General features: G+C 67.2%; 105 protein-coding genes. 26 read left to right on the top strand and 79 right to left on the bottom strand.

All coding sequences use genetic code 11. The annotated features are described in order from the left end of the window. Window positions 1-145: 145 nt before the first annotated feature. Window positions 146-757 (top strand): class I SAM-dependent methyltransferase, encoded by a 612-nt coding sequence (locus NQ036_RS05435; protein WP_257047521.1) that lies wholly within the window; start codon window positions 146-148, stop codon window positions 755-757. Window positions 758-780: 23 nt separating this feature from the next. Here the strand turns inward: NQ036_RS05435 and dapF are convergent, their stop codons facing one another. From dapF to NQ036_RS05505, 14 genes are all read right to left on the bottom strand, one after another. Continuing rightward, a complete protein-coding gene (gene dapF / locus NQ036_RS05440; protein WP_257057601.1) occupies window positions 781-1,725 on the bottom strand; it encodes a diaminopimelate epimerase in 945 nt (314 codons plus the stop codon). 22 nt (window positions 1,726-1,747) lie between these two features. Next, window positions 1,748-2,698 (bottom strand): tRNA (adenosine(37)-N6)-dimethylallyltransferase MiaA, encoded by a 951-nt coding sequence (gene miaA, locus NQ036_RS05445; protein ID WP_257047517.1) that lies wholly within the window; start codon window positions 2,696-2,698, stop codon window positions 1,748-1,750. Further along, the gene (locus NQ036_RS05450) at window positions 2,695-3,468 is read right to left on the bottom strand and encodes a hypothetical protein (RefSeq protein WP_257047516.1); all 774 of its coding nucleotides are present in this window, start codon (window positions 3,466-3,468) and stop codon (window positions 2,695-2,697) included. The genes miaA and NQ036_RS05450 overlap by 4 nt, the downstream gene beginning before the upstream one ends. 1 nt (window position 3,469) lies before the next feature. Next, window positions 3,470-4,948: a tRNA (N6-isopentenyl adenosine(37)-C2)-methylthiotransferase MiaB gene (miaB, locus tag NQ036_RS05455; protein WP_257047515.1), complete on the bottom strand. Its 1,479-nt coding sequence runs from the start codon at window positions 4,946-4,948 to the stop codon at window positions 3,470-3,472. 60 nt (window positions 4,949-5,008) lie between these two features. Beyond that, window positions 5,009-5,635 (bottom strand): regulatory protein RecX, encoded by a 627-nt coding sequence (locus NQ036_RS05460; RefSeq protein WP_257047514.1) that lies wholly within the window; start codon window positions 5,633-5,635, stop codon window positions 5,009-5,011. Then, entirely contained in the window at window positions 5,628-6,833 is a 1,206-nt protein-coding gene (gene recA / locus NQ036_RS05465) for a recombinase RecA (protein WP_257047513.1), read from the bottom strand. Before recA ends, NQ036_RS05460 begins: the two co-directional genes overlap by 8 nt. 397 nt (window positions 6,834-7,230) lie before the next feature. Continuing rightward, a complete protein-coding gene (locus tag NQ036_RS05470) occupies window positions 7,231-7,503 on the bottom strand; it encodes a DUF3046 domain-containing protein (protein ID WP_306427744.1) in 273 nt (90 codons plus the stop codon). Next, window positions 7,463-7,780, bottom strand: coding sequence for a helix-turn-helix domain-containing protein (locus tag NQ036_RS05475; protein ID WP_257047509.1), 318 nt, complete (start codon window positions 7,778-7,780; stop codon window positions 7,463-7,465). Before NQ036_RS05475 ends, NQ036_RS05470 begins: the two co-directional genes overlap by 41 nt. 186 nt (window positions 7,781-7,966) lie before the next feature. Continuing rightward, a complete protein-coding gene (locus NQ036_RS05480) occupies window positions 7,967-8,443 on the bottom strand; it encodes a CinA family protein (RefSeq protein ID WP_257047507.1) in 477 nt (158 codons plus the stop codon). Then, a complete protein-coding gene (gene pgsA, locus NQ036_RS05485; protein WP_257047566.1) occupies window positions 8,433-9,074 on the bottom strand; it encodes a CDP-diacylglycerol--glycerol-3-phosphate 3-phosphatidyltransferase in 642 nt (213 codons plus the stop codon). Before pgsA ends, NQ036_RS05480 begins: the two co-directional genes overlap by 11 nt. Before the next feature lie 18 nt (window positions 9,075-9,092). Next, the gene (locus tag NQ036_RS05490) at window positions 9,093-12,011 is read right to left on the bottom strand and encodes a DNA translocase FtsK (RefSeq protein WP_373456783.1); all 2,919 of its coding nucleotides are present in this window, start codon (window positions 12,009-12,011) and stop codon (window positions 9,093-9,095) included. 74 nt (window positions 12,012-12,085) lie between these two features. Further along, window positions 12,086-14,224 (bottom strand): pyridoxal-dependent decarboxylase, encoded by a 2,139-nt coding sequence (locus tag NQ036_RS05495; RefSeq protein ID WP_257047506.1) that lies wholly within the window; start codon window positions 14,222-14,224, stop codon window positions 12,086-12,088. A 136-nt stretch (window positions 14,225-14,360) separates the two neighbouring features. Further along, entirely contained in the window at window positions 14,361-15,965 is a 1,605-nt protein-coding gene (gene aceB / locus NQ036_RS05500; protein WP_257047505.1) for a malate synthase A, read from the bottom strand. Window positions 15,966-16,106: 141 nt separating this feature from the next. Further along, window positions 16,107-17,486, bottom strand: coding sequence for an FAD-binding oxidoreductase (locus NQ036_RS05505; RefSeq protein ID WP_257047504.1), 1,380 nt, complete (start codon window positions 17,484-17,486; stop codon window positions 16,107-16,109). 119 nt (window positions 17,487-17,605) lie between these two features. Between NQ036_RS05505 and NQ036_RS05510 the strand changes: the two genes are divergently transcribed. Next, on the top strand, window positions 17,606-18,337 hold the full coding sequence (locus NQ036_RS05510; RefSeq protein ID WP_257047503.1) for an IclR family transcriptional regulator: 732 nt from the start codon (window positions 17,606-17,608) through the stop codon (window positions 18,335-18,337). Window positions 18,338-18,400: 63 nt separating this feature from the next. Here NQ036_RS05510 and NQ036_RS05515 read toward each other — a convergent pair whose 3' ends face one another. Then, a complete protein-coding gene (locus tag NQ036_RS05515; protein ID WP_257047501.1) occupies window positions 18,401-20,092 on the bottom strand; it encodes a ribonuclease J in 1,692 nt (563 codons plus the stop codon). Next, a complete protein-coding gene (gene dapA / locus NQ036_RS05520) occupies window positions 20,089-21,009 on the bottom strand; it encodes a 4-hydroxy-tetrahydrodipicolinate synthase (protein WP_257047500.1) in 921 nt (306 codons plus the stop codon). The genes NQ036_RS05515 and dapA overlap by 4 nt, the downstream gene beginning before the upstream one ends. A 98-nt stretch (window positions 21,010-21,107) precedes the next feature. Here dapA and NQ036_RS05525 point away from each other — a divergent pair, with 98 nt between their 5' ends. From NQ036_RS05525 to NQ036_RS05540, 4 genes are all read left to right on the top strand, one after another. Next, window positions 21,108-21,740, top strand: coding sequence for an ATP-binding cassette domain-containing protein (locus tag NQ036_RS05525; protein ID WP_257047499.1), 633 nt, complete (start codon window positions 21,108-21,110; stop codon window positions 21,738-21,740). Continuing rightward, entirely contained in the window at window positions 21,740-23,263 is a 1,524-nt protein-coding gene (locus NQ036_RS05530) for a hypothetical protein (protein WP_257047498.1), read from the top strand. Before NQ036_RS05525 ends, NQ036_RS05530 begins: the two co-directional genes overlap by 1 nt. A gap of 69 nt (window positions 23,264-23,332) precedes the next feature. Then, window positions 23,333-24,574: a DUF1624 domain-containing protein gene (locus NQ036_RS05535; protein ID WP_257057603.1), complete on the top strand. Its 1,242-nt coding sequence runs from the start codon at window positions 23,333-23,335 to the stop codon at window positions 24,572-24,574. A 134-nt stretch (window positions 24,575-24,708) separates the two neighbouring features. Further along, the gene (locus tag NQ036_RS05540; RefSeq protein WP_257047564.1) at window positions 24,709-27,240 is read left to right on the top strand and encodes a heavy metal translocating P-type ATPase; all 2,532 of its coding nucleotides are present in this window, start codon (window positions 24,709-24,711) and stop codon (window positions 27,238-27,240) included. A gap of 8 nt (window positions 27,241-27,248) precedes the next feature. Here the strand turns inward: NQ036_RS05540 and NQ036_RS05545 are convergent, their stop codons facing one another. The 4 genes from NQ036_RS05545 to dapB are packed head-to-tail and all read right to left on the bottom strand — an operon-like array spanning window position 27,249 to window position 30,645. Beyond that, entirely contained in the window at window positions 27,249-28,079 is an 831-nt protein-coding gene (locus NQ036_RS05545; protein WP_257047493.1) for an SDR family NAD(P)-dependent oxidoreductase, read from the bottom strand. Between the two features lie 49 nt (window positions 28,080-28,128). Then, the gene (locus NQ036_RS05550; RefSeq protein ID WP_257047492.1) at window positions 28,129-29,427 is read right to left on the bottom strand and encodes a hemolysin family protein; all 1,299 of its coding nucleotides are present in this window, start codon (window positions 29,425-29,427) and stop codon (window positions 28,129-28,131) included. After that, window positions 29,420-29,896, bottom strand: coding sequence for a tetratricopeptide repeat protein (locus tag NQ036_RS05555; protein WP_257047491.1), 477 nt, complete (start codon window positions 29,894-29,896; stop codon window positions 29,420-29,422). The genes NQ036_RS05550 and NQ036_RS05555 overlap by 8 nt, the downstream gene beginning before the upstream one ends. Beyond that, window positions 29,896-30,645 (bottom strand): 4-hydroxy-tetrahydrodipicolinate reductase, encoded by a 750-nt coding sequence (gene dapB, locus NQ036_RS05560; protein WP_257047490.1) that lies wholly within the window; start codon window positions 30,643-30,645, stop codon window positions 29,896-29,898. The genes NQ036_RS05555 and dapB overlap by 1 nt, the downstream gene beginning before the upstream one ends. Window positions 30,646-30,838: 193 nt before the next feature. Between dapB and NQ036_RS05565 the strand changes: the two genes are divergently transcribed. The 6 genes from NQ036_RS05565 to lpdA all read left to right on the top strand — a co-directional run bounded on the left by NQ036_RS05565 (window position 30,839) and on the right by lpdA (window position 38,533). Then, the gene (locus NQ036_RS05565) at window positions 30,839-32,164 is read left to right on the top strand and encodes an MFS transporter (protein WP_257047488.1); all 1,326 of its coding nucleotides are present in this window, start codon (window positions 30,839-30,841) and stop codon (window positions 32,162-32,164) included. A 106-nt stretch (window positions 32,165-32,270) separates the two neighbouring features. Then, window positions 32,271-33,581 (top strand): MFS transporter, encoded by a 1,311-nt coding sequence (locus tag NQ036_RS05570; RefSeq protein WP_257047486.1) that lies wholly within the window; start codon window positions 32,271-32,273, stop codon window positions 33,579-33,581. A gap of 12 nt (window positions 33,582-33,593) precedes the next feature. Beyond that, a complete protein-coding gene (locus NQ036_RS05575; protein WP_257047484.1) occupies window positions 33,594-34,715 on the top strand; it encodes a thiamine pyrophosphate-dependent enzyme in 1,122 nt (373 codons plus the stop codon). A 1-nt stretch (window position 34,716) separates the two neighbouring features. Continuing rightward, window positions 34,717-35,694 (top strand): alpha-ketoacid dehydrogenase subunit beta, encoded by a 978-nt coding sequence (locus NQ036_RS05580; protein WP_257047483.1) that lies wholly within the window; start codon window positions 34,717-34,719, stop codon window positions 35,692-35,694. Between the two features lie 28 nt (window positions 35,695-35,722). Beyond that, complete coding sequence (locus NQ036_RS05585) at window positions 35,723-37,102, top strand: dihydrolipoamide acetyltransferase family protein (protein ID WP_257047482.1); 1,380 nt, start codon at window positions 35,723-35,725, stop codon at window positions 37,100-37,102. A 3-nt stretch (window positions 37,103-37,105) separates the two neighbouring features. Further along, a complete protein-coding gene (gene lpdA / locus NQ036_RS05590; protein WP_257057605.1) occupies window positions 37,106-38,533 on the top strand; it encodes a dihydrolipoyl dehydrogenase in 1,428 nt (475 codons plus the stop codon). A gap of 129 nt (window positions 38,534-38,662) precedes the next feature. Here the strand turns inward: lpdA and NQ036_RS05595 are convergent, their stop codons facing one another. After that, window positions 38,663-39,409: a VOC family protein gene (locus NQ036_RS05595; protein ID WP_257047478.1), complete on the bottom strand. Its 747-nt coding sequence runs from the start codon at window positions 39,407-39,409 to the stop codon at window positions 38,663-38,665. Between the two features lie 353 nt (window positions 39,410-39,762). Here NQ036_RS05595 and NQ036_RS05600 point away from each other — a divergent pair, with 353 nt between their 5' ends. From NQ036_RS05600 to NQ036_RS05615, 4 genes are read left to right on the top strand one after another with little or no spacing between them, the layout of a single operon-like run. Beyond that, a complete protein-coding gene (locus NQ036_RS05600) occupies window positions 39,763-41,454 on the top strand; it encodes a TIGR04028 family ABC transporter substrate-binding protein (RefSeq protein WP_257047477.1) in 1,692 nt (563 codons plus the stop codon). Next, window positions 41,451-42,401: an ABC transporter permease gene (locus NQ036_RS05605; RefSeq protein WP_257047474.1), complete on the top strand. Its 951-nt coding sequence runs from the start codon at window positions 41,451-41,453 to the stop codon at window positions 42,399-42,401. Before NQ036_RS05600 ends, NQ036_RS05605 begins: the two co-directional genes overlap by 4 nt. Then, window positions 42,398-43,252: an ABC transporter permease gene (locus tag NQ036_RS05610; protein WP_257047471.1), complete on the top strand. Its 855-nt coding sequence runs from the start codon at window positions 42,398-42,400 to the stop codon at window positions 43,250-43,252. Before NQ036_RS05605 ends, NQ036_RS05610 begins: the two co-directional genes overlap by 4 nt. Window positions 43,253-43,263: 11 nt before the next feature. Continuing rightward, entirely contained in the window at window positions 43,264-44,979 is a 1,716-nt protein-coding gene (locus NQ036_RS05615; RefSeq protein ID WP_257047469.1) for an ABC transporter ATP-binding protein, read from the top strand. A 139-nt stretch (window positions 44,980-45,118) separates the two neighbouring features. On the opposite strand, the gene NQ036_RS05620 is transcribed toward NQ036_RS05615, so the two are convergent. From NQ036_RS05620 to NQ036_RS05630, 3 genes are all read right to left on the bottom strand, one after another. Further along, complete coding sequence (locus NQ036_RS05620; protein WP_257047468.1) at window positions 45,119-45,745, bottom strand: superoxide dismutase; 627 nt, start codon at window positions 45,743-45,745, stop codon at window positions 45,119-45,121. Window positions 45,746-45,976: 231 nt separating this feature from the next. Beyond that, window positions 45,977-47,311: a pitrilysin family protein gene (locus NQ036_RS05625; protein ID WP_257057608.1), complete on the bottom strand. Its 1,335-nt coding sequence runs from the start codon at window positions 47,309-47,311 to the stop codon at window positions 45,977-45,979. A 9-nt stretch (window positions 47,312-47,320) separates the two neighbouring features. Further along, entirely contained in the window at window positions 47,321-49,540 is a 2,220-nt protein-coding gene (locus tag NQ036_RS05630) for a polyribonucleotide nucleotidyltransferase (protein ID WP_257047466.1), read from the bottom strand. Window positions 49,541-49,721: 181 nt separating this feature from the next. Here NQ036_RS05630 and NQ036_RS05635 point away from each other — a divergent pair, with 181 nt between their 5' ends. Further along, entirely contained in the window at window positions 49,722-50,588 is an 867-nt protein-coding gene (locus NQ036_RS05635; RefSeq protein ID WP_257047464.1) for an acyl-CoA thioesterase domain-containing protein, read from the top strand. A 95-nt stretch (window positions 50,589-50,683) separates the two neighbouring features. On the opposite strand, the gene rpsO is transcribed toward NQ036_RS05635, so the two are convergent. After that, window positions 50,684-50,953 carry a 30S ribosomal protein S15 gene (rpsO, locus tag NQ036_RS05640; RefSeq protein ID WP_257047463.1) on the bottom strand — a complete coding sequence of 90 codons (270 nt, stop codon included), beginning with the start codon at window positions 50,951-50,953 and terminating at the stop codon, window positions 50,684-50,686. Window positions 50,954-51,157: 204 nt separating this feature from the next. On the opposite strand from rpsO, the gene mtnN reads away from it, so the two are divergent. Beyond that, on the top strand, window positions 51,158-51,976 hold the full coding sequence (mtnN, locus tag NQ036_RS05645; RefSeq protein ID WP_257057611.1) for a 5'-methylthioadenosine/S-adenosylhomocysteine nucleosidase: 819 nt from the start codon (window positions 51,158-51,160) through the stop codon (window positions 51,974-51,976). 37 nt (window positions 51,977-52,013) lie between these two features. Here mtnN and NQ036_RS05650 read toward each other — a convergent pair whose 3' ends face one another. From NQ036_RS05650 to rimP, 11 genes are all read right to left on the bottom strand, one after another. Beyond that, window positions 52,014-53,681: an HNH endonuclease signature motif containing protein gene (locus NQ036_RS05650; RefSeq protein ID WP_257057614.1), complete on the bottom strand. Its 1,668-nt coding sequence runs from the start codon at window positions 53,679-53,681 to the stop codon at window positions 52,014-52,016. A gap of 474 nt (window positions 53,682-54,155) precedes the next feature. After that, on the bottom strand, window positions 54,156-55,070 hold the full coding sequence (locus NQ036_RS05655; RefSeq protein ID WP_257057617.1) for a lysozyme: 915 nt from the start codon (window positions 55,068-55,070) through the stop codon (window positions 54,156-54,158). Window positions 55,071-55,455: 385 nt separating this feature from the next. Continuing rightward, the gene (locus NQ036_RS05660) at window positions 55,456-56,478 is read right to left on the bottom strand and encodes an LLM class flavin-dependent oxidoreductase (RefSeq protein ID WP_257057620.1); all 1,023 of its coding nucleotides are present in this window, start codon (window positions 56,476-56,478) and stop codon (window positions 55,456-55,458) included. Between the two features lie 210 nt (window positions 56,479-56,688). Beyond that, entirely contained in the window at window positions 56,689-57,639 is a 951-nt protein-coding gene (locus tag NQ036_RS05665; protein WP_257057621.1) for a bifunctional riboflavin kinase/FAD synthetase, read from the bottom strand. A 127-nt stretch (window positions 57,640-57,766) separates the two neighbouring features. Next, entirely contained in the window at window positions 57,767-58,798 is a 1,032-nt protein-coding gene (locus NQ036_RS05670; RefSeq protein ID WP_257047457.1) for a tRNA pseudouridine(55) synthase TruB, read from the bottom strand. A gap of 77 nt (window positions 58,799-58,875) precedes the next feature. Then, on the bottom strand, window positions 58,876-59,637 hold the full coding sequence (locus NQ036_RS05675; RefSeq protein WP_257057623.1) for a ligand-binding protein SH3: 762 nt from the start codon (window positions 59,635-59,637) through the stop codon (window positions 58,876-58,878). A gap of 236 nt (window positions 59,638-59,873) precedes the next feature. Further along, window positions 59,874-60,308 carry a 30S ribosome-binding factor RbfA gene (rbfA, locus tag NQ036_RS05680; protein WP_257057625.1) on the bottom strand — a complete coding sequence of 145 codons (435 nt, stop codon included), beginning with the start codon at window positions 60,306-60,308 and terminating at the stop codon, window positions 59,874-59,876. A gap of 92 nt (window positions 60,309-60,400) precedes the next feature. Continuing rightward, window positions 60,401-63,268: a translation initiation factor IF-2 gene (gene infB / locus NQ036_RS05685; protein ID WP_257047454.1), complete on the bottom strand. Its 2,868-nt coding sequence runs from the start codon at window positions 63,266-63,268 to the stop codon at window positions 60,401-60,403. A 130-nt stretch (window positions 63,269-63,398) separates the two neighbouring features. After that, the gene (locus tag NQ036_RS05690; RefSeq protein ID WP_257047453.1) at window positions 63,399-63,683 is read right to left on the bottom strand and encodes a YlxR family protein; all 285 of its coding nucleotides are present in this window, start codon (window positions 63,681-63,683) and stop codon (window positions 63,399-63,401) included. Between the two features lie 25 nt (window positions 63,684-63,708). Next, window positions 63,709-64,668, bottom strand: coding sequence for a transcription termination factor NusA (gene nusA, locus NQ036_RS05695; protein ID WP_257047452.1), 960 nt, complete (start codon window positions 64,666-64,668; stop codon window positions 63,709-63,711). A gap of 107 nt (window positions 64,669-64,775) precedes the next feature. Beyond that, entirely contained in the window at window positions 64,776-65,291 is a 516-nt protein-coding gene (gene rimP / locus NQ036_RS05700) for a ribosome maturation factor RimP (protein ID WP_257057627.1), read from the bottom strand. Window positions 65,292-65,402: 111 nt separating this feature from the next. Between rimP and NQ036_RS05705 the strand changes: the two genes are divergently transcribed. Continuing rightward, a complete protein-coding gene (locus NQ036_RS05705; RefSeq protein ID WP_257057629.1) occupies window positions 65,403-66,374 on the top strand; it encodes a hypothetical protein in 972 nt (323 codons plus the stop codon). 4 nt (window positions 66,375-66,378) lie between these two features. Continuing rightward, complete coding sequence (locus NQ036_RS05710; RefSeq protein WP_257047447.1) at window positions 66,379-67,398, top strand: aminoglycoside phosphotransferase family protein; 1,020 nt, start codon at window positions 66,379-66,381, stop codon at window positions 67,396-67,398. A 2-nt stretch (window positions 67,399-67,400) separates the two neighbouring features. Here NQ036_RS05710 and NQ036_RS05715 read toward each other — a convergent pair whose 3' ends face one another. Both NQ036_RS05715 and NQ036_RS05720 read right to left on the bottom strand, forming a co-directional pair. Further along, window positions 67,401-68,204, bottom strand: coding sequence for a TSUP family transporter (locus NQ036_RS05715; RefSeq protein WP_257047446.1), 804 nt, complete (start codon window positions 68,202-68,204; stop codon window positions 67,401-67,403). A gap of 31 nt (window positions 68,205-68,235) precedes the next feature. After that, window positions 68,236-70,053 (bottom strand): proline--tRNA ligase, encoded by a 1,818-nt coding sequence (locus NQ036_RS05720; RefSeq protein ID WP_257057631.1) that lies wholly within the window; start codon window positions 70,051-70,053, stop codon window positions 68,236-68,238. A gap of 111 nt (window positions 70,054-70,164) precedes the next feature. Here NQ036_RS05720 and NQ036_RS05725 point away from each other — a divergent pair, with 111 nt between their 5' ends. Then, window positions 70,165-70,557: an RNA-binding S4 domain-containing protein gene (locus tag NQ036_RS05725; protein WP_257057633.1), complete on the top strand. Its 393-nt coding sequence runs from the start codon at window positions 70,165-70,167 to the stop codon at window positions 70,555-70,557. A gap of 106 nt (window positions 70,558-70,663) precedes the next feature. On the opposite strand, the gene NQ036_RS05730 is transcribed toward NQ036_RS05725, so the two are convergent. The 5 genes from NQ036_RS05730 to dxr all read right to left on the bottom strand — a co-directional run bounded on the left by NQ036_RS05730 (window position 70,664) and on the right by dxr (window position 76,615). After that, complete coding sequence (locus tag NQ036_RS05730) at window positions 70,664-71,665, bottom strand: cytochrome b/b6 domain-containing protein (protein WP_257057634.1); 1,002 nt, start codon at window positions 71,663-71,665, stop codon at window positions 70,664-70,666. A gap of 134 nt (window positions 71,666-71,799) precedes the next feature. After that, complete coding sequence (locus NQ036_RS05735; RefSeq protein WP_257057636.1) at window positions 71,800-72,726, bottom strand: DUF4081 domain-containing GNAT family N-acetyltransferase; 927 nt, start codon at window positions 72,724-72,726, stop codon at window positions 71,800-71,802. Further along, window positions 72,723-73,874, bottom strand: coding sequence for a flavodoxin-dependent (E)-4-hydroxy-3-methylbut-2-enyl-diphosphate synthase (ispG, locus tag NQ036_RS05740; RefSeq protein WP_257047438.1), 1,152 nt, complete (start codon window positions 73,872-73,874; stop codon window positions 72,723-72,725). The genes NQ036_RS05735 and ispG overlap by 4 nt, the downstream gene beginning before the upstream one ends. A 42-nt stretch (window positions 73,875-73,916) precedes the next feature. Then, on the bottom strand, window positions 73,917-75,392 hold the full coding sequence (locus NQ036_RS05745; protein WP_257047436.1) for an RIP metalloprotease: 1,476 nt from the start codon (window positions 75,390-75,392) through the stop codon (window positions 73,917-73,919). Next, complete coding sequence (gene dxr / locus NQ036_RS05750; RefSeq protein WP_257047434.1) at window positions 75,389-76,615, bottom strand: 1-deoxy-D-xylulose-5-phosphate reductoisomerase; 1,227 nt, start codon at window positions 76,613-76,615, stop codon at window positions 75,389-75,391. The genes NQ036_RS05745 and dxr overlap by 4 nt, the downstream gene beginning before the upstream one ends. Window positions 76,616-76,781: 166 nt before the next feature. On the opposite strand from dxr, the gene NQ036_RS05755 reads away from it, so the two are divergent. Both NQ036_RS05755 and ald read left to right on the top strand, forming a co-directional pair. Continuing rightward, window positions 76,782-77,990: an acyl-CoA dehydrogenase family protein gene (locus NQ036_RS05755; protein ID WP_257057638.1), complete on the top strand. Its 1,209-nt coding sequence runs from the start codon at window positions 76,782-76,784 to the stop codon at window positions 77,988-77,990. A 173-nt stretch (window positions 77,991-78,163) separates the two neighbouring features. Next, entirely contained in the window at window positions 78,164-79,279 is a 1,116-nt protein-coding gene (ald, locus tag NQ036_RS05760; RefSeq protein WP_257047431.1) for an alanine dehydrogenase, read from the top strand. A 19-nt stretch (window positions 79,280-79,298) separates the two neighbouring features. Here ald and NQ036_RS05765 read toward each other — a convergent pair whose 3' ends face one another. From NQ036_RS05765 to rpsB, 9 genes are all read right to left on the bottom strand, one after another. After that, window positions 79,299-79,934, bottom strand: coding sequence for a hypothetical protein (locus tag NQ036_RS05765; RefSeq protein ID WP_257047430.1), 636 nt, complete (start codon window positions 79,932-79,934; stop codon window positions 79,299-79,301). A gap of 15 nt (window positions 79,935-79,949) precedes the next feature. After that, window positions 79,950-80,507 (bottom strand): DivIVA domain-containing protein, encoded by a 558-nt coding sequence (locus tag NQ036_RS05770; protein ID WP_257047429.1) that lies wholly within the window; start codon window positions 80,505-80,507, stop codon window positions 79,950-79,952. Between the two features lie 118 nt (window positions 80,508-80,625). Beyond that, window positions 80,626-81,987: a 23S rRNA (adenine(2503)-C(2))-methyltransferase RlmN gene (gene rlmN / locus NQ036_RS05775; protein WP_257047428.1), complete on the bottom strand. Its 1,362-nt coding sequence runs from the start codon at window positions 81,985-81,987 to the stop codon at window positions 80,626-80,628. Window positions 81,988-82,099: 112 nt separating this feature from the next. Next, a complete protein-coding gene (locus tag NQ036_RS05780; RefSeq protein WP_257057640.1) occupies window positions 82,100-83,470 on the bottom strand; it encodes an FAD-binding oxidoreductase in 1,371 nt (456 codons plus the stop codon). A gap of 43 nt (window positions 83,471-83,513) precedes the next feature. Beyond that, the gene (locus NQ036_RS05785; RefSeq protein WP_257047425.1) at window positions 83,514-84,434 is read right to left on the bottom strand and encodes a phosphatidate cytidylyltransferase; all 921 of its coding nucleotides are present in this window, start codon (window positions 84,432-84,434) and stop codon (window positions 83,514-83,516) included. A gap of 3 nt (window positions 84,435-84,437) precedes the next feature. Then, the gene (gene frr / locus NQ036_RS05790; protein ID WP_257047424.1) at window positions 84,438-84,995 is read right to left on the bottom strand and encodes a ribosome recycling factor; all 558 of its coding nucleotides are present in this window, start codon (window positions 84,993-84,995) and stop codon (window positions 84,438-84,440) included. A gap of 151 nt (window positions 84,996-85,146) precedes the next feature. After that, window positions 85,147-85,899: a UMP kinase gene (pyrH, locus tag NQ036_RS05795; protein ID WP_257047423.1), complete on the bottom strand. Its 753-nt coding sequence runs from the start codon at window positions 85,897-85,899 to the stop codon at window positions 85,147-85,149. Window positions 85,900-86,058: 159 nt separating this feature from the next. After that, window positions 86,059-86,886 carry a translation elongation factor Ts gene (gene tsf, locus NQ036_RS05800; RefSeq protein WP_257047422.1) on the bottom strand — a complete coding sequence of 276 codons (828 nt, stop codon included), beginning with the start codon at window positions 86,884-86,886 and terminating at the stop codon, window positions 86,059-86,061. A 14-nt stretch (window positions 86,887-86,900) separates the two neighbouring features. Then, window positions 86,901-87,758: a 30S ribosomal protein S2 gene (gene rpsB, locus NQ036_RS05805; RefSeq protein ID WP_257057642.1), complete on the bottom strand. Its 858-nt coding sequence runs from the start codon at window positions 87,756-87,758 to the stop codon at window positions 86,901-86,903. A gap of 496 nt (window positions 87,759-88,254) precedes the next feature. Here rpsB and NQ036_RS05810 point away from each other — a divergent pair, with 496 nt between their 5' ends. From NQ036_RS05810 to NQ036_RS05820, 3 genes are all read left to right on the top strand, one after another. Next, entirely contained in the window at window positions 88,255-89,235 is a 981-nt protein-coding gene (locus tag NQ036_RS05810; RefSeq protein WP_257057644.1) for a D-alanyl-D-alanine carboxypeptidase family protein, read from the top strand. 203 nt (window positions 89,236-89,438) lie between these two features. After that, the gene (locus NQ036_RS05815) at window positions 89,439-90,602 is read left to right on the top strand and encodes an inorganic phosphate transporter (protein WP_257057647.1); all 1,164 of its coding nucleotides are present in this window, start codon (window positions 89,439-89,441) and stop codon (window positions 90,600-90,602) included. Next, window positions 90,599-90,838: a hypothetical protein gene (locus NQ036_RS05820; protein WP_257047417.1), complete on the top strand. Its 240-nt coding sequence runs from the start codon at window positions 90,599-90,601 to the stop codon at window positions 90,836-90,838. The genes NQ036_RS05815 and NQ036_RS05820 overlap by 4 nt, the downstream gene beginning before the upstream one ends. 131 nt (window positions 90,839-90,969) lie before the next feature. On the opposite strand, the gene NQ036_RS05825 is transcribed toward NQ036_RS05820, so the two are convergent. The 27 genes from NQ036_RS05825 to NQ036_RS05960 all read right to left on the bottom strand — a co-directional run bounded on the left by NQ036_RS05825 (window position 90,970) and on the right by NQ036_RS05960 (window position 115,209). Then, window positions 90,970-92,019, bottom strand: a complete 1,050-nt coding sequence (locus NQ036_RS05825) for a tyrosine recombinase XerC (RefSeq protein ID WP_257057649.1) — start codon at window positions 92,017-92,019, stop codon at window positions 90,970-90,972. A 31-nt stretch (window positions 92,020-92,050) separates the two neighbouring features. Then, complete coding sequence (locus NQ036_RS05830) at window positions 92,051-93,295, bottom strand: DNA-processing protein DprA (protein ID WP_257057651.1); 1,245 nt, start codon at window positions 93,293-93,295, stop codon at window positions 92,051-92,053. Further along, entirely contained in the window at window positions 93,292-94,824 is a 1,533-nt protein-coding gene (locus NQ036_RS05835; RefSeq protein ID WP_257057653.1) for a YifB family Mg chelatase-like AAA ATPase, read from the bottom strand. The genes NQ036_RS05830 and NQ036_RS05835 overlap by 4 nt, the downstream gene beginning before the upstream one ends. Continuing rightward, on the bottom strand, window positions 94,821-95,171 hold the full coding sequence (locus NQ036_RS05840) for a YraN family protein (RefSeq protein ID WP_257047413.1): 351 nt from the start codon (window positions 95,169-95,171) through the stop codon (window positions 94,821-94,823). The genes NQ036_RS05835 and NQ036_RS05840 overlap by 4 nt, the downstream gene beginning before the upstream one ends. Before the next feature lie 320 nt (window positions 95,172-95,491). Next, window positions 95,492-95,806: a DUF2469 domain-containing protein gene (locus NQ036_RS05845; protein ID WP_257047412.1), complete on the bottom strand. Its 315-nt coding sequence runs from the start codon at window positions 95,804-95,806 to the stop codon at window positions 95,492-95,494. A gap of 46 nt (window positions 95,807-95,852) precedes the next feature. Then, window positions 95,853-96,545: a ribonuclease HII gene (locus tag NQ036_RS05850; protein ID WP_257057655.1), complete on the bottom strand. Its 693-nt coding sequence runs from the start codon at window positions 96,543-96,545 to the stop codon at window positions 95,853-95,855. Continuing rightward, window positions 96,542-97,369 (bottom strand): signal peptidase I, encoded by an 828-nt coding sequence (gene lepB / locus NQ036_RS05855; RefSeq protein WP_257047409.1) that lies wholly within the window; start codon window positions 97,367-97,369, stop codon window positions 96,542-96,544. The genes NQ036_RS05850 and lepB (NQ036_RS05855) overlap by 4 nt, the downstream gene beginning before the upstream one ends. An 89-nt stretch (window positions 97,370-97,458) precedes the next feature. After that, window positions 97,459-97,794: a hypothetical protein gene (locus NQ036_RS05860; protein WP_257057657.1), complete on the bottom strand. Its 336-nt coding sequence runs from the start codon at window positions 97,792-97,794 to the stop codon at window positions 97,459-97,461. Between the two features lie 197 nt (window positions 97,795-97,991). Further along, a complete protein-coding gene (gene lepB / locus NQ036_RS05865; protein ID WP_257057659.1) occupies window positions 97,992-98,579 on the bottom strand; it encodes a signal peptidase I in 588 nt (195 codons plus the stop codon). A 20-nt stretch (window positions 98,580-98,599) separates the two neighbouring features. Then, window positions 98,600-98,941, bottom strand: a complete 342-nt coding sequence (gene rplS, locus NQ036_RS05870; protein WP_257047405.1) for a 50S ribosomal protein L19 — start codon at window positions 98,939-98,941, stop codon at window positions 98,600-98,602. Window positions 98,942-99,269: 328 nt separating this feature from the next. Further along, entirely contained in the window at window positions 99,270-99,470 is a 201-nt protein-coding gene (locus NQ036_RS05875; protein WP_257057661.1) for a hypothetical protein, read from the bottom strand. 75 nt (window positions 99,471-99,545) lie between these two features. After that, on the bottom strand, window positions 99,546-100,124 hold the full coding sequence (locus NQ036_RS05880) for a hypothetical protein (protein ID WP_257057663.1): 579 nt from the start codon (window positions 100,122-100,124) through the stop codon (window positions 99,546-99,548). 5 nt (window positions 100,125-100,129) lie between these two features. Beyond that, the gene (trmD, locus tag NQ036_RS05885; RefSeq protein ID WP_257047402.1) at window positions 100,130-100,981 is read right to left on the bottom strand and encodes a tRNA (guanosine(37)-N1)-methyltransferase TrmD; all 852 of its coding nucleotides are present in this window, start codon (window positions 100,979-100,981) and stop codon (window positions 100,130-100,132) included. 3 nt (window positions 100,982-100,984) lie between these two features. Continuing rightward, entirely contained in the window at window positions 100,985-101,509 is a 525-nt protein-coding gene (gene rimM, locus NQ036_RS05890) for a ribosome maturation factor RimM (protein WP_257047401.1), read from the bottom strand. A 157-nt stretch (window positions 101,510-101,666) separates the two neighbouring features. Then, window positions 101,667-101,897 carry an RNA-binding protein gene (locus NQ036_RS05895; RefSeq protein WP_257057665.1) on the bottom strand — a complete coding sequence of 77 codons (231 nt, stop codon included), beginning with the start codon at window positions 101,895-101,897 and terminating at the stop codon, window positions 101,667-101,669. A 2-nt stretch (window positions 101,898-101,899) separates the two neighbouring features. Continuing rightward, window positions 101,900-102,319 carry a 30S ribosomal protein S16 gene (gene rpsP, locus NQ036_RS05900; RefSeq protein WP_257047397.1) on the bottom strand — a complete coding sequence of 140 codons (420 nt, stop codon included), beginning with the start codon at window positions 102,317-102,319 and terminating at the stop codon, window positions 101,900-101,902. Between the two features lie 149 nt (window positions 102,320-102,468). Further along, window positions 102,469-104,076 carry a signal recognition particle protein gene (gene ffh, locus NQ036_RS05905; RefSeq protein ID WP_257047395.1) on the bottom strand — a complete coding sequence of 536 codons (1,608 nt, stop codon included), beginning with the start codon at window positions 104,074-104,076 and terminating at the stop codon, window positions 102,469-102,471. Between the two features lie 170 nt (window positions 104,077-104,246). Continuing rightward, window positions 104,247-104,585, bottom strand: a complete 339-nt coding sequence (locus NQ036_RS05910) for a P-II family nitrogen regulator (RefSeq protein WP_257047393.1) — start codon at window positions 104,583-104,585, stop codon at window positions 104,247-104,249. A 45-nt stretch (window positions 104,586-104,630) separates the two neighbouring features. Continuing rightward, window positions 104,631-105,965, bottom strand: coding sequence for an ammonium transporter (locus tag NQ036_RS05915; protein ID WP_257047391.1), 1,335 nt, complete (start codon window positions 105,963-105,965; stop codon window positions 104,631-104,633). A gap of 170 nt (window positions 105,966-106,135) precedes the next feature. Beyond that, a complete protein-coding gene (ftsY, locus tag NQ036_RS05920; protein WP_257057667.1) occupies window positions 106,136-107,290 on the bottom strand; it encodes a signal recognition particle-docking protein FtsY in 1,155 nt (384 codons plus the stop codon). Between the two features lie 66 nt (window positions 107,291-107,356). After that, complete coding sequence (locus tag NQ036_RS05925) at window positions 107,357-107,797, bottom strand: hypothetical protein (RefSeq protein WP_257047388.1); 441 nt, start codon at window positions 107,795-107,797, stop codon at window positions 107,357-107,359. 172 nt (window positions 107,798-107,969) lie between these two features. Further along, window positions 107,970-111,668: a chromosome segregation protein SMC gene (smc, locus tag NQ036_RS05930; protein ID WP_257057668.1), complete on the bottom strand. Its 3,699-nt coding sequence runs from the start codon at window positions 111,666-111,668 to the stop codon at window positions 107,970-107,972. A gap of 7 nt (window positions 111,669-111,675) precedes the next feature. Continuing rightward, entirely contained in the window at window positions 111,676-112,311 is a 636-nt protein-coding gene (locus tag NQ036_RS05935; protein WP_257047386.1) for an isochorismatase family protein, read from the bottom strand. A gap of 499 nt (window positions 112,312-112,810) precedes the next feature. Beyond that, window positions 112,811-113,722, bottom strand: a complete 912-nt coding sequence (gene mutM, locus NQ036_RS05945) for a bifunctional DNA-formamidopyrimidine glycosylase/DNA-(apurinic or apyrimidinic site) lyase (RefSeq protein WP_257047384.1) — start codon at window positions 113,720-113,722, stop codon at window positions 112,811-112,813. Between the two features lie 36 nt (window positions 113,723-113,758). Next, complete coding sequence (gene rnc, locus NQ036_RS05950) at window positions 113,759-114,463, bottom strand: ribonuclease III (protein ID WP_257047383.1); 705 nt, start codon at window positions 114,461-114,463, stop codon at window positions 113,759-113,761. 21 nt (window positions 114,464-114,484) lie between these two features. After that, window positions 114,485-114,688: a 50S ribosomal protein L32 gene (gene rpmF, locus NQ036_RS05955; RefSeq protein ID WP_257047381.1), complete on the bottom strand. Its 204-nt coding sequence runs from the start codon at window positions 114,686-114,688 to the stop codon at window positions 114,485-114,487. A 2-nt stretch (window positions 114,689-114,690) separates the two neighbouring features. After that, window positions 114,691-115,209 carry a DUF177 domain-containing protein gene (locus NQ036_RS05960; RefSeq protein ID WP_257047380.1) on the bottom strand — a complete coding sequence of 173 codons (519 nt, stop codon included), beginning with the start codon at window positions 115,207-115,209 and terminating at the stop codon, window positions 114,691-114,693. Window positions 115,210-115,343 lie beyond the last annotated feature (134 nt).

Below are 115,343 nucleotides of genomic sequence, written 5' to 3' on the forward strand. Positions count from 1 at the left end.
AACGCCGAGACGATGACTTCGTCATCGCCTACCGTGAATACCTGCTCGCCGCGTAGGCCACCTCGCCATGGTCGATCACCACCACCATGATCACGACCGGGCTTGACAACCTATAGGAGCATCACGGGCCCGGTACGATGAACCGGTGAGCGATCATTACTTCTCCGCCGAGCCGACCTCGGCCTCGCACCCGCGTACCCTCGACGTCCGCCTGGCCGGACACAGCGTGCAGGTGTCGACCGATGCCGGAGTCTTCTCCCCCACCCGACTGGATCAGGGAACGGCAGTGCTGCTCGACGCGCTGCCGATGCCCCCGGCAGGTGAGTTACTGGATCTGGGCTGTGGCTGGGGCCCGATCTCCCTCCATGCCGCTCTGCGAGCGCGCGAGGCCGGGATCGACCTGCGCGTATGGGCCCTCGACGTCAACGAGCGCAGCTTGGGCCTGACCGAAGCCAATGCCCGGGCTCTGGGCCTTTCCGAGGTCAACGCCGTGACCGCCGATCTGATTCCCGCAGAGCTGCGATTCCAGACGATCTGGTCCAATCCGCCGATCCGCGTTGGCAAGGACGTGCTCCACGGACTGCTGCAGACCTGGCTGCCCAGGCTGGTCCCCGGCGGCGAGGCCTGGCTGGTGGTCGCGAAGAAACTGGGGGCCGATTCGCTGCGCTCCTGGATCCAGGACAGCTTCCCCGGATACCGGGTGGAGAAACGCTCGCAGTCCAAGGGCTTCCACGTCATCGTCGTCGTACGCGGCTGATCCCGCTCCCGGCCGGCGGCGCGTCAGCCCTCCAGCCCCGCCTCGCGCAGTAAGCGCCGCGTGGGCCGCAGCACCGCGGTGAGGACCGCGGGGCCCGACAGCGCGACGGTACCGGCTGCGATGTCGATGCGCACGGTACCCCCCGGTTGCTCGACGTACCAGGAACCGGGGGCACCGCTGCCCGCCCAGGTGTGGGCGGCCAGCGCCGCAGCACAGGCCCCCGTCCCGCAGGCGTAGGTCTCCCCCACGCCGCGTTCATTCACCCGCATCCGCAGCCTGGCCACACCGTCGACGGGTTCGCCGGAGATCACGATGTACTCGACATTCGTCCCCGCCGGTGGAACCGGATCGATCACCGGCTGTTCCAGCAGATTCGCCCGGTCCAGTTCGGCTACGCCGGCCAGGGCCAGAACGGTGTGCGGGTTACCCATGTCCACGCTCAGCGCCGGGCGGGTGCCCTGTACCCCGTCGGTGACGACGGTCGAGTCCATTCCGTCCACGGGTGCCAACGGGAAGGCATAAGCGCCCATATCCACGCGGTACCAGCGATCGGCCCCCGGCGCTGCGTCCAGCGGGTTGTCCACCACTGTGACGTGTTTGGTACCGGCCCTGGTCCCCACCGCGAAGCCCGCGGAGGGATCGACCAATCCGTGTTCGACCAGGTAGTGTGCGAACACGCGCACTCCGTTGCCACACATCTCGGCGATCGAACCGTCGGCGTTGCGGTAGTCCATGAACCATACGGCTCCGTCGTCCCCGGCGCCCTTGGCCGCTTGGACGTCCGAGGCCTGGGCCGGACTCGCGGCCAGGCCCGCCGGGTGGATCACACGGATCAGGCCGTCACCGCCGATCCCCGCGCGCCGGTCGGTCAGGACGCGCACCGCGGCGGGGTCCACCGCAATGCCGCCGTCCGGATCGAACAGCAACACGAAGTCGTTCTGGGTTCCATGCCCCTTGGTCAGTTCCATCGTGTGCTCCTTCGCTGCGCTGTCATCGAATCGTGGGCTCCGGGTCCGGACCGTCCCCGGGACCTGCGGCTTCTGCAACGAGCCGCAGGGCGTGCTCCAGCAGCCCCGTGTCCTGTGCGTCCACCCAGGCGATCCGTGGATCCCGGCGGAACCAGGTCTCCTGCCTCCGGGCGAACTGCCGGGTCCGGACCACCGTCGACTCGATGGCCTCGGCCCGGGAGACGGTCCCTGCGAGCAGTTCCATGATCTGTCGGTAACCGATCGCACGGCCGGCCGTTTTACCCTGGGCCAGGCCCTGTGTGAGCAGAGTCCGGACCTCGCCGACCCATCCCGCGTCGAACATCGCCGCGACGCGCGCTGCGATCCGTTCGTGCAAAACGGCGCGCTCTATCCGCAGGCCGATCTGCACTGTCGGCATGGCGTAGGTGTATTCGGGTAGCTGGGCAGAGAACGTCCGGCCGGTCAGCGCCACGACTTCCAGGGCCCGCACGATCCGGCGGGCATCGCCGGCACCGATCCGCCGCGCCGCAGCCGGGTCGACCCGAACCAGTCTGGCGTGCATGGACTGCGTGCCCACCTCCGCGATCTGAGCTTCAAGCCGCGCCCGCAGTGCTGGATCCGTGCCGGGGAACTCCATCACATCGGTGGCCGCACGGACGTACAGGCCCGATCCGCCGACCAGGATGGGCTGTTTGCCGCGCGCTCGGATGTCGGCGATGAGCTCACGGGCCTCCCGTTGGAAGGCACTGACCGATGCTTCCTGGGTCACATCGAGGATGTCGAGCAGGTGATGTGGGATGCCACCGCGGTCCTCCGGCGCCAGTTTGGCGGTCCCGATGTCCATCCCCCGGTAGAACTGCATGGCATCGGAATTGATGATCTCGCCGTCGAGGCGCTGGGCCAGGGCGATGGCCAGATCGGATTTGCCTGTGGCGGTCGCGCCCACGATGTTGATCACCGGCGTCCGGGTCATGCGCGCGCCGCCGTCCAGCTCCCCGTCAGCGTGCCCGAGACCACGGTGACTCCGTCGAGTTCTTCGACCAGCAATTCGGCCGGGCCCGGCTCCCATCGCAGGCCGTGCGCCGCGGTCAGGGAGTGCAATGCGACCACTGCGTCGAGGTCGGCTGCGAACCGCGCCTGGTCCCGGTGCAGGTCTTCCAGGCCCGGCACGTCCCAGGCCCGCAGTGCGGCCAGTACAGCCCGGTCGAACTCCGCGGCGCCCGGCAGCGGCGCCAACGGACCGTCCGGGGTGGAGCGCGCGCTCAGGTCCACCGGCACGATCACGAGTTCCGGGCCGGCGGCGCCGACCGGATCGGTGGAGCCCACTGCCTGCCCGCGTTCGGGCTCCAGGGCGGGCCAGGCCCGCAGTCGTCCGGCCGGGCCCGAGGCGGCTACCAGTTCCGCGACCACGCCCAGTCCGGAATGTGCGGCCAGGCAGGCTCGTCGTTCCTCTTCCTTCAGCCGGGCGCAGGCCGCGCGCCAGGCCGCGCCAACGCAAATGTGCGTGCCCGTGCGCAGATCGACTCCACGGTCGAGTCCATAACCGCCGAGACCCGCCAGAGCGGGCAACCGCCGGGCGGGGAAGGTCAGGGGCGTGGGCCCGGCGAGCAAATCGACCACGCGGGCGCTGAATGCCCGCTGCCGCGTCGTTGCTCCCGGATTGACCCCGGGGACGTAGGCGGGGGCGGTTGGAAGCACGACCAGGCGGGCCGGTGTGCTGTGCTCCAGGAGGGTCCCCGACACGTCAGACGCTGGCCCGAATCGTGGGCATTCCCAGGACCGTCGGCCCCCCTGCGGATGCGCCGGGAGACGGAACGCCGCAGGAATCCGCCTGTGCCAGATCCCAGGCATCGCCCGAAACCGTCTTGCGCAGGTCGAAGGGAGCATCCGCGATCAGGAAGTAGGGTTTGGCCTCTGTGATGTCGGTGGTCACGATATCGCCGGGACGCGGCTGTTCGACCGAGTCCCCACTGGCGACGTGGACCAGCCGGTTGTCGCGGGCCCGCCCGGAGAAGCGGCCGTGCTCGTCCCGCTGGGAGGTCACGAGGACCTCGACCGGGGTGCCGATGAGACGCTTGTTCTCGTCCCAGGCGATCTCGTCCTGCAGGGCGACCAGACGTTCGAAGCGCTCCTGCACAATCGCCTTGGGAACCTGCCCGTCCATGGTGGCGGCCGGAGTACCGGGACGAATCGAGTACTGGAAGGTGAACGCCTGGCTGAACCGGGCGGCGGCCACCACGTCCAGCGTGCCCTGGAAGTCTTCTTCGGTCTCACCTGGGAAGCCCACGATGATGTCGGTGGTGATCGCGGCATGCGGGATGCGGTCCCGGACCCGCTCCAGGATGTTCATGAAACGCTTCGTCCGGTAAGACCTGCGCATCTCCTTGAGCACCCGGTCCGAACCCGACTGCAAGGGCATGTGCAGCTGTGGCATGACCGTGGGGGTTTCGGCCATCGCCTCGATCACGTCATCCGTGAACATGGCCGGGTGCGGGCTGGTGAAGCGGACGCGTTCGATCCCGGGAACCGCACCGACGGCGCGCAGTAGTTTGGCGAAGGCTCCGCGGTCACGGAATTCGCTGCCGTAGGAGTTGACGTTCTGGCCCAGCAGGGTGACCTCGATGACCCCCTGTGCGGCCAGTGCCTCGACCTCTGCCAGGATGTCTCCGGGACGCCGGTCGCGTTCCTTCCCGCGCAGGCTCGGCACGATGCAGAAAGTGCACGTATTGTTGCAGCCCACAGAGATCGACACCCAGCCGGAATGGGTTGATTCGCGCCGGGTCGGCAGAGTCGAGGGGAACACCTCGAGGGATTCCTTGATCTCGACCTGGGCTTCGTGATTGTGGCGGGCACGCTCCAAGAGCACCGGCAGCGCACCCATGTTGTGAGTGCCGAAGACGACGTCGACCCAGGGGGCGCGCTTGACGATCGTATCGCGGTCCTTCTGCGCCATGCAGCCGCCCACGGCGATCTGCAGGCCGGGGTGGGATTCCTTGACTTCCTTGAGTCGGCCCAGGTTGCCGTATAGACGGTTATCGGCGTTCTCCCGCACCGCGCAGGTGTTGAAGACCACGACATCCGCTTGGCCTTCGGAGACCGGACTGTAGCCGGCGTCGTCGAGCAGGCCCGAGATCCGTTCCGAGTCGTGGACATTCATCTGGCACCCATAGGTCTTGACCTCATAGGTGCGCAGGTTGCTCTGGGTTTCGAGTACGTCAGTCATGCTGCCCGTTAGTCTACCGGTCCTTGGCACGTGTTTCGCACCCTTGGCCCCTATGCTCGATTAAGAACCCGGAAAGGACTCCAGTGCCGCCTCCGTCGCCTTGAGACAGGCACCCTGGGCGAAGCCGCGACGGGCCAGCATCCCCAGGATCCGCCGCTTGCGGGTATCGCGCGGCAGGCGCACAGTGGACGCGGCCTTCTTCGCCGCGACTTCGTAGGCCAGGTCGAACTCATCGTCGATGTCCGCGAGTGCGGCGGCGATATGGGAGTCCGCCACTCCCTTATTGCGCAGCTCTCGGCGCAGAGCGCTCTTCGACAGGGCCCTGGACTCGCGTTTCGCCCTGACATACGAGCTCGCGTATTCGGCATCGTCGAGCAGGCCCGCAGACTCCAGCCGCGCGATGAGCTGGTCGACGATGTCAGCCGGGTGCTCCTTGCGCAGCAGTTTGGTGCGCAGGTCGTGAGCGGAGTGGGCCCGGGCCGCCAGCATGTTCATCGCCCGCTTCTTCGCCCGCTTGTATTCCGGATCCTCACTGAGGGCATCGGGGCCGGGTACCGTGCCGGCATCCCTGGCGGCCTGCGCCTGGCCAAGCACCTCGACAGCCCGTTGCAGGGCGGCGACGACGGTGTCCCGTTCGTCACCGCCCTGGCCGGATGGTGTGGTTTCCCGAGCAGAGGGATCAGACATTGCCCACTGCCGGTGCCGCGACCGGCGCCTGGCCCACCGGCTTCGAAACTACCGGCTTCGAGTCCGTGGGCTTCGCTGCGGCGGACTTCGATTCCGGAGTCTTCGCCCCAGCCTTCGGGTCCGCCTTGGCGGCATCCGTGCCGGCGGATTCGGCCTCGTCGGTTTTGATCAGACCCAGTTTCTCCTTGATCTTCGTCTCGATTTCGGCAGCCAGGCTCGGGTTGTTGCGCAGGTAGTTTCGGACGTTCTCCTTACCCTGGCCCAGCTGATCGCCGTTGTAGGTGAACCAGGAGCCGGACTTGCGCACGATTCCGTTGTCAACGCCCATATCGATGATGCTGCCCTCACGGGAGATACCCTGACCATAGATGATGTCGAATTCGGCCTGTTTGAAGGGCGGTGCGACCTTGTTCTTCACAACCTTGACGCGGGTCCGGTTGCCCACCGCATCGCCGGATTCCTTCAGCGTCTCGATCCTGCGGACGTCCAGGCGCACGGAGGCGTAGAACTTCAGCGCCTTACCGCCGGAGGTGGTCTCCGGCGACCCGAAGAACACTCCGACCTTCTCACGCAGCTGGTTGATGAAGATCGCGGTGGTGTTCGACTGGGCCAGGGCACCCGTGATCTTGCGTAGGGCCTGCGACATCAGACGGGCCTGCAGGCCCACATGGGAATCACCCATTTCGCCTTCGATTTCGGCCTTGGGCACCAGGGCTGCGACGGAGTCGATGACGATGACGTCCAGGGCACCGGAGCGGATCAACATGTCCGCGATCTCCAGCGCCTGTTCACCCGTATCCGGCTGCGACACCAGCAGCTGATCCGTGTCGACGCCCAGAGCCTTGGCATAGACCGGGTCCAGCGCGTGTTCCGCGTCGATGAAGGCGGCGATGCCACCGGCGGCCTGGGCACTGGCGACCGCGTGCAGGGCGACCGTGGTCTTACCCGAGGATTCCGGCCCGTAGATCTCCACTACGCGGCCACGCGGCAGGCCGCCCACGCCCAGGGCGATGTCGAGAGCGACCGAACCCGTGGGGATGACTTCCACCGCGGGGCGGTTCTCATCGCCCAGGCGCATGATCGCGCCCTTGCCGAACTGCCTGTCGATCTGTCCCAGCGCCGAGTCCAGCGCCTTGTTCTTGTTGTCCGCCGCTTTGTCGGCGCTGGTGGCCGCTGTGCGGGTGTTCTTGCCTGCCATGGTTCCTCCTTGGTGATTCCCTTATGCCAGAACTCTAGAACCAGGCACTGACACGGGTGTTCCGCCGACGCGAACTGTGGATATGCGGGCGCCGGATAACCATCGAAGGTCACAGGCGCAGTCCATCCCGTTGGCTATTCTAGACCATCATGGGAACATGTGTTCGAAATACTGCCCACCGAAGCCTCTACGCAATGCTCTGCCCACATCCCAGCGGACCGCGGTGGGCGTGATCCACAGGCCTCCGCACGCGGTCACCGTCATTCACCGAGGTAAAGGCGCAGGCCTATGCCCGGGGAGAATGCGCGGGGCCCGGATCCACGACCCGGGCCCGTTTCTTCCTCCCCCAGTGCTCCGCTACCTCGTCCACATAGACGGAACGATCCGAGTATCCGCCTCAGAAGGGGGCGGCGGGGGGCTTGTGATCGATTCCCAGCCTGCGTTCTGCCGGAATCCCTGCGGAATCGCAGACGGCCAGCCAGATCTCCTTGGGCTGGTAGCCGGCGTCGAACGCCTGCTCGGGGGTCAGCGAACCAAGTGGGCTCAAAGCCAGGTCGGCGTGCAACGAAGCGGCACGGATGGAACCGAACTCGTCATTCATCAACTGCCAGTAGACGGCATGGCGCATCTCAGCGCCGTCCCACCAGCTGCTGCTCGCCGGCGAGGACATGGGCCGAGAGTTCGGCCGGAATGGTATCGGGGATGTCGACGCCCTCGCTCAGGGCGACCCGGTCTGCGACCTCGCGCAGCATATGCGACAGAGGCATGTCGAGCGCCCCGCAAATCGAGGCCAGGAGTTCCGAGGACGCTTCTTTCTGACCCCGCTCGATCTCGCTGAGATACCCCAGGGACACGCTGGCCCCGGTCGAAACATCCCGCAGGGTGCGGTGCTGCCGCTGTCGGGCGGCACGCAGAGTGTCGCCGATTTCCGTACGGACAAGTGTCATCGGGCGGCCTCCGTTTTCTATCGATGTTGTCATACGTATGTACTAACCCATAGGATGCGGACTTTGTTCCTTCCAAACTACACGTTCACAGCTCCGGTCACCACCGCCCGGGCCGGGCAAAGCGGAAAACCTGAGCCGAACACACGCAACTTAGAGGTGAATTCCCACGCTGTGCTCATCCCGGATTCAGACCGTGGCCAGCTCACTGTCCACTACCGCCAATAATCGGGAGACGGTCGCCCGGCGGATGGCGTCCCGGTCCCCACTCAGATCCAGGCGAATGGTGCGCACGTCCGTCGGCATCGCCAACCCCAGGTAGACCCGACCGACCGGCTTGCCGTCCTGCGGATCGGGCCCGGCCACACCGGTGCACGAGATCCCGATATCGGCCCCGCACCGGTCCCTGGTACCCGTGGCCATCTGGGCTGCGACCTCGGGGTCGACCGCGCCACGCGCGGCCAGCAGTCCGGCATCAACTCCGGCCAGCACGTGTTTGAGCTCCGTCGCGTAGGTCACCAGCCCACCGCGCAGCACGCGTGAGGCACCCGGCACCTGTGCCAGGGTCGCCGCCACCAGCCCCGCGGTCAGGGACTCGCACGTGGCGATCGTCAGACCTTTCGCGGATGCTGCGGCGATGACGGCCGCGGCGCCCTTATCGATCATCGGCCCCACTCTGTTCCCCCTCTGGCGTCCCGCCCCCGGCGGCCTTCGCATCGCGCACCAGGCGGTAGGCCTGCACGCAGTAGTCCACCCCGGATACCAGGGTCACGACCACAGCCGCGGTCAGCACGATGACGGCCACCACCGTGAAGACCGCGGTCAGCCAGCCCACCTGCAGGGATGCCACCGGCACCAGCAGCAGGTACATGGCCAGGGCCACCGTCTGCAGGACGGTCTTGAGCTTGCCGCCCTTGGAGGCGGGCATGACCGCGTATGTGATGATCGCGAAACGCAGCAGGGTGATTCCGAATTCGCGCACCAGCACCAACACCGGGATGACCCACCACATATCGCCGACGATGGCCAGGCAGATGAAGGCGGCAGCCGTCAGTGCCTTGTCGGCGATCGGGTCGGCGATCTTGCCGAAGTCGGTGATGAGGTTGTATTTGCGGGCCACGTGACCGTCGATCGCATCCGTCACCATGGCCAGCACGAAGACGACGAAAGCCCAGATCCGCCAGATCGGATCGCTACCGCCGTCGTGCAGCAGAACGACGATGAAGATCGGCACCATGATGATGCGCAGAATCGTCAGCGCATTGGGGACGTTCCAGTTACTGGGCTTGGTCTGCATTTCGTTCACGCCTCCAGCCTACCGGCCCGTCAGCTCCCAGGCGTCTTCGCTTTCCCCCTCGACGACTTCCAGGCCCGTTGCCGGATCGATATCGCCCGGTGCCAGGCCGGCGCGGGCGGCGTCCTGTGCCGCATAGGCGTCGGATCCGTACGCATCGTGGCCGACGGACCCACTCGCCCCATGGGAGGCCTGTGGCTGTGGGGCTCCGGGCTCGGCGTGGGCGGCGGCGTCCATTGCATCGTGGATGTCCCCCGCCGCCGGATCGTCGCCCTTGATGTAGGACAGTGTGGCGGGCAGGTCCTCTGGCTTGACCAGCACATCGCGGGCTTTGGAACCCTCCGAGGGCCCGACGATCCCGCGGGACTCCATCAGGTCCATCAGCCGGCCGGCCTTGGCGAAGCCCACGCGCAGCTTTCGCTGGAGCATCGAGGTCGAGCCGAACTGCGAGGTGACGACGAGTTCCGCGGCCTGCAGCAGCAGGTCCATATCGTCGCCGATCTCCTCGTCGATCTGCTTCTTGGGTGCCTCGACCGCCACGTCTTCGCGATAGACCGGTGCCAGCTGGCCCTTGACGTATTCGACGACCTTCTCGATTTCGTCCTCGTTGACCCAAGCGCCCTGCACGCGCATGGGCTTGGCCGCACCCATCGGCAGGAACAGGGCATCGCCCTGGCCGATCAGCTTCTCCGCGCCCGGCTGGTCGAGGACGACGCGCGAGTCGGCCAGGGAGGACGTGGCGAAGGCCAGCCGCGAGGGGACGTTGGCCTTGATCAGACCGGTGACAACGTCCACCGAGGGCCGCTGGGTGGCGAGCACCAGGTGGATGCCCGCGGCGCGCGCCAGCTGCGTGATGCGCTGGATCGAGGCCTCGACATCACGCGGGGCGACCATCATGAGGTCGGCCAATTCGTCCACCACGACCAGCAGATAGGGGTAGGGGTGGAGTTCGCGTTCCGAGCCGGGGGGCGCCTGGATCTTGCCCTCGCGGACCGCGGCGTTGAATTCCTTGACGTGTTTGAAACCGAAGTTCGCCAGGTCGTCGTACCGGGCGTCCATTTCGCGCACGACCCATTCCAGAGCCTCTGCGGCCTTCTTGGGATTCGTGATGATCGGCGTGATGAGGTGTGGGATGCCCTCGTAGATCGTCAGTTCCACGCGCTTCGGGTCGACCAGAATCAGGCGGACCTCGTCCGGAGTGGAGCGCATCATGATCGAGGTGATCATCGAGTTCACAAAGCTCGACTTGCCGGATCCGGTGGCACCGGCGACGAGCAGGTGGGGCATCTTCGCCAGATCCGCAACGACGAACCCGCCCTCGACGTCCTTGCCGACGCCCACCACCAGGGGCTTGTCCGTCTTCCGCGCGGCCTGACTGCGCAGCACATCGCCCAATGCCACGGTTTCCCTGTCCGCATTGGGGATCTCGATGCCGATGGCCTTCTTGCCCGGGATCGGCGAGAGGATGCGCACGTCCGCGCTGGCCACCGCATAGGCGATGTTCTTCGACAGCGCGGTGACCTTCTCCACCTTGGTGCCGGCACCCAGTTCGACCTCATAGCGGGTGACCGTCGGCCCGCGGGAGAAGCCGGTGACGTGCGCGTCGATCTTGAACTGTTCGAAAACCTCGCGCAGCGCGGCCACGACCTTGTCATTGGCCTCCGAGCGTTCCTTGGCGGGAGGACCCGCGATCAGCAGATCCGAAGACGGCAGGGTGTACGTGACGTCCCCGGCCATTTCGAGCTGGGCCACGCGCTGCGGCAGTTCGCCGGCATCCGGCTGGGACTGCTTGTTGACCACCGGCACTTGGGCCTGCGCTGCCGTTTCGGCCTCGTCCATCCCCAGATCGTGTTTGAGCTGGGCACGTTCACGTTCGGCCCTGGTGGGCCGGCGCTGGCCGGGTTTCGGCGCATCCGGGTCCGCCGCCGAGCCGTCCTGAGAATCCGCCTGCTGGTCGTAGACGCCCTGGGGCCGCAGCACGCGGGTCGGCTCATCGTGTTCGGCCACGTGGTCCGTGGGCTGGCCTGCGGCCGCCTGATCGTGCTCTTCTAAGGCCTTGTCGTAGGCCCGGGTGGTTTCGGCCTCGTCGTCCTTCTTCCGCCCGCCGCGCTTCTTGCCCATGGGTTTAAGCGTCGCGGTGCCACGGTTCTGGCCCACCAGGTCCACTTCGGCGCGGCCCTCGTCCTGGTCGTCGAGTACGCGGTTGGCCCCGGTCAGCAAATCGTAGAGGCCGACGATGCGCTGCGGAATCCGGGCCACAGGCGTGCCCGTGATGATGAGCAGGGAGAACAGTCCGATGAGCACCAGCAGCGGCACCGTCACATAGACGGTGGTGGTGGCGACCAGGGGCGAGGACACGATGTAGCCCAGCGCGCCGCCCCCATTGGCCATGGCGGCACGCGAGTTGACGAAACTGGGACTGCCCGCGGCGATGTGCGCCAGTCCCGCTGCACACAGCAGGGCGATGAGCAGCCCGATGAGGATGCGATTGTTCCCGCGCACCCGGTCACCGTGCAGGAACAGCCGGATCGCGTAGCCGACGAAGACGATCGGCAGGACCAGGGCGACGCGCCCGAAGGTGCCCTCGATGACCGCGCGGACTCCGTTGCCAAAGCCCCCTGGGATGTTCCACCATTCGAAGGCCGCCGCGATCACGGCCAGGATGATGAGCAGGAAGCCGGTGCCGTCGCGTCGGATGCCACCGTCGCGCGATTCGTTCTCCCCCATGGATTTACGGGTCCGGTTGCCTGCCATTCGAGCCATTCCCATCCACGCCCCCGCAATGGGATTCACGGTGGCGTTCTGCTTGTCCCCCGAACCGCTGCCGCGCCCGGTACTGCGCGCAGCCCTGGAAGTGGCCGCGGACTTCGCGGTGGCCTTCTTCTTGGACCCGCCGCTCTTGCCACGGCCGGCAGTGGGGGAAGTCCTACTGGTAGCCATGGTTCCATGGTAGGCGGCGGCACGGACACGGCCGGGGATTTCCGCGGGCCTGGCGCGGCAGGTCCCTGTGCGAATCAGACCTCCCGGAGCACCTGCAACAGGGCGGCCGCGTGCTCCTCCGTGGTGTTGGGGTTGACGATGCAGGCGCGCAGCGCGGTCACGGACCTGCCCGCCGCAACCACAGTGGTCTGGGCGATGAAGGCACGGCCCGACCGCTGCACCCGCAGCGCCAGGTCCGCGTTGAGAGCGTCCAGATCTTCTTCGGCCACGCCTGCGGGAGTGTAGCGGAAGCACACGATCGACAGGCCGTGGCCGAACACCTGGAAGTCGGGGGCTGCGACGAGGAGCTCCCGCAGGGCCGAGGCCACAGCCAGGTCGTGACCGATCAGGCTGCGGTACCCGTCCAGTCCGGTCAACTGCAGCTGGGCCCACAGCTTCAATGCGCGGAAGGGCCTGGTCTGTTCCAAGCCGTATTCGGAGAACCAGACGGGTTCATCCGTTGTCGCCTGCGAGCGCAGATAGGGCGGCACCAGGCTATAGGCGTCCCGGGCCCAACTCCCGTCTTTGAACAGCACCATGCCACAGTCCACAGGGGCGTAGAGCCACTTATGGGGATCCAGCGCCAGGCTGTCGGCTTGCGCCATGCCGGCTTTCACACCGTCCAGGTCGTCGAGCAACAGGGCCGCGGGACCGCCATAGGCGCCGTCGACGTGCAACCACACATCATGGGCGCGGGCGATCCGGGCGATCTGATCGAGCGGATCGATCGCACCGGTATTGACGGTGCCGACGCTGGCGACGACGGCCACCGGGGTCAGCCCCGCTGCGATATCGGCCTCGAGCATCCTCGCCAGATGCTCCGGGAGCATCCTGTCCGCGGCGTCGTGGGGTACGCGGGCGATGCAGGAGCGGCCCAGGCCCAGGGCCTCCACAGCCTTGTCCAAGCAGGAGTGCGCCTGCGCTGTGGCGTAGATGCGGGGCGCAAGGCCGGCCACGCCGTCGACGCGGTCGTCCAGACCGATCGCGGCGGCCGCCCGGTGCCGGGCGGCCCCCAGGGCGGTCAGGGTCGCGGCGGAGCCGCCGGAGACCAGTTGTCCCGCTGCCGAGCCGGCGGTTTCCCAGCCGAGCAGTTCGCAGAACCAGCGAATCACCTCGTGTTCCAGGTGCACACCGGCGTGCCGTCCCCCGGCCATGCTGGGATTGAGCGCGGTGGCGATCGCATTCGCAGCGACGCCCATCGGGTGAGCGGGGGAATTGACCCAGGCGAAGAACATCGGGTGCCCGTTGCCGAAGGGGTAGGGCATCACCTGCTCGGCAATGTCTGCCAGCACACTGCGCACATCGCTTCCGGCCACCGGAACGGGCGAGGTTGCGAAGGTCGTCAGCAGATGTTCCGGCAGTGATCCGGTGACCGGGCCGGTCACCGTGTCCGCCAATACCCGGGAGGCGAGTTCGGCCGCCCGCGACAGCAGAGCCCGCTCGGCCTCCGGCGTCCAGTCCCAGCCCGGTACTGCGGGATCGGCCCGGCACACGATCGTCCCCGCACCGGGTTCCCGTTCGGACGGAACGGCACCCGGCGCGGGGACGGGGTCAGCACCCTGGACAACCGCCCCGGCCCGCGGCTCGTGCGCCCGGTCCGGACCGATGGCGTCCATCACCAGGTAGTAGGTGCACGGTACGGACGCGTCGTTGCGGAAGGCGTGGACGCGGGCTCCGCCGAAGTAGATGCTGTCGCCCGCTGCCAATCGGTAGTCCCGTCCGTCGAGGCTCAGGGTGAGCACACCCGATTCCACTGCGACGTATTCCCGGCTGCCGCGCATGTGTGGATCGTAGGCACCCGCGTCCACACCGGCGGCGATTTCCACGCGCATGAACTCGAATTCGACGCCGGCCAGATTCGGATTGAGGACGGTTCTGGACCAGGAACCTTCATCGAGCCGGGCCTGCTCGTCCTGGCGGCGGACGATGATGGCGTCATCGTCACCCGCCTCGCCGGCTACCAGGCGGCCCAGCCCGGTACCCAGGGCTGTAGCCAGGCGGTCCAGCGTGAGGATGGTGGGAACGCGTCCCCCGCGTTCGACCTCGGAGACCATACTGCGACTGACTCCGCTGCGCCGCGCCAGGTCCTGTACCGTCAGCCCCTTGGCCCGCCTGATGTCGCGCAGCCGGGGTCCAAGGGCTCGCGGGTCAACATTTCCTTTGATCTCCACCATGGATTCCACTATAGTGGATACTCCTACAAGGAGCCACCACACGCAGAACCGGCCGAGGCCGCACCCGGTGGGCGCGGCCTCGGCCGGAGATTCCCGCAGGCCGCGTGTACCAGCCCTGCCCGCGGCGACGATCCACTCAGTCCAGCAGTTCGTATGCCGGCAGGGTCAGGAAGTCGTAGTAGACCTCGGCGGTGGCCATGGCAACGAACAGTTCGGTGGCCCGGGCGAACGACTCGGGCCCGCCGGGCAGTCCCGCGGTCTCCTCGGCGACCAGCCGGTCGACCAGTTCCCGGGTCACGGTGGCGCCCGTATCGGCCAGGGTGACTTCGAACTTCAGCCACTGCCACACCTGGGTTCGGCTGATCTCCGCGGTCGCGGCGTCCTCCATCAGATTGTGAATCGCCGCAGCACCGTTGCCGTTCAGCCAGGACTGAACGTACTGGATGCCCACGTTGATGTTCGCCCGCAGGCCGGCCTCCGTGACATCGCCGGGGGTGTCCTTGACGCTGAGCAGCTCGGCCGCGCCCACGCTCACATCCTCGCGCAGCTTGTCGATCTGGTTGGGCTTATCGCCCAGCACCTTCGTGAACTGCTCCTTGCACAGATCGACCATGCCGGGGTGGGCGACCCAGGAGCCGTCGAAGCCGTCGGTGGCCTCACGGGTCTTGTCGCCGGTGACCTTCTCGGTCGCCACCGCGTTGACCTCAGGGTCCTTCGACGGGATCTGCGCGGCCATGCCGCCGATCGCATGCGCCCCGCGCTTATGGCAGGTGCGCACCAGCAGTTCCGTATAGGCGCGCATGAAGGGCACGGTCATGGTCACGAGGTTGCGGTCGGGCAGAATCCAGTCCGTCCCCTTGTTCCGGTGGGTCTTGATGACGGAGAAGATGTAGTCCCAGCGCCCGGCATTGAGTCCGGCGGAGTGCTCACGCAGTTCGTAGAGGAATTCCTCCATCTGGAAGGCCGCAGGGTAGGTCTCGATCAGGCAGGTGGCGCGGATGGTGCCGCGCGGGTTGCCCAGTGCGTCCTCGGCGAAGCTGAAGACGTCATTCCACAGTCGCGCTTCGAGGTAGGACTCCATCTTGGGCAGGTAGTAGTAGACGCCCTGGCCCTTCTCGATCTGGCGCTGTCCGGCGGTGGCGAAGTACAGGGCGAAGTCGACCAGGGAGCCCGATCCCTGTTCCCCGTCGATCAGCATGTGCTTCTCATTCATGTGCCAGCCGCGCGGGCGCACGATGATGGTGGGCAATTCCGCATCGGGGCGCAGGCGGTATTCCTTGCCGGTGTCCGCGGCGGTGAAGTCGATTTCCCGGTTGATGGCGTCGAGCAGGTTGATCTGGCCGCCGACCACCGAATCCCATGCCGGGGTGTTGGCGTCCTCCTGGTCGGCCAGCCAGGCCTTGGCTCCGGAGTTCAGGGCGTTGATCGTCATCTTCTTGTAGGTGGGGCCGGTGACCTCCACCCGACGGTCCTCCAGGCCGGGCGCCGGCGGGGCGACGCGCCACGAGTCATCGGCGCGGACCGCGGCGGTCTCCTCCAGGAAGTCCAGTTCGCCACCGTTGTCCAGGTGTTCCTGGACGGCCCGGCGGGCGGCCAGGCGTTCGGCGCGCGCCGGGGTGAACTTCCGGTGCAGGTCGACGATGAGCTGCAGGGCCACAGGGGTGAGGACCTTGGCGAATTCGGGCTGCAGTTCGGCGGTGATCTCCAGGCCCTGGGGTGGGGTGATGCTCGACGGGGACATTCGGGCTCCTTCGGCTCGATTTCATATCGTGAAATTAAGATCACGCTCAGTGAAACCATAGCAGGCATTGCGTGTCCCGCGCCACACCCCGCGCCACGAGCGGCAGCACGCTGCACACCCGCCGCCCCGATGCCCGAACCCTCAGGAATGCGAGCGCTGCGAGGCGAACACCACCCCTGGATTGAGGATCCCCTGCGGGTCCAGCGCGTCCTTGATCCGCTGATTGAGCTCCATCACGTCCTCGCCCAGATAGTCGGGCAGCCACGGCCGTTTCAGCCGGCCCACCCCGTGTTCTCCGGTGATCGTCCCGCCCAGTTCCATCGCCAGTTCCATCACCTCGCCATAGGCCGCGTGCGCGCGTTCGGTCTGCGCCGCATCCGCCGGATCGAAGACGATGAGCGGATGCGTATTGCCGTCGCCCGCGTGTGCCATCACCGCGATCGTGACATCCCGGTTCTTCGAGATATCGGCCATGCCCAGCACCAGGGCGCGCAGTTCCGGCAGCGGCACGCCCACGTCCTCCAGCAGCACGGTGCCCTGCTTCTCCACACAGGGGATCGCGCCCCGGCGGGCCGCGACGAACATCTCGCCCTCGTCCGGATCCGTGGTGTGCAGGCACTCCGAGGCGCCGAAACCGGTGCACACCCGTTCGATCTGCGCGATTTCGGCGGCCGCGAACTCCGCGGGCTCGTCGGATTGGACCACCAGCATCGCGGCGGCATCACGGTCCAGGCCCATGTGCAGTTCGTCCTCGACCGCGTTGATCGTGACCCGGTCCATGAACTCCAGCATGGAGGGCCGGGCGACCCGTGTGATGTCGAGGATCGCCTGACAGGCGGCGCCCAGATCGGGGAAGGTCGCGACCAGGGTCGAGGGAGCCCGTTGCACGGGCACCAGCTTGAGCACCGCCTCGGTCACAATGCCCAGCGTCCCCTCCGAACCGACGAACAGCTTCGTCAGCGACAGGCCAGCCACGTCCTTGAGCCGGGGACCGCCCAGCTTTACCGCCCGCCCGTCGGCCAGTACCACCGTCATGCCCAGCACGTAATCGGTCGTCACGCCGTACTTCACGCAGCACAGACCACCGGCGTTGGTCGCGATGTTCCCACCGATCGAGCAGAATTCGAAGGACGAGGGGTCCGGCGGATACCACAGGCCCTCCGCGGCCGCCGCGGCCTTGACCTCGGCGTTGAAGGCACCGGGCTGGACGAAGGCGGTACGGGTCAATCGGTCGATCGTGACCTCGCGCATCGCGTCCAGGGAGATCACGATCGCCCCGGTCAGTGCGGTCGACCCGCCCGACAGGCTGGATCCCGCGCCCCGCGGCACGATCGCCACGTCATTGGCCGCAGCCCAGCGCACCGCCGCCTGTACGTCCTCGGTGCACGTGGCCAGCACCACCGCCAGCGGGTGGCCGGCCTGCGGGTCGTTGGCCCGGTCGAACCGGTAGGCCTGGGTCTTCACCGGGTCGGTCAGGACCCGCCCGGGTGGCAGCAGACCGCACAGTTCTTCGAGACTCATGGGACTCCCCCTCATCGATCGTCGTTGATCAGTCCCCCTGATCTTCTCGCACAATCGGTTATGGCGAAATCCATATTCCACATTATGAAAACATGTGAGCCGCGGTTTAGGATCGCCCCATGGTGCAACATGTGCAGTCAGTCGACCGGACCCTTGATGTGCTCGAGGCACTGGTCGCCGCCGGCGGTACGGCCAGGGAGAAGGACCTGGCAGCGGCCTGCGAGCTGCCCGCCCCCACGGTCCACCGGATCCTCGCCACCCTGACGGCCCGCGGTTACGTCCTGCAGTTCGCCGATCGCTCCTATGCCCTGGGCTCGCGCCTGGTCCGCCTAGGCGCGGTGGCCGCCCGGCAGGTCGGGGCCTCGGTCCAGCCGATTCTGACAGCACTCGCCAAGGACCTGGGCGAGACCGTGAACCTGGCGTTCCTGACCCGCGATTCGATGACCTATGTCGCCCAGGCGGCATCGCCGCGGTCCATGCGGATGTTCACCGAGGTCGGCCGCAGCGTGCCACTGCACAATTCCGGGGTCGGCAAGGCGGTTCTGGCCTCCCTCCCGGACTCCGTGGCCGAGCCCCTGCTGGACGCGAGCGTGGGCGGCCCGCGCGCCCGGCGCCACATCAACCTCGAGGCCGAACTCGCCCAGTGCCGCAACCGCGGCTTCGCGCTCGACGACGAGGAGCAGGAGGTGGGCGTGCGCTGCCTGGCCGTCGCGGTCGCCGGCGCCCCGAGCCCGGCCGGGCTGTCTGTCTCCGGCCCGACCTCGCGCCTGGGCCCCGATGTCTACCCCGCGGTCGCCGCGAAACTCACCGAAACCGCCGCCGAACTGAGCGCCCACTGGGCGCAGGGATGAGCAGAGCGAGGTGGCCCGGAACCCAACAGGGTTCCGGGCCACCTCGCTTCGGTGCGCCGGTACTCAGTCGCGCACGACGACAACCATCGGAACGATCATCGGCTTGCGGCGCAGCTTGGAGCTGATCCAGCGGCCCAGTGTCCGGCGGATCGCCTGCTGCAGCTTGTATTCGTCCTTCGTGCCCTTGTTCAGGGCATCCTGGATCGCCTCGGTGATCTTCGGCTTGATCGTGTCGAAGACCTTGTCGTTCTCCGCCACGCCACGGGTGTGGATGACGGGGCCGGCCAGGATCGACTGGTTCTTGGCATCGACGGTCAGGAACACGGACACGAAGCCCTCGCCGGCGAGCACGCGGCGGTCCTCGAGGTCGGCCTCGGTCACGGTGCCGACCGAGGACCCGTCGACGAAGACGTAATCGCAGTCGACGGCGCCCACGACTTCGGCGTGGCCGTTCTTCAGATCGACGACCCAGCCGTCGTCGGCCAGCACGATGTTCTCCTCCGGCACGCCGGTGGCCTGGGCCAGCTTGGCGTTGGCGATCAGGTGACGCCATTCGCCGTGGACGGGGAACACGCCCTTGGGCTTGACGATGTTGTAGGTGTAGAGCAGTTCGCCGGCCGATGCGTGGCCGGACACGTGCACGTTCGCATTGGCCTTCGAGATCACCGTGGCACCGGCCTTCATCAGGCCGTTGATGACACGGGAGACCGAGTTCTCATTGCCCGGGATCAGCGAGGAGGCCAGGATGACGGTGTCATCGCTGTTGAGCTGGATCCGGTGGGTGCCGTTGGCCATCCGCGACAGGGCGGCCATCGGCTCGCCCTGCGAACCGGTGCACATGAGCACGACCTGGTCCTCCGGCAGGGAGTCGACGTCCTTGAGGTCGACCAGCACGCCGAAGGGCACGTTCAAATAGCCCAGCTCCTGGGCGATCTTCATATTGCGGACCATCGAGCGGCCCACCAGGCAGACCCGACGTCCGTGTGCGCTGGCGGCGTTGAGGACCTGCTGGACGCGGTGGACGTGGCTGGAGAAGGACGCCACGATGATCCGGCCCTCGGCCTGGCCGAAAAGCGACTCCAGGACGGGGCCGATGTTCTTCTCCATCTTGGTGAAGCCGGGGACTTCGGCATTGGTGGAGTCGGTCAGGAACAGGTCGATGCCCTCTTCGCCCAGCCGGGCGAAGGAGCGCAGGTCGGTGATCCGGCCGTCCAGCGGCAGCTGGTCCATCTTGAAGTCGCCGGTGTGCAGGCAGGTACCGGCCTCGGTGCGGATGCACACGGCCAGGGCGTCGGGAATCGAGTGGTTGACCGCGACGAATTCCAGGTCGAAGGGACCCAGTTGGTCCTTGTCGCCCTCGTGGACCACGCGGGTCACTGCCTTGATGCGGTGTTCCTTGAGCTTGGCCTCGACCAGAGCCAGGGTCAGCACCGAACCCAGGATGGGGATGTCCTTGCGGTTGCGCAGCAGATAGGGCACCGCGCCGATGTGATCCTCGTGGCCGTGCGTGAGCACCATGCCCACGACGTCCTTCCAGCGGCCCTCCAGATAGCTGAAGTCCGGCAGGATCAGGTCGACGCCTGGCTGCTCTTCCTCGGGGAAGAGCACGCCACAGTCGACGATGAGGAGTTTGCCGTGGAATTCGTACACGGTCATATTGCGGCCGACTTCGCCCAGGCCGCCCAGGGCGACGATGCGCAGTGCGTTTCGATCGAGCTTCGGGGGTTCGCCCAGCTCCGCCAGTAGATCTCTCACTGAAGTATTCTGCTCCCTAACAATTCCGTGCGCAGGAACTCGACCTGGTCCTCCGTTGCCGGCAGGACGGGCAGTCGGGTCGCGCGGTTCTCTATCAGGCCCTGGAGCTCGAGTGCGGCCTTGGCCGCGACCACTCCGGGCATATGGTTCATGATCGTGTCGACGACGGGCACCAGTTCAAGCGCCAGCTGTCGTGCCGTGGCCATTTCGCCTACGTGCGCGGCGGCCACCATCCGTGAAATCTGTGGTGTTGCGACGTGTCCGACGACGGACACGACGCCGATCGCTCCGGCCGCCAGCAGCGGCCAGTTCAGGGCGTCCTCGCCGGAATAGTAGACCAGGGGCGAACGCCCCATGACCTCCATGGTCGAGGCGATATCGCCCTTGGCATCCTTGACGGCCAGGATATTCGGGTGGGTTCCCAGTTCGACCAGGGTGTCGACGGTCAGCGGAATACCGGACCGACCTGGAATATCGTACAGCATAATGGGAAGGTCCGTTGCCTCGGCCACCGTCTTGGCGTGCGCGATGACACCCGCCTGGCTGGGCTTCGAATAGTAGGGAGTGACCACCAGCAGGCCGTGGGCACCCACCGCCTTTGCCCGTCCGGCCAGTTCGATCGTGTGACGGGTGTCGTTGCTACCGACGCCGGCGATGATCCGGGCCCGCTCACCGACCGCGGCGAGCACACAGGACAGCAGTTCGTCCTTCTCATCGTCACTGGTCGTCGGGGACTCCCCCGTGGTGCCGGAGACGACGAGCATATCGCAGCCCTGATCGACCAGATGCCGGGCCAATCCCGCGGTCGCCGAGAAGTCGATGCCACCGGCCTCGTCGAACACCGTCGCCAGAGCCACACCGACCGTACCGAAAGCGGAGATAGCCGTCCTCGCTTCACCGTCACCCATAATCGCCATGGGCCCAGTTTAACCGGCTGCACCGCAGGTGTGCATGGCGGGACGCGAAAGTCGGTGACATCCGCAACACGATGACGCAGCATGGCAGACTTGCGGGCATGATGCATCCAGCGGATTTCGTCTCGGTCGAGAACGCCGGCGTCCCCGGCAGGCTGGCCCCCTTGACCTTCACGGTGCCGGCGGGCACTGCGAGCGCACTGACGGGGCCCAACGGCAGCGGCAAGACCACCGCGCTGCGCCTGGTCGCCGGGCTCGAGGCCCCCGCCGGCGGCCGCATACAGGTGGCAGGTGCCGCTCCCGACAGGCGCAGCGCGGCCTTCCGCGGCCTGGTCGCGACCTTCTTCGACACCACGCCCCTGGATCCCGCCCTGACGTTTTCCGAGCACGCCGGGGTCCTGGCCGCCAGCTGGGCATCCCAGGATCCCGGGGTGCGCGCCCGCTATGGCGATTACGCCGCAGCGCTGGGCGTGGCGCACCTGGCCGAACGCTTCCCCCATGAGATGTCCTCGGGCGAGCGCCAGCTCATGCGCCTGTCACTGGTGTTGGCCAGGCCGGCCCGGCTGTTGCTCCTCGATGAGCCGGAGGGCCGGCTGGCCAAGGGCGTGATCGGCGTGCTCGCGGGACTGTTGCGCGAGCGCCTGGATACCGGCGACACGGTCCTGGTGTCCACGCATCGACCCGATCTGGTCACGGGATTGGGCGCCGCCGAGGTGAAGGTGGGAGAGGCCTGATGGCCACGAGAGCGCACCGCGGCGCCGAGCTGGGCTACCGCGTCTATCTCCTGCTCATGCTCGTTGCCGTGGTGGGCGCCCCCTCCTATCTGGGGATGCTGGGCCTGGTCCGCGCTCGACTGGCGGTTCTCGCGGGGCTCGCCCAGCTGAGCGAGCCGCTGGCCCCGGCCCTGCTGGCAGGTTGCGCGGCGCTGGGTCTGAGCCTGGCCACGCGCGGCGGACTGCAGGCGCCCGGGGCGTTCCGGCTGGCGACCCTGCTCGATTCCCCGCGGGCGCGCTCCTCCTGGCTGCTGCCCCGACTGCTCTGGCCCGTCGCCGGTGTCGCGGCTCTGACCTGTCTGCTGTGTTCGATCCCGGCCGCAGCCGGTGCCGGGGCCTGGTGGACGGCCTGGGCCCTGCTGCTGATCTCCGGTACCACTCTGGCGAGTCTGGTCTGCGCGGCCGGCGTGCTCGTGGCCCGGCGCACCCTGTTATCCGCCCTGGGCGCGGCGTGGGCCCTGACGGCCGTCCTCACAGCTGTAGCCCTGAGCGGGGGCTTCGCCTCGGCGCGGTTCGGTGCGGCGTCCGGCTTCGCCGCGGCCCTGGGCTGGGCCTGGGCGGGTCCCGTGGTGTTCGCCTCCACGGTGGCCTGTGCTCTGGGCTGTGTACTCGCCGCAGGCGCGCTCGTCGGCGCACTGCGCCACCTCGACGAATCGGCACTGCTCGAACGTTGTGGGGCCGCATCCGCTTGGCGCGGGGCCATGCTGACAGGCGATCCGGTGGCAGCGTCCCTGGCCTGCGCCGAGGCCCCCGTCCACCTGGCGCGGCTGCCCCGGGACGGACGGGGCGGGCGGCGGAACACTGCGCACAGGTCCACAGCGTTCGCTCTGTTGCGCGCGGCGCTCCCCCGGGTACGGGCGACGGGTCTCGGCGCGCTGCGCCGGCCGCAGTCGCTGCTCCTGGCCGGGGTCGCAGCGCTCGGGGCCGGCCTCGCCCTGGGGACGACGGGGCTGGTCGACGAGCGGCTGCTGTGGCTGCCCCTGAGCTGTTTCGTCTTCCTGGCCAGCTGGGCCCGGGCCCCCTTCGATGCCGCGCTCAGTGCTGCGGCCAGGGTGCAGGAGTCCGATCTCTCCGGCCTGCCACCGGCTCTGGAGTTCACAGCGGTACTCGCAGTGCCGTTTCTCCTCCTCGCACTGCTCACCTTGCTGGGGACCTGGGCGCCTGCCATCGTGGGCCTCATCCCCGGATCCGGCGCCCTGTTGCCCCGTGCCATCCTGATGGTCCCAGCGCTTGTGGGGCTGCGCGTCCGCGGGCTCCTGGCCCCGCCCCTGCCACTGTCGCGGCTGGCCTCGATTCCCACGGCCTTCGGCGATATGCAAGGACTGCGGGTTCTGTCCTGGGTGCTCGACGGGCCGCTGCGCCTTGGCCTGTTGGCGGCATGCGCCGCGCTGGCCTGGTCGCATCCGCTGATCCTGGCGGCGCTGGCCGCAGCGCTGGCCTACTATGCCTGGTTCGGCGTGCACCGCAGGGTCCGCAGCGCCTGAGGTGTTCCACCGGGTGTGCCGGACCGCGGGCAGCACCGGGTGTGCCGTGTGCCATGACAGACTGGGATCATGAGTCGAGCAGACCCGCCCGTGCGCACTTCCCCCGCTTTCCGACTGGCGCCGCCGGGACGGGATCTGGGCGTCGACCTGGCCCGTGGCCTGGCCCTGTTCGCGATGTTCGCCACCCATATCCTGCCCTTGGCCGGTGCGGACGGACAGCCCGCCTTCGCCGGGCATTTCGCCGGGCGCGCCTCCGCGTTGTTCGCGGTGCTGGCCGGTTGCTCCATCGTCTTGTCGACTCGCCGCCCGCTGGGTGCCGGCCGCTTCGGCCAGGCCGCGGCGGGCCTGGTGGTGCGCGGTGTCATCATCGTCATCATCGGCCTGGCCCTGGGCGAGGTGACCAGTTTCCTGGCGATCATCCTGAGCGTCTACGGCCTCATGTTCGTCCTGGCCGCAGCCTTCCTGCCCGCGCCCACCTGGCTGTTGGGCGTGCTGGCGCCGGTCTGGCTGACGGTCTCCCCCGTTCTCAGCTTCCTCATCCGCCGCAGCCTGGGACTTGCCGCCGACCACCGTGTCCCCGACCTGACCTCCGCACTGCATCCAGGGGAGTTGTTCACCGCAATCGCCCTGACCGGCTACTATCCGGCCCTGCAGTGGTTCGGCTATGTGCTGGCGGGGATGTTCGTGGCCCGGTTGTTCTACGGCGATCCTCACCGCGGTACCGACTCCCGGCAGCACGGACTCACCATCGACGCAGCGCTGGTGGCGGCGGGAGCAGTCCTCGCCCTGGTCGCTCGCGGCCTGTCCGCCCTGCTCCTGCCACTGGCCCGACCGGCGCTCGAGGCGAGCCTGGCCGGCCGGCAGCGGGACCTCGCGCAGATCCTGGTGGAGGGCAACTTCGGACTGACTCCCACGGATTCCTGGTGGTGGCTGACGATCTGCGCTCCGCACAGCGGCACACCGTTCGATCTGCTGCACACCGCAGGCGCAGCGCTCGCGGTGCTGGGACTGTGTCGGCTGATAGCGCGCGGTCTGAAACGCCCGGGGATCGGGCGGCAGGGTGCCGGTCCGTCCCTGATCCTGGCCCCGGTGACCGCACCCGGCTCGATGCCGCTGAGTATGTACGCGATCCACGTCGTCGTCTTGGAGATTACCGCGGCGGCGGGTCTGGCCGCCTGGCCCGAGTACGCGACCCACCTCCTTCTCCTGGCCGCCGTGGCGATTCTCTGGCGCGCCTGGGTCGCGCCGCGGGGCCCGCTGGAGTCCCTCATCCACATCGCAGTGTTGCCGGTGCGCGCACTGAGCCGGTGAGCCCGCGCGACCGCGCCGGGGTCCGCAGGGCCCGCCCGGCCCTCCCCGGACCCGGACTGCAGGCCATCTCACTTCACCTATACCCCCTGGGGGTATATGGTGGATGTGAGTGAGACAGAGGAGGACCCTTGGATATGCAGACCAGCCACACGGTCAGCGACCCCGTGTGCGGGATGACGATCGATCCGGCCACCGCCGCGGCCCACGAGGACGTCGGCGGTCACACCTATTACTTCTGTTCGGAGCACTGCCACCACACGTTCCTGGCCGATCCGGCCACGTACACGGGGAGCGCCGAACACTCCCAGCACGAAGGACACGGGCACAGCGCACACACGCACCACGGCGCCGCCGAATCCCACAGTGCACATGAGCACGAGGCACACGAGCACGATCCCAGCGCACACGCCGGGCACGACGCCCACGAGCACGCGCACCATCACACGGCCGCACAGACCACTGCGACACAGACGGCTACGGCACAGACCGCCCCGGCCGCCGGCGCCGCACATGGCACCACACATGGCACCGCCACCGAATACACCTGTCCGATGCACCCGGAGATCCGCCAGGACCATCCGGGGACGTGCCCCAAGTGCGGCATGGCCCTGGAACCCGTGACGGTCACCGCCGAAACCGGGCCCAATCCGGAATTGGTCGACATGACGCGCCGCTTCTGGATCTGTGCGGCGCTCGCAGTGCCGATCATGGTCTTCTCCATGCTCTTGCCCATGGTCCCGGCGCTGGCCGGCCTGGTCCCCATGGGGGTCTCGGCCTGGATCCAGTTCGCCCTGGCCACTCCGGTGGTCCTGTGGGGTGCCTGGCCGTTCTTCCGCCGCGGCTGGGATTCCGTCCGCCACCGCTCCCTGAACATGTTCACGCTGGTCTCCCTGGGCGTGGCCGCGGCCTATCTGTACAGCCTGGTCGCCCTCCTGGCCCCCGGTGTGTTCCCCGATTCGATGAAGATGCACGGGCACGTCGAGGTCTACTTCGAGGCCTCCGCCGTCATCGTCGCCCTGGTGGCGCTGGGCCAGGTGATGGAGCTGCGCGCCCGCGAGACCACCTCGGGCGCCATTCGGGCGCTGATGGATCTGGCACCGGCCACCGCGCTGCGGATCGAGGCCGACGGGACCGAACACGAGGTCCCCGTCGAGCACCTGCAGCCCGGCGATACCGTGCGAGTGCGCCCCGGTGAGAAGATCCCCGTTGACGGCACCGTCATCGACGGGCGCAGCAGCGTGGACGAGTCGATGGTCACCGGAGAGTCCCTGCCCGTGGCCAAGACCGCCGGGGACGCCGTCGTCGGCGGCACCGTCTCCGGCAGCGGCACCCTGCGGATTCGGGCGGAGAAGCTGGGCGCCGATTCGACCCTGGCGCGCATCGTCGACATGGTCGCCCACGCCCAGCGCTCCCGCGCGCCCATCCAGTCGCTGGTCGACAGGGTATCGGCCGTATTCGTTCCGACCGTCATCGCCGCAGCCGTCATCGCCTTCATCGTCTGGATGCTGGTGGGCCCGCAGCCGCGCCTGAGCCATGCCCTGGTCGTCGCGGTCAGCGTGCTCATCGTCGCCTGCCCGTGCGCCCTGGGCCTGGCCACCCCCATGTCGATCATGGTCGGGGTGGGCCGTGGCGCCAGAGCGGGCGTGCTGATCCGCGATGCCGCAGCCCTGCAGACCATGGAGCGCGTCGACACGATCGTCGTCGACAAGACCGGCACCCTGACCGAGGGCAGCCCCAGCCTGACCGGCGTCGTGCCCACCGGTCAGCTCGACGAGCAGCGGGCCCTGACATTGGCGGCGGCCGTCGAGTCGTCCTCCGAACACCCCCTGGGGGCGGCGATCACCGCTGCGGCCCGCGAGCGCGGCCTCGACGTGCCGAGCGCCACCGAGTTCGATTCGGATCCCGGCGGCGGGGTGCGCGCACAGGTCTCCGGGCACGAGGTGAGGGTCGGCAATGCCGGCTACGTCGCCTCGGCCGGGGACGACGGGCTGCCCGCCGAGCTGCACGGTCGGGCCGATGAGATGCGCGCCGATGGGGCCACCGCGGTCTATCTGGGAGTCGACGGGGAGATCGCGGCGATCCTGGCGATCGCCGATCCGATCAAGGAGACCACTCCCGCGGCGCTGCGCGAACTGCACGAGCAGGGACTGCGCATCATCATGCTCACCGGCGACAATGAGACGACCGCGCGGGCCGTCGCGCAGCGCCTGGGCATCGACGAGGTCCGCGCCGGCGTACAACCGCAGGACAAGAGCGATGTGGTCGGCGAACTCACCGCCGCCGGGCGGACCGTCGCGATGGCCGGCGACGGGGTCAACGATGCTCCAGCCCTGGCCCGGGCACATGTCGGCATGGCCATGGGCACCGGCACGGACGTCGCGATGGAGGCCGCCGGCATCACCCTGTTGTCGGGTGATCTGGGCGGGATCGTGCGCGCCAGGTCACTGTCGCGGGCCACGATGCGCAACATCCGGCAGAACCTGGTCTTCGCCTTCGTCTACAACGCGATCGGCATCCCGGTCGCGGCCGGCGTGCTGTACCCGGTGTTCGGACTGCTGCTCTCGCCGATGCTGGCCGCGGCCGCCATGGCCCTGTCCAGCGTCAGCGTCATCACCAATGCGGCGCGCCTGCGCCTGGTGCGCCTGGAGCACCGCGCGGCGGACTGAACTCGCTGCTACCAGTCGATGCCAAGCATCTGCGAGCACCGATCCCAGTGTTCGGCGACGATGTCCGGATCGTAGACCTGGGGTTTGGTCAGCCCGATCCGGCCCGGCGCGCGATAGTACTCGCCGGGCTGCCAATCGGCCTTCGGATTGCCCTCGATGAAGAACCGGAGGCGCTCGCCGGCCGTTTCCGGCGAGTCGAAGAAGCCGCTGAAGGCTCCCGTGTAGAGCGTGTGCAGATAGCCCCTGGCCTGCGCGGCGAAACTCGTCCGCACGAGCCCCGGATGGAAGGCCACAGCGGAGACGCCCCGGGAGCGAAAGCGCTTGTGCAGACCGCGGGTGAAGATGATGTTCGCCAGCTTCGCATTGCCGTAGGCACGGTTCGGGGTGAATGCCCGCCAGGTGTTCAGGTCGTTCAGATCGAGGCGGGCATAGAGCCGGGCGGCGATACTGGCGGTGTTGACGATGCTCGCCCTGCTGTCGACGAGGATGTCCATGAGCTCATGGGTCAACAGCATTCCGGCCAGATGATCGACTTGGAAGGTCCGTTCGTACCCGTCGACGGTCAGCGCCCGGTCCTTGAACAGCGCTCCGGCGTTATTGGCAAGCACATCGATCCGGTCGCAGGTCCGCCGCAGTTCGGCTGCCAGCGACCGGACCTCGTCCAAGCACGCGTAGTCGGCCACATGGTGTTCCACGCCGAGGGACTGTGCGATGCGCAGGGTCTTCTCCGCCGACCGCCCGATCAGGATGAGGCGGACGTCGCCGGCCGCGAGCTGCGCCGCAGCGGCCGCACCGATCCCATCACTGGCACCGGTTATCACAATGGTTCGAAGCGCCAACGGCGCACCCCCTGCTCGGTGTCCGGTCCTCGTGTGGGTCCAGCGTAGCCTAATCGCCCGTTTCCGGGCCCTCGTGCGGCCCTTCGGCCTGCTGCACCGAAACCCGCGAGATGCGCCTGCCGTCGACCGCTGCGACCCGCAGCAGCGCATCACCGATCCGCACGACATCGCCCACGCGCGCCAGTCGGCCCAAGCGTTCGACCATGAGACCCGCAACGGTATCGGCGGTCCCGCGCGGCAGTTCCAGACCCGTGGCCTCCTGGAAGTCCACCAGGTTCAACCGGCCAGACACCGTGCCACCGTGCCCGGCGGCCAATTCGGTGCGGGCGTCGTATTCGTCGAACACCTCGCCGACGACCTCCTCGACCAGGTCCTCGAAGGATACGATTCCGTCGGTTCCGCCGTATTCGTCGACAACCACCGCGATCTGGTCGCCGGCCGCGCGCATTTTCGTCAGGGTCGGCAGCACCCTGGCAGATGAGGGCACGAACAGGATGGGCCTGATGATTGTGGTGATGGATGCCTGCGGATCCTGCAGCGCCGCCTCGAGCAGATCGCGGACGTGGACGAAGCCGGCGACGGAGTCGAAGGACTCACCGACCACCGGATACCGGGAGAAGGGCTGTTCGCGCACGCGTTCGGCGGCCCGGCCGATGCTCAGGTCCGCGTCCAGCGTGGAGACGGCCGGCCGGGGCGTCATGACCTCGGAAACCTGCCGACCCCGGAGCGAGAGCACATCGTCGAGCATCTTGCGTTCGGCCGCCGGCATCCGTTCATCGGCTGCCACCAGACTGCGCAGTTCCTCGTCGCCGACGGCCTGGCGCTCCTGCTGTGGGTCACCGCCGAGCAGTTTTACCACCAGGTTCGTCGATATCGAAAGGAACCAGATGACCGGGCGCAACAGCCGCGCCAGGCCGCCCACCAGGGGGCCCACCGCATAGGCCAGCCATTCATTGCGCTGCAGGGCGATGCGTTTGGGCGCCAGTTCCCCCAGCACCAGGGACAGGTAGGAGATGATGAGGGTCAGCAGCACCGTGGCCAGCACACCGGCGACATTGGCCGGCGCCCCCAGAGCTGTGAACAGAGGGGCGACATAGGGTGCGATCGCCGAAGCGCCGAAGGCCGCAGAGGCGAATCCGGCGACCGTCACGCCGATTTGCACGGCGGACAGGAAGGTGTTGGGGTTGCGCGCCAGGGCGGCCAGTTTCGCCCCGCGGGGCCCACGGGATTCGAGTTCGGCGATCTGGCCGGCGCGCAGGGTGACCAGTGCCATCTCCGTGGCGGAGAAGAACCCGCCGATGAGCACGAAGACGAACACCAGCACGATGTTGAGGACGAGCTCACCCATGACCGGCCCGACGCTGTTCCCGTTCCAGCCCGATCGCCTTGCGCATGTTCTCCCTGGCGCGCTTGCGGTCGCCCGCCGCATCGTAGGCGCACGAAAGGTTGAACCAGGACTTCCACTCATCGGGCGCGGCCGAGGCCTCGGCCCGGTACTTTTCGAATTCCGCATCCGCGGCGGCACGGTCGATCCGACCGCCCGGGGAGCGCGGCAGATCGTCCACCGGCAGTTCGCCCCGGGATTCGAGGATGCCGGCCAACCGCTCCATGGAGGTGCCGAACATGAGTTCGCGGATCAGCGCCCAGGCGCCGATGATGGGCAGGACGACCAGGGCCGCTCCCATCACCTTGGCGATCGGCTGGGAGTCGGTGAGCATGATCCAGGCGCGCTGGAGCATGAAGACGAAGTACAGCAGCAGGCCCAGCGATACGATGAGCGCGCCGATCTTCGCCTTGGACATTTTGAAGGCCGCCATCAGATGTCCAGCACCGTCTCCAGGCCCACGCTCAGCCCCGGGTGCGCGGCGATGCGCCGCACCGCCTCGATGATGCCGGGCATGAACGATTCGGTTGCGAAGGAATCCGTGCGGATCGTCAGCGCGTCGTGGGCCGAGCCGAAGTGGATCTCCTCGGTCGCGTTCATCCCCAACTGGCGAATCGAGTGCACGTGGATGCCGTCAACCACTGCCCCACGCCCGCCCAGCGGATCGGAGGCTGTGGCGTCCGGCACCGCGGACAGGCCCGCGGTGGTGCGCGCCGCGGCGATGCGCTGGGCCGTGGTCACCGCGGTGCCCGAGGGCGCGTCGAGCTTGCGCGGATGGTGGATCTCCACCACCTCGGCGGAATCGAAATAGGGCGCGGCGAGTTCTGCGAACTTCATCGCCAGCACCGCGCCGATCGAGAAGTTCGGCGCCACCAGTACACCCACCCCGGGGTGGGTGTCCACCAGCTCGCGCAGCGCGGCCAATTTGTCCGCATCCCAGCCGGTCGTGCCCACCACCGTGTGGATGTCATGACCCACCAGGAAGCGGACATTGGCCTCGCTGGCCGCCGGCACCGTCAATTCGACGGCCACCTCGGCGCCGGAGTCCAGTACCGTCTCCAGGGCGTCGCCACTGCCCAGTGCGCAGGCCAGCTCCAGCCCCTCAGCCGCCTCAATCGCCGCCACGGCGTGCGAGCCCATGCGCCCGTGCGCCCCGATGACCGCAACCCGGATGTCTGCCATTACGTGTCCTCCCACCAGATGGAATCAGGTTGAAACCGCAGCCCGCCCTCGGGCCGGGCCCCGTCCCATTGTTCCAGACAGCGCCACCACCTGGAACGGGACCGGCCCACACCGCGGTGTCGGCGGGATCACACCCGGCGTAGTCTGAGCTGTGACCACGTGGTTCATCGGGCCGGCGACGCGAAGGACGGCAATGTTCAAACAGATCCTCTGGCCGGTCCTCGTCCCCTCCGTGCTGGTCAACATCGGCCTGGGCGCAGTGGTGCCGGTCCTGGTGCTCGCCGCGCTGAGCGTGGGGGCCACTCAGGCCTTCGCCGCGATCATCGTGGGCCTGGCCGGAGCGGTCTCCCTGGCCGGCACCGTGCCCGCGGGGATCCTGATCGACCGACTGGGAGATCTGCGCGCCATGCTCGCCGCCACCGGCGCCGCGATCGTCGTCACCGCTGCCACGGTGTTCGCCCTGGCGGCCGATCAACCCTGGTCCCTGGCCGTCTACACCCTGTCCATCATGGCCCGCGCACCGATCAACGACGTGTGGACACTGGCCCGCCAGGCCTATGTCGCCGACACCGTGGAGCCCCGGCACGTGAGCCGGGCCATGACCGCCCTGGGCGGAAGTATGCGCGTGGGCAATCTGGTCGGCCCGATGCTCTCCGCGGGCCTACTGCTGGTCTTCCCGATCTGGACGGTCTTCGTGTTCTCGGCGTTGGCCGCGCTGGCCGCCGTCATCGTCATGTCCCTGCCGATCGGCCGGGCCACACCCAGGGCCCGGGGCCCGGTCGCCGGGGCACCTGCATCGGAGACGGCACCGCAGCGTCCGACCGGCCCGGCAGCCGCCGACACCGCCGCAGGCGGCAGCGCCGCCGGCTCCCCGGCGGAGTCCTCTCCGCATTCGCACGGCCCACGCATCAGGGACTTGGACGTGCGCTGGGACTCCGTCTGGTTGGCCGGGATCGGCATCGCGACGCTGACGGTGGCCAGGGCCGGTCAGCCGATCATCGTGCAGCTGTGGGGCGTGCACATCGGGCTGCACGAATCGGCGATCTCCCTGCTCATCGCCCTGGGCGCCGCCCTCGAACTCATCATCATGTTCCTGGGCGCCTACCTCAAGGACCAGCTGGGCCGCACCACGACACTCATCACCTGCCTGGCCGTGTTCGGCGCGGGCTTCCTCATCATGGTGCTACTGCCCACCGGCGGCGGATTGATCGCAGCGGCCATCGTCATGGCGCTGGGCAACGGCCTCGGCGCGGGCATCAACCTGACCGTGGGCGCCGATCTCAGCCCCGAGGCCGGCCGCGCCAGATTCCTGGGCGTGTGGGCACTGTTCAACAACCTCGGCAAACTGGGCGGCCCATCGCTGATCTCCGTGCTGATCGCCGCCTCCGGGATCCGCTTCGGGATCCTGGCCACCGGGGTCACGGCGGTGGCCGGTGCAGCCTGGGTTCTCGTCTGGCGGCGCCGGATCGGCCTGCCGGGCCGCCAGCGCAGAATCGGGACACCCCCGACCGATCAGTGAGATTTTCTCCGGAAAAACCCTCCGACCCCTTTTCTGAACGAGCATCCAGCGTTATAGTGGAGCCATTTCTACCGAACGTAGAACCACCTCAACACGAAGGAGTGTCATGGCCGTTCAGGCTTCCGACGCTCCGGCCCTCGCGGGCCGGGGCAGGGTCCTCCTGGGCACTGTACTGGCCCAGCTGGGGCTCGGCACCGTCTACTCCTGGTCCATCCTCAACCCGCCTCTGGCACAGCGCCTGCTGGGCGACCACACCCAGACATTCGGCATCGCGATCACCTTCTCCATCATGATGATCTGCCTGTCGGTGTCCACTCTGTCGATCGGCTGGCTGCAGGCCAGATTCGGCGTCCGCAAGGTCCTGGTGGCCTGTGGCATCGTGCTGGCCTGCGGACTGTTCGTCTCCGGCTTCGTGGGCAATGTCTGGCTGCTCTACCTGTTCGCCGGGATCGTCGTCGGCGCCGCCGACGGTGTGGGCTACCTGCTGAGCCTGACGAACTGTCTGCGCTGGTACCCCGACAGGGCCGGCACCATCTCCGGGGTCTCCGTGGGCGCCTACGGCGTGCCGGCCGTCATCCTGCCCTTCGTCGTCACCCCGGTGCTCGGGGATGCGGCGTCCGGCTACCCCGGGCTGACCATGTGCTTCATCATCTGGGCGGTCGTCGCACTGCTGCTCATCGCCGGCGGCGGACTGCTGCTGCGCGATGCCCCGCACACGGGCAACGCCGGTCAGGCAGCCGGCGAATACACCCGCGGGCAGATGCTGCGCACGCCCCAGTCCTATCTGCTGTTCATCGGCATCACCGCGTTCTGCTTCGCCGGCCTGTTCATCATCGGCAACGCCGGCGGCGCCGCCCTGTCGGGGCCCACGGCCACTGACCGGCCCACGGCCTATCTGATCGGCACCGCGATCAGCCTGGTGTCGCTGGTCGCCGTGGTCAACACGATCGGCAGGTTCTTCTTCGGCTGGCTCTCGGACCACATCAAGCGCACCCTGATCGTCGCCGTCGCCCTGAGCGTCCTGGCGGTCTTCGCGCTGCTGTTGGGTCTGACGTGGCTGCCCAGCCCCTGGCTGTACATCCTGGGGTTCCTGTTCTTCGGCGCGGCCTTCGGCGGGTGCATCACCATCTACCCGGCCATCGTCGGGGACTTCTACGGGCACAACAACCAGTCGAAGAACTACTCGGTGATCTACCAGGGCTTCGCGGCCGGCGCCGTGATCACCCTGATCTTCAATTCGCTCATGGCCGCAGGCGCCCTGACGTTCGGCACCGCGCTGCTCATCGGCTGCGCATTCATGGCCCTGGCCGCGGTAATCCTGTTCGCCATCAGAGCGCCCGGCGCACCACCACAGACCGGCGGCCCGGACGGACCGGCGCCCGCCACACCATCGACCACACACGTCACACAGAAGTAGGAGGCACATACCATGACGGAGCAAACCGCCACCCCGGTCGTCGACTTCGCGGCGATCAGGGATTCCCAGGGCAAGGACGTCCAGGGTCCCATCAGCGTGCTCGACGAGAACCACAGGATCGTCGACCAACAGGTCTTCGACACCTTCACCGACGAGGACCTGACCGACCTGATGCAGAAGATGCTCTGGGAGCGCACTCTGCACGACCAGACCACGATCTTCTCCCGCCAGGGCCGCCTGGGCTTCTATGCCCCGACCATCGGACAGGAGGCCAGCCAGATCGGCAGCGTCACCGCGTTCGAGGCGATGGACTACCTGTTCCCCACTTACCGCGATCTGCCCCAGATGATCCAACACGGGGCCATCACCGTCGAACAGGGTTTCCTGTGGTCGCGCGGCCACGTCGAGGGCAACCGGATCGCCGACGGCGTCCGCAGCTGGTTCCCCCAGATCATCATCGGCGCCCTGCACGTGCAGGCCGCAGGGGCGGCCCTGGGGATGAAGATGAACGGAGAGCCGAATGTCGCGTTCTCCTATTCCGGCGACGGCTCGACCTCGCAGGGCGATACCTATGAGGGCCTGAACTTCGCCGGGGTCTACCGGGCGCCCCTGGTGATGATCATCCAGAACAACGGCTGGGCCATCTCGGTGCCCCGCGAGCGCCAGACCGCGTCCCGGACCCTGGCACAGAAGGCCTCGGCCGCCGGTGCCCCGGCCGTCCAAGTCGATGGGATGGACGTGCTGGCCGTGCACGCGGTGGCCAGGGCCGCGCGCGCATACGCAGCGGCGGGCAACGGTCCGGTGCTCATCGAACAGCTGACCTACCGCTTCGGCCCACATTCCTCGGCCGGCGACGATCCGAGCCGCTACCGCACCCACGATGAGGAACAGCCCTGGCTCGAACGCGATCCACTCAACCGGATGCGCGATCTGCTCACCGAGAAGGACCTGTGGTCCCTCGAGCAGGAGGCCGAACTGACAGAGAAGTACAAGAAGGAGTTCCGCGCCGCCATCGCGGCCGCGGAGAAGGCGCCCAAGCAGACGGTCGAGGAGTTCCTGAGTAACACCTTCGAGGTCCCCACCCCGAACATCCGCGAACAGATCGCAGCAGCAGGCGAGCGGGAGGGAAACTGACATGACGACGCGTTCATACATCCAGGCCATCACCGACGCCCTGGACCTCAAATTGGCCGACGATGAGAAGACCCTGATCTTCGGCGAGGACGTGGGAAAGAACGGCGGCGTGTTCCGCGCCACCCAGGGCCTGCAGGACAAGCACGGCACCGATCGGGTGTTCGACACCCCGCTGGCAGAGTCCGGCATCCTGGGCTTGGCGATCGGGCTGGGCGCCACCGGCTGGCGCCCGATCCCGGAGATCCAGTTCATGGGCTTCACCTTTGAGGCCGTGGACTCCCTGGTCGGGCAGATGTCGCGCAATCGGTTCCGCACCGCCGGCGCGCTGACCCAGCCGATCACGGTGCGCACGCCCTATGGCGGCGGGACCCACACGGCCGAGCTGCACTCGGACAGTCTGGAACACCTGTTCACCGGAGTCCCCGGCCTGCGCGTCGTGGCCCCGGCGACGGCCTACGACGCCAAGGGGCTGCTGATCTCGGCGATCGAGAGCAACGACCCTGTGCTGTTCATGGAGCACCTCAAGCTCTACCGCTCCATCAAGGAGGACGTCCCCGACGGCATCTACCGCGTCCCGCTGGACACCGCGAATGTGGTGCGCGAGGGCACCGACATCACTCTGGTGGCCTATGGCGCCCAGGTCCACGAGGCGCTCAAAGCCGCCGAGGCCCTGGCCCAGGACAAGGTGTCCGCCGAGGTCATCGACCTGCGCACGATCTCCCCGATCGACACCGACACGGTCTTCGCCTCCGTGGACAAGACGGGACGACTGGTCGTGGTGCAGGAGGCGCAGAAGATGGCCGGGGTGGGCGCCCACGTCGTCTCCGCGGTCGCCGAGAACCGGATCCTGAGCCTCGAGGCCCCGATCGGGCGGGTTTCCGCGCCAGACTCCGTCTACGCCTTCGCCGCCGATGAACACGCCTGGCTGCCGAATGCCGACGGCATCGCGGCCAAGGCCCGCGAGATCCTTAGCTACTGAGCCAGCCACAACACGATTGGAGTAAGCAATGGCATTCACATTCACCATGCCGGAGCTGGGCGAGGGCCTGGCCGAGGGCACTATCTCCAGCTGGCACGTCAAGGAGGGCGAGACCGTCGCCGAGGACGACACGCTGGTCGAAATCGAGAACGACAAGTCCGTCTCCGAACTCCCCTCCCCCGTCGCCGGGACCGTGACGAAACTGGGGGCGAAGGAGGGCGAGACCGTCACCGTGGGGCAGATGCTCGTCGTCATCGACGACGGCTCCCCCGATGAACCGGCCGGTGACTCCGCGAGTGGTTCACAGAGCGCGGAGAAACAGGATGAGGATATGGCGCCCACCGGTCCCGCCGGAGCGTCCCAGCCGGCCGGCGCGGCCCCGGCAGGAGGTTCGGCCCAGGCTGCGGCCAAGGCCCCGGCCGAGGACTCTGCCAAGACTCCGGCACCCACCGAACCGCCCCTGGCCGCGGCCGCGGAACCGGCTGCGCGCGTGCTGGCCATGCCCTCGGTCCGCAGATATGCGAGGGAGAAGGGCGTGGACATCCAGGCCGTCACGCCCACCGGCTCCCACGGGCACGTGCTGCGGGCCGATATCGACAAGCTGGCGGGCGCGGGGCAAACCACCGAGCCGACAGCGTCCGGGACGCCCGCAACCGCGACCCAGGCCGCCGCTGCGACACCGGCTGCCCCTGTGGCGCCGCGCGAGGGCGACCGGCGCGAACCGTTCTCCGGCATCCACGCCGCCACCGCCAGGGCGATGGCGACCTCGCAGGCCACCATCCCGCCCGTCACCCTGTTCGGCGAGGTCGAGGTGACGAAGCTGCTGGCGCTGCGGCAGGCCTACAAGGAGCGCGCAGCCGACCGGGACATCCACCTGACCCTGCTGCCGTTCATCGTCAAGGCGCTGGTCGCTGCCCTCAAGGAGTTCCCGGCATTGAACTCCTCACTGGACATGGACGCGGGCGAACAGGTGTTCCACTCGGCGTACAACGTGGGCATCGCCACGAACACCGAGCGCGGGCTCTACGCCCCGGTGATCAAGGACGCCGATGCGAAGAACCTGTTCCAGATCGCCCAGGAGATCGGCCTGAACACCGAAACCGCCCAAGCCGGCAAGCTGACGGCCGAGCAGATGTCCGGAGCCTCCATCACGCTGAGCAATCTGGGCAGCGCGAACGGCGGCTACTTCACCCCGATCGTCAACGCCCCACAGGTCGCGATCCTGGGCGTCGGCCGGGCTGTGCCGGGGCCGTACGTGACGAAGAAGGGCAAGCTCAAGGTCGGCCAGATGCTCAAGCTCTCGCTGAGCGTCGACCACCGGGTGATCGACGGGGTGGCCGGCCAGCAGGTGCTCAACCTGCTGGTGGAGCTGCTGCACGATCCGAATCTGCTGCTGATGGAGGGCTGAACGATGAGCGAACTGGAAACCCACGGCACCGTGGTCATCGGCGCCGGACCCGGCGGTTACGTCGCCGCGATCCGCGCAGCCGAACTGGGCCAACAGGTCACCGTGATCGAACAGTCCGACACGCTGGGCGGGATCTGCCTGAACGTGGGCTGCGTGCCGTCGAAGGCGCTGATCTCCGCCGGTGAGCGGCTGCGCCAGACCAAGGACTCCAGTGTCTACGGGATCACGGCCGGGGACGTCTCATTCGACTTCACCTCGCTGCAGGACTGGAAGCAGCACAAGGTCGTAGACCGGATGACCCGCGGGGTCGCCGGCCTGTTGAAGAAACACGGGGTCGAGGTGGTGCGCGGTTCGGCCACGCTGGTCAGCGATACCGAACTGCACATCATGCCGGCCGGCCCGCAGCAGTTCATGAGCGTGTCCGATCCGCGACGGATCGCCTTCACCGATCTGATCATCGCCACGGGTTCGCGCCCGGTGGAGATCCCCGGCTTCATGTTCGGTGGTCGGGTGCTCGACTCAACGGGCGCTTTGAACCTGCCCGAGGTCCCCTCCGAGTTCGTGGTGATCGGCGGCGGGTACATCGGGACCGAGCTGGCCGGGGCCTATGCCGACTTCGGCTCCCATGTGACGATTCTGGAGGGCACCGAGCAGATCCTGCCGAACTTCGAACCGGACCTGGTCAAGGTGGTCGAGAAGCGCCTACGGGCCAAGGGCGTGGACATCCTGACCGGGGTGCGCGCGCGCCGGGCCGATCAGCACGACGACGGGGTGCACGTGTCCTACGAGAAGAAGGGCGGACAAGAGCAGACGATCGCCGCCGACTACTGCATGATCACCGTGGGCCGGACCCCCAATTCGGATGCCCTGGGCCTGGAGGCCACCAGCGTGGAGGTCGACAAGCACGGACTGATCAAGGTCGACGAGCGCGGCTTCACCGGAGTCGATCACATCTACGCAGTGGGTGATGTGACGATGGGCCCGGCCCTGGCACATATGGCCTTCATGGAGGGCAAGACCGCGGCCGGCGCAATCGCCGGACGCCCGGACGCCAATGAGTACTTCAGCGTCCCGGCCGTGTGCTTCGCGGATCCGGAGATCGCCACCGTGGGAATGACGGCCGCGCAGGCCGAACAGAACGGACTGACGGTGACCACCTCGAAGTTCCCGTTCGCCGGCAATGCCCGCGCTGTCTCGCTGGACGAGGCGGAGGGATTCGTGCGCCTGGTCTCCACCATCGACACGGGCACCCTGGTGGGTGCCCAGATCGTGGGTCCGGGCGCCTCGGACCTGATCTCGGAGTTGAGCGTGGCGGTCAACTGTCAGCTCAACGTCGAGGACGTGGCGCTGACGATCCACCCGCATCCGACCCTGGGCGAACCGATCCAGGAGGCCGCGGACATCGCATTGGGCTATCCCACGCACCTGTAGTCCTGCGCCGAGCGGCCGAGTTGCTAAGCGGCCGAGTTGCAGGGACGGCCGGGACACGCCGGGGATTGAACCCCGTTGACGGCGCGGCCCGGCCGTTCGACGTCTCCGGGTCCTCTCCCCGGACAGGTCTCAGATCTGCTGGATGCCGTGTTCGGTCGACAGCTCCACCTGGCCGCCCGGGGTGCCGAGTACAGCGCGGTAGCCGGGAGTAGACGCCTGTTCGACCTCCGCCTCGATGCCCAGCACGGCCAGGGCCGCGGCGAAGGCCTGCGGATCGGGACCGAAGAAGGCCAGCTCCTCCAGCGTGGCGACCGCCGAACCGTTACCGTGCAGGCGCTCGGCGGGGTGTACCGAATCGCGCCAGTCGATCAGGAAGGGCAGACCGCCGCCGAAGGGTAGTGGCTCGTCTGCGGCGTGCTCGGCGCGGGTCAGACGCCACTGCAGCAGGCCGCCCTCCGGGGTCGCCCGCGACATCTCGTGCACCCGGCCGACGGGGACCTCGGCTGCGTGGGCGGCGTCAACCGTGGCGGGGAAGTCCGCGGGGTGGATCGCCCAGCGCTGCAGGTGTGCGGAATCGACATTGCCCAGCTGCGATTTGCCCAGTGCGGCACCGGCCTGCTGCGGGTCCGGGCCGAGGATCTCCAGGTAGGTCCGGGAATCGGCGGGCCAACCGGCCGGCACCACGGGGACCAGGAAATTCGCGGTCCCCAGACCCACGTGGGCTCCTCCGAATTCGGGGGCCAGGCCGGTCAGCCGGGCGAATTCCGCCGTGGCCTCGGCCAGGTTGGGCACGGCGTAGACCAGGTGGTCCAGTTCGGCCGGGATCTGGGTCGCGGGCGTCTGCGGAGTCGCTCCGGTATCGGTGTTCGAAGTCATGGCGCGAACCTATCAGAGGTCCGCGCCCGTCTCCGCGCCGACGCCACAGTGTGACATCGGCTGTGTCGCCGAGATGACACCCGATTAGGCACCGCCCGGGCTTCTGGGGTTCAATGGAGCAGTGAACTTCTCTGTGTCCGCCCGTCCGCAGTGCCTGTGCTGCTGGCGCCGTCTGCACATCGACCTGATGGCAGTCACCACCTGCTGCTGTCACTGACGCGACGCCGCTGAGCGTCCCCCGTCTCCCCCGTTCACATTCCTCAGAAAGACCTTTCGTGCCTCCTTTGCGCCCCTTTGCGCGCCCACATCGGCCATTCGACCATTCCACAAGCCAACAGGACTCGGGCGCCGGCGTGCCCCCGAGCAGTCCCGGACCCACCCGCCGCGCCGTGCTCGGCGCTGGCCTGGGCCTGACCGGCATGCTGCTGCTGAGCGCCTGCACCCACCCCGATACCGCGGTGCCCGCCGGCGCGAAGCCCGTGCCCGGCGGGGTACTCGACTATTTCGAACCGCAGAGCTGGACGGTGCTCTACCCGCCGGCAGGCGGTTTCTACCCCAACGGCGGAATACTCAACAACATCACCGCGCGTCTGCTCTATCAGGATCCGCAGACACTCAAGCTCTATCCCTGGATCGCCACGGCACTGCCGCGCATCAACGCCGACGCCACCGAATACACCTTCACGTTGCGCCCCGGCATCACCTACTCCGACGGCTCGGCGCTGACCGCGCAGAACGTGGTGGACAATTTCGAGCTCTACGGCCGCGGCGACAAGGCACGCGGCCTTGCCGTGTCCGAACAGGTGACGAACTACGCCGGCGGCGAGGTGCTCGACGAACACACCGTGCGCTTCCGCTTCTCCAAGCCGGCGCCCGGCTTCGCCCAGGCGGTCTCCACGATGAACTCCGGCCTGTTGGCCGACGCCACACTGAAGCTGGACTCCGCGGGCTTCGGGCCGGGAAGTGCGGCGAAGATCGCCACCTGCGGACCCTTCGCGATCACCGCTGAACGGGTCGGCACACTACTGAGTGTGAGGGCCAGGGAGGACTACGACTGGGCCCCACCGCACTTCAAACACCAGGGCAGGGCGTACCTGGACGGGATCGACTACCGGGTCAACAAGGAGTACTCGGTGCGCATCGGCTCCCTCGTGTCCGGCCAGGTGCAGGGTGTGCGCGACATCCAGGCGCCCGACCAGGCGCGCATCAAGGACAAGGGCCTGCAATTGGTGGCCGCGCCCACCAACGGGGTCAACAACAACATCTCGTTGCGCTCCCGGCACCGCCTGCTGGCCGATATCCGGGTCCGCCGGGCCCTCATCGCCTCGATCGACCGGCAGCGGATCCTCACCAAACTGTTCACCGACACCTACCCGCTGGCCACCGGGGTCGTCGCCCGTGGGGCCGCCGGCTACGTCAAGGCGCCCGATGATGCCTGGGTCCACGATGTGGATCGCGCGAACGCCCTGCTCGATGAGGCCGGCTGGGTGCGCGGCGCCGACGGGATCCGGGTCAAGGACGGTGCGCGTCTGGCCCTGCGCTCGAACACCGCCCTGCCCCAGCCGAGGTCCAAGGAGGTGATGACCCTGGTGCAGGAGGACTTCGCACGGATCGGCGTGGGCCTGAGCATCAACGACGGGGACCAGGTCCAACAGGACCTCGATTCCCAGGACATCGAGAAGGTCCAGGTCTACCACGCGATGGTGGCCAGGGCCGACTACGACGTGGTCGCCAGCGAATGGTCGATCAACAATCGTGACGCCCTGGCCAACCACGATGAGGAATCGGGTGCCTGGGGCGATGAGGAGGTCGAGCGGATCCTGGCCCGGATCACGGGTTCTGCCAAGGCGGCCGACCGCGAGCGCGCCCTGGCCGAGTTCCAGCAGCACGTGATCGACCAGGCACTGGTCCTGCCGCTGTTCGAGGAGCCGCAGGTCTTCGGCTTCCGGCAGGAGGTCCAGGGCTTCTTCACCGAGCCAGTGGGCCGGCCCACCTTCTACAACACCTGGCTGGCCGATGGTGCGGGGAGGGGTGAGGAGGCATGACCTCGACTCCGAAGTACATTCTGGCGCGCCTGGGCCAGGCGGTCCTGGTGCTGTTCCTGGCCTTCACCCTGGCGTCCCTGCTGCTGCTGATCCTGCCAGGCGACGGCGTGATGGCCCGGTTCTCCGATCCTGCGCTGGGCCTGTCGAAAGACGAGATCGCGGGCATCAGGGCGTCCTTCGGCGCCGACCTGCCATGGTGGCAGCAGTACGCCAGCACGCTGCTGGGCTTCCTGACAGGCGATTTCGGTTTCTCCACCCAGACGGGTGCCGCAGTGTCGACGCTGGTCTCCGCGGCCCTGCCCTCGACCGCGGTCTTGGCCCTGACGGGGTTCGTCTCCGCGCTGGTCCTGGCCGTTATCGTGACCCTGGTGGCCTCTTACGGCCGGTTCCGCTGGCTGCGCGACGTGGCCGATTCCCTGCCCAGCCTGTTCATCTCCGTTCCCGTCTTCTGGCTTGGCATCATCCTGGTCGAGTTCGTGTCCTTCCGGCTGGGCTGGATCAACGTGGTCGATCCCGGGCCCTTCGAATCGCTCATCCTGCCCTCGGTGACGATTGCCCTGCCGATCTCGGCGCCGATCGCACAGGTGCTCATCCGCTCCGTGGCCGAGGTCAGGGCCCAGCCCTATGTGCGCGTCACCCGGGCCAAGGGCGCCGCGGGCGCCTGGCTGTTCGTCCACGCGGTGCTGCGCAATGCGATCAGTCCCGCGTTGACGATCGCGGGCCTGGTGTTCGGCGAACTGGTCGCCGGCGCCGTGGTCACCGAGACCGTGTTCGGGCGCAATGGGATCGGTGCGCTGACCGCGCAGGCCGTGGCCAACCGCGACAATCCCGTGCTCCTGACGATCGTGGTGATCGCAACACTGGGCTTCGTCATCGTCAACCTGCTGGTCGATCTGCTCTATCCACTGATCGACCCGCGCCTGCGCACCCGGAAGGCGGCGGCATGAACACCCCGTTGAAGAACAACAAGGCTCAGCCACGCCGTACCGCGCTGCGGAACTCCCCCTGGCTCAAACCCCTGACCCTGCTGGCCGGACTCATCGTCCTGATCCCCGTGCTGTGGGCTCTGTTCCCCGGCCTGTTCACCGGCCAGGATCCCCTGGACGGCGGATCCACCGCTTCGCTCCTGCCACCGGATGCCCAACACTGGTTCGGCACCGATCAGGTGGGCCGCGATGTCTACGCCCGGATGGTCTACGGAGCCGGCCGGTCCCTGCTGGCGGCGATCATCGCGGTGGCCGTCGGTCTGGTGATCGGTACCGCGATCGGCGTGATCGCCGGTACTCAGCGCGGCTGGATCGAGGATGTGCTCATGCGCATCGTCGACGTGCTGGTGTCCATCCCCGGCATCCTGCTGAGCCTGTCGGTGGTCATCATACTGGGCTTCGGCACCGTGAATGTGGCCCTGGCCGTGGGAATCACCGCGATCGCCCAGTTCGCTCGGCTGGCCCGCGCGCAGACCCTGGGGATCGTGCGCAGTGACTATGTCGCGGCGGCCTACGGTTCGGGGGCCAATCACACGAAGGTGCTCATCCACCACGTCCTGCCCAACGCCTCGGGTCCGCTGCTTGCCCTGGCGGTGCTGCAGCTGGGCAGCGCGATCCTGCAGATCTCGACCCTGAGCTTCCTGGGCTACGGGACTCCCCCGCCCACCCCGGAATGGGGTCTGATCATCTCCGAGGGCCGCAATTTCGTGGCCACCGCCTGGTGGCTGACCGTGCTGCCGGGCATTATCGTGATGGCGGTCGTGGTCGCGACCAACCGCCTGGGCAGCGTCCTGCGGGAGGTAGGCGAATGAACACTGGGCGAATGAACACAGCGAACAGTACCCGGAACACCGTGCACGGCGATGACACCCCGGTTCTCGAAATCGAGGATCTATCGGTGGACTACCGGTCGCGCTCCGGTGACCCCGTTCCCGCCCTGCACCGGATCAGCCTGCGCGTGCCGGCGGGCCAGACCGCGGCGGTGGTGGGCGAATCGGGTTCCGGCAAGTCGACCACGGCCTCGGCGGCCTTGGGGCTGCTGGCCGGCAATGCGGAACTGTCAGGCGGCAGTATCCGCCTGCACACGGATTCCGGCACACACGAACTCACGCAGCTCTCGCCGCGGGCGTTCAAGCGCCTGCGCGGTAAGGAGATCGGCTATGTGCCGCAGGATCCGGGCAACTCACTCAATCCGGTCAAGACGATTCTGGGCAATGTCGAGGAGTCCCTGCGCATCCACACCGATCTGGACCGCACCGCGCGCAGACAGCGGGTCGTGGACCTACTGGAGATGGTGGGGATCGACCGACCGGAGCTGCGCGCGGGTCAGTTCCCGCACGAGCTCTCCGGCGGGATGCGCCAGCGCGTGCTCATCGCCTCGGCGATCGCACTGCGCCCGCGTCTGCTGATCGCCGATGAGCCGACGTCCGCACTGGACGTGACGGTGCAGAAGCGGATCCTCGATCTGCTCGATCGGCTGCAGGCGGACACCGGGATGGGCATCCTGTTCATCACCCACGACCTCTCGGTCGCCGCGGAGCGCGCGCAGACGCTCACGGTGGTCCAGCACGGCCGGGTGCGTGAATCGGGCCCGGCGGCCGGGATCATCGCACGTCCGAAATCGGAGTACACGCGCCGGCTGCTGGCAGATGTGCCACGGCTGGAGCTGGCCGCGCTCTCCGCGACCGAGGTTCCGGCGGGCGCTGCCGCGGACACCGCCGGGGCCACCGCTGCCACGGGTGATGGTGCCGGAACGACGGACCCCGCCGCCGAACCCGTGGTCGAGGTGCACGGCATCACCAAGGTCTATGCGCGCACCGACGCCGGAGTGATCGGCAGTGAGGACGTATCGTTCACCATTCCGCGCGGAAAGACCCTGGGCGTGGTGGGCGAATCGGGTTCGGGCAAGTCCACGGTGGGCAAGATGCTCTCGGGCTATCTCAAACCGGATTCCGGTCGGATCAGGGTCGCCGACATGCCGGTGACGGAACTGCCGCCGGAGCGCGACACCGAATACCGCAGGCGCGTCCAACTGGTGTTCCAGAATCCGGCGACCGCGCTGGATCCCAAACACACGATCGGGGCGAGCCTGGCAGAACCGCTGCGCAATTTCCGGATCGGGACCAGATCGGACCGCGCCGAACGGATCGCCGAGGCGCTGCGCATGGTCGCCCTCGATCCTCAGCTGGCCGATCGACGGCCCCGCGAGCTCTCCGGCGGGCAGCTGCAGCGGGTGGCGATTGCGCGTGCGCTCATCGTCGACCCGGATGTGGTGGTCTTCGACGAGGCCGTGTCCGCGCTGGACGTCACCGTGCAGGCGCAGATCCTCGAACTCATCACCGAGCTACAGGAACGAATGGGGCTGACCTATCTGTTCATCACCCACGACCTCGCGGTGGTAGCCCAGGTCGCCCACGAGGTGCTGGTGCTCTCGCATGCCCACGAGGTCGAATCCGGGCCGACCGCCCGGGTGCTGGCGAGGCCGCGCGATGAGTACACGCGTATGCTGCTCGACGCGGTCCCCCGCGGTCTGGATTGACCTGTTCCACCGACCCTGCTGTTCCGCAGGGCCCGGCTGAGTCCGAGTACTGAATATGCAACCGCCCCGCACCTGTTCCCAGGTGCGGGGCGGTTGTCATTCAAACGCCCGGTTCGGCGGAACCGGGGTCGTGTTCGACTCAGCCGAAGAGCAGGCCCTTGGTCTGAGCGGTGGCGCGGTCGAAGCGGCCCTGGACATCGGCCCAGTTGACGACGTTCCACCAGTTCTTCACGTAGTCAGCCTTGACGTTCGTGTAGTCCAGGTAGTAGGCGTGCTCCCACATGTCCAGCTGCAGCAGCGGGATGTAGCCGACCTGCACGTTGCCCTGCTGATCGTAAAGCTGCTCGAGGGTCAGACGCTGGCCCAGCGTGTCCCAGCCCAGGATGGCCCAGCCGGAGCCCTGGATCGAGGTGGCCGTGCCGGTGAACTGGCCCTGGAACTTGTCGAAGCCACCGAACTGATCGTCGATCGCAGCGGCGAGCTCACCGGTCGGCTTGTCGCCACCGTCCGGGCTCATGTTGTTCCAGAAGATCGAGTGGTTGATGTGGCCGCCCAGGTTGAAGGACAGGTCCTTCGAGAGCTTGCCGATGGTTCCGAAGTCGCCCTTGTCGCGGGCTTCGGCCATCTGTTCGAGGGCGGTGTTCGCGCCCTTGACGTAGGTCGCATGGTGCTTGTCATGGTGCAGTTCCATGATCTTCGCGGAGATGTGCGGTTCGAGTGCCGCGTAATCATACGGCAGTTCCGGGAGCGTGTACTGCTCAACCATGTGAATCCTCCTTGAGAGTATGTGATTGCGAGGGCGGGAAACCACCGGGGGCCTCCAGCGCCATCACCTTCGACCTTATCGAAGGCCGTCGTGATGGACAACGCCTGCAGGGGCATTGAGTATTCCCTGTCAGCGAAATGGACCGTCCCAGACGCCATATGACCGGCATCTGGGACGGATTTCGCGGTGGACCCCGCTCGGAACGAGTTCATGTCTCAGAGGAGACCCTCCTCAGGGCAGGTGCAGATCCGTGCGCGGACCGATCGCCACCAGGGCCCGGGGACCGGCCAGCATCCGCGCCGCCAGCTCGCGCACCTGCGCACCGGTGACCGAGCGCACCGCATCGACGATCCACTCGGCGCTGCGCAGCCGCTGCCCGGTCAGTTCGGAGCGGGCCAGGCGGTTCATCCGCACCGCCGTCGACTCCATCCCCAGCACAGTGGCGGCCGAGGCCTGGGCCGCGACATCGACGACCTCGGCGGCCGAGGGGCCGAGAGCGGCCAGGCGTTCGAACTCCGCCTGGCACAGGTCGAGCACCTGCTGCGCCTTCTCCGGGGCGCACCCGGCGTAGATGCCGAAATCGCCCACATCGGGGTAGCGCGCACCCGTGCAGTACACGGAATAGGCCAGCCCGTGCTCCTCCCGCACGCTCTGGAACAGACGCGAGGACATGCCGCCACCCAACAGGGACTGCAGCACGGTGGAGGCGAACCGGTCCTCGCCCAGTTCGCTCACACCCTCGAAGCCCAGCAGCAGCTGCTGCTGTTCGAGGTCCTTGCCCAGCAACTGCACGCCCGGGGTGAAGACCGAGGTAGCCCGCGCCGGGCGCGCGCCCGTGCCGTTGGCGCGACCAGCGGCCCAGCCGGTAACAGCGCCACCGGCTGGAACCTCGGTCCCAGCCACCGCGGGCAGGTGCGCGGTGGCGCGCAGGACCAGGTCCACAATCTGCTCGTGGCCCGCCCCGCCGGCGGCCGCGAACACCAACCGTGGGCCCACATAGGCGTGCCTGTAGTGCTCCAGCAGCTCCCCGTGGCCCAGGTCCCGGATCCGCTCGCGGGTCGCGCCCACCGGCCGGCCCAAGGGCTGATCGGAGTAGAACACCTGGTCGGCGGTTTCGAACAGCACATCCAGCGGGTCGTCGGCCGCCATCGCGAGTTCCTCGATGATGACGCCGCGCTCGCGTTCGAACTCGCCTGCGTCCAGCAGCGCGTCGAGCACCATGTCCCACAGCAGATCGGTGGCCTGCGGCAGATCATCTAAGATGCAGCGGGCGAAATAGCAGGTGTAGTCCTTGGCGGTCACCGCATTGGAGTCCCCGCCCAGCAGGTCGAAGATCCGCGCGATGTCCTTCGAGGAGTGGCGGTGCGTGCCTTTGAACAGCATATGTTCGAGGAAGTGTGTGGACCCGGCGGTCTCCGGGGTCTCATCACGCGAACCGGAATCGACCCAGACGCCCACCGTCTCGCTCGACAGGCCGGGCATCGTCTCCGTAATGACCCTGATACCCGAAGGGAGGGCAGTGCGGAAAACCCCACTGCCCTCCCCCAGGAGTGCTTCAGTATGCACTATTGCGGATCAGTCCTCCGCCTCGGCTTCGTCATCGGAGTCCTCCTCGACGACCGGGACCAGCGACAGCTTGCCACGATCATCGATCTTGGAGATCTCGACCTGGATCTTCTGACCCACGGAGACGACGTCCTCCACGTCCTCGACGCGCTTGCCACCGTTGAGCTTGCGCAGTTCGGAGATGTGCAGCAGACCGTCCTTGCCGGGCGTGAGCGAGACGAACGCGCCGAAGCTCATGCACTTGACGACGGTGCCCAGGTAGCGTTCGCCGACCTCGGGAACCTGCGGGTTCGCGATCGCGTTGACGGCCGAGCGCGCGGCTTCTGCGGCCGCACCGTCGGTCGCGCCGATCAGCACGGTGCCGTCGTCCTCGATCGTGATGTCCGCGCCGGTGTCCTCCTGGATCTGGTTGATCATCTTGCCCTTCGGGCCGATGACCTCGCCGATCTTGTCCACCGGGATGTTCACGGAGATGATGCGCGGGGCCGTGGGGGCCATTTCCGCGGGGGCGTCGATGGCCCCGGCCAGCACGTCAAGGATCACCAGGCGGGCCTCGCGGGCCTGGCCGAGTGCTGCGTCGAGCACCTGCGAGGGGATTCCGTCGAGCTTCGTGTCCAGCTGGATGGCCGTGACGAAGTCCTTGGTGCCGGCGACCTTGAAGTCCATATCGCCGAACGCGTCCTCGGCGCCCAGGATGTCGGTCAGGGCGGCATAGGCCGTCTGCGGACCGTCGGGGGTGTCGATGACGTCGGAGACCAGGCCCATGGCGATGCCGGCGACCATATCGCGCAGCGGCACACCGGCGTTGAGCAGCGACATCGTCGAGGCGCAGACCGAGCCCATCGAGGTCGAACCGTTCGAGCCCAGGGCCTCGGAGACCTGGCGGATCGCGTACGGGAAGTCCTCACGCGAGGGCAGCACCGGCACCAGGGCGCGTTCGGCCAGGGCACCGTGGCCGATCTCGCGGCGCTTCGGGCTGCCGACGCGGCCCGTCTCACCGGTGGAATACGGCGGGAAGTTGTAGTGGTGGATGTAGCGCTTCGAGGTCACCGGCGACAGCGAGTCGATCTGCTGTTCCATCTTCAGCATGTTGAGCGTGGTGACGCCCAGGATCTGGGTCTCGCCGCGTTCGAAGATGGCCGAGCCGTGGACGCGCGGCAGCACGCCGGCCTCGGCGGTCAGCGGACGGATGTCCTTCAGGCCACGGCCGTCGATGCGGACCTGTTCCTTCAGGATGCGCTGGCGCACGATCTTCTTCGTCAGGGCGTTGAGCGCACCGGCGATTTCCTTCTCCCGGCCGGCGTACTTCTCACCCAGCTGGGACATGAGATCGTCGAGCAGCGCGTCGCCGGCGGCTTCGCGTTCCTGCTTGTCGGCGATCGTGAAGTTCTGCGTCTGCTTGTCGAAGGCCAGGGCCTTGACGTCCTCGTAGACGTCGTCCTCGTAGTCCTTGAACACGGGGAATTCGACGACGGGCTTGGCGGCCTTGTCGGCCAGTTCCTGCTGAGCGCGGACCAGTTCGCGGATGAAGGGCTTGGCGGCCTCGAGGCCTTCGGCCACGACCTTTTCCGTCGGCGCCTTGGCACCGGCCTTGATCAGGTCAACGGCGTTCTCCGTGGCCTCGGCCTCGACCATCATGATCGCGACGTCGTCACCGACCACGCGGCCGGCGACGGCCATGTCGAACACGGCGTCCTTCAGCTGCGAGTAGTTCGGGAAGGCAACCCACTGGCCGTCGATCAGGGCGACGCGCACGCCGCCGATCGGGCCGGAGAAGGGCAGGCCGGAGAGCTGGGTCGACATCGAGGCGGCGTTGATGGCCAGGGTGTCGTACAGGTGATCCGGGTGGATCGACATGACGGTGATGACGATCTGCACCTCATTGCGCAGGCCCTTGACGAAGGACGGGCGCAGAGGGCGGTCGATCAGGCGGCAGGTCAGGATCGCGTCGGTCGAGGGACGGCCCTCGCGGCGGAAGAACGAGCCGGGGATCTTGCCGGCTGCGTACGAACGCTCTTCGACGTCGACCGTCAGCGGGAAGAAGTCGAAGCCCTCGCGGGGGTGCTTGCCCGCGGCGGTGGCCGAGAGCAGCATGGTTTCGTCGTCCAGGTAGGCGACGGCGCAGCCGGCGGCCTGCTGGGCCAGACGGCCGGTTTCGAAGCGCACGGTGTGCTTGCCGAAACGCCCGTTATCGATATGGGCGACGGCGGATTCGGGATTGAGACCCAAAGGTAACTCCGTTCAATGGAGGGTGCCCCGTCCACCCGTCCGATCATCGATCGAGACCCACGCACATTCGTTTTCGTCTTGCGGAGGTCACTACCGATCACCGGATCCTGAGTGGGTCCTGGGGCATGGACTGTTCTAGTCTACCAATCAGTGTCCGATGAAGAACAGTGAAAGGTGTCCGATGACTCATTCCCAGCCGACTCCCCCGCTCCCCGCCGTTGAGCTGGCACCCGCGGCCCAGCGCCGCGCCGCTCTGGAGGCCATGGGCGTGCCCGCCGGCAGTCGGAGGCTGGCCCGCCACGTGGGGGATCTGGAGTTGACCATGGGCGACGGTGTGGCCTCGTCCACGATGACCCTGGGCCCGCGCCTGCAGGCGGCACCCGGCCGACTGACCGCCGGAGCCCTGGGCGTCCTGGCCGACGAGGCGACCGGCTATGCAGTGGTCGATGCCGTAACGCACCCGAACTGGACGGTCAGCAGCGATATCGAGATGAACCTACTGGGCGCGCCGCTCGCCGTGGGCGAGACAGTGACTGTCAACGCGCAGACCCTGGCGGCAAATGACGTCGAGGCCGTGTCGGTGGGCCAAGCGGTCACCGCCGAGGGCCGGCTGGTCGCCCAGGTGCTGCAGCGTTCGCGCTATACCGCAGACACACAGGTCGAGCCGGAATATCCGGAGATGCCGGGGGCTGCGACCGCACACGGGGTCGATGAGCTGTTGGGTGCCAAGTGGAGTGCCGGCGGGGATGCCAGGATGACATTCACAGTGGGCCCGACCTCGCAGAACTCATCGGGCAATCAGCATGGCGGGGTGGCGCTCATGGCCTCGATGCGGACGGCCGAGTTGGCCCTGGAGGCCAAGGGCAGCGAGCTGCTGCCGACCTCGATCCACATTTCGTATCCGAGGCCCATGCCCACGGGGCTGGAGATCTCCTACACCGCGCACATCGAATCCCTGGGGCGGACCTTCGCAGTGCTGCGAGTGGTGGGCGAGGCCGCCGGCCGGGTGCGCACGATCGCCCAGGTCAGCGCGAGCCTGTACCGATGAGCCGGGTTAGCTGAGCCGGGTTTGCCCTGAGATGACGAAAGCCCGGTCGAGTCGGTGACTCGACCGGGCTTTCAGCCGGCTTCAGCGCGCTGGAATCAGCGGCGCAGGCCCAGACGCTTGATCAGCGAGCGGTAACGCTCGATGTCGACGTCCGCCAGGTACTTCAGCATACGGCGACGACGGCCGACCAGCAGCAGCAGGCCACGACGCGAGTGGTGGTCGTGGGTGTGCTCCTTGAAGTGCTCCGTCAGGTCCGAGATGCGGCGCGACAGAACGGCGATCTGAACCTCGGGGGAACCCGTGTCGCCTTCGTGAGTTGCGTATTCCTTGATGATCTCCTGCTTGATAGCGGAATCAAGTGCCATGAGAACCCTCCTACAAGATCGCTGCGCGGCGCCCGAACCTGATGTTGCGAGCACTATGGAACCGCGGCCGGCGAAAAAACGGCAGTGTCCAGCTTAGCGCGCCCGCGAGCACCGGCGCAAAGGGAACGATGCGAGGTGGAGCCCTACTTTGCGCGATGTTGGTCACACCTACAGGGCGACGCTGTGTTCTGGGAGAATGTTCCTATGACTTCCGCTGCCGTTTCGACCTTTGCATCCTGCCCCACACCGTTCCCCGCCGAGTTCGCCGCAATCGTCGGCGCCCCCGCCATCCAGGTGGCGATGGATGAGGAGGCCGCACCCTTCTTGCCCGATGCCGTTCAACCCGCGGCCGAGGGCATCACCGCGTTGGCCGAGCCGATCGATGTGGGGCGGGCCCGTTTCTATGCGCTGCAGACGGCTGGCGGGAATCCGTTCGTACTGGTGCGCGCGGGGATCGGTCTGGTGAATGCCGCGGCGGCCGCGACCCTGGCGCTGGCCGTTCTCAAGGCGTCGGCGATCGTCTCGGCCGGTTCCGCCGGCGGACTGCGCCAGGATGTGAATGTGGGCGATGTGGCCGTGGGTCGGGACTTCACCTTCACGGACGCCGACGGCACCGCCTTCGGATATGTGCGCGGGCAGGTGCCCGGCATGCCCGAGTCCTATCCCGGAGCCGAGGCGCTCATCGCCCGGGCTCAGACCACCCCGATTCCGCAGGTTGCCGACGAGGTCGAGGGGGCCTCCGTTGCTGCCGGACAGCTGCTGGTAGGGCAGATGCTCGCCGGAGGCTCTTTCGTCACCGCGCACAATGTGGGCGATGCCCGGCAGGCCTTCCCCAGTGCGTTGAGCACTGATATGGAGACCACCGCCATCGCGCAGGTCGCGTGGTCGATCGGTGTGCCGATGACTGCGGTGCGGGGAATCTCGGACTTGTGCGGGCCCGCGGCCGATCAGGACTTCCACCTGAGCCTGGACGTGGTCGCTGTGCGTTCCGCAGCAGTGGCACTGGGCGCGCTGGGGCTCTGACCGGGGCCCTGCCTGAAGCGGGCTTCCCTACCGTGGTTTAGAAGGGTGGGACGTCCGTATCGTCTGCGTTCGTTGTTCCAGGCGGGTCAGGTGGATCGGGGGAGTCTGCTGCCTCCCACCCCGGTGGGGAGAAGTCCTCTGGCACCCACACCGGCGGTAGACCCGCCTCATTCCGCGCAGCACTCACATCAACCAGAGCAGCCGCGAACCGGGAATGAAACACCGGCCGCTGCTCGATATCAACATGCCGGGGAGGAATCCACGCCGGCAAACCGCCAATCAACTCGGCCCTCCACCCATGCTGGTCATGCCACGTGTGATGGAACCGGCACGCCAAGGTCAGATTCGCCACCGTCGTCGACCCACCGGAGGACCAGGGGATCATATGGTGGGCATCGCACCACCCCACCGGCATATCACACCCCGGGAACGTACACCCCCGATCCCTGGCCGCAATCAACTCAACCTGCCGCCGCGTAGCAAACCTGCCCGCACTCCTCACGGTCACCTCACGTGTCCCCGGCTGGTTGGCCTGGAAATACACGAGCGCACCCGGAGAAAGGGACTCCAGATCCTGTAACCCGATCGGGCCGGCAGTGGATTCCACCTCCGCCTTCCCCCGCGCATACTCTTCAGCAGTCGCCGTGACCACCAGGGCCATCCCCGCACCCTGCGGACCCGAACCCGCAGCCCGGTCAATCAAGGTCGCGAACATGTCATGACGCCTGGCACCATCGGGCCGCTCCCGATACCCAAACGGATGATCCGCCTTCGTTGTCGGCTGCCCATCAACCGTCACCGCCGTCGGTGCTAGATCACCGGGCGGTTCATCAGCGGGAACCGCATCCAGGCCACCGACCTCAGTAACCGTGCCCGTTCCCGTCGCGTCCTCCACCGGCGCTCCGGGCTCCTGCCGATTCGTCAAGAGCCCATGCAACTTCCCACCCGTCACCGGATCCAACAGGCCCGTCAGATTCCACGCACCATTCCTCCTAGGTGTCACCGTCACATGAAACTCATCAACCAACGGCGGAACCTCCGCGAAACGCCCATCAGGATCCAGATAGGCTCGGATCCGAGAACCCAGCACACGAACCTGGTCCACATCAACACTCGACACCGTGTCCACGAGTAGTCTCTCGGCCGTGGCGTGATGGACATGCCGCACCTGGCGGGGGATCTTCTCGATCTCCCGGATCACCGCCTGCGCCTGATCCACCGACACACCCCCGTCCGCCAGGGCGAGGGCAACATGGGGGTAGGCCGGTTCCAGACGCGCACCCGTTAGAGACCGGCCGGCACCGATCGCGTGCGCAAACCGCACCCGCCGCCTCGCGGCCGCCCCATCAATCCTCAACAGGCGAGTCACCAGGGCCGGAAGAGTCTTCGCACCATAGTCGGCCGTGGGCACCTCGTATTCGGCCCGCGCCAGAACAGCAGCTTCCGTTGAGGTGGTCATCCGGGTGACGTGTTCGATTCCCTTGAGCACCAGGAGCAGGTCGGAAGCGTCGAGACTGGGATCCGTGCCCACACCGGCACCCAGACCAGCGAGTGACTCACTGGCGTGAACGAGTTCCGGAGCGATCTCCTGTAGACGCTCCCAATCTTCAGAAGTCAAAAAGGGGTCAGCTGGACGGGCGAAGGCCTCGGGGTTCTTGTCATCATCGGGGGAACCAGCACGTGGGAGGGTGGAATCAATGGTCATGACTTCTTCCCTCCTCCCGCATCCCGACCGAAACGCCGGCCGAACTGGCTACACGCGTGTGTGCTTGATGAATGTCGGGGAAGACGAACCGTAAAACCTGACGGGACTTCGCTGTCCGATTCGGGTTTCCTGACCTACTTCAAGTGTAGCGTGTGTCACTCATAATGGGAAGGGTTTATTCGAAACTGGTTTCCGATGTTTGCCGAGTAGCGCTCGTCTGTTTCGGTGGTAGCAGATGCGCTGGGTGGCAGGGTATGCGCGCGCATCTGACACGACAGACAAGGCGCGGGAACTCAACCCGACTAGCATCCAACTCGCGAGTACCACCGAAAGGCGCCGGCACCCCACCCGAGGAACACCCAACCCACGAGTACCACCGATGCAACACGCAGAGGCCAGGATTGGGAATCCTCCCAGTCCCGGCCTCGGCTGCCTCTTGACTCAGGCAGCGCTCGTACTCAGGCAACCATCTACTCAGGCACCCTTTGTCAGGGCCCTCAGCTGCTTCATACCACCGTTGAAGACATCCATGTCCGGCACCGGCCTGCCGGATTCGGTGTACTGCCAGAAGGTGAAGTTCTTCCAACCAGCGGGCAGCCGACCGGGGCCATCGGAGTACGAGCTCGGATACCGTGCGATGAACAGCGGGTTGGCGCCGAACTTCTTCGAATTGCCCGTGCACTGCTGCCACCAGTCACGCGTTGTGTAGATGGCGGGCCGAGTGCCCGTCTTCTTCTTCACCGTGGCAGAGAAATCGCTGATCCACTTGACCATCTTGGCATCGCTCATGCCGTAGCAGGTGGAGCCGTACGGGTTGTATTCCAAGTCCAGCAGCGGCGGCAGCGTCTTCCCGTCCGACCGCCAACGACCACCGTGGCTCACGAAGTAGGACGCCTGCTTCTTACCGGAGGAGGTGTCGGGCGTCGCGAAGTGGTAAGCGCCGCGGATGATGCCGGCCTTCGCCGCACCCTTGTACTGCGAGGAGTAGCTGGTGGAGACGTAGCCCGTACCCTCGGTGGCCTTGACATAGGCGAACTTAATGCCCTGGCCCGCCATCGACCTCCAGTCGGCCGCGTTGATCGAGTCCCACCGGCTGACATCCACGCCCTTGAGCCTACCGGCGGACTTCTTCGTGTGCTTCGGACCGTTCCCCTTCGACTTCCCGGGCTTCTTGGAAGGACCGGAATCCTGCCGGACGCCTGCACCCATCACGTGATCATGGGCGGTGTTCATCTGCTTCCGGGACGGCTGGGTCGCACCCCCGGACATGCGCGGAACACTCGACGCACCGGCACCGCGGCCTGCGCCACCACCATCTGTGGCGCTGAGGTCGGCGGCACCGGCCGACAGCGAAGTGCCGGCAGAGGCCGGCGGCTGCTGCGTGACCACGGACCCTGTGACAAGTGCTCCTACGACGATCAGGCCGGACAAAAGCCGAGACGGCCGCATACGAGGACGCGCTCCGATGCCGGGCTGCGAGGGAAGAGTCGATTTTTTCAGATCGAATCGCATAATGCACACCGTACACGGCGTGTCTCCACAACAAAATGCACCTTATGTGCTAATGACACCCGGTTCACCGCGGCGATCCGCTCCAGCAAGCGCGAGGAGGCATTGCACAAGTCACAGAAAAAAAATTTGCCCGCCGACCCAGACCACGATCCGGAAAACGGCCCAAATGCGAACGACGGCCTTCCAGGGTTCCATGTCATGGAACCCTGGAAGGCCGTCAAGCCTCCACCATATCGGCAGCATCTGCCGCCGGCCCAGGACCCTACTTCAGCAGTGGGAACAGATCCGCGGCGATGCGCTCCAGTTCGGAGTCCAAAGGCGATGCCTGGATCAGCACCAGGTCCAATCCGGCGTCCTCATAGGCCTTGATCTTCTCGGCGACCTGTTCGGGGGTGCCGACCAGTTCGGGGCGCAGCGCGCGGGTGCCGACCGAGTATTCGCGCTTGGACAGCTCCAGATCGAGGTTCGAGTTCGCGCGGAACTCCTCGAAGCTGGCGTACCCTGGCGAGTTCGGGTCCACGGTCGTAATGCGTTCCAACTCCTTGCGCGCCTCGGCCTCGGTATCGCGCACGATGACATAGGCGGACATGCCGATCGTCTCGAACGGCGCTCCCTGCAGACGCTCGCGGCGGGCGTTGACGTCGGCGGCCTTCTCGCGGATCTCCTCGACGGTGCCGCCGTGGGTAACATACGAGTCGGCGAAGGCTGCGATGGCCTCACGCCCGGATTCGGATTCCCCGCCGGCGAAGATCTTGGGGGTCTTCGCGGGCTTGGGCTCGACCACAGTGTTCTGGATGTCGAAGTACTTGCCCGACTGGCTGTACGGCGTCTGCGACCACAGGCCGCGCAGCGCGTTGACGAACTCCGTGCAGTGGACGTAGCGGTCGTCGTGCGGCGGGAACACGCCGCCGAACTGCTTGGCCTCCTCGGCCCACCAGGCGGCGACGACGTTGAGCGAGAACCGGTCGCCGCTGATATCGGCCAGGGTCGACACGGTCTTCGCGGTGATCTGCGGGTTGTGGAAGCCGGGGCGGATCGCGGTGAGGATCTCGATGTTCTCGGTCACAGCGGCGATCGCGGTGGCCAGGCTCCAGGCCTCCAGGCTGGGTGCCTCGGGTCCCTTACGGTCGTTGAGGTAGAGCTCGGGCACCAGGGTCAGGTCGAAGCCCAGCCGGTCTGCGGTCTGGGAGACCCGCTTGATGTAGTCCCAGGTGGCGGGCATACCCTCGTCACCGACATTGCGCAGAAATCCGCCGTAGACGGGGGTCCAGTAACCGTATCGCATGGTGCTCCTTCGCATTCGGACCGCTTCGCGGCCCCGACATCGTGTCGTGGGGTGCGGGCGGTGGGCCGCCCGGTATATCGACACTTGGCACGCTATCGCCCCACGGCCGAGGCCGCATGGGCCGTGTCACATCACGTCACCTGAGGCGTCGGTCGACCCGGCAGGAAGCAGGAGTCCGCTCCGGAAACAGAGCCTCCCGAGGAGTATCCCTCAGATTCCCAATGCGGCCCTGGTGTCGACGAGGTCCTGCCCCATCTGCACGATGAGGGCATCCATTCCGTCGAAGGTCACCTGGCCGCGGATCCGAGACTCGAATTCGATCCGCATATGCGTACCGTAGACGTCCAGCTGGCCGAACTCGACGCCCACGACGTGGGCCTCGACCCGTCGTTCGTTCCCCTCGAACGTGGGATTAGTGCCGATTGATATCGCGCCGGGCAACAGTTCGCTGTCGTCGAAGCGCAGCCATCCCGCATAGACGCCATCAGCCGGAATCAGACCGGCCACATCCATTCCCATGTTCGCTGTGGGGAAGCCCATTTCACGTCCACGGGCGTCGCCATGGACCACCGTTCCCTCCAGCACATGGCGCCGGCCCAGAACGGCTGCGGCAGCGGCCACCTCGCCGCGGGCCAACAGACTGCGGATCTCCGTGGATGAATAGCGCTCCCCACCGGTCCCCACATTCTTCAAAGGTGCGCACATGACGAAGCCCAGCTCGGTGCTGAGTTCCTTCAGGGTGGAAACCCCACCGGCATTGTCCTTGCCGAAACGGGTGTCCTCACCGACGAAGACCGCCTTGGCGCCGAGCTTGCCGACCAGGTAGTCACGGACGAATTCGTCCGCCGTCTGCTGCGCGAAATCCAATGAGTAGGGCTGGATGAGCACTGCGTCGATCCCGGTGGCGGCCAGCCTGCGGATCTTCTCCGCTTCACCGGTGATGAGTTCGGGTGCGTGATCGGGGTTGTGCACCATCGCCGGGTGAGGGCTGAAGGTCACCGCCAGCGAGGCCAGTCCCTTGTCCTGCGCCAAGGTCACCAGATGCTTCAGAACGGCCAGGTGGCCCTTGTGGACCCCGTCGAAGTTGCCGATGGTCAGGGCGGTTCCGCCGTCCAAGAGTCCGGATTCACGCGCCTGAACAACCGACCGGAAAACCTCCACGCCGCAGCCGTCCTCTCCCTGTACCGTCCAGCAGTCATCACATGCGCCCGGGATCATCCCGAGCGCCACCCAAGTTTATCGCAGGGGCGCCGTCGACAAGTCCTATGCCCGCTCCCCCGCGCCGGACTCAATGCCCCAGATCGGCCGGGGTCAGGAAGCCCGTGTCCACGGCCAGGCGGCCGCGGTCCAGGTGGGCGACGGCCACCAGCCGGTCACCGGTGAGCACAGAGACCCTGTGCTGCGGCCCGATACCCGCAGGCACCGCCACCGGCACGAATTTCCCCTGTGCCAGGGCCAGGGCCTCGGCTTCGTCCACCGTGATCACCGGCAGCACGCTCGCGGCCACCAGAGCCAGGGGCTTGAGCCGCGCAGTGGGAACTCTCCCGGACCCATCGGCCAGAGCCTCGAAGTCCGGCACAGGTTGTGCCTGTTCCACGGTGAAAGCGCCCACCCTGGTCCGCCGCAGTGCCGTGAGATGGCCGTAGACCCCCAGGGCACGGCCCAGGTCCCGGGCCAGCGCGCGGATATAGGTGCCCGATGAGCAGTCGACCACCACGTCGATATCGATATAGGTGCGACCGTCCTCAACGGCCACGCGGGGTTCGGCCAGCACCTCGAAGCGGGAGACGGTGACCGGCCGGGCCTTGAGCTCGACGTCCTCGCCGGCGCGCGCGCGCGCATAGGAGCGCACCCCGTCGACCTTGATCGCCGATACCGCACTGGGCACCTGTTCGATGTCCCCGCGCAGCGGTGCCAGCGCCGCCTCGATCCGGGCGACGCCGGAGCCGAGGCCCGAGGCCGCAGCCGACGAACCCTCCGCAGCACCGTGCTGGAGTTCCCCGGCCAGCGAGCAGATCACCGAGGGATCTGCGAAGGTGTCCGCGGGGGAATCCGCATCGTCTGTGGGCGTCGAGGCACCCAAGCGGATGGTCGCCAGGTAGGTCTTATCGCAGCCCACCAGGTAGGTCAGCAGCTTCGTGCCCTTGCCGGCGCCCAGTACCAGCAGTCCGGTGGCCATGGGGTCCAAGGTGCCTGCGTGGCCCACCTTCCGGGTACCCAGCCATTTGCGGACCCGGCTGACCACGCCGTGGCTGCTGATTCCCTGGTCCTTGTCGATGAGCAGGATGCCCGTGGCACCCGAGTCGTTCTTCTTCCCCACTCCCCCATCCTAGCGGGGAGCAACCCCGTTTCAGCGGAGCCCCACCGTGGGCCGAACCCGGCCCGGCGACCTATACCTCAGTTCACCGACACGTGCACGTGGTCGAAGTGGTTGGCGGTGGCCGACCCCCGATCCGGCATCGGACGACCCTGCCAATTGTTCGTGTACGGCGCGTAGAGCTTCTGTTCCCAGATCACGTACTTCACACCCAGGGCCTTGGCGTTTTTAATCGCGTAGTCGCGGATCGAATCACCCGTCGAACCGCTGATCATGATGTCAACGGCGTGCCCGGTGCCGTGATCGGAACCGGAATCGTTGCGGTAGCCGCCGAAGGTCTTGACCTGCGGGTACTTGGCGCACACGGCGCGGTAGACCTTGACGGCATTGGACTTGAAGTTCTTCTCCACCCCGCTGGAGACCTTGCAGGGCTTGTTCGATACCCCACCGGAGGAGGAAACTGCACCCGCGTCGGCACCGGTCCCACCTGCCGAGTCCGCCGCAGCGGCCGGGGTCTCCAGGTTCGCCTCGACGGCCTTCGTCTTTACGGCCTTCTTGAAGCCCTTCTTCGAGGTCTGCTCCCCCAGGAACTCCTCATCGCTTTGCGCCTGCGCGAGGTCACCGCCGGGCTGGGCCACAGCCTCCTGGGCACTGGCGGTGGAGACATTGGCTCCGTCCGCGGCTGACTGGCTGCCGGTGACAACGGCGGTCGACCCCAGGACAAGGGCGCCGGCTGCCACCGGAACCACGATCGCGGCCATCTTGGGCCGCTTGTCCATAACCGCCAGGATGCCCGCAGCGGAATTGCGGCGGGACGCCTTCGGCGCGGAGTGCTTACCCACGTGTCATTCCAATCATCGTCGTGCACGACCGGGTTTCCGGCCGCTCCGGTGGCTCCGGAGCACTGCACGACAGTCTACCGAGCAATCGCTTGAGTAACAATGTGATAACGGCCCCTTTCCCCGACATGCATCCCGCACGCTGACGGAGTGCACGCCCGGCAAGGGGCCGTATCAGCAGGCCCGGGCCTGCGCGGCACGGCGGCCGGAACCGTCCGGTCCCGGCGCGCCCGGACCACTCAGTCCTCCGGTTCCTCCCGCGGCTTGCGGTACGGATCGGCCTCGCCTGCGGGTTTGGCCTCGCGTGCCAGGGCCGCAACCTCGGCATCCTGGGCCGCGGCCCTGGCCAGCAGCTCGTCGAGTTCCGCAGCCGCCGCGGGCACCGCATCGGCGATGAATTCCAGGGTGGGGGTCAGCCGGATCTGCAGGCCGCGGCCCACCTCCTTGCGGATCAGGCCCTTGGCCGATTCGAGCGCGGCCGCGGTCCCGGCCAGCTCATCCGGGGTTCCGTAGACCGTGTAGAACACGCTGGCATGCTGCAGATCACCGGTGACGCGAACGTCGGTGATCGTCACAAAACCCAGGCGCGGGTCCTTGACCCGCTTCTCCACGGTGCTGGCCACGATGACGCGGATGCGGTCCGCGATCTTCCTTGCGCGGGTGGGATCGGCCATTGTCGTTCCTTACTCTCCATGTACCACGTGTAATCACGGGTGAGGGCCCGCGGGCATACAGCCCACGGACCCTCACCCTATCCGAACGACGCTCAGTCGCGCGGCTTCTCCTGCATCTCGAAGGTTTCGATCAGATCGCCCTCGCGGATGTCGTTGAACTTGCCCAGGCCGATACCGCCCTCGAACCCGTCGCGGATCTCCGTGACGTCGTCCTTGAAGCGGCGCAGCGATTCGATGGTGAGGTTGTCGCCCACGACGATCCCGTCGCGGGTGACGCGCGCCTTCGAATTGCGCTTGATGAGCCCGTCGCGGATGATGACACCCGCGATGTTGCCGAACTTGGACGAGCGGAAGATCTCACGGATCTCCGCCGAACCCGTGTGGACCTCTTCGAACTCGGGCTTGAGCATGCCCTTGAGCGAGCTCTCGATGTCGTCGATCGCATCGTAGATGACCGAGTAGTACCGGACATCCACGCCCTCGCGCTCCGCCAGGTCGCGGGCCTTGGCCTCCGGACGGACATTGAAGCCGATGACGATCGCATTGTCGACCGTCGCCAGGTTGATGTCGTTCTCCGTGATGGCACCCACGCCGCGGTGGATGATGCGCAGATCGACTTCGTCGCCCACATCGATCTTCAGCAGCGAATCCTCCAGGGCCTCGACGGCACCGGAGACATCGCCCTTGAGGATCAGGTTGAGCATGTCGACCTTGCCCTCCTCCAGGGCCTTCGTGAAGTCCTCGAGGCTGATGCGCTTGCGGGTCCGCGCCTGAGCGGCATTGCGCTCCAGCGCATCGCGCTTCTCCGCGATCTGCCGGGCGGTGCGCTCATCGTCGGTGACCAGGAAGGCATCGCCGGCGCGCGGCACGGTCGACAGACCCAGCACCTGCACGGGCCGCGAGGGGCCCGCTTCCTCCAGTTGCTCGCCGTACTCGTCGAACAGCGCGCGGACGCGACCGTAGGCGGTGCCGACGACGAACGGATCGCCCTGGCGCAGGGTGCCGTTCTCGATCAGCACGCTGGCGACCGCGCCGCGGCCCTTGTCCAGCTTGGCCTCGATCGCGATGCCGCGGGCCTGCTTGGTCGGATCCGCGTTGAGTTCCAGCGCGGCGTCCGTGGTCAGCAGGACGGCCTCGAGCAGCTTGTCGATGCCCTCGCGCTTGAGCGCGGAGATCGGCACGAACATCGTGTCGCCGCCGTATTCTTCGGCCACGAGGTTGTATTCGGTCAGCTGCTGCATGACCTTGGCGGGGTTGGCGCCTTCCTTATCGATCTTGTTGACCGCGACCACGATCGGCACACCGGCCGCCTGGGCGTGGTTCAACGCCTCGATCGTCTGCGGCATCACGCCATCGTCGGCCGCGACCACCAGGATCGCGACGTCGGTGACCTTGGCACCGCGGGCACGCATGGCGGTGAACGCCTCGTGACCGGGGGTGTCCAGGAACGTGATCTTGCGCTCCTGGCCATCGTGCGGGACCTCGACCTGGTAGGCACCGATGTGCTGGGTGATGCCGCCGGCCTCGCGGGCGACGACATTGGACGAGCGAATCGCGTCCAGCAGCTTGGTCTTACCGTGATCGACGTGGCCCATGACCGTGACGACCGGGGGACGCGGAACCATGTTCTCGTCGTCCTCTTCCTCGGCGTCGAGGTCGATGTCGAAGCTCTCCAGGAGTTCGCGGTCCTCGTCCTCGGGACTGACGACCTCGACCTTGTAGCCGAGCTCCTCGCCCAGGATCTGGAACGTGTCCTCGTCGAGCGACTGCGTGATCGTGGCCATCTCGCCCAGGTGGAACAGGATGGTCACGAGGTTCGTCGGATCGGTGTTGATCTTCTCGGCGAAATCGGCCAGCGAGGCGCCGCGGCGCAACCGCAGCGGGGTCGACCCATTGCCGCGGGGAACCTTGACGCCGCCGACCGACGGTGCCTGCATATCCTCGAGTTCCTGGCGCTTGGCGCGCTTGGACTTCTTATTGCGCGCCCGACCGCCACCGCGGCCGAATGCACCCTGCGTGCCACCGCGACCGCGACCGGAGCCACGACCGCCGCCACCGGGACGACCCGGTCCGCCTGCGCGGTTGCCGGGACCGTTGCCGGGCGCACCCGGACGTCCGCCACCACCGCCGCGCGAGGGCGCGGGCTTGGCCAGGGCGGAGTTCTTCAGCATCCCGGGGTTGGGACGCGGCACATTGGGCCGCGGGCCGCCGGGACGCGGTGCCGGCTTGGGGCCACCGGGACGCGGACCGGCCGCACCCGAGCCGCCGCGGTTTCCACCGGGCTTGGGACCCGGCTTGGCACCGGGCTTGGGCATCCCCTGGCTGGCCGCGAAGGGGTTGTTGCCAGGACGCGCGCCCGGCTTCGGGCCACCCGAGCGGTTGCCGCCGTCGCGGTTTCCACCGGGCTTGGGGCCCGGCTTGGCACCGGGCTTGGGCATCCCCTGGCTCGTGGCGAAGGGGTTGTTGCCCGGCCGATTGGCCCTGGTACCCGGCTTCGGCGCGCCGTGGCCCGAGGCGGCACCCGGCTTGGGTGCACGCGCGCCCGGCTTCGGAGCGTGACCTGCGGGCTTGGGGGCCTTCGCGTCGTGCTGGGCCTTGGGAGTCGGCGCATGCGCGGCCGGCTTCGGCGTTTCGTGACGCTCATGGTGGGCCGCGCCCGGCTTGGGCGCGGGCTTGGCACCCGGCTTCGGCGCGGCGTGGCCCGAGGCGGCACCCGGCTTGGGTGCACGCGCGCCGGGCTTGGGAGCGGCCGGCTTGGCGCCGGGCTTGGGTGCGGCCTTAGCCGGCTTGTCGGCCTTGTCGGAGGAGCCGTACGACTCCTTCAGTCGCCTAACGACCGGGGCTTCCACGGTCGAGGACGCCGAGCGAACGAATTCGCCCATTTCCTGCAGTTTGGCCAGCACGTCTTTGCTGGTTGTGCCGAGCTCCTTCGCGAGCTCATGGACACGGGGCTTAGCCACATTTCTCCTGTCCGGGTCCCCTCCGGACAGGAAGGAACCTCATTGCGGGTGAACAGCGCTCATTTCACTGCCCACGACCATTTGTCTTCGGTGTCATCGCCGGACACTCACAATTTGGTTTCCATCTTCTTTAACCACTTTCCGTGATTGCGAACGGTCCGGGCGCCCGGTCGGCCGCGACCGGCCGACGGAAGGCGCGCGCGAACGCGTTCTTCTGCAGTGCCTTGTACCAGCACTGTTGCGTGGGGTGGATCCAGGCGCCCCGGCCGGCGAGCCGATGCTCCGGATCCACGCGAATATGCGGCCGCGTCGATGGATCCGAATCAACATCGACGACGAGCCGCACAAGTGAATCCCACTCTTCGCGACTGCGACACCCGATGCATGTGCGAACGGGTGTATGGAAGGCAGTCACCCCATTATTCTAGCACCAGAGCCGTTCAGGCGGCTACGATGTCGATCTTCCAGCCGGTGAGCTTCGCCGCCAGGCGGGCGTTCTGGCCCTCCTTGCCGATCGCCAGGGACAGCTGATCGCCCGGCACTGTGGCCCGCGCGGAACGTTCTGCCGCGTCGAGCACCTCGACCCGCTTGACCTTCGCAGGCGACAGCGCATTGGCGATCATCTTGCCGGGGTCCTCGTTGTAATCGACGATGTCGATCTTCTCATTGCCCAGATCGGCCATCACCGCGCGCACCCTGGCGCCCAGTTCGCCGATACACGCGCCCTTGGCGTTGACCCCTGCCTTCCTCGCGCGCACCGCCATCTTCGTGCGGTGGCCGGCCTCCCTGGCCAGGCTGACGATTTCGACCGTGCCGTCGGCGATCTCCGGAACCTCGTGCGCGAACAGCTTGCGCACGAGGTTCGGGTGGGTGCGCGAAAGGGAGACCGACGGCCCCTTCGTCCCCTTGTGGACGTCGACCACATAGGCGCGGATCCGGTCACCGTGCCGGTAGACCTCGCCGGGGACCTGTTCATGCGGGGGTAGAACGGCCTCCACATCGCCCAGCTGTACCTGGACCATGTGCGGATCTCGGCCCTGCTGGACGACTCCTGAGACCAGTTCGCCCTCCCGGCCCTTGAACACGCCCAGCACGTTCTCGTCCTCGACATCGCGCAGGCGCTGGTGGATGACGTTCCGGGCGGTCATCGCCGCGATCCGCCCGAAGCCCTCCGGAGTGTCGTCGAATTCGCCGATCGGCTCATCGTCGTCGTTGAACTCCACCGCCCAGATGGTGGCGGTGCCGGTCTTGGTGTCGAGTTCGGCGCGGGAATCCGGGTAGTAGCCCTCGGTCCGCTGATAGGCCATGAGCAGGGCCTGCTCGATGAGGTCGACGAGTGTGTCGAAGGGGATGTCGCGTTCGCGTTCGATCATGCGCAGAGCGCCGAGGTCGATGTCCATATCACTGCCTAACTTACCCGGCACCGGAGTTTCCGGCGTTCAATTGTCGATATTGAGCTGAGTGACCAGGATAGTTCCTCCCGGCCGTGGGCGCCAGGGCCCGGAGCCTACTTGAACTTCACCAGTACATGGGCCCCGTGGACGTCGCCCAGCGCCAAGCGCAGCGGATCCGGCACCTTCGGGCCCTTGCCCGGACGCAAATCCGTCCCTGCGCGCGCGCCGGTGAACACGAGCGTCGCGGAACCCGCACCGTCGTCCTCCACCCCGGCCAGCTCACCGGTGTAGCGCTGTTCGGCCGTGTCCAGTTGAATGGTCCGCCCGATCACCCGGCGATAGTGTCGCGGTGTGGACAGCGGACGCTCTGCCCCCGGGGAGGACACCTGCAGGTCGTAGGGGCGGGCACCGAACAGCTCGAGTCCGTCGGTCAACTCCGAGACGATCCGTGTGGCGCGTTCCACGTCCGCGAACGAGGTGGGTTCGGCCTCCTCGGTATCCAGATCGACGACCACCTCGAGGGTGGGGCCGGGCCCGGCCGCGTGCACGGACACCTCTTCCAGGAACAATCCGGCCTCCGCCAGGGGGCCGGCGATCGCGCCCCGCACCACTTCCACGTCATCGGCCATGCCGGTACTCCTTGTTTCCGCTCGTCGCTTCACTCATCCACCGGGGCCACGGTTCCGGCCCGGGGACCAGCCTATCGGCAGGGCGGCCGGGCGCGCGTATAGGATGACGATATGCGCACGCCGACCCCCTCCTATGGACGCTCCTATGGACGCCGCTCCGTCCTCATGGGATTCACCGGCATCACCGTTCTCGCCCTCACCGGCTGCGGCCTGCGCCTCGAACAGGGCCCGGTGCGCCCGACCCCCGGGCCCGCCGACACCGTCCGCAGCGCCATGGCAGAACTCCTGGCCCGTATCCAATCCTCCGGAGGCACCGCGCGCGCCGTCTCCCAGCTGCGCGCAGCACTCGGCCCGGCGCGACCCACCACAGCGGCCACCGCCTCGGCTACCGGTGCGTTGCCCGCAGCGACCGGTCTGCGACAGACGGTCTCGGCCTTCTTCGACGGCCTGCCCGCCCTGGCCGAGGACGCCGCCATGCTCACCACCCTGGCCGATGTCGCGGTGGGCGCCGGCCTGACCGCAGCGGAGTTGCCCGGCCAGTCGGCCACCGTGATCGGCCGCCTGTTCGTCGCCCGGCAGGCCGCGGCACCTGCCACCGTGCCGAGTCCGGATGTGCAGAAGCACACAGAGGACGACCGGACGAAAGCACTGGCGGCATTCGTCACCGCCTGTTATCAGGCCGGGGCCGGCTACACGCGGGTTGCCGTCGCAGCACCGACGGGCAGCGCCTACCGGACCTTTGCACGGGAGCGGATCGCGCAACTGAACACGGCCTCGGCACAGGGCAATGCGCTGCTGCGGGCTGCCGGGGGCGAGCCCGTGGCGAACCGCCCGGCCTGGTCATTCGACTCCGATCCACACGATGAGACCGGGGCCAGGACCATGGCCAGGGGGCTCGAGGACCTGCTGGCCGCGCGCATCGGGTCCCTGCTGCTGACCGGCGGCGCCCGCGACCTCGGCGTGGCGAACCTCTGGTACACCGGCTGGGCGCGTGGAAGGGCCGGCGGCGTCCAGGCGGTCCGCTTCGACTACACCGGCCAGAACCCGGGTGCACTGGCCCCGGCGAGCGGAAACGGGGAGTAAGGACGTGCAGGTCCCACAGGTGCTTTTGAACTCCGCCGCCGAGGCGATCGGCGGCGAGCGCGCCCATGCCTGGGCCGCAGCGCTGGACTATATGTACCTGGAGCTGATGGACCGGTGGCACTTCACCCCCGACCCCAAACCGGGTTCCCCCTGGGCCGGCGCGGAATCGATCGTCATCCCCGTGCTCAGTCAGGACAACTACAAGGCGGTCGTGCGAATCGCCGCACCCAATCGGAACAATCCACATGTGCACGAACAGGTCCTGCGCGCCCTCGAACTGTGGAACGGCCATGGGGCCGTGCGCATCATCTACCAGGACGCGACCTTCCGGGCCACGATGCAGGAGCGCCTGCGCACCCGGGTCAACCTGTCGACCGAGCCCTTGGAGGCCGTCGCCCCGATCTGGGGCCAGCTGGCCAGGGCGCTCAAGGTGCCCGGGCCCGCCGGCTTCGTGCGGGTCCAGGACATCGCTGCGGGCTGGGATGCCAAATTCGACCAGGATCTGAACCTGCTGTCGTCATTCCCCGACTTCCACCCGGGCGATCGGGCGCTGCTGGACATGGCCAGGTCCTGGACCCGGTACCTGGCCGCCTCCGATGAGCAATGGCTGTTACACGCCGATCTGCACTACTACAACATCCTGGCGGGCAATCCGGACGCCCACGGAGTCGCCACCTGGAAGGCCATCGATCCACAGCCGCTGACCGGACCGACCGCCTACACCGTCGCGCCGATCCTGTGGAACCGTCTGTTCGAGCTGCCGGGCGGCACTCCGGCCGGCCAGGCCAAGTGGTTGCGCGACTTCGGCGCCGATCTGTGCAGGCACGCCGACATCGAACCGAACTACGGCCTCGGGGCTGCGATCGCCAGGGAGGCGCAGAACATGTTCTGGTATCTGCACAGCGCCTACAACGGCACGCTGAAGTCCTTCGGCGACGCCGCCAGGTCACTGTGGGTGATGCGCGCACTGGCGGGAATGGACGTGGGCGGAGTCGATGCCCACTCCCTCAAGCGCCTGGGCTGAGCTCAGCCCTCGACGGTCACGAGGTTGGCCAGCAGCGGTGCGCCCAGCGTGATGATGAGCACCACCAGCACGACGATGAACACGATGCGCACGAAACCGGAGCCGAAGCGCAGGGCGGTGCGCGCTCCGATGATGCCGCCGGCCAGATTTCCCACCGCTACCGCCAGCCCGGCCGCCCACACCACATGGCCGGCCGGCACGAAGAGCAGTAGGGCTCCCAGATTCGTCGCCAGGTTCATGATCTTGGCGCTGGCCGAGGCCTGCAGGAAGCTGAAGCCCAGCAGCGCCACCAGGCCGATGACCAGGAACGATCCGGTGCCGGGCCCCAGGGCGCCGTCGTAGACTCCCACCACCAGGCCCAGCAGCCAGCCCAGCGCGTGGTGGCGCTTGGAGCGCAGGCCGAAGCGCAGATGGGCCTCGGCGCCCATGGCCGGCTTGAGCAGGGTGAACACGCCCACGCCCAGCAGCACCAGCACGATGATCGGCTCGAAGGCGTCACCGGGGATGAGGGTGGCGATCTTCGCACCCACCACCGCCCCGGCCAGAGCGAACACCGCGCCGGGCACAGTGAGCGATTTATCGGGTTTGACCTTGCGCAGATAGGTCACGGTGCTGCCGGCGGTGCCGACGATCGAGCCGACCTTGTTCGTCGCCACCGCCTGGATGGGGCTCATCCCCGGGACCAATAACAGCACCGGCAGCTGGATCAGGCCCCCGCCGCCGACAACTGCATCGATCCACCCGGCCAGCAGACCACCGGCCACCAGGGCCACGATGATCCACGGGCCGAGTTCGACTGCGTTCATCCCGGTACGGCCTCCCTGCGCTTCGAATCGGTCAGTCGGCCAGCGTCGCCTTGGCGTAGCCTGCCGCGACGTGCGCCGCCAGGGCGTCGACGGCCTCGGCCACGGGCAGTTCGCGGGATTCCCCGGTGAACCGATCGCGCAATTCGACCAGTCCGTCCTTCAGCCCGCGGCCCACCACCAGGATGGTCGGGATGCCCAGCAGTTCGGCATCACCGAACTTCATGCCCGGGCTCGTCTTGGGCCGGTCGTCGATGAGCACGGAAACCCCGCGGGCCTCCAGGTCCGCAGCCAGGGACTCAGCCGTCTCGAAGACCGAGGAGTCCTTGCCGGTGGCCACGATGTGGACATCGGCAGGGGCCAGGTGCTGGGGCCACAGCAGGCCCTTGTCATCTGCGTACTCCTCGGCGATGCAGGCCATCACACGGGTCACGCCGATGCCATAGGAACCCATGGTCACGACCTGCGTCTTGCCATTGACGTCGAGCACCTTGAGGTCGAGCGCCTCGGCGTACTTGCGGCCCAGTTTGAAGATCTGTCCGATCTCCACGCCGCGGGCCAGCTCGAGTTCCCCCGAGCCGTCGGGCGCCGGATCACCGGGCCGGACCTCGGCGGCCTCGATGAAGCCGTCGGCGGCGAAGTCACGGCCGGCGACCAGATCGAACACGTGCTGGTTCGCGGCGTTCGCGCCGGTGATCCAGCGGGTGCCGTCGACCACTCGCGGATCCAGCAGGTAGCGCAGGCCGGTGGAGCCCTCGGTGCCCAGCACCGGGGCGTCCAGGCTCAGGCCCGGCCCGATGTAACCCTTGACCAGACCGGGGTGCTTGGCCAGGTCCTCGGGCGTGGCCGCCTCGAGGTCGACCTCGCCCTCGCCCAACAGGCCGGTGCCGGCGGCGCGTCCGAAGTCGACCTCGCGATCGCCGGGCAGGCCGATGACGATGACCTCGCGGGTCCCGTCGGGGTGGATCACCGTCGCCACGACGTTCTTGAGCGTGTCGGCGGCACTCCAGGCACGATCGGCCCGCGGGTGCGCGGCGTTCGCGGCATCGACCAGGGTCTGGATCGTGGGGGTGTCCGGGGTGTCCTCGACGTGCGCGGCGGGCAGGCCCTCGAACGGGATGGGCTCCGGGACCACCGTGGTGACGGCCTCGACATTGGCGGCATAGCCGGCGGCGGTGCGAACGTAGGTATCCTCACCGACCTCCGAGGGGTAGAGGAACTCGTGGGTGCCGGAGCCGCCCATCGCGCCGGGGGTCGCCTCGACCATCACATAGGGCAGGCCCAGGCGGGTGAAGACGCGGACATAGGCCTCGCGCATCTTCTCGTACTGGACGTCCAGGCCGGCGTCTTCGACGTCGAAGGAGTAGGCGTCCTTCATGATGAACTCGCGCCCGCGCAGCAGGCCGGCGCGCGGGCGGGCCTCATCGCGGTACTTCGTCTGGATCTGGAACAGGTTCGCCGGCAGGTCCTTGTACGAGGAGTACAGGTCCTTGACCAGCAGGGTGAACATCTCCTCGTGCGTGGGGGCCAGCAGGTAGTCGGCCTTCTTGCGGTCCTGCAGGCGGAAGATGCCCTCGCCGAAGGCGGCCCAGCGGCCGGACTTCTCATAGGGTTCGGCCGGCAGCAGGGCGGGGAAGTGGACTTCCTGGGAACCAGCCCTGGTCATCTCCTGCCGGACGATCTCCTCGATCTTGCCCAGCACGGCCAGGCCCAGCGGCAGCCAGGTGTAGATACCGGGGGCGGCGCGGCGGATGTAGGCCGCGCGGTGCAGCAGCTTATGGCTCTTGACCTCCGCGTCCGCCGGGTCCTCCTTCAGGGTGCGCACGAACAGCGAGGACATCCGCATGGGCATGGTGGTCTCTCCTTGGAAAACGTGGGGCGCGCGGTGAGTCCGGCGCGCAGATTGCAACCCTCATGAGATTATCATTGCGCCGGGCCCGCGGTGGTGCCCTACAGTGGTCCCATGCCAGAACTGAACTTCGATCCGGCGGCGACCCAGCGCATCGACCTGTGGCTGTGGTGCGTGCGCATCTGCAAGACCAGGTCGGCGGCGCAGGCGGCCCTGAAGTCCGGCCATGTGCAGATCGACGGGGTGAAGGTCAAGCCCGCACAGAAGGTCAGGATCGGCCAGGAGGTCAGGGTCAGGCGCCCCGGCGCCGAACGCGTCCTGGTGGTCCAGGGGTTCCTCGATACGCGGGGTCCCGCGCCCATGGCACAGGCCTGCTATCTGGATCACTCCCCCGCGCCCAGCCCGCTGCTGCGCGCGGCCCTGCCCAAGCGCGATCCCGGCACGGGCCGACCCACGAAGAAGGACAGGCGGGAACTGGACCGCCTGCGTGGGCGCGACAGTCACTGACCGCACGAACGCACAGTTCCACTACTTAACGAAATGACGATTTCTGCCCGAAATCATCGATATATCAACAGTTCGTCAAGTAGTGGAACTACATAGGAGGGGCGGATCAGCGGGAGGACTTGCCGAACATATTGGCGATCGGCGTGAGGAACATGGGCCGCAGCAGGAACCAGCTGGCCACCAGCACCACGATCGAGATCGCGAACATGAGGAATCCGAACCAGGTCGCCGTGACATCCGGGGAACCGCCGTACATGTGCGTGACATTGCCCATCAGGCTGGCGAACCAGCCGTGGCCCTCGCGCAGTCCGGCGACCAGGGCGCCGACGAACACCAGGAAGACGTGGATGCAGATGAAGGCGACGAAGTAGATCATCGTCGGGAAGTGCAGCGCACGGGCGTATTCGACCTTGAAGACCTTGTTGATCGCCCATTCGTTCTTCCACGCATTCGACATCCGAAGGCCGGTGATGAGCGAGACCGGAGCGGCGATGAAGACCGTGACGAAGTAGGCCAGGACCTGCAGGGCGTTGTAGTTCGTCCAGCCCATTTCGGTCGGCCAGTTCATCGAGGCGTACTGCAGGGCGGTGGAGATCGCATTGGGGAAGATGTCCCAACTGGCGGGCACGATGCGGCGCCACTGGCCGGTGGCGAAGAGCATGATGAAGAACACCAGGCCGTTGAGGAACCACAGGAAGTCCATGGTGAAGTGGGTCCACAGGTTCAGGGTGATCTTCTTCGGGGCGCCCTTGGTCTTGATCAGGCCCTTGTTGTTGCGTGTCCAGTGCCCCTTGGGGTTGGGGTTGTTGCGCACGTCGAGCCCGGTCCTGATGATCGTGAGCATGAAGAACATGTTCAGGAAGTGTTGCCAGGACAACCAGGCGGGGATCCCATCGGCACCGCGGCGGACCTCATTGGCAGCGGACTGACCGGGGAACTTCTCGATGAAGGCCTGCACCCCGTCGAAGGTTCGCAGCCAGATCGCCAGACCGACCAGGATCGCAAGGACGACGATGCCGCCCAGAGCGTAGAGTCCCGGTTTGATGAAGGGCTGGAAGTCGAAGCCCTTGGACTTCTTCTTTTTCTTCTTCTGCGTCGACGCTGCCATGAAGCCTTCCTTGGCACTAGTGGGGAGAATCCTGATCACACCATAGCCGCCAAATTGAACGAGCGTTAAGTAGGTGATGCTAAGTAGGCGCCCGAGTGCTCCGGACACACCCGTCAAGCATAACCGGGCCCGCATCACACGGCGAACCGTTCCGCTCCGGCGCCTCCTCGGTACATGACGGTCGCAAAGGTCCCGACCTGCCGGTAGCCGGCGTGGGCATAGGACTTCAGGGCCGGGATGTTATAGGAATTCGCGTACAGGGAGACCACCGGTGCGACCCGGCGCAGCACGTCCTGGGTCAGCGCCGCCATCGCCCCGGCAGCCACCCCGTGTCCACGCGCGGCAGGAGCCACCCACACCCCCTGGACCTGCACAGAGTCCGGCGAGCGCAGTCCCAGGTCGGCCTTGAACAGGATTCGCTGGCCGCCGCTGCCATCCGGTTCGGTGATGAGGTAGGTGGAGCCGGCCGCCAGCAGGCCGGCCACCCGGTCGCGGTAGCCACTCGCCCCGCCCTCCAGGGGGCTGAAGCCCAGTTCCTCCTCGAACATGGCGACCGAGGCGGGGAAGACCAGGGGCAGATCGGCCGGGCGGGCCAAGCGCAGGCGGGCGTCCGCTGCGACATCGGGGGCTGCGATCGCGGCCAACAGCGGTTGGTCCGGGCGCACCCCGCGGGGCTCGCCCCAGCCGGTGCGGCCGGCCAGGTCGAGGACCGCACCGGCCGCGCCGATGATCGACACCGCGGCCCTGCGCCGGGCCGCCAGCACCGGGGCGATGGCGGCATTCGACTCCGGGGTCGCACGGACCGGCACGATGGTACCGCCGAGCCAGTACGCCGAGCACAGCCGGCCTGCGCGGAAGTATCCGTAGAGGGTGCCCGTCATCGCCTGCGTCAGATTGCGCCCGTGAACGGCCAGCAGCTGCGACAGGTAGCAGTGTTCGGCAGGAGCGGCCGCCACCGCCTCGCGCAACCAGCCCAGGTGGATGGGTTCCAGCCGACGGATATAGCCGTCGGGGTCCCCGCCGCCTGCTGGTTGCCCGGTCCGCACAGAATGGAAGCTCACTGTGCGACGACGACTTCCGGGTGCCCCGCCGGGGCACCGGACTCATCGGCGATGCGCATCGCCTCTTCGATGAGGGTTTCGACGATCTGGGATTCCGGCACCGTTTTGACGACCTGGCCCTTGACGAAGATCTGTCCCTTGCCGTTGCCACTGGCCACGCCCAGGTCCGCCTCGCGCGCTTCGCCGGGGCCGTTGACCACGCAGCCCATCACGGCCACGCGCAGCGGCACCTCCATGCCCTCGAGTCCCGCTGTGACCTTCTCGGCCAGGCTGTAGACGTCGACCTGGGCCCTCCCGCAGGACGGGCAGGAGACGATTTCGAGCTTGCGCGGGCGCAGATTGAGCGATTGCAGAATCTGTTCGGCGACCTTGACCTCTTCGACCGGGGGCGCGGACAGGGACACCCGGATGGTGTCGCCGATGCCGCGGCTCAGCAGCGCTCCGAAGGCGGTGGCCGATTTGATGGTGCCCTGGAAGGCGGGGCCCGCCTCGGTCACGCCCAGGTGCAGTGGCCAGTCCCCGCGTTCGGCCAGCATCTCGTAGGCGGCCACCATGACGACGGGGTCGTGGTGTTTCACGGAGATCTTGAAGTCGTGGAAGTCGTGCTCTTCGAACAACGAGGCCTCCCAGACGGCGGACTCCACCAGTGCCTCAGGGGTGGCCTTGCCGTACTTGGCCAGCAGCCGTTTGTCCAGGGATCCGGCGTTGACTCCGATCCGCAGGGATACGCCGTGGTCCTTGGCCGCCTGTGCGATCTCGCGGACCTGGTCGTCGAATTTGCGGATGTTGCCCGGGTTGACGCGGACCCCGGCACAGCCGGCTTCGATCGCCTTGAAGACGTATTTGGGCTGGAAGTGGATGTCGGCGATGACGGGGAGCTTGGACTTCGCGGCAATCGCGGTCAGCGCCTCGGCGTCGTCGGCGGTCGGGCAGGCCACGCGCACGATGTCGCAGCCGGCTGCCGTCAGCTGCGCGATCTGCTGCAGGGTGGCGTTGATGTCGGTGGTGGGTGTGGTGGTCATGGACTGGATGCTCACGGGGTAGTCCGATCCCACTCCCACGGCTCCCACGTGGATCTGCCGGGTGGGGCGCCGCGGGCGCAGCACCGGGGGCGGTGCCGCCGGCATTCCCAGATCGATCGAGGTCACTTCTGTTCCCTTCTAAGCTGTCTCGGTGAAAGTCTATGCCGCCTAGAGTCCCAGGCGGATCGGTTTGAAGATGTCGACGTAGACCAGCAGCACGGTCATGCACAGCATGAGGCCCGTGACCGCATAGGTCAGCGGCAGCAGTTTGGCTGTGTCGAACGGGCCGATCACACCCCGTCCGCGGCGCAGGTTGATCCGCCGCCGCGCCCCCTCATAGAGGGCCACGGCGATGTGCCCGCCGTCCAGGGGCAGCAGCGGCACCATGTTGAAGGCGAACAGGAACAGGTTGAGCCCGCCCAGCAGGTTCAGTCCCGTGAGGAATTTATCCGTGACGTCCAGGCGGTCCGAGGACACGATCTCGCCGGCCACCCGCCCCACGCCCACCATTCCCACGGGGCTGTTCTCATCGCGTTCGGCGTCGCCGAAGGCCACCTGGCCCACCGCCACCAGCCGCTGCGGCAGGTGGATGAGCGCGTCAAAGGTCTGGCCGATCAGCTGTCCCATCTGCCCGGGGAACTCGCCGACGGGGATGCCGCTGCGGTCCATGGTCGGCGAGATCCCCAGGAACCCCTCTTCGCGGGTCTCCGGCTTACCGTCCGCACCGGTCACCGGATGGCCGGATTCATCGGTGACGGCCTGTTCGCTGCGGATCACGGGGACGTCCAGGGTCTGCCTGGCGCCGTCGCGTTCGATCACAATGGGCACCGTGGTGCCGGCCGCCGCGCGGACCTGGGAGCCCAGGGCGGCCCAGTCCGAGGTGGCATGGCCGGCGATCGAGACGATCCGATCGCCCGGACGCAGGCCGACCTGCCAGGCCGGTGTCAGGGGGTCCGCTTTCGTGCAGGCCGCCTCGGCCCTGCCCTGCTTCGCCGCTTCGGCCTGCCGCTCCTGTGCCTGCGAGGCGGGCACCGCGCATTCAACGATGGTCTGCACCGTAGTCGTCGGCTGCAGGTTGGCGCCGATGCACACCAGCACGATGAACATGATGATGATTCCCAGGACCAGGTTGACGGCGGGTCCGGCGAACATCACGGCCAGGCGCTTGGGCACCGACAGGGCGTAGAAGGTCCGGTGTTCCTCCCCCGGCACTATGTCCTGGTTCGAATAGGCCCGGGCCTCGGCCATCGTCGTCTCGAAGGGTCGGCGCCGCCGCTGCCTCCCGCCGGGCTCCCCCTGCGCGGATGGGCCCTGCGTGGCTGCGACACCCGCCGGCTGTTCCACCAGAGCGTGCGGGGCGACAGGCGCCAGGGCGTCCTCGCCGATCCGCGTATTCGTCCGATCCTTCGGCGGGTACATACCGGGCATCGCGATGAAGCCGCCCAGCGGCAGCAGTTTGACGCCGTACTCGGTTTCCCCGCGCCGGAATTTGAACAGGGTCGGGCCGAAGCCGATCATATAGTGGCTGACCTTGACTCCGAAGCGCTTGGCGAAGGTCAGGTGCCCCAGTTCGTGCAGCCCGATCGACAGGCCGACGCCCACCAGCAGGAGCAGGACGCCGAGAATGTAGAGCAGTGCCGTCATGCGCGCTCCACCCCCGGCTCGGGCTCACGGGCCACCGGTTCACGGGCTGCGATCCACCTGCCGATCGTGGCACGGGCCCAGGCGTCCGCGGCGCCGATCGCGGCCCTGGTGAAATCCGCCGCCGGAGTGTGGGCCTGCAGGGCGTATGCCAGACCCGTGGGGATATCGGTGAAGCGGATCCGGCCGGCGTGGAAGGCCGCGACGAGTTCCTCATTGGCCGCGTTGAGCGCAGCGGGATAGGTGGTGCCGCGCCGCCCGGCCTCGACCACCAGGTCCAGAGCGGGGAACGCCCGCCGGTCGACGGGTGCGAAGTCCCAGGTCACAGGCCTGTTCCAGGCGTTTCCGGCCGCTACCCGGGGCAGGCGGGCGCCGCGGGCCAGGGCATAGGCGATCGGCAGGCGCATATCCGGTGGGGAGAGCTGGGCGATCGTCGCGCCATCACGGAATTCGACCATCGAGTGGATCTGCGACTGGGGGTGGACGACGACCTCGATGTCCTCGAAGGGCACGCCGAAGAGCAGATGCGCCTCGATCACCTCGAGGCCCTTGTTGACCAGGGTCGCGGAGTTCGTCGTGATGACGGTGCCCATCTGCCAGGTCGGATGCGCCAGCGCCTGGCCCGGGGTGACCGTGGCCAGCTCGGCCGCGGACATGCCGCGAAACGGCCCGCCCGAGGCGGTGACGACCAGGCGGGCGACCTCGCCGTGGGTGCCGGCGCGCAGGGCCTGGGCGATCGCGGAGTGCTCCGAGTCGACGGCCAGCAGCCGGGCGCCGGTGGCCCTGGCGGCCTCGAGCACCAGGGTCCCTCCCATGATGAGTGATTCCTTGTTCGCCAGGGCCACGTCGGTTCCGTGGTCCAGGGCGGCGAAGGTGGCCGAGAGGCCGGCGGCCCCGGTGATCGCGTTGAGCACCAGATCGGCCGGAGTTCCCGCCAGCTCGGCCGCGGCCCGCGGGCCGAGCAGGATCCGGGTGACGGGGTCGGGCCGGCCGAGTTCGGCCCCGGCGCGGGCGAGTGCCTCGCGCACGGCTCCGAGGGCAAAGACGTGGGCCAGGGCCAGGGTTTCCACGCCGAACTCTACTGCGGCGTGCGCCGCAGCGGTCAGGTTCGAACCGGCCGCCAGGCCCGTCAGCCGGAAGTTTTCCGGGTGGGTGCGGACCACATCCTGGGCCTGTGTGCCAATGGAACCGGTGGCTCCTAGTAGGATCAGTGTTTGGGCAGTCACATTGACCGATCCTGCCAAACGATTCTGAAACAACGTCGTGAAGTCGGACCGGACTGCCCGGAAACGCGCAACCGGTTACTCTCCCCTCGGCAACCGCATGCCAGTCGGCAACCGCACGCCAGGGCGCGGGCAAGACCGCGACATCGCTTGAAGGAGCAGAACTCGCATGGCCAAGACCATCACCCCGGATCAGCTGCTGGGCATCGATTCGGTATTCGACAAGGACGATCTCGAGTGGGCCGGCATCGTCCGCAGCTGGCTCGACGACAACGTCCGTGAGAACATCGGCGACTACTACCTCGACGGCACCATTCCCGCCCGCGAGCTGGCGGAGGGCCTGGGCGATCTGGGCGTGCTGGGCATGCACCTCGAGGGTTACGGCTGCGGCGGCTCGACGGCCACGCAGTACGGCCTGGCCTGCCGCGAACTCGAAGCGGTCGACTCCGGCCTGCGCTCCCTGGTCAGCGTCCAGGGCTCCCTGGCGATGTTCGCCATCCACCACTGGGGCTCGGAGGACCAGAAGAACGAATGGCTGCCGAAGATGGCAGCCGGCAAGGCGATCGGCTGCTTCGGTCTGACGGAACCCGATGTCGGCTCCGACCCTGCGGGCATGAAGACGCACGCGAAGAAGGACGGCGACGACTGGATCCTCAACGGCGCCAAGATGTGGATCACGAACTCCCCCGTGGCCGACGTCGCCGTGGTCTGGGCGAAGACCGAGGAGCTGGACAAGAAGGGCCGGCCGATGGTCCGCGGCTTCGTGGTCCCCACCGACACCCCCGGGTTCTCCGCGCCGAAGATCCAGCGCAAGCTGTCCCTGCGCGCCTCGATCACCGGTGAGATCGTGCTGGACAATGTGCGCCTGCCCGCCGATGCGATGCTGCCCAAGGCCGAGGGCCTCAAGGGTCCCCTGTCGTGCCTGTCAGAGGCCCGCTTCGGCATCGTCTTCGGCGTCACCGGCGCTGCCCGCGACGCACTGGAGGCGGCGCTGGACTACACCGGCACGCGCATCCAGTTCGACCGTCCGCTGTCGTCCTTCCAGATCTCCCAGCAGAAGCTGGCCAAGGCCTTCGGCCAGTACTCGCAGATCACGTTGCTGGCCGCCCACCTGGGCCGAATCAAGGATTCAGCGGCCGGAGTCACTCCGGAGCAGATCTCCCTGGGCAAGATGGTCAACGCCGATACCGCGATGAACATCTGCCGCGATCTGCGCGCGCTGTTCGGCGGTTCGGGCATCACCAGTGAGTACCCGGTGCTGCGCCATGCGATCAACCTGGAGACGGTGCTGACCTATGAGGGCACCCACGAGGTCCACCAGCTGACGATCGGCCGCGCGCTCACGGGCATCAACGCCTTCGCGAACTACCAGGGCTGACCCGGATTCGCCGAGCCGGTGAAAATGTGCGCTGTTCCTCCGGGGGCAGCGCACATTTTCAATGGCCCGGCGCCGGGTTGCTTTAAAGGTCTGGCGGATATACCTTTTAGTCGAGAGCGCGGCGCCCGTCCGCGTTCACTCCTGTCAACGACGACAAACGGAGGACACAGGGAATGAGAATCGCCGTCCCGACCGAAATCAAGAACAACGAGAACCGTGTGGCACTGACCGATGAGGGTGCCCATGAACTGATCCACGCCGGCCACGAGGTCTTCGTCCAGTCGGGCGCGGGCCTGGGCTCGCTCATCACCGACGAAGCCTATCGCGCGGCGGGCGCCACCGTGCTCGAGACCGCGGAGCAGACCTGGGCCGCCGGAGAGCTGCTGCTCAAAGTCAAGGAGCCGGTGGCCGAGGAGTACCGGTACCTGCGGGCCGATCAGACGGTCTTCGCCTATCTGCACCTGGCCGCCGATCGGCCGCTGACCGATGCCCTGGTCGCCTCGGGTACCACGGCCATCGCCTATGAGACAGTGCAGCTGAACGACCGCAGCCTGCCCCTGCTGGCGCCGATGAGCGAGATCGCCGGCCGCTTGGCCGCCCAGGTGGGCGCCGAACAGCTGCTGACGGTCAACGGCGGGCGCGGGGTGCTGCTGTCAGGGGTGCCGGGGGTGACACGCGCCGAGGTCGTGGTGATCGGCGCGGGCGTCGCAGGTTTCAACGCCGCGCGGATCGCCGCGGGACTGGGTGCCAATGTGCAGGTCTTCGACATCGACATCCCGCGGCTGCGCCATATAGACGAACTCATGGGACACGCCGTGCAGACCAGGGTGTCGGGGAAGATGGCACTTGCCAGGGCGGTCGCCGAGGCGGACCTGGTGATCGGCTCCGTGCTGATCCCCGGTGCCCGCGCCCCCAAACTGGTCACCGACGAGATGGTCGCGGGGATGAAGGCCGGCAGCGTGCTCATCGACATTGCGATCGACCAGGGCGGGTGCTTCGAGAACTCACGGCCCACCACGTACCAGGACCCCACCTTCAGAGTCCACGGTTCGACGTACTACTGCGTGGCGAACATGCCGGGCGCCGTGCCCTCGACGGCCACCCGTGCCCTGTGCAATGCCACCCTGCCCTTTACGCTGCGGCTGGCCAACGCCGGTGTCGAGCAGGCGCTGCGCGCCGATCCGGCTCTGTCCAGGGGCCTGAACACCATGGCGGGAGCCCTGACGAATGCAGGGGTGGCCGCGGCCCACGGGCTGGCGGCGGTCGAACCCGCCGCCGCGCTGGGCTAGCCAATGCCGGCGGAGCGGGTCACATGCGCTGGCGTGCGGTGATCCGCCCGCCGTCCGCCGTTTCCTCAACGACCAGATCGGCCGGCAGTTCCAAAGCGGGGGCCGGTTCGATCCGGCCATCGCGCACCAGCACCTCGAGGACGGCCGCGAAGTCTGGCGCGCTGATGCGCACGCCCTCGACGTGACTGGGCAGTTTCCGCATCGAACGCCGCTGCAGTTCACTCAGCCCCGCGCCGGTCGCGGTCTGCGACGGCTCGGCGGCCTCGACCCGGATCGGGGCGGCGGGATCGGCGGTGAGCAGCCCGCCCAGGCGCAATACGGCCAGGCGCACCAGTTCGCGGGCCAGAGCCGGGACCTCGGCGGTGATGTGTACCCGCGCATCGGGAGTGTCGTCCTGGACGCCGTCCGCCGAAACCCCTACGCCCAGCAGGCGCAGCACCCCTGCGATCTTCGCGACCCGGTCCAGGCCCTGTTCGAAGCTGAGCACCACGGTGTCGCCGGCCGCATTGTCGGCGCGCAGGAAGTCGTCGTCGGCCCGGCCCATGACGATCGGATAGTCCAACAGGTCGAATGTCGGATTGAGCAGCCCGGGATGGTCCTCGGATAACACGCCGGGACGGACGAACCAGTGCGGTTCACGGGTGAAGGGCGACATCGTGTTCGGGACCTCTCAGTCGACGCTGGCCATGACCTCGACGACGCGGTCGATGAACGCGTCGACCTGGTCCTCGTTGTACGCCTTGTGCCCACGGCGGGTCTTGAACAGCACCCTGCGGACCTCGTCGACGCTCATCGGGACACCGTCGGAGAGGTAGGCCCGGATCTTGTCGCACAGCGCGTCGACCTCGGTCAGGTCGTAGCCGATCCGGCCCGGTTCAGCCTGATCGAAGCGCTCCCCATAAGGCCGCTGCAGGCGTCCCCGCAGGCTGCCGGCAGCGCGCGTGAGCTCATTGACCCAGGCATTCTGCCCGGCGCCCGCGATCAGCTGTTCCTGGGCGCGCTTGGCGAAGGCGTCCTCCAAACGGTCCAGAGCGGCGTCGACCACGCCCACGTGGTAGCCCTTGCGGACAAGGTCGAATCCGACGGTGCGCACGGCGCGAGCGTCCAGATCGCCTGGCAGCGTCGTGGAGCGTTCGAAGGATTCACGCGCCCGCTTGAAGAAGCTGTCGACCTGTGCAGGATCGTAGCCGCTCTTCCAGCCCGTCATGCGCGGGAAGTTCGTTTCCATTCCGCCCTTTCCTCCGCCCGGGGTAGTGCCGGGAACCACACCCGGGAGATCCCGGGAAGACACATCTTCTGTAGATCTTAGCGGGTGTGGCGCTCCCGTGATTCCCAGGAAGCCGAACTCATTCCGCGGCGGCCAGCTGTCCGCACGCCCCGTCGATGTCCTTGCCCCTGGTGTCGCGGATCGTCGTCGGCACACCATTGGCCACCAGGCGGTCGACGAATTCCTGCGCCACGGCCGGGTCGCTGGCCGTCCACACCGAACCGGGGGTCGGGTTGAGCGGGATCGGATTGACGTGCACCCAGCCGCGGCCGCGCGCATTGAGCTTCTTGGCCAGCAGTTCGGCACGCCACGCGTGATCGTTCATGTCCTTGATCAGCGCGTACTCGATGCTCACGCGCCGTCCCGTGGTCTTGTAGTAGTTGTAGGCAGCGTCGATCGCCTCGTCGGCCTTCCAACGCGTATTGACCGGGATCATCTCGTCGCGCAGTTCGTCGTCCGGCGCGTGCAGGCTCAGCGCGAAGGTCACCGGAATGTCCTCGGCGGCCAGCTTGTTGATCGCCGGGACCAGGCCCACCGTCGACACCGTGATCCGGCGCGCGCTCATGCCCAGGCCGTTCGGCTGCGGATCGGTGAACCGGCGTACCGCGTTCATCACGCGCTTGTAGTTGGCCAGCGGCTCGCCCATGCCCATGAAGACGATGTTCGTCACGCGTTCGGGACCGGAGTGCGCAGGGGCCTGCCCCGTGCCATGGGCCGCGGCCGAGGCGTAACCCGCCTTGGCCACGCCCGTCGAGTGGCTGCCGGGCCGACCGGCGCGGTCGGTCTCGTCCTCATCGGACTCGCCCCCGACCTCGGCGGCTGCATGGCCCAGGAAGTCCAGGTCCTCCGGCGCGTCCTGCGCGAGTTCGCCCGCGGCGATGACCTGATTGGCCCGCACCACCTGTTCGACGATCTCGGCGGTGGACATATTGCGGGTCAGGCCCTGCTGGCCGGTGGCACAGAAGGGACAGTTCATCCCGCAGCCGCACTGGCTGGACACGCACAGAGTGATGCGGTTGCGATAGCGCATCAGCACCGATTCGACCAGGGCGCCGTCGAACAACCGCCACAGGAACTTGATGGTGTCCCCGTTCGCGGTCTTCAGCCGCCGCACCTCGTTCAGCAGCGGCGGGAAGAAGCGCTGCGCCAACTCATCCCGCTTGCCCTGCGGCAGATCCGTCATCGCCTGGGGATCCGTCGTATTGTGCACGAAATAGTGCGTGGAGAGCTGCTTGGCCCGGAAACCGGGCAGGCCCATCTCCTTGACCGCCGCGATGCGTTCGTCCATCGTCATATCGGCCAGGTGCTGCGGGGGCTGCTTGACCCTGGGGGACTTGAAGTTCAGCAGCGGCCGCCCGCCGCGGGTGGGTGTGCGCGAGGTGGTCCCGTCCTCGTGTTCGACGACGGGACGGACCTGCCTGCGTGGTTTGAAATCAGCCATAACCTGTCAATTCAACCACGCCGGACCCACGCTTAGGACAGGCTGCGTGAGCAATCGCACCACAACCCGCCCGCGCCACATCCGCTCGCGTGGCATTCGGGCGGACAGTGCCTCAGGAGAACACCTTGCCCGGGTTCATGATGTTGTGCGGGTCCAGTGCCCGCTTCACCGCCCTGTGCATCGCAATCACCTCGGCGCTGAGCTCGCGGGACAGTCCGCCCATCTTCAGCAGGCCGATCCCGTGTTCACCGGAGACCGTGCCCCCGGCGTCCAGCGCCGCCTGCAGGATCTCCTCGAAGGCCTGCTGCGCGCGCACCCGTGCCGCATCGTCGCCGGCGGGCACGACCAACAGCGGGTGCAGATTTCCATCACCGGCGTGTGCGATCTGCGCCAGTTGCACCTGGTTGCGCTCGCCGATCTCCTGGATCCGGGCCAACACCTCGGGCACCTTGGACCGGGCGACCACGACGTCCTCCGTGAGCACCGGGCCCAGCCGTTCCAGAGCCGGATAGGCCAGGCGGCGGGCGGCGAAGAAGGCATCGGCCTCATCCTTGTCCTCGCTGATGGCGGCCATCGTGGCGCCGGCCGATTCGAATGCGGCGACGATCTTCTCCGCCTCGGCGCGGCCGGCCTCTCCCGGGAGGTCGCTCGATGCCAGCAGCACGACCTCGGCGTCGGCCGACAGCCCCATGTTCTTCCAGTCGTCCACCGCCTTCAAGCAGTACTTGTCGACCAGCTCCAGCGCCGCGGGGATGACTCCCGCGGCGGTCACATTGGCCACGCCCTGGCCGGCGTCGACCAGGCTGTCGAAGTAGCCGATGATCGCACGGGTCTCCGTGGGCAGCGGTACCAGACGGACCTTGATCTCGACGATCACGCCCAGGGTGCCCTCGGAGCCGGTGTAGAGGCCGCGGAAATCGTAGCCGGCGACGTCCTTCGCGGTGCGCTTGCCCACCCGGACGAGTTCGCCCAGGCCGTTGACCAGTTCGAGTTCGAGCACGTATTCGCTCGTCACCCCGTACTTCACGCAGCACAGCCCGCCGGCATTGGTCGAGACGTTTCCGCCGATCGAGGACCACGGCGCGCTGGCGGGATCCGGCGGGTACCACAGACCGTCATCGGCCACACGCGCCCGCAGATTGTCGTTGACCACCCCCGGCTGCACGGTGGCCGTGCGCTCCACCGGATCCACGTCCAGGATCGTCTGCATCCGGTCGAAGGAGATGACCAGGCAACCGGCGATCGCATTGGCGCCACCGGACAGACCGGTCCCGGAACCGCGTGGGACGATCGGCACGGAGTGCTCGATGCACCAATTCACGGCCGCCACGACCTGCTGCTTGTCGTGTGGGCGCAGCACCGCCAGCGCGGTCTCATAGGGGGCCCATTCCGCATCGTCGTGCAAGAACCGGTCCATCACATCGGGATCCGTGATGAGGCACTGGGGCCCCACCAGGTCCGCCAGGGTTGAGATATCAGGCATGCCACATTCCTATCATGTGTGGGCTAGGCGGCAGTGCCGGGTTTCAGCCGTTGAGGAACCCGGGCAGGAAGCTGAACAGCGCCAGGGCCACCGGTGCCGTCGGGAGGATCGAATCGAGCCGGTCCATCACCCCGCCGTGCCCGGGCAGCAGCGTGCCCATGTCCTTGAGGCCCAGATCGCGTTTGATCATCGATTCGGAGAAGTCGCCCAGGGTCGCGAAGGCGGGCACCACCAGGCCCAGCACCAGGCCGGTCCACCAGGGCGCCTGCACCAGGAGGACGGCCAGGCAGATGCCCACTCCCACCGCGAACACGGTGGAGCCCAGGTAGCCCTCCCAGGACTTCTTCGGCGAGATCGACGGAGCGATCGGGTGGCGCCCCATCAGGACGCCGAAGACGTATCCGCCGGTATCGGAGGACACGCACAGTGCCAGGAAGGTCGCCACCATCGCATTGCCGTGGTCCTGTGCGAGCAGGTAGACGACGAATGAGGCCATCAGGCCCACATAGGTCAGCGCGAACAGGTTGAGGCAGAAGTCCTTGACCGGGTTGGCGCAGTTGCGGACCAGGATGATCCACATGATGAGCCCCGAGCCGACGGTGAATACCGCCCACAGTGCCTCCCGTCCGCCGAAGTAGGCGGCGAGCACCATGAGCACGCCCACGCCGATGGTGGGCCAGCGCAGCACCTGGGAACCCGACTTGCTCAACGCGTCGGAGAGCTCCCAGAGGCTAGCGCCCACCCCGATGACGACGACGATGAGGAACAGCGGCGGCCAGATGACCAGGCTGAGGATGACGATCCCGCCGAGCACCACGCCCACGCCGATCGCCGCGGGCAGATTGCGCCCGGCCTTGCCGTAGTCCTTCGCCTCGGGGGGTTCGACGAGGGGATGTTCCGCGGTTCTGGTGTCCTCCGGGTCGAATCCCGGGGGCACCTGCGCCGCCGCTCCGTCTTGGGACACCGCTCAGACCTCGAGCAGTTCCTTTTCCTTTGCGGCCAACAGCTTGTCGACCGCCTCGACCTTCTGCTTGGTCAGGTCCTCGAGCTCGGAGACGGCGCGGTGCAGGTCGTCTTCACCGAACTCGCCGTCCTTCTGGGCCTTCTCCAGGGTTTCCTTGGCCTTGCGGCGAACGTTGCGGATGGCGACCTTGCCGTCTTCGGCATCGCCCTTGACGATCTTGACGTATTCCTTGCGGCGCTCCTCGGTGAGCTCCGGCAGGACGATGCGGATGATGTTTCCGTCGTTGGCGGGGTTGGCGCCCAGATCCGAGTTGCGCAGGGCGGTTTCGATATTGCCCAGCGCGGTGCGGTCGAAGGGGGTGATGAGAATGGTCCTGGCCTCAGGCACCTGGAAGGACGCCAGCTGCTGCAGCGGCGTGGGTGCGCCGTAGTAGTCCACGGGAAGTTCGGCGAACAGGCTGGGATTCGCCCGGCCGGTGCGAACGTTCGCGAAAGCGTCCTTCGTCGCGTCGATCGAGCTGTCCATCTTCGAGCCGGCTTCGGCCAGCGTTTCCTTGATCATGGAGGTTCTCTCTTCGTAGGGTTCTTCTCCCGGCCGGGCTGGGGCCCACGGGCGTTTGAAACCAGTGTAGTCGGTGCGCTCGTGCGCTTCAGGCGCGGCGTGGAGCACCCACCGGGCCGAGCGGCTCCGGTGGGTGCTGTGGGGGCAGGTGTCAGGCGGCGGTGACCGAGGTGCCGATCTGGGCACCGGCGATCGCGGCCTGCAGGTTGTCCGTGCCCTCCATGCCGAACACGCGCATCGGCAGGCGGTTGTCCATGCACAGGCTGAAGGCAGTCGAGTCGACGACCTTGAGACCGCGGGCCAGGGCATCCTGATAGGTGATGTGATCGATCTTGACCGCCGAGGCGTCCTTCTTCGGGTCCGCCGTGTACACGCCGTCCACACCGTTCTTGGCGATCAGCACCTCATCGGCGCGAATCTCCAGCGCGCGCTGGGCTGCGACGGTGTCGGTGGAGAAGTACGGCAGGCCGGCGCCGGCACCGAAGATGACGACGCGGTCCTTCTCCATGTGGCGGATGGCACGGCGCGGGATATAGGTCTCTGCGACCTGGGTCATCGGAATGGCCGACTGCACGCGGGTGTCGACGCCGGCCTGCTCCAGGAAATCCTGCAGGGCCAGGCAGTTCATCACGGTGCCCAGCATTCCCATGTAGTCGGCCCTGGTCCGGTCCATTCCGCGCTGCTGCAGTTCGGCACCGCGGAAGAAGTTGCCGCCACCGACCACGATGCTGATCTCCACTGCGGGCGAGGCCGCGGCGATCTGCCTGGCCACACCGGAGACGACGTCCGGATCGACGCCGACGTTTCCTCCGCCGAACACCTCACCGGAGAGCTTGAGCAGGACGCGCCGCTTGGAGGTGCGCAGCGGATCGTTGGCGTGAGCGGACACGGGCGTTTCGGACATAGGTTCCCTTTCGAACGGTGCAACCACGATTTTGACCATCGTACAGTTTAGCGCGCACGCCAGGCGGGCGCACAAAGGCCGAGGCCGCACCCCGGTGACATCACAGTGTCACTCGGGTGCGGCCTCGGCCTGCGCATCCTCCCGGTGGGAGGATGCGGATCAGTTGCCCACGCGGAAGCGCAGGAAACCGGTGGCCTTCAGGCCGGCGTCGGACAGGATCTTGCCGACGGAGACCTTCGGGTCCTTGGCGAAGCCCTGGTCCAGCAGAGCGTTCTCCTTGTAGAAGCCGTTGAGGCGGCCTTCGACGATCTTCGGCAGGGCGGCCTCGGGCTTGCCCTCGTTCTTCGTCAGTTCGGTCAGCACCTGGCGCTCGTGCTCGACGATCTCCGCGGGGATGTCCTCGCGGGAGAAGTACTTCGGCGTCAGAGCGGCGATGTGGACTGCCACATCGTGGGCCACGGCCTGGTCGTCGCCCTCGTAGGCCAGCAGCACGCCGACCTGCGGGGGCAGGTCCTTGTTGGTGCGGTGCAGGTAGGACTCGACGTGCTGGCCCTCGATGCGGGCCACGCGCTTGAGTTCGACCTTCTCGCCCAGCGAGGCGCCGCCTTCGGTGATGATCTGGGAGACGGGCTTGCCGTCGACCTCGACCGCCAGGAAGGATTCCGCGTCCGCGGCGTTGTTGGCAACGGCCAGGTCCAGGATCTGGTTTGCCAGTTCGATGAACTTATCGGACTTGGCGACGAAGTCGGTCTCCGAGTTGAACTCGATGATCGTGCCGACGCCGTTTTCGACGTGGGTGGCGATCAGGCCGTCGGAGGTCGAACGACCTTCGCGCTTGGTCGCGCCCTTGATGCCCTTGAGGCGCAGGGCCTCGGCCGCAGCGGCCTGGTCGCCATCGGCGGCGTCGAGGGCCTTCTTGACGTCGAGCATGCCGGCGCCGGTCTTCTCACGCAGCGCCTTGATGTCGGCTGCCGTGTAGTTAGCCATGGATTCTCCTCTTCTTACTTCTCAGCAGCGGCGTCTTCGGCCGGAGCCTCAGCAGCAGCCTCGGCGGCGGGAGCCTCCGTGGCGGGGGCTGCAGCGGCGGCATCCTTGCCCTCGAGGACCTCGCGCTCCCATTCGGGCAGCGGCTCGACGGCGGAGACGTTCTTCTCACCCTCATCGGCGGAGTGGCGCTTGATCAGACCCTCGGCGACGGCGTCGGCGACCACGCGGGTCAGCAGCTGCACGGAGCGGATCGAGTCGTCGTTGCCGGCGATCGGGTAGTCGACCTGGTCGGGGTCGCAGTTGGTGTCGAGGATCGCGATGACCGGGATGCCCAGCTTGCGGGCTTCGTCGACGGCCAGGTGTTCGCGGTTGGTGTCGACGATCCACAGCGCGGACGGGGTGCGCTGCATATCGCGGATGCCGCCCAGGGTGCGCTCGAGCTTGTCCTTCTCGCGGCGCAGGATGAGCAGTTCCTTCTTGGTGTGGCCGGAACCGGCGACATCGTCGAAGTCGATCTCTTCGAGTTCCTTCAGGCGACGCAGACGACCGGAGATCGTCTGGAAGTTCGTCAGCATGCCGCCGAGCCAGCGGTGGTTGACGTAGGGCTGGCCGACGCGCTTGGCCTGCTCTTCGATGGCTTCCTGCGCCTGCTTCTTGGTGCCGACGAACAGGATCGAGCCGCCGTGGGCGACGGTTTCGCGCACGAATTCGAAAGCGCGATCGATGTGGGTCAGCGTCTGCTGCAGATCCACGATGTAGATGCCGTTGCGCTCCGTGAAGATGAAGCGCTTCATCTTCGGGTTCCAACGACGGGTCTGGTGACCAAAGTGCACGCCGCTTTCCAGCAGCTGGCGAGTGGTGACGACGGCCATGCCGCACACCCCTTTCCTGGGCGCCCCAACCAGGGGCGCACTGTTGAGTCATGCTGCCGCGCACGGGCACGATGTGCCCGAAGGACCGCATGACGGATTCCGGTTGATTCCTGGTATCCGTCCGGATGCCGGCGACTCCCTGCCCGGCGCCTGGTTGTGACCATGCGCGCTTCGGGCTGTGGATTCGCACCGTCGGCATACTCGGATGCATCGGATACGCGAAGTCGAAAGGCGTCATAAGACACTTTCCGCTGTGGCGATTCTATCCCGGCCGGTCAACGAGCGACAAGCCGAATACCGCACCGACACCAGTGATTCAGGGCACATGGGTGAATGTGCACCGCGGGTCACCGCCCTGTGGACCGCGTGCCCACCGTGTGTTCATCGGACTGTGGACACGGTGCCGGCATCCACAGCTCCGCCTAGGGCTCTTCCCACAGTGCCCCGGACCGGCTGTGCTGGAGGCATCGAGAGCCGATGGACTCCAGGAGGAACGATGTCCACTCCCCCGCCCCGCGACACCTTGCTCATCGCCGTGTGCGCTGCCCTGATGACCGTCATGGCCAGCTTGGTGGCGCTGCCGGCCCGGGCCCAGGAGACGCCCAACTGGCTCAGCCCGGTGGCCGGTTTCACGATCAGCAGGGCCTTCGACAAACCCGCCCAGAACTGGAATTCCGGCCACCGGGGGATCGATGTGGCCGCCGGGTTCGGAGAGCCGGTGCGGGCCCCGGCCGATGCCACCGTGACCTTCGCAGGGTCGATCGCCGGCCAGGGATCGCTGACCCTGGACACCGGCGACTACACCGTCTCCTTCACCGGCGTCGCTCCCCGGGTGAAGAAGGACGCGACGGTGGCAATCGGAGATGCCATCGCCGAGGTCTCAGCACCCGGACACTGCGAGACCGGCTGCGTGCACATCGGAGTGTGGCGCAGTGGTGCGGCCAAGGACTATCTGAACCCTGCGGATTTCTTCGGCGCGGACTATTCCGTCCTCCTGGCCATGGCACAGGCACCCGATGAACTCCCCGCTCTGCCGGCCGGCGGGTCGGACTCCCGCTCGGGTGCGGGAGCCTGGGGCGGGCACTCGAATGGGCGCATCCCCGAAGTGGCGCTGTGCCCCATTGCGACCGCGCCCGGACACCGGCAGCGCTGCGATGCGGCCAGAGCATTCGACCTGCTCAGCGGAGCCTTCAAACAGCGCTTCGGCCACCACATCTCGGTCACCGACTCCTATCGCGACTATGCGACCCAGGTCAGCGTCAAGGCGCGCAAGGGGCGGATGGCCGCGACCCCCGGCCGCTCGAATCACGGCTGGGGCCTGGCAGTGGACCTGGGCAGCGGGATCAGTTCCTTCGGCAGCCCCCAGCACGAGTGGATGCGGCAGAACGCTCCCCGCTACGGCTGGATCCACCCCGCCTGGGCGCGCACCTCGGGAACACTTCCCGAACCGTGGCACTGGGAGTTCCGCGCCGGCTGAGTCGGTCCGAGCACCCGCGAATGCGTAATGCACATCACCGCATGGGACCTGCTTCACTGCGCGGCATGCACGGACGGTGACACCAAGGTGAACATCAGGTGAATTCGCCCGGGAGGGCCCGAATCGGCTTGGCACCAGGTGCCCGCAGGGCGTGAAAATGGACGAAGAACACCGTCAAGTCCGCCGAGTAGTTAAGGCCCCCTGTGTCCCTTACATTCACGCTCTTCATCGTCGTGGTCGTCGTGGTCGTGGCACTCGCCTTCGACTTCACGAACGGCTTCCACGATTCCGCGAACGCCATGGCGACTTCCGTCGCCACGGGCGCGTTCACCCCCAGGACCGCGGTGCTGGTGGCGGCCGTCCTCAACGTCATCGGCGCGTGCATGTCCACCGAGGTCGCCAAGACGATCTCCGGCGGACTGTTCGATGAGAATCTCGTGACGCCACAGTTGGTTCTGGCAGGGCTGGCCGGCGCCATCATCTGGAATCTCATCACCTGGTTGTTCGGGCTGCCGTCCTCTTCCTCCCACGCACTGTTCGGCGGTCTGATCGGCGCGGTCCTTTTCACCGCCGGAACCCAGGGCATCCACGCCGGGGTCGTCGTCTCGAAGATCCTGCTGCCGGCGCTCATCGCCCCCGTGGTCGCCGCCGTCGCCTCGGCGATCGCCACAAAGCTGACCTACAAGATCTCCAACCCCGACGACAAGTACTCACAGCGGCTCTTCCGCAACGGCCAGCGGGTCTCCGCCTCGCTCGTCGCCCTGGCACACGGAACCTCGGACGGCCAGAAGACGATGGGCGTCATCACCCTGGTGCTCATCGCCGCTGGGTTCCAGACCGGCGGGACCGGACCCCAGTGGTGGGTCATCATCTCCGCCGGGCTGGCGATCGGCCTTGGCACCTTCTCCGGAGGCTGGCGCATCATGCGCACCATGGGCAAGGGCCTGACCGATATCCAGACCCCGCAGGGCTTCGCAGCCGAAACCTCCTCGACCGTGGCGATCCTGGCCTCGAGCCACCTGGGCTTCGCCCTGTCCACCACCCATGTGTGCACGGGATCCGTCGTGGGCTCCGGCCTGGGCCGCGGCACCGCGGTCCGCTGGGGCACCTTCGGGAAGATGGCCCTGGCCTGGCTGATCACCCTGCCGGCCGCCGGCCTGGTGGGCGGCGTGACGGCGCTGATCGCCAATACGGGCGGTTACGCCGGACCACTGATCGTCCTGGCCCTCTTGGCAGCGGGCTCCCTGGCCATCATCATCCACGCATCGAAGACGAAGATCGATGCGAAGAACGTCAACGAAGCGCGGGACGTGGTCGTCATGGCCGGTCCCACGACCACACCGAAGACTCAGGAGGTTGCGGCATGAGCATCGATTGGATGTCCCTGGCCGTGGTCTGCGGCATCACGGTGGGCGCCACCGCCGTGATCGCCATCATCGTGGCCACCAGCGCCAAACTACTGGACCGTTCACATGTCCACGAGGTCAATTCCGGACCGTCCGCTCAGGCCAGCGCCGAACGAATCGGCGGCATGGTCCTCCTTGCCGTCGTCGGCCTCATGCTGTTGTTCGGACTGTGGCTGATCGTGCCCTACTTCCACTGATTTCTCCCCGAAACGCCTACTGTGGGCCATGAGCGATGAGCTCATGGCCCACAGTGCGTATATCGGCAGTGCTTCGGGCCCACTGTGTTGGCCGGCGCTGCCGCAGACCCGCGGTGCGTCTCGACGGCGCTTCAAGCCCTGGGGTGGGCCTGTTCGTAACCTTCGCGCAGCCGCCGCATGGAGACATGCGTGTAGATCTGGGTGGAGTTGAGGCTGGAATGGCCCAGGTATTCCTGCACCTGGCGGATGTCCGCCCCGTTCTCCACCATATGGGTGGCCGCGGAGTGCCGCAGCCCGTGCGGGGCCAGCTCCGGGGAGCCCGCCTGCCCGGCGGTCGCCGCATGGACGACCCTTCTGACCTGGCGCACATCGATCCGGCCCCCGCGGGCTCCCAGGAACAGCGCCTGGCCCGAACGCGGTCCGAGCAGTTCCGGCCGGCCCTGCGCCAGCCAGGCGTCCACCGCGGACTGGGCGGGCACACCGTAGGGCACCCGGCGTTCCTTGTTGCCCTTGCCCAATACCGTCACCATGCGGATCGAGTCATCGATCGCGTCCACGTCCAGGGCGGCGAGTTCGGACACGCGCATCCCCGTGGCGTAGAGGAGTTCGAGCATAGCGGCGTCGCGCAGCCGCTGGGCCCGCTCACGGGGTGTGGCATCCTGAGATGTGCTGTCCTGAGATGCGGCGTCCTGCAGCGGGGCGCCCGCTGGAACATCCTCCTGGGGTTCGGTGTCCTGCACGGGTGTGCGCTCCGGATGGGCCAGGGCCTCCGCCCGGTCGAGCACTCCGGCGGCCTGCTCCTGCTTGAGTACCGCGGGCAGGCGCGAGGCCCGTTTGGGGCTGACGAGGCGGGCTGCCGGATTCCCCCGGGTCAGGCCCTGCCGCTGACAGTAGGCGCCGAAGGCCCGCAGTCCCGCGATGTGCCTGGCCACCGTGCCCGCCGCCCGGTTGCGATTGTGCATGTCCCACAGCCAGCCGCGCAGATTGCCCAACTCCACCTGGTCCAGGGCCGGGGGCTCTCCCCCGGAGTCCGCCAGCAGGAAGTCGAAGAAGCCGCGAACATCGGCACTGTAACTGCGCACAGTGTGCTGCGAGGCCGCGCGTTGGATGCGCAGGTCGTCCAGGAAACCCTCGAGTGCCCGCTGGTATTCGGACGGGTAGGGGGAAGCTGCTTCGTCCATGCGCCAAGTCTAGATCCCCTGCGCGCTCCGGTCATCCGGTTCCGCGCACCTTGACCCAGCCGGCGGCCGAGTGTTCGGCGTGCCCGGTCAACTCCAGTTCGGCGAGCGCCGCCATCGCCTGCCGATGGGTGATCCCCGCCTTGACGGCCAGGACGGTCGGGTCGGCTCCCCCGCGCAACGGCAGGGCGCTGTAGAGCCGGAGCTGTTCGGGACTCATCCCGTCCGTGGGCCGGGTCAGGACCGGCTGGGCTGGTCCTTCCGTGTCCGCCAGCTCTCCGATCCCGCCCACCAGCTCGCGGACCTCTGCTGCGGTGCTGACCAATACGGCCTGGCCCTCGCGGATGATCTTGTGGCAGCCGGCGGATTCCCCATTGAAAACGGAACCGGGGAAGGCCCCCACCGGGCGCATCAGCCCACTGGCCTTGTTCGCGGTGCTGAAGGAGCCCGAGCGCCAGCCGGCCTCCATCACGATCGTCCCCAATGAGAGTGCTGCGATGATGCGGTTGCGGTCGAGGAAGCGGTGCCGCATGGCGGTGGCCCCAGGCGGGAGTTCGGTGACCACGGCGGAGCGTGCTGCGACCTCGTCGAGCAGCGCCGAGTTCTGTTTCGGATACCACTGGTCGATCCCGCAGGCCATGACCGCCACCGTGCTGGGGACGTCCGTTTCCGGTTCCGTGGCTGCGCGCGCAGCAGCGGCGTCGAGGGCCGCAGAGTGGGCTACGGCGTCGATGCCCAGCGCCCCGCCGGAGACGACCGTGTGCCCGTGGCCCACCAGATCCATGACCACGGTGCGGGTCAGGGCCAGGCCGTATTCGGTGGCCGCGCGGGTGCCGACGATGGCGATGGGGTCGACGAGGGCCCGGTTCAGGGGCAGTCCGCCGCGCACCCAGAGGCCCAGCGGTGCGAAGAGGCCCAGATCGTCCAGGGCGTGGGGCCATTCTGCGTCGCCGGGGATGACGAGGCGGGCCCGGCCGGTGCGCAGCAGTGCCGCGTCGTTGTCGAGGTTGACCAGCGGCAGCCGGGCATTCCAGGTCTCCCACTCATTGCGCAGGCGGACCCCATCCGGTTCCATCCCCTGTTCGGCCACGATTGCCTGCAGCGCGTCGATGGCGGTGTCACGTCCCCCGGTGATCAACTCGAGCGTGTCCTCTGCACCCAGCTGCAGGCAGGCGGCTTTGAGAGTGGGCCGACCGGGTTCGGTCAGGTGCATGAGCAGGGCCGTCGCCCGGCGCTGCTGCGGACTGCTCGTCTTCGCGTCCATGGTGTCGTGTGTCATCGCACATCCTTCATTCGCAGGGCGAAGGCCTGGAGGACGTGTTCCCGGCCCGGTCGATCGATTCCGTCGAGGTCCGCCAGGCTGGTCGCCACCCGGAGGATGCGGGTGAAGCCGCGGGCCGACAGCAGCCGGCGCTCCATCGCATCGTGCAATGGGGCCGTCTCCTTGCGCGTCAGGGCGAAGTGGTCGAGCAGGAAGGCCCCGTCGGCCTTCGCGTTGAGTTCCCAGGGCAGACCGGCATAGCGTTCCGTTTGGGCAGCTCTGGCCCGCTCCACCCGGGCCGCGACCGTCGCCGAGGTCTCCTGTGGGCGGCCACTGACCAAGTCGGCCGGCGCGACCGGCAGCATGTTGAGTTGGATGTCGATGCGGTCCAACAGGGGCTCGGAGAGTTTGCACCGGTATCGCTTGCGCTGCGCCGGAGTGCAGATGCACCGGTTTCCGGGGGCCCCGGAGGCCCCGCACGGGCAGGGGTTCGAGGCCATGATGAGTTGGAAGTCGCTGGGCATGCGCACCGAGCCCCAGGAGCGTTCGATATTGCAGTAGCCGTGTTCCAGGGGTTCGCGCAGGGATTCGAGGACGTCGCGCGAGAATTCCGGGACCTCGTCCATGAACAAGATGCCACGGTGTGCCCGGCCGATCACGCCCAGCCTGCCGTATTTGGAGGTGCCGATGAACGCGGCCCTGGTCGCCGAATGGTGTGGGGCCTCGAACGGCGCGACGACGCACAGGTGATTGCCCGGTTCGATCGCCCCGTCGGTCGAGCGCAGGGCGAGGACCTCCATGGCGGCCTCCGGGGTCAGTGGGGGCACGATGGACGGCAGACATTCGGCCAGCAGGGTCTTGCCTGCGCCCGGGCTGCCGGTCATGTACATGTGGTGGCCGCCGGCCGCGGCGACTTCCAGGGCGAAGCGGCCCTGGGCCTGGCCCTGGACTTCGGCCAGGTCGTGGGTGGTGCGGGGCAGCACCACCTGGGGGATGTCCATTTCCACCGCGGGCAGGCCGGTCTCGCGCACCCGGCCGCCCAGACTGTTGACGACCTGGGCCAGGTCGACGGCGCCCAGGACCCGCATGCCGGTGACCATGGAGGCCTCATCGAGGTTGGCCCGCGGCACGATCATCCGCTCGAAGCCCGCGGCCTGGGCCGCCATCACGGCCGGCAGCACCCCGGTGACAGGGTGCAGGCGGTTGTCCAGGCCGAGTTCCCCGTAGCACACGATGTCCTCGCATCCGCCTGGCACCAGGGTCTCCGCCGCCAGGATCGCCAGGGCGATGCCCAGGTCGAAGACCGTGCCCTCTTTGCGCAGGTTGCCCGGCGACAGGCTCACGGTGATGCGCTGCTGGGACAGGGTCACGCCCATATTGCTGATCGCCGCGCGTACCCGCTTCTTCGATTCGCTCACGGCGGCGTCCGGCAGGCCCACGATGTCGATTCCCGGTAGGCCGGAGTTGAAGCTCGCCTCGATGGCCACGGTCTTGCCCGTCATGCCCAGGACCGCCACAGCGGCGCTGCGGCCCACCCGCCCGGTCATTGCGCGGCCTCGACGTGGGTGATCAGCGGATCGCCGGGACCCAGCACGATGCCGATCGCATCGATCCGGATCTGGGGCTCCCAGGTCCGGTGTTCGCTCAGCCAGGCGCCGGCCAGTCGGCGCAGCCGTTGCAGCTTGGAGTAGCCGATCGCCTCCAGGGGGTGGCCGGAGCGCACCGAGGTGCGGGTCTTGACCTCGACGAAAACCAGGGTGCGTCCCTCGCGGGCCACGATGTCGATTTCGCCTAAGCGGCAGCGCCAGTTGCGCTGCACGATCTCCCAGCCCTTGGCCTCGAGGAAGGCCGTGGCCAGGTCCTCCCCCGTACGTCCCACCGTCTGATTCGTCATGGCCCCAGGGTGCAGGGACCGGTTCGCTCCGGCCAGGGGTCATGCGTCCCCTGTGGACGATGCACGGGGTTCCACAGGGCCGAGGACGCACGGTGGGACGCTCGTGCAGTTGACTCTGGTGCGGCACATTTGCGGGCAGATCGTGCCGAATAGGGCTGTGACCAGTCCGGCATCGGGCCGTCCACCGGCCGGTGACGCCGCGGTCGCCCGGCGTCCACAGGTCGATGATGCACCGATCGCCGGAGCCCAGTCGGTGTGGTGGAGCCCGGCCGGTGCGGTGGAGCCCGGCGTGCCGAGACACCAGGCGAGTTCACGGAGGTTCAGCGCAGGGCGCTGGGCGGCTCCAAGTCCGATTTGGCGATCTCTTCGACGTTGACGTCCTTGAACGTGAAGACGTGGACCTGCTTGACGAAGCGGGCTGAGCGGAACGTGTCCCAGACCCAGGCGTCGCCCAGGCTCAGTTCGAAGTACACGTCATCGGATTCGTGATGCGCCTTGAGGTCGACGGAATTGCACAGGTAGAACCGGCGTTCGGTTTCCACGACATAGGTGAACAACGGCAGGATGTCGCGGTACTCCCGGTACAGCGACATCTCCATATCGGCTTCGAAATCGTCGAGGTCCTCTGCACTCATGGCGCCATCCTAATCGATCGGTAGTAGCCGGGTCCGCCCGGCGCGCTCAGCGCAGTTTGAAGGACCGCCGGTGGTGGGAGGTGATGCCCAGCTGTGCGACGGCGGCCTTGTGCGCCGGGCTCGGGTAGCCGGCATTGGATTCCCATCCATAGCCGGGGAAATCCACGGCCAGGGCGTGCATGAGCTCATCGCGGGCCACCTTGGCGACCACACTGGCCGCGGCGATCGTGACATAGGTGCCATCGCCCTTGACGAAGGTGCGCACCGGCGGGACCGGGACCTCGGCCGAGGGTCCGAAGACCGCCGCCGCATCCAGGGTCAGGTTCTGCGAGAGCCAGTCGAAGCTCCCGTCGAGGAGCACCAGGTCCGCCGGCGCCAGCTGGGACAGTGCCCGGCGGCCGGCCAGGCACAGGGCCAGGCTGATGCCGAGCGCGTCGATCTCCGCCGGCTGGGCAAAGGCCACTGCGGTGTGCGGGTTCCAGCCGGCGATGGCCTCGACCATGCTGGTGCGCGCCGTGGCGCTGAGTTTCTTCGAGTCGTCCAGGCCGGCGGGGATTCGGGACTCCGGAGCCTCGCCTGCCAACAGGGTGGGTAAATCGAACCGGGCCGCACCGGCCCCGACGGGCCCGGCGATGCAACCGCGGCCCACCTCGTCCATGCCGATGACGGACTCGATTCCGGACGCCAGCAGTTCGCGTTCCAGGGTCAGGTCGGTCAGCCCCCGATGCGTCCGCCTCATCGATTCGTCGCCATCGTGTCGGACAGCGTGGGCGCCGAACTGGACTTACCGGTGTCTCTCAGTCCACCGGCGTCGCCGTCGCCACCGGCCGGGTCCTCCCCCGGGTCCGTGTCCGGTACCTTGGCGAAGACCTCGCTGGGGTTGCGCAGGATGCGCATCCGGTTCGAGGGCCAGTTGATGGCGAAGGCCTGGCCGACGATATTGTCCTCCGGCACGAAGGGCCCGCCGGCCGATTCCTGGTTGTAGCGCGAGTCGGCCGAGTTCGAGCGGTTGTCGCCCATCACCCAGTAGTGTCCGGCCGGGACACGGACGTTGAAGGCCATGGAGGACGGTTCGATGCCCGAGGACAGGTAGGTTTCGTCGATCGGCTGGCCGTTGACGGTGATGCGGCTCTGCTCATCGCAGCACACCACGTGGTCGCCGCCCACACCGATCACGCGTTTGATCAGCTGTTGGCCGGCATCGGCGGGGACCAGGCCGATGAATTCGAGGACGGGATTGGGCTTGTACTCGTCGATCGTCGACTGTCCCAGCCAGCCGCCCGGATCGTCGAAGACGACGATGTCCCCGCGCTTGGGGTGGTTCCACGGCAGTTGGTTGACCAGGATGTGGTCGTGCACTTGGAGGGTGTCCTCCATGGACTCCGAGGGGATGAAGAAGGACCGCATAACCCAGGTCTTGATCCCCGTGGACAGCAGGAGGGCGATGATGAGGATGATGACGACCTCGCGTACGCCACCCCAGAATTTCTGTGCCGGGGTCTTCGGCTGTCTCGCTTGGTCTTTTCGCCCGCGCGCCGCGGGTACCTGACTGGCTGAACTCACAACTGAGAAGTCTACCGGTGTCGGAATGTGTGGGGCCTGTGTCCCGGCCGGGGGCACGGGCCAGATTCATGGGTGATCTCGCCCGGCCCTCAGGGTTTGAGCTCCGGATCGTCCAACTTCTCCACGCTTCGCTTTCCGACCGGCCGTTCGGTGGTCACGATGATGGTGGACTCCGCACCTTCGGCAGTACACGCCTCCGGGGCAGCGGGCAGGGCTCCTTCGATCAGCGCGATGCTGATGGTTTGGGCCGACTCCCTTAAGACAGTCCGGTAGCCAAAGCACTCGGATGTGCCGGAGATGAACGACAGTTCGATACGGTGTGCGTCGAGTATCTTGAGCCCCGACCAATCGATGGTGTGCTCCGAATGCAGGTCGTCGTGCTGTTCCTCCGGGGCAGGACTGGGCCCCGGTGCATCGGCTGTCACGTGCTGAGAAGAGCTACCCGAGGACTGCGCCGAGGCACACGATGCCAGGAGGAGCAGTGGCAGCACAAGGCAGATACGCAACAGTGGCTTTTTCCCCAACATCACCCCATTCAACCTTCCCCGATCACCATCCGCAATGGCGAGCAGACCAGGAGAACCGTCCCGGAACGTACCGGCAAGCCACAGCGCCCACACCCTCAGTGCCCGATAACGGTTCCCAGCACGGTGCGCTGATCGATCATCCCGCCGCCCGGCGAGCCCAACAGGGCTCGGGAGTCGGTCGAATCGTCGCGGTTGTCCCCCATCAGCCAGATCCGCCCGGCGGGGACCTCGACGTCGAAGGTCTGCTTCGAGGCCTTCTGAGCCAGGGTCACATAGGGTTCGTCGACGGCTTTCCCGTTGATCTTCAGACGCCCATCCGGGCTGCAGCAGGTCACCCGGTCCCCGGCGACGCCGATCACCCGTTTCACGTAGAACACGTCACGGGGGCCCAGGCCGAACCAGCCGGCTACCTGGTGTGGCAGATCGGGCCGGTGGGCTGCGATGAAGGAACCCCTGCCGTCGATGACGACTAGATCGCCGCGCTCGACGGTGTGGGCCAGGTCCGCCGGGCGCCACACCCAGACTCGTTGGCCCGCGTGCAGGGTCGGTTCCATCGAGGCGGTGGGCACCGTGAACGTCTGGACGACGAAAGCGCGCAGGGCGCCGGCCAGCAGCAGTGCGGCGACGATCAGGCCCAGCCCGGATAGCACAAGGGTGCGCGCCCGTGACGGACGCGCACCCAAGTGGTGTGAGGAAGAGCGGATCAGCGCTTTTCCTTGATGCGGGCTGCCTTGCCGCGCAGGTCGCGCAGGTAGTACAGCTTCGCACGACGCACGTCACCGCGCGTGAGAACCGCGATCTTCTCGACCGTCGGGGCATGCACCGGGAAGGTACGCTCCACACCGACGCCGAAGCTGATCTTGCGGACCGTGAAGGTTTCGCGCACGCCTTCGCCCTGACGGCGGATGACGATGCCCTTGAACTTCTGGATACGCGAGCGGTTACCTTCGATAACGCGCACATCGAGTTCGACGGTGTCGCCGGCGCGGAAGGCCGGGACGTCCTGCTTCATCGACTTGGCGTCGAGGAAATCAAGCTTCTGCATGTTTCTTCTCCTGTTGTCATGCCCCGGATCACTTCAACATCAATCAGGCTCCGCACACCGGTCACCCGGGCGCGAAAGGGTGTGATTCGTCCGCCGAGCCGGACGCCGAGGTCCCCTTGCGGGGATTCCGGTGGTCCGTCCCTGAACCGGGCCGAGGCCCCACTCATCCGAGCGGGCCCGGCACCGTAGGCTTCCGGCCCTCCGAGGCAGGCCGAACGCCAACAAACGCAATAGACAACTCTAGCCCAGCACCCGCACCCACTCAAGTGAGGTGAGACGCTTCACAGGGCCTGGTCGAGGACCTGAGCTACGCGGACCCGGCCGAGCTCTACGCCGGACCGTGTTCCCCAGCATTGGAACCGGTGCGCGCGATCCGGTTCCACAAGAACACCACATTCACCAGTCCGATGACGGACACCGCCGTCAGCACCGTCTGCACCCAGCCCCACGGGCCACCCAGAATCGGACCGATCACCTGGCCGAGGAGGACCAGCGAGAACGTCACTCCCAACAGGATTCGCAGAACCATGAACAATCACCACTGATCATTTGGTGTAGGAACAAGCCGCCTTGCAGTTCACGATACCAACCCCGCAGGACCGTGTCAGTCACGGATCCACTCATGAGGGTTCAGCAACGGTTCCGCAAGCAGGGCCGCTGCCAGCCCGTCATTACAGCCGACGACGGTGACGCAGGTGTCCGCGGTTGAGGCCAGGAACCAGGAATGGTCCCTGGCCCACAGATAACTCAGTTCGGTGAAGTGGACATCGCCCCAGCGCCGCCGAACCGCTGCGAAGGTGCAGTCCGCGAGCTCTCCGGACAACAGAACATAGTTCAGTCTGCCTTGGTACCAGGTGTTTTCCGGCTCTAGGAAGCCGCTGGACCGCCCCCGGTCCTTTTCATCGAAATACCCCGCATACAAAGCGAAATCGCAGATGGCGTCGGGACCCGCATAGTCCAGTAGGACATGATCGAGCACCGCAGCCTGTTCATCTGATAGGTCTTCGTCAACCGCAGGTTCGACGTTCGGGGACTGGATTGGGAACCGATCGTCCTCGACGAAGGTGGTGCCGGGATGCAGCAGCACAATCCACCGCGCGAACCGGTCGTCTGGGATCGAATCCGTCGACTCGACCCAGCCAGTGAACCAGTGGACTTGTGCATCGGGAACCCGAGTGATCATCCCAGTCAGTCAATGCCAGAGGATTGCCCGGGCAGCCCGGCTTCAACGGCCTCGGGCGCGTCCTGCTCGAGCAATTCCACCCGCAGTTCCTCGAGGAACTTCCGGTCCTTCTTGTCCAGGTTCGCAGGGTCCAGGAACTCCAGCAGGTCGGGGCGGGTGCGGGCCGTGCGCTCCAGGCTGCGCTCGCGCCGCCACCGGGCGATCGCACCGTGGTTGCCGCCCAACAGGATCTCCGGCACCTGCCGCTCCCGCCAGGTGTTCGGCTTGGTGTAGACGGGGTACTCCAACAGCCCGTCTTCGTGGCTCTCCTCTTCCAAGGACTCCGGATTGCCGATCACACCTGGGATCAGCCGGGCCACGGCCTCGATGATGACCATCGCGGCGACCTCTCCCCCGTTGAGCACATAGTCGCCCAGGGACACGAAGCGCACGTCGAAGCCCTCATGGGCCCAGTCGATCACCCTCTGGTCGATTCCCTCGTAACGCCCACAGGCGAACACCAGATGGTCCCGGCCGGCCAGTTCGTGCGCCTGCGCCTGAGTGAACCGCACGCCGGCGGGGCTGGGCACCAGCAGTACCGGCCGTTCGGCGCCCTCCCCTGCCGATTCCCCCTCCGGCCCACCGAGGGGAGCCGCCAGCATGGTGTCCAGCGCCTCACCCCAGGGTTCGGGCTTCATCACCATGCCGGCTCCCCCGCCGTAGGGGGTGTCGTCGACGGTGCGGTGCCGATCATGGGTGAAGTCCCGCAGATCGTGGACCTGCAGGGCCAGTTGTCCGTCCTCGATGGCGCGGCCGATCAGGGAGAGCTTCAGCGGTTCCAGATAGTCGGGGAAGATCGAGAAGACGTCGATGCGCACGGTTCAGTCCTCCGCCTGGCCCAGGTCCAGCAGCCCCACCGGTGGGTCGATCTCCACCCGCCCGGCCTCCGGGTCCACCACCGGCACGATCTGTTCGACGAAGGGCACCAGGGACTCGGTCCCGCCGGCCAGGCGCACGTGCAGCAGGTCCTGTACCGCACCTGGGGTGACCTCCACGACCTCGCCCACCGGCTGTGCGTCCGGTCCGGCATCCACCAGGTAGACCTGGGCGCCCACCAGGTCCTCGATGTACCAGGCATCGTCCTCGACGACGTCGTCATCGTCGACGATCAGCATGGTATTGCGCAGCTCCTCCGCGCGGTTGCGGTCCGCCACCTCGGCAAAGGACAGCAGCAGCCGGTTCTGATGCCAGCGCGCCCGGGTCAGCGTCAGGGTTCCCACGTCGGGGTCGGTGCCGAACTGTGCATCGGGAACGAACCGGGAATCGGGGTCGTCGGTGCGGACCTCGACGGTGACCTCTCCACGGATTCCGTGGGGCTTGCCCATCCGGGCGACGACCTGGCTCATGTGTTCTGCCTCTGTTCGGTGTTGGGGACGGCGGTATAAGAAGGAATGCTCTGCCACGATTTTATCGGCTGCACGGGCAATGCCAACGGCCGGTAGACAGCAAACCGCCGCCCCGGGTGAACCCGGGACGGCGGATCGAACTGCTATGACTGAAAGCTCAGGACTCGATGAGGTCGACCCGGATGTTGTCCGGGGCGGCCAGGGCGTTGATCACGGTGCGCAGCGCCTTGGCTGTGCGACCGGACCGGCCGATCACGCGGCCCAGGTCATCCGGGTGGACTCGGACTTCCAGAGTCGTGCCACGGTGCCCATGGCGTTCCTTGATGCTGACATCATCGGGATAGTCCACGATTCCGCGGACCAAGTGCTCCAAAGCCTTGTCGAGCATGCTCAGGCCTCAGCGGTCTCTTCTGCGGCGGCTTCCTGCGCGGGAGCCTCAGCAGCGTCGTCGCCACCCTTGGGGGTGATCGCTTCCTTGATGACCGACTTGCCCTCCGGGGCCACGTAGGCGGCCTTTTCCGGCTGCGCCTTCACGCGGCTGGTGGTGTCCTTGTAGCCCTTGAACTTGGCCCAGTCACCGGTCAGCTTCAGCAGCTTCTTGACCTGCTCGGTGGGCTGTGCACCGACGCCCAGCCAGTACTGCGCGCGCTCCGAATCGATCTCGATGACCGAAGGGTTGTGCGTGGGCTGGTAGATGCCGATCTGCTCGATCGCACGGCCATCACGGCGGGTGTGCGAATCGGCGACGACAACGCGGTAGAAGGGTGCACGGATCTTGCCGATGCGGGTCAGGCGAATCTTGACTGCCACTTTAGTGGTGTCTCCTTTTATCAATAGGGTGGGCGCACACCCCGTCCCGTGGGGTTGGGAGGTGTAGTTCGTCCGTGTTCTTGAGTGAAGCCCAGGTTGAGAGGGTCCCGACAGCACTCGAGTACAAGTGTTTATTATGCCAGAAGCACTTACTTCTTGCCAGTCCCGAAGCCGCCGAAGCCCTTGGGCAACTTGCTCAGGTCGAACTCCTCTTCGCCACCCATATCGATGCCGCCGAAGGCCGAGCCGACGGGGTCGGGCGTCTTGCCCTCGCGGCGCAACTGTGCCTGGCGCGCTTCCTCCGCCCGCTTGGCCGGATTGCCGGACTTGCCGCCCTTCTTCTTATTGCCCTTCTTCTTCGAGCTCTTCTTCGTGCCACCACCGCCGGTGGGCATCCCCGGCATTGCGGGCATCCCGGGCATTCCGCCGCCCATTCCGGGCATCCCCCGGCCGCCCTTCTTGCCCATCTGGCGCATCATCTTCTGTGCCTGGGAGAAACGGTCCATCAGCTGGTTGACCGCGGTCACGGTCGTGCCGGAGCCCTTGGCGATGCGGGTGCGCCGCGATCCGTTGAGGATGCGCGGATTGCTCCGCTCCTGCGGTGTCATGGAGCGCACGATCGCCTCGATGCGGTCGATCTCACGTTCATCGAAGGCGTCAAGCTGCTCGCGGAACTGGTTCATCCCGGGCATCATGCCCAGCATCTTCTTCAGCGAGCCCATCTTCTTCAGGGCCGACATCTGGGTCAGGAAGTCGTTGAGGTCGAAGTCCTCGCCCTTTTCGACCTTCTTGGCGAGCTTCTCCGCTTCCTTCTCGTCGAAGGTCTTCTCGGCCTGCTCGATCAGGGTGAGGATATCGCCCATATCGAGGATCCGGTCGGCCATCCGGTCCGGGTGGAACTGCTCGAAGTCCGTCATGCCCTCACCCGTGGAGGCGAACATGATCGGCTTGCCGGTCACCTCGGCCACGGACAGTGCCGCACCGCCGCGGGAATCGCCGTCGAGCTTCGAGAGGACCACGCCGGTGAAGTCCACGCCCTCGTTGAAGGCCTGGGCGGTGGCCACCGCATCCTGGCCGATCATCGCGTCGATGACGAACAGGACCTCGTCGGGGTTGACGGCGGCGCGGATGTCCGCGGCCTGCTGCATGAGTTCCTCATCGATGCCCAAGCGGCCGGCGGTGTCGACGACGACCACATCGTAGAGCTTGGACTTCGCGACCTCGATGGAGTCCTTGGCGACCTGCACCGGATCGCCCACGCCGTTACCCGGTTCGGGCGCGTAGACGAAGGCGCCTGCGCGTTCGCCCACGACCTGCAGCTGATTGACCGCGTTGGGCCGCTGCAGGTCGGCCGCCACCAGCATGGGGCGGTGGCCGTCGGATTTGAGCCAGTGGGCCAGCTTGCCCGCCAGGGTGGTCTTACCCGCACCCTGCAGGCCGGCCAGCATGATGACCGTGGGCGGGCGCTTGGCGAACTGGATCCGCCTGGTCTGCCCACCGAGGATCCCGATGAGTTCGTCGTTGACGATCTTGACGACCTGCTGGCCGGGATTGAGCGCCTTGGAGACCTCTTCACTCAGCGCGCGTTCACGGACCCGCCCCGTGAAGGCGCGGACCACGGCCAGGGCGACGTCCGCGTCGAGCAGGGCACGGCGGATCTCGCGGATGGTGGCGTCAACGTCGGCTTCCGACAGCCGGCCCTTGCCGCGCAGGTTCCTGAAGGTCGCCGACAACCTATCGGACAGAGAGTCAAACAACGGAAGTCCTTTGCCTAAGCGAATGCATACGGTGAACAAGGATACCAACCCGGCACGCATCCGGCCCGCAGGTATCGGAACCTGCGGGCCGGGGTGTGCTGTGACGGCTGGTAGGAAACGTCACAGTTCGGGGGTGGCCGTCCGGGCCCCTACCGGCCCGGTCGCATGTCTCAGAGGGCGGCCAGACCCTCTGAGCGGTCGGAGACGCGAATCACGGATTCCACCGCGGTGACCCAGACCTTGCCGTCGCCGGCAGTACCCTGGCTGGTCACGTCGAGGATCGCGGTGACCACCCGGGAGACGTTCTCGTCGACGACCAGGATCTCCAGTTTGAGCTTGGGCACCAGGTTCGTGGTGAAGGTCGCACCCCGGTAGACCTGCTTCTCGCCCTTCTGCCGGCCGAAGCCGGAGGCCTCCGAGATCGTCAACCCCTGTACGCCGGCGGCTTCGAGCGCCTGCCTGACATCGCCCAGTTTCTCCGGGCGGATGACCGCTGTTACCAGTTTCATTCTCTATTCCGTCCTTGTCTGTTCTGCGTCAGTTGCGCGCCTGCGCTACTTGTCCGCCTGGGCAACGCGCTGGGCCTCGTATTCGGCGAAGGTCTGGCTGACGACCGCGGCGCGCGGCAGCCCGCCGCCGATAGCGGCACCCGTGCCGACTCCGCCGAACTCGTAGGCGGTCTCCGCGTGTTCGTGCAGATCAATGCCCTCGACCTCGGCCTTCTCGCTGACCCGCAGGCCGATGGTCTTCTTGATGACCCAGGCGATGATGAGGGTCATGACCGCGGTGAAGACGATGGAGAACACCGCCGCCATCACCTGGGCGATCAACTGGGCGATGCCGCCGCCGTAGAACAGGCCGCCGGCGGTGACGTCATCGGCGGGCAGGGCGAAGAAGCCAAGGGCCACGGTGCCGATGATGCCGGAGACCAGGTGGACGCCCACGACGTCCAGGGAGTCGTCGTAGCCCAGCTTGAACTTCAGGCCCACGGCGTAGGCGGAGCCCACACCGGCCAGGATGCCGATGATGATCGCGCCGATGACCGAGACATTCGCACAGGCGGGGGTGATGGCGACCAGGCCGGCGACCACGCCGGAGGCCGCGCCCAGGCTGGTGGGTTTGCCGTCGCGGAACCATTCGACCAGGATCCAGGCGACCATCGCCATCGCCGGGCAGACCAGGGTGTTGACCCAGATCAGACCGGCCTCGGTGGAATCGGTTGCGGCACCGCCGTTGAAACCGAACCAGCCGAACCACAGCAGCGAGGCGCCCAGCAGGACCATGGACAGGTTGTGGGGGCGCTGGCTTGAGTCCTTGCCGAAGCCAACGCGCTTGCCGACCAGCAGTGCCAGGATCAGGGCGGCGACGCCGGCGTTGATGTGGACCACGGTGCCACCGGCGTAGTCGATCACGGTGCCGAAGGTGGATCCGAACCAGCCTTCGTCGGACAGCAGGCCGCCACCCCAGACCATGAACGCCAGGGGGCAGTAGACCAGGGTGACCCAGACGGGGACGAAGACGACCCAGGCGGCGAACTTGAACCGGTCCGCCACAGCACCGGCGATCAGGGCGACGGTGATGATCGCGAAGGTGGCACCGAAGCCCACCGAGATCATGCTGCTTTCCTTATCGTCGAGCAGAGTGCTCAGGCCGAAGAAGTCGAACGGATTGCCGACGACCTGACCCCAGGAGGAGCCGGCCGATTCCGAATACCCCCACAGGACCCAGACGACCGCGGTGATGCCGATGGCCAGGAAGACCATCATCATCATGTTCAGGGAGGCCTTGGCACGTGTCATGCCGCTGTAGAAGAATGCCACACCGGGGGTCATGAGGAGCACCAGGGCTCCACAGACCATCACCCAGGCGTCGACTGCCGTAAGTTCCATTTTTCCTACCAGCTGTTCTATCGGTGCACGCCCGGGTCGTGTTCGCCCGGAGCGCCTAACAGTGATAAGTCTGGAAAAGCGGTGTTTCAGATCACTCGTGTATCAGTTTCGGCGATGTAACGGAATCCACCGATTTGTTACGCCGGCGTTTCCGCCTGCTCAGTCTCTGCTCAGTCCTCCAGCAGAGCGTCCACGAACCCCTCGGCGGTGAACGGGGCCAGATCGTCGGCGCCCTCGCCCAGGCCGATCAGCTTGACCGGGACCCCCAGTTCCCGCTGCACTGCCACGACGATTCCGCCCTTGGCGGTTCCGTCGAGCTTGGTCAGCACGATGCCGGTGATGTCCACGGCCTCGGCGAACACGCGGGCCTGCTGCATGCCGTTCTGGCCGGTCGTCGCATCGAGGACCAGGAGCACCTCGTCGATCGTATGGCCTTCGGCCAGGGGCTTGGTCGCGGTGCGCTTGACCTTGCCCAGCTCGTCCATCAGGCCCTTCTTGTTCTGCAGCCGGCCGGCGGTGTCGACCAGGACCACATCGGCGGCCTCGGCCACCCCGCGCTCCACGGCCGTATAGGCCACCGATGCAGGGTCGGCGCCCTCGGCACCGCGCACGGTGTCCACCCCCACCCGTTCGCCCCAGGTGGTCAGCTGTTCGGCCGCTGCCGCGCGGAAGGTGTCCGCCGCGCCCAACAGCACGCTCTTGTCCTCGGCGACCAGGACGCGGGCCAGTTTGCCCACGGTGGTCGTCTTACCGGCGCCGTTGACGCCGACGACCAGGACCACGGCCGGCTGACCGTCGGTTCGCTCGGTCGCCAGATTCCTGTTCATCGTCGGGTCGACCAGGTTGATCAGTTCCTCGCGCAGCAGGGTGCGGACATGTGCGGGTTCACGGGTGCCCAGCACCCGCACGCGTTCGCGCAGCCGGTCGACGAGCTCCGTGGTCGGGTCGACGCCCAGGTCGGCCATGATGAGGGTGTCCTCGATGTCCTCCCACGTCGATTCGTCGAGGTGGTCGCTCGACAGCAGGGCCAGCAGGCCGTGGCCCAGGGCGTTGTTCGACTTAGCCAGACGCGCGCGCAGCTTGGCCAGGCGGGTACCGGGCTCGGTGGGCACGTCGACCGGTGGGCCCTCGACGACGGCCGAGGTGCCGGCCGGTTCCGCGATATCGGTCGCCTCGCCGCCGGGGACGGTGGCAACCGACACGGTCTCCCGACCCGTATTCTCATGGCGGTGGCGGCGCCGCGGTGCCAGCAGCACGAAGCCCAGGAGGACGAGCACCACCACGATCGCGATGATGCCGATGGTGATGAGGAGCTGTGTATCCACGGGTGTTCCCTTCGAAACGAGTGGGTGAACCTGCCGGTGCCCGGCGGCACGCGGTGGAACCGTCGGCTACCGGAACAGCAGGTTGAGGGTGGTGCGCAGACCGGTACCGCCCTTGGGGACCTTCCAGTGCCGGGTGCGCGGGCGCAGCGTCGCCAGGGGCGGGGCCGCATGACGGCGCGGCTGCGGATAGAGGATATATGAGTGATGGGCCAGGTCACCCGCCGCCGCCTGTTCCCTGGTCGCCAGGTGGCTGGTGGCGTCGTCGGTCCCGAAGTAACCGTAGGCCTCGTCGTCATAGCCGGTCCATTCGCGTGGCAGCCGGAAATGTGGGGAGGCCGAGTCGGAGGGCTGGAGCCGGCCCTCCCGGCGCAGGGCCGGAACGGCGACCAGGAGCACAACGGCGATGCCGATGCCCACACAGACGACCAGGCCGATCAACATGACCAGCACCCCGCCCACTCCCAGGACCGCCGGACCGTCTTCGGCCAGGGCTGCGGTGACGACCACTGAGGCTCCTTCCCGGGCGGCCCGAACCAGACTGCCGGGGTCGCTTTGGCTAATGCACAACGCGAATCATTCTAACCGGATGATCTTGTCAGATCCGGCGTATTCGTGTAGACGTCGGCAACATTCCGATAACGTATCCGATGTCACCCTCCCTGAACTGGGCCGTTGCTTATCACACCGACTGTGACTTCGATCGCTGCTCGTCATCGGCCCGCTTGACCAGGCGCTGCGAGATCACCGTGGAGATGCCATCGGCGCCCATCGTCACGCCGTAGAGCGCGTCGGCGATCTCCATCGTGCGGTTCTGGTGGGTGATGACGATGAGCTGACTGGACTCCTGGAGTTCTTCGAACACCGTGAGCAGGCGTTGCAGGTTCACATCGTCCAGCGCCGCCTCGACCTCGTCCATCACGTAGAAGGGGCTGGGGCGGGCCTTGAAGATGGCCACCAGCAGCGCAATGGCCACCAGCGAGCGCTCTCCGCCGGAGAGCAACGACAGGCGTTTGACCCGCTTGCCGGCGGGCCGGGCGTGGACCTCCACGCCACAGGCCAGCAGGTCTTCCGGGTCCGTCAGCGTCAGCGATCCCTCGCCGCCGGGGAACAGCCTGGCGAAGATCCGCTCGAATTCCCTGGCGGTGTCCGCGAAGGCCGCGGCGAAGGCCTCTTTGACGTGCTCGTCGACCTGTTCGACCAATTTGAGCAGTTCCGCCCTGGTCGATTCGATGTCGCCCAGTTGGGATTCCAGGAAGTCGTGGCGTTCCTTCAGCGCCGCGTACTCTTCCAGGGCCAGCGGGTTGACCTCCCCGATCGCCTTGAGTTCCCGCTGCGCGGCCTTGCGGCTCTTCTCGACCTCGGCGCGCACGAAGGGCTGCTCGGTCGATTCGCCGACCGGGACTGGCAGGTGCGGTCCGAACCTCTCGACCAGGTGTTCGACGCTTAAGCCCGTTTCCTCTTGGACCCGAGCGCTCAGTTCGGCCAGTTCGGCCTCGTAGCGTTCGCGCACCAGCCGGGCCTCGGCCTCCTCCTGGGTCTGTTTGGCCAGGCGCTCGGCCGCTGACTGCCGGGTGGTGCGCAGCTCTTCGAGATCCTCGCCCAGCGCACTGCGGGACTGCTTGGCCCGGTCCAGATCCGTTTCCGCCTTCGCCTGCGCGGCCGCCAACAGATCGCGCAGGCCCGTGGCAGCTGTGACGATCCGACCTGCGCGCTCACGGGAGACGCGAGCGCGTTCGGCGTCTTCTGCCACCTGTTGCGCGGCGGCCCTGGCGTCCTCGGCCCGCCGTTGCAGGGCTGCGACGCGATCGCCCAGGAACTTCGCGCGGTCTCCGGCAGTGCGCACCGCGATGCGCGCCTCCATCAGCTGTTCGCCCAGGTGCGCGATGCCCGCGGAGAGCTCGTCGCGGACGGCGCTCAGCCGCTCCTCCTCCGTTTCCCCGGCGGCCGATTCCGGACCCGCATCGGAGTCCTCCGCAGCCCGATCCGCCTCCCGCTGTGCCTGCTGCGCGTCCAGTTCTTCCAGGGTCCGCTGGGCGTCCTCCAGATCCTGCTGGGCCCGAGTGCGCCGCTGGGTCAGGGTGGAGTGGCGTTCGTCGAGTTCCGCTCGGCGGGAGTCGAGTCGGCTTGCCGCGGTAGTGGCCGCCGCCAACTCCTGGGCGGCCGAGGCCCGTCTGACCTCCGCTGCGTGCTCGGCCTGCTGCGCCGTGCGGTGGGCGGCCTCGCGGTCGGCCACGACCGCTGAGAATTCCTCACGGCGAGCGCCCAATTGGTCCAGGGCCCTGCGTTTGCGCTCGAGATCGGCCTTGGTCCGTTCGAGTTCGCCCGCCGCGGCCAGGCGCGCGCCCTCGGCATCGACGCCCCGGGAGACGGCCGTGGCGGAGTACAGTTCCCCGTCCAGGGTCGCGTAGCGCATGTCCCGTTCGGCAGCCTGTTCCAGGTCCGCTTCCACGGCTCCCCCGGCCAGCAGCTCCAGAGCGGTCTGCGCATCGGCGACGACCTGCACGTCGGCCAGCAGGGTCTCCAGCAGGCGGCCGACGGCGGGATCCGAGCATGTCACCAGATCCAGGGCCGGGACGGGCCCCGGCCGGGCCGAGGTGGGGGCGGGCACTGTGCTGTCCGTTGGCTCTGCGGATTCGGCAGGCTCTGCCGGCCCTGTGGACTCCGCAGGGCCGCCGGGGCCGGCGATCAACACCTCGATCGCGGTGCCCGCGTCCAGAGCTTCGAGCAGACCTGCCGCCGTCTCCAGGTCGGCTGCGAGCACCGCCTGAGCTCCGGAGCCCAGCGCTGCGGTCACCGCCCGTTCGGCCCCGGGGGCGATCCGCAGCAGATCCCCCAGTGCGCGGTCCACGCCGGGCACGTTGAGCGCCAGCACATCGGCCAGGTGCGCAGGTGTCCTGGCGCCCTCCTGCAGGGCCTGGGCCCTGGCTCCGGCCGCTGCCAGCAGACGCCCGGCCGATTGCACGCGGGTGTCCAGTTCGGCCAGGTCCCGCCGCGCCGTGGCCAGATCCTCGGCGGTCTGTTCTGCGGCCTCACTCAGACCGGTCCCGGAATCGTTCAGATCCGCGACCCTGGCGCGGACCCGGTCGGCAAGTTCCTTGGCCCGGCGGTGTTCGTCGGCCAGGTTCGCAGCCTGGGCATCCAGGTCCGCGAGGTCCGCGGCGGTTCGCTCAAGTTCGTTCTGTGCGGATTCGATGGTGTTCTCGGCCCTGGCCCGGCGTTCGACCAGCTGTGACTGGGCTGCCCGCAGTTCGCCCAGTCGGGCCTCGGTATCCGTCAGCCTGGCCTGGGCCGCGTCCTTCTGCGCCGTAAGTTCGTCTACCTGGGCCTGGCGCTTCTGACTCAGCTTGACCGCCTCGGCCTGTTCTGCCGCATAGCGTTTGGCCTTCGCCAGAGTGGCCTCCGGGGTCTCGCCCTGCTCCGGTGCCACCGGGGCGCGATCGAAGAAGCTAATCCGGTCCTCGGCCCGTTGGGCCAGCGCACGCGCCCGGGCGGCCGCACCGTCGAGGTCGCGCACCAGCGCGGTCAGGTCCTCGGCCCTGGTCTCGAGTTTCGCCAGGTCCGCGGTGCCGGCTGAGATTCGGCGGTCGAGTTCGGCCAGTTCGAGTTGCAGTTCCTCTTTCGCCTTCGCCGCGACCTGCGGTGAGGTCCCGGCTTCCAGCTTGGCGCTGAGCCTGACCACGTCGTCGGCGGCCAGCCGGGCCTCGGCGTCGCGCAGCACCGCTTGCACGCCCTGGGCGCGTTTGGCCGCCTGCGCCTGCCGGCCCAGGGGTTCGAGCTGATCGGACAGTTCGGCGCGCAGGTCGTTCACCCGGTCGAGGTTCGCCTGCAGGCCGGTGAGTTTGCGCAGGGCCTTGTCCTTGCGGCGGCGGTGTTTGAGGACGCCGGCCGCCTCTTCGATGAAGCCGCGCCGGTCAAAGGGGTCGGCGTGGAGGATCTCGTCGAGCCGCCCCTGGCCCACGATGACGTGCATCTCCTTGCCCAGGCCGGAGTCGTTGAGCAGTTCCTGGATGTCGAGCAGGCGCGCGGGGCTGCCGTTGATCGAGTACTCGCTGCCGCCGGAGCGGAACAGGGTGCGGGTGATGGTGACTTCCGTGTAGTCGATCGGGATGGCGCCGTCGGTGTTGTCGATCGTCAGCGACACCTCGGCGCGGCCCAGCGGTTGGCGTTTGCCGGTGCCGGCGAAGATGACGTCCTCCATCTTCGAACCGCGCAGGTTCTTCGCGCCCTGTTCGCCCATCACCCAGGCCAGGGCGTCGACGACATTCGATTTGCCCGACCCGTTGGGGCCCACCACGCAGGTGATTCCGGGTTCGAGTTCCATCCGGGTGGCCGAGGCGAAGCTCTTGAACCCGCGCAGGGTCAACGTCTTGAGAAACATGGTGGGTTCAGTTTATCGGTTGGCCCTCGCTCAGCAGGGCTCCGGCGGTGCGCATCTCCTCCAGTGCCGCCGCCGAGGTCTCCGGTGCCACCCCGGCGATCAGGCCGGTGAGCAGCCGCACGCTGAACCCCGCGGCGAGGGCGTCGAGCACGCTGGCCCGCACGCAATGGTCCGTGGCGATCCCAACCACGTCAACGGCCTCGACCCCGGCCTCGTGCAGCACGGCGGTCAGGCCCCGGCCGTCGGCCGTCCGACCTTCGAAGGCGGAGTAGGCGGGCACGCCCATGCCCTTGAGCACGTGCACGTCGATGGCCGCCGTGGCCAGGGCCGGATGGTAGTCCGCGCCCGAGGTCCCCTGCACACAGTGCACGGGCCAGGTCGTGGAGAAGTCGGGGGCCTCGTCCGGCGCTGCGAAGTGCCCGCCGTTGTCGTTGCCGGCTTCGTGCCAGTCGCGCGAGGCCGCGATCAGGGCATAGGGCGCCTGGGCTGAATTGCCAGTGGTAAAGTCCCGGGGTCGGTGCGCGGCCAACAACGCCGCCACGTCCTGGGCCACGGCGGAACCTCCGGCGACACCCAGGGCGCCGCCCTCGCAGAAGTCGTTCTGCACATCGACGATCAACAGTGCTCTGCTCGTGTGGCTCATGGGTACAAGCCTATTGCGCGCGGGGCCAGCCGACCAGGGTCGCGATCATTAAAAAAGATAGCAAAAGACCACTATGCTGGCAGCGAAGATCCCACCTGGATTTTATGAATAGGTTCAGACATGCGCATATTATACTTAGCAATTGGACTACTGCTTGTGATCATTGGAATCGCGCTATCAGTTCTTGGATACTTTCTGAACTCCAACATGAGCACATCCGGAGCGAATATCGGAGCCGGCATACTCGTGCTGGCTGGAATATCCGTAACGACGATCGGCACGATTCTGATACTGAGCTGGGCGGTATTGCAGGTGATTTCCTTGAAAAAGGCGCGACGGACTGGTCCCGATGAGGTATAGCCTCTTTCGTTCCGATGGCGAGACCAGTCAGGTGTCAGTAATGGTGACGGGCCTACAGGATCACGAGATCCTCGTCGGCGACTAAATAAACGAGCCGGCGCTCATCGGTGATCCGTCGTGACCGCCTTTGTCCAGGGCCCTAGCGCTGCGGGCGCTGGCAGGTAGGACAGAAGTGGGTGCTGCGCCCACCCACTACGATTCGCTTGAGCGGGGTCCCGCACCGGGCGCACGGCTGGCCCTCGCGCCCATAGGCCTGCAGGGACCTGGCGAAGTAGCCGGATTCCCCATTGACGTTGACGTACAGATCGTCGAAGCTGGTGCCGCCGACCTCCAGCGCCCGGGCCATCACCTCGCGCGCGGCCTCGACCACGCGCACGACCCGGGAGATCCGCAGCCTATCGGCCAGGGCCAACGGATGGACTGATGCGGCGAACAGGGCCTCGTCGGCGTAGATATTGCCGATTCCGCTGAGCACCGATTGGTCCAGCAGAGCCGTTTTGATCGCCGTGTGCTTGCGTGCCAGGACCCGGGCCACGGCCTGCGGCTCGAACCCCGGTTCGAAGGGGTCGGGGGCGATGCGGGAGGCACTGAGCGCAACGGGCCGCGGCCGGCCCGCCGATGCGCCCCAGTTGGCCATTCCCGGCACGATCGGTTCAACGCCCAGATGGCCGAAGATCCGCTGGTCGATGAACCGCAGTTCGACATCACCGTTGCCGGGCGCGTGCAGGTCCATGATCGCCCTGGTGTGTTTGTGCACGGGGTCACCGGGCTGGTGGATGCGGAACTGCCCGCTCATCCCCAGGTGCACGGCCAGGGCCCGGTCTCCATCCAGCAGCGGCAGCCACATGAACTTGCCGCGGCGCTGCGCTCCGGTGAGCGTGGCCTCGGCCAGGTCAGCGGCGAACAGGATTCCCGCGCCGGCGGGGATGTCCCTGCGGGAGGTGGTGCCGAGGATCCGCTCGTCGAGCACGCGCACGCGCTGCACATGGGCGCCGGCCACCCAGCCGGCCAGGCCACGGCGGACGGATTCTACTTCGGGGAGTTCGGGCATGTCTCGGAGGTGTCGGGGGCAGGGCCGTGCGCCGGCTCAGCGATCCCAGCTCGGATGCAGGCGGACGATCTCCTTAACCGCGATTTCAGCGGCGACCAGTTCCGCGGCCTTCTTCGAGGTCCCCTCTCCGGAGCCCCAGGAGCGTTCACCGGTGAAAGCGGTGGCGGTGTAGACCCTGGCATGATCGGGCCCGCGGCCCTCCAAGGTGTAGGTGACCGACCCCAGTTCCAGGTCGGCCGCGGCCTCCTGCAGGGTAGTCTTGTAGTCCATTCCGGAACCGAGCACCACGGCATCGCGGATGCTGTCGTCGATCAGCCGGTGGACCAGGTCGAAAGCGGACTGTCTGCCGCAGGAGACGTAGCAGGCACCGATGATGGCCTCGACGGTGTCGGCCAGGATCGAGTCCTTATCGCGCCCACCGGTCAGGTCCTCGCCCTTGCCCAGGAGCAGGAAATCGCCGATCCCGTGTTCGCGCGCATGCCCGGCCAGGGCACGGGTGTTGACCACAGAGGCGCGTTTCTTGCTCAGTTTGCCCTCAGGCAGGTCCGGATTGCCGAAGAACAGCGATTCGGTGGACACCAACTGCAGCACGGAGTCGCCCAGGAACTCCAGGCGCTCGTTGGTAGGGATGCCGCCGTGTTCGAAGGCGTAGGACCGGTGCGTCAGGGCAAGACGAAGCGTCTCGGCGTCGATATCGACGCCGAGACGCTCGTTGAGTTCAGTCAGAGACTGCTCATGCAATGGAGGTAACCTCTGGATCGCTCAGATGTCGGCGACCTTGCGGCCCTTGTACTCCAGGAACAGGGGGGTTCCAGCGGAGTCTTCGACAACGCGGGCCTGGTGGGGGCGCGAGTACACAACGCGACCGTTCTCCACAGTCTTGACCAGGGTCGGAGCCTGAGCCTTCCACTGCGAACGACGGTGGCGGGTGTTGCTGCGCGACAATTTACGCTTCGGAACAGCCACGTCTAGCTCTCTTTCTCTTCAGACAACAATGTTTCCAGTTTAGACCAGCGCGGATCGGATTCGCCTTCCGGTTCGAAGTCGACTCCGGTGGTGAAGGTGAAATCGCCATCGTCATCCGTCTTCAGCGGCCTAAACGGCAAGCTCATCACCACTGCGTCACGAAGAGCGGGTTCCAGGTCGATCCGGCCGCGTTCCACGGCATAGGATTCCTCGTCTTCCGGGTCACGCTCGTAGACGAAGAGCTCGTTGAGCGGGACGTCGAGGTCCAGCTCCAGTTCTTCGAGCGTCCGGGCATCCTGCCCCTTGGCCACAGCCTTGACGGTGCCGGTGACATAAATGCCCTCGACCACGCTTTCCAGCTGCAGCGCAAGCTGCATGGGGTCCCCGGCCGGAATCCCGATCATTTCGATCCGCAGGTCCTGCGGCGCGGCAACGGTCTTCTCCAGCTTGAGCCATTCCCCCGGCTTGTCCAGCAGGTTCATGCTCCGCAGGTCGAGTTCGAGTTCAGAATGCTTGTTCATCTCTCTTCACTCCCCTCCGTCTTACCTTCGATTTCCGTGCAGCACACGCACTGACACGCAAGCAACAAGTCTATCAACTGGGGGTGTACTGCGCTAGTTCGCCCCAAGCGCAGCACATGTGACCTTGGGTACAG

Origin of the sequence: Brevibacterium sp. 91QC2O2 (genome assembly GCF_024580695.1) — a bacterium.
In the GTDB taxonomy this organism is placed as follows: Bacteria; Actinomycetota; Actinomycetes; order Actinomycetales; family Brevibacteriaceae; genus Brevibacterium; species Brevibacterium moorei.

Bases quoted from the DNA above. Each gene is read 5' to 3' on its own strand.
- miaB (WP_257047515.1), bottom strand. From the start codon at position 4,948: ATGACTGACGTACTCGAAACCCAGAGCAACCTGCGCACCTATGAGGTC.
- NQ036_RS05705 (WP_257057629.1), top strand. From the start codon at position 65,403: ATGCGCACGCCGACCCCCTCCTATGGACGCTCCTATGGACGCCGCTCC.
- rplS (WP_257047405.1), bottom strand. From the start codon at position 98,941: ATGCAGAAGCTTGATTTCCTCGACGCCAAGTCGATGAAGCAGGACGTC.
- NQ036_RS05910 (WP_257047393.1), bottom strand. From the start codon at position 104,585: ATGAAACTGGTAACAGCGGTCATCCGCCCGGAGAAACTGGGCGATGTC.
- NQ036_RS05495 (WP_257047506.1), bottom strand. From the start codon at position 14,224: ATGGTGGAGATCAAAGGAAATGTTGACCCGCGAGCCCTTGGACCCCGG.
- NQ036_RS05565 (WP_257047488.1), top strand. From the start codon at position 30,839: ATGTTCAAACAGATCCTCTGGCCGGTCCTCGTCCCCTCCGTGCTGGTC.
- miaA (WP_257047517.1), bottom strand. From the start codon at position 2,698: ATGACCCGGACGCCGGTGATCAACATCGTGGGCGCGACCGCCACAGGC.
- NQ036_RS05770 (WP_257047429.1), bottom strand. From the start codon at position 80,507: ATGGAAACGAACTTCCCGCGCATGACGGGCTGGAAGAGCGGCTACGAT.
- NQ036_RS05835 (WP_257057653.1), bottom strand. From the start codon at position 94,824: ATGACCGGGCGGGTGGGCCGCAGCGCCGCTGTGGCGGTCCTGGGCATG.
- NQ036_RS05895 (WP_257057665.1), bottom strand. From the start codon at position 101,897: ATGCTCGACAAGGCTTTGGAGCACTTGGTCCGCGGAATCGTGGACTAT.
- NQ036_RS05715 (WP_257047446.1), bottom strand. From the start codon at position 68,204: ATGAACGCAGTCGAACTCGGCCCGTGGATCATCGTGGCCCTGGTGGCC.
- lpdA (WP_257057605.1), top strand. From the start codon at position 37,106: ATGAGCGAACTGGAAACCCACGGCACCGTGGTCATCGGCGCCGGACCC.
- rpsO (WP_257047463.1), bottom strand. From the start codon at position 50,953: ATGGCACTTGATTCCGCTATCAAGCAGGAGATCATCAAGGAATACGCA.
- frr (WP_257047424.1), bottom strand. From the start codon at position 84,995: ATGATCAAGGAAACGCTGGCCGAAGCCGGCTCGAAGATGGACAGCTCG.
- ald (WP_257047431.1), top strand. From the start codon at position 78,164: ATGAGAATCGCCGTCCCGACCGAAATCAAGAACAACGAGAACCGTGTG.
- rbfA (WP_257057625.1), bottom strand. From the start codon at position 60,308: ATGGCCGATCCCACCCGCGCAAGGAAGATCGCGGACCGCATCCGCGTC.
- tsf (WP_257047422.1), bottom strand. From the start codon at position 86,886: ATGGCTAACTACACGGCAGCCGACATCAAGGCGCTGCGTGAGAAGACC.
- NQ036_RS05880 (WP_257057663.1), bottom strand. From the start codon at position 100,124: ATGATCACTCGGGTTCCCGATGCACAAGTCCACTGGTTCACTGGCTGG.
- NQ036_RS05575 (WP_257047484.1), top strand. From the start codon at position 33,594: ATGACGGAGCAAACCGCCACCCCGGTCGTCGACTTCGCGGCGATCAGG.
- NQ036_RS05745 (WP_257047436.1), bottom strand. From the start codon at position 75,392: ATGACGGCACTGCTCTACATTCTCGGCGTCCTGCTCCTGCTGGTGGGC.
- NQ036_RS05610 (WP_257047471.1), top strand. From the start codon at position 42,398: ATGAACACCCCGTTGAAGAACAACAAGGCTCAGCCACGCCGTACCGCG.
- NQ036_RS05505 (WP_257047504.1), bottom strand. From the start codon at position 17,486: ATGAGTCTCGAAGAACTGTGCGGTCTGCTGCCACCCGGGCGGGTCCTG.
- NQ036_RS05580 (WP_257047483.1), top strand. From the start codon at position 34,717: ATGACGACGCGTTCATACATCCAGGCCATCACCGACGCCCTGGACCTC.
- NQ036_RS05850 (WP_257057655.1), bottom strand. From the start codon at position 96,545: ATGAGGCGGACGCATCGGGGGCTGACCGACCTGACCCTGGAACGCGAA.
- NQ036_RS05615 (WP_257047469.1), top strand. From the start codon at position 43,264: ATGAACACAGCGAACAGTACCCGGAACACCGTGCACGGCGATGACACC.
- NQ036_RS05960 (WP_257047380.1), bottom strand. From the start codon at position 115,209: ATGAACAAGCATTCTGAACTCGAACTCGACCTGCGGAGCATGAACCTG.
- NQ036_RS05915 (WP_257047391.1), bottom strand. From the start codon at position 105,965: ATGGAACTTACGGCAGTCGACGCCTGGGTGATGGTCTGTGGAGCCCTG.
- NQ036_RS05820 (WP_257047417.1), top strand. From the start codon at position 90,599: ATGAGCATCGATTGGATGTCCCTGGCCGTGGTCTGCGGCATCACGGTG.
- rimM (WP_257047401.1), bottom strand. From the start codon at position 101,509: ATGAGCCAGGTCGTCGCCCGGATGGGCAAGCCCCACGGAATCCGTGGA.
- dapF (WP_257057601.1), bottom strand. From the start codon at position 1,725: ATGGAACTGACCAAGGGGCATGGAACCCAGAACGACTTCGTGTTGCTG.
- NQ036_RS05935 (WP_257047386.1), bottom strand. From the start codon at position 112,311: ATGAGCCACACGAGCAGAGCACTGTTGATCGTCGATGTGCAGAACGAC.
- NQ036_RS05620 (WP_257047468.1), bottom strand. From the start codon at position 45,745: ATGGTTGAGCAGTACACGCTCCCGGAACTGCCGTATGATTACGCGGCA.
- NQ036_RS05570 (WP_257047486.1), top strand. From the start codon at position 32,271: ATGGCCGTTCAGGCTTCCGACGCTCCGGCCCTCGCGGGCCGGGGCAGG.
- NQ036_RS05840 (WP_257047413.1), bottom strand. From the start codon at position 95,171: ATGACGAATCAGACGGTGGGACGTACGGGGGAGGACCTGGCCACGGCC.
- NQ036_RS05720 (WP_257057631.1), bottom strand. From the start codon at position 70,053: ATGCCCATGCGGATGTCCTCGCTGTTCGTGCGCACCCTGAAGGAGGAC.
- NQ036_RS05470 (WP_306427744.1), bottom strand. From the start codon at position 7,503: ATGTCCTCGCCGGCGAGCAGCAGCTGGTGGGACGGCGCTGAGATGCGC.
- NQ036_RS05460 (WP_257047514.1), bottom strand. From the start codon at position 5,635: ATGTCTGATCCCTCTGCTCGGGAAACCACACCATCCGGCCAGGGCGGT.
- dapA (WP_257047500.1), bottom strand. From the start codon at position 21,009: ATGGCGATTATGGGTGACGGTGAAGCGAGGACGGCTATCTCCGCTTTC.
- NQ036_RS05830 (WP_257057651.1), bottom strand. From the start codon at position 93,295: ATGACACACGACACCATGGACGCGAAGACGAGCAGTCCGCAGCAGCGC.
- NQ036_RS05490 (WP_373456783.1), bottom strand. From the start codon at position 12,011: ATGGCTACCAGTAGGACTTCCCCCACTGCCGGCCGTGGCAAGAGCGGC.
- NQ036_RS05825 (WP_257057649.1), bottom strand. From the start codon at position 92,019: ATGGACGAAGCAGCTTCCCCCTACCCGTCCGAATACCAGCGGGCACTC.
- NQ036_RS05635 (WP_257047464.1), top strand. From the start codon at position 49,722: ATGACTCATTCCCAGCCGACTCCCCCGCTCCCCGCCGTTGAGCTGGCA.
- mutM (WP_257047384.1), bottom strand. From the start codon at position 113,722: ATGCCCGAACTCCCCGAAGTAGAATCCGTCCGCCGTGGCCTGGCCGGC.
- recA (WP_257047513.1), bottom strand. From the start codon at position 6,833: ATGGCAGGCAAGAACACCCGCACAGCGGCCACCAGCGCCGACAAAGCG.
- rlmN (WP_257047428.1), bottom strand. From the start codon at position 81,987: ATGGCTGATTTCAAACCACGCAGGCAGGTCCGTCCCGTCGTCGAACAC.
- pyrH (WP_257047423.1), bottom strand. From the start codon at position 85,899: ATGTCCGAAACGCCCGTGTCCGCTCACGCCAACGATCCGCTGCGCACC.
- smc (WP_257057668.1), bottom strand. From the start codon at position 111,668: ATGTTTCTCAAGACGTTGACCCTGCGCGGGTTCAAGAGCTTCGCCTCG.
- dapB (WP_257047490.1), bottom strand. From the start codon at position 30,645: ATGGCAGACATCCGGGTTGCGGTCATCGGGGCGCACGGGCGCATGGGC.
- NQ036_RS05660 (WP_257057620.1), bottom strand. From the start codon at position 56,478: ATGCGATACGGTTACTGGACCCCCGTCTACGGCGGATTTCTGCGCAAT.
- mtnN (WP_257057611.1), top strand. From the start codon at position 51,158: ATGACTTCCGCTGCCGTTTCGACCTTTGCATCCTGCCCCACACCGTTC.
- NQ036_RS05555 (WP_257047491.1), bottom strand. From the start codon at position 29,896: ATGGCGGCCTTCAAAATGTCCAAGGCGAAGATCGGCGCGCTCATCGTA.
- NQ036_RS05535 (WP_257057603.1), top strand. From the start codon at position 23,333: ATGAGTCGAGCAGACCCGCCCGTGCGCACTTCCCCCGCTTTCCGACTG.
- aceB (WP_257047505.1), bottom strand. From the start codon at position 15,965: ATGTCCCCGTCGAGCATCACCCCACCCCAGGGCCTGGAGATCACCGCC.
- NQ036_RS05650 (WP_257057614.1), bottom strand. From the start codon at position 53,681: ATGACCATTGATTCCACCCTCCCACGTGCTGGTTCCCCCGATGATGAC.
- NQ036_RS05730 (WP_257057634.1), bottom strand. From the start codon at position 71,665: ATGGCAGCGTCGACGCAGAAGAAGAAAAAGAAGAAGTCCAAGGGCTTC.
- NQ036_RS05605 (WP_257047474.1), top strand. From the start codon at position 41,451: ATGACCTCGACTCCGAAGTACATTCTGGCGCGCCTGGGCCAGGCGGTC.
- NQ036_RS05480 (WP_257047507.1), bottom strand. From the start codon at position 8,443: ATGATCGATAAGGGCGCCGCGGCCGTCATCGCCGCAGCATCCGCGAAA.
- NQ036_RS05550 (WP_257047492.1), bottom strand. From the start codon at position 29,427: ATGGGTGAGCTCGTCCTCAACATCGTGCTGGTGTTCGTCTTCGTGCTC.
- NQ036_RS05475 (WP_257047509.1), bottom strand. From the start codon at position 7,780: ATGACACTTGTCCGTACGGAAATCGGCGACACTCTGCGTGCCGCCCGA.
- NQ036_RS05540 (WP_257047564.1), top strand. From the start codon at position 24,709: ATGCAGACCAGCCACACGGTCAGCGACCCCGTGTGCGGGATGACGATC.
- NQ036_RS05755 (WP_257057638.1), top strand. From the start codon at position 76,782: ATGGCCAAGACCATCACCCCGGATCAGCTGCTGGGCATCGATTCGGTA.
- NQ036_RS05530 (WP_257047498.1), top strand. From the start codon at position 21,740: ATGGCCACGAGAGCGCACCGCGGCGCCGAGCTGGGCTACCGCGTCTAT.
- rpsB (WP_257057642.1), bottom strand. From the start codon at position 87,758: ATGGCCGTCGTCACCACTCGCCAGCTGCTGGAAAGCGGCGTGCACTTT.
- NQ036_RS05780 (WP_257057640.1), bottom strand. From the start codon at position 83,470: ATGCCTGATATCTCAACCCTGGCGGACCTGGTGGGGCCCCAGTGCCTC.
- pgsA (WP_257047566.1), bottom strand. From the start codon at position 9,074: ATGCAGACCAAGCCCAGTAACTGGAACGTCCCCAATGCGCTGACGATT.
- nusA (WP_257047452.1), bottom strand. From the start codon at position 64,668: ATGGACATCGACCTCGGCGCTCTGCGCATGATCGAACGCGAACGCGAC.
- NQ036_RS05810 (WP_257057644.1), top strand. From the start codon at position 88,255: ATGTCCACTCCCCCGCCCCGCGACACCTTGCTCATCGCCGTGTGCGCT.
- NQ036_RS05765 (WP_257047430.1), bottom strand. From the start codon at position 79,934: ATGTCGCCCTTCACCCGTGAACCGCACTGGTTCGTCCGTCCCGGCGTG.
- NQ036_RS05585 (WP_257047482.1), top strand. From the start codon at position 35,723: ATGGCATTCACATTCACCATGCCGGAGCTGGGCGAGGGCCTGGCCGAG.
- NQ036_RS05595 (WP_257047478.1), bottom strand. From the start codon at position 39,409: ATGACTTCGAACACCGATACCGGAGCGACTCCGCAGACGCCCGCGACC.
- NQ036_RS05525 (WP_257047499.1), top strand. From the start codon at position 21,108: ATGATGCATCCAGCGGATTTCGTCTCGGTCGAGAACGCCGGCGTCCCC.
- NQ036_RS05725 (WP_257057633.1), top strand. From the start codon at position 70,165: ATGCCAGAACTGAACTTCGATCCGGCGGCGACCCAGCGCATCGACCTG.
- rimP (WP_257057627.1), bottom strand. From the start codon at position 65,291: ATGGCCGATGACGTGGAAGTGGTGCGGGGCGCGATCGCCGGCCCCCTG.
- NQ036_RS05845 (WP_257047412.1), bottom strand. From the start codon at position 95,806: ATGAGTGCAGAGGACCTCGACGATTTCGAAGCCGATATGGAGATGTCG.
- NQ036_RS05875 (WP_257057661.1), bottom strand. From the start codon at position 99,470: ATGGTTCTGCGAATCCTGTTGGGAGTGACGTTCTCGCTGGTCCTCCTC.
- NQ036_RS05510 (WP_257047503.1), top strand. From the start codon at position 17,606: ATGGTGCAACATGTGCAGTCAGTCGACCGGACCCTTGATGTGCTCGAG.